This window comes from Paenibacillus pinisoli (assembly GCF_003605435.1).
Taxonomy (GTDB): domain Bacteria; phylum Bacillota; class Bacilli; order Paenibacillales; family Paenibacillaceae; genus Pristimantibacillus; species Pristimantibacillus pinisoli.
Map to the genome: position 1 here is coordinate 170,385 of NZ_QXQB01000002.1, position 115,343 is coordinate 285,727.

The window sequence follows — 115,343 nt, forward strand, 5'->3', positions numbered from 1 at the left end:
GCGAAGCAGCTTGCGCTTGATATGCTCATGCACTCGGTCAACCGGCGTATCAAACGAGACACGCAGCACCTCCTCGCGTTCGCCGCGATTGATGGCCAGTATCCGGTGCGGCGGCAGCTTGCGTACCGGCTCCTGATACTGATAATACATCTCGTAGACCGATTCCGCGTTTGCATCCTTCGCCTCCGTGCGCAGCAGCGACTGGTCGAATGTGAATTTGCGTACCCATGACCGAATGGCTGCATCGTCGGCAATATTCTCCGCCAAGATATCGCTAGCGCCTTGCAGCGCATCCTGCGCCGTCGGCACGCCCTTCTCTTCGCTCACATAGCGGGCTGCCTCGGCAAGCGGATCGCCTTGGCGCGGCTGCGACCACAGCCATAATGCAAGCGGCTCCAGCCCCCGCTCCTTTGCCACACTGGCTCTCGTCTTGCGCTTCTGCCGGTACGGCCGGTACAAGTCCTCAACCTCTTGCAGCTTGGCTGCGCCTTGGATCGATGTGCGAAGCGCATCTGTCAGCTTGCCTTGCTCATCAATGAGCCGGATAACCTCGCGCTTGCGTTCTTCCAGATTACGCATATATTGCAGCTTCTCTTCAATCGATCTTAGATCGTTTTCATCCAGCTCGCCAGTCATCTCCTTGCGGTAGCGGGCGATGAACGGTATTGTATTCCCTTCATCCAGCAAAGATACAGCCGACTTCACTTTCGTCAGCGGGATTGATAATTGAGCTGCAATGCCTGAGATAATACGGGAGCTTTCCACTTCCTTCTCTTCCGCTGTTAGCTTAGATTTGCCGCCCTGCTCCTCCAAGGTTTCGCCTGCCGGCCATTTTGTCGCGTCTGCCATTCTTCAGCACCATCCTTTGCTTCGATTCGGCAAGCCTAAAGAAGCATTCCCGAAAAGGCCTTCTCGCCTATCAGAAATGCTTCCGTCGTTAAGCCGTATAGGGATTGTTCGCCTTCTCAAATCCAATCGTCGTTCTGCCGCCATGTCCAGGGTAGACCGTCGTCTCAGGATCAAGCACATAGAGCTTGTTCCGGATGGAATCGTATAGATCCCTCTCCTTGCCGCCTGGCAGATCCGTTCTGCCAACCGATTGCCTGAAGAGCACGTCGCCCGAGAACAGATGGCTGCCGCACAGCAAGCTGACGCTTCCCGGCGAGTGCCCTGGCGTATGCATCACTCGGAAGGTATGGCCGATCAGCTCCAGCTTCTGCCCCTCGTCCAGCGCATATTCCGCCGCATCCGTCGATAACGGGGGCGTCACATCCTGCCAGCGCATCGATCCGTTCTTGCGCGGATCGGTCAGCCAATCCGCCTCCAGATCATGAATATAAACCGGACAGCCCGCTGCCTTTCTCGCTTCATCAACGCCGCCCATATGGTCGAAGTGCGCGTGTGTCAGCACAATCGCTTCAATCTTCACTCCCTGGATGCGCTCCAGCAAGCGTCGCGGGTTCATGCCTGGATCAATAATGAAGCCCCGCTCCCCATCTCCATCCGAGACCGTCAATAGATAAGCATTCGTCTGCAAGGGACCTAGCGTGAACGTCTCTACTTTGAACTGTACGCCGCTCATCGCTTACAACGACTCCAGCAATTCGCGCAGCTCTCTTACGACGTCGGCTTGATAGCCTGGGCCTTCACCATAGCGACGCATAATCTCCTGACGCGTAACAGCCAGGTTGTCTTGATAATCCGCCGCTTCGCGATCCGGATTCGCCTTCTTGAACGCCACCATCGGCTCCTGCACATAAGCCGGACGAGGGCCCCATTGACCAAGGACATTGCCGCTCTCATCTGCGAAGATGACGATTGGCACGGAACGGCCTCCCATCGTCAGGAATTCATCCATTGTATCCAGATTCTCTTCCATAATGAGCACTTCTGTAGGAATGCCGCTTACTTCCAGCGCTCCGAATACGACCGGAATATTGCGAACGACATCGCCGCACCAGTCGGCCATCAGAATCAAGCATCTCAGGTCGTCGCGGTTATTCAGTGATTCAAAGAATTGGCGGTCTTCTGCGGAAGGCCAGTTGAACTGCTCCATCCAGCCGATGAACGCCTCCTTGTTCTTCGTCATGCCGTCAACGAACTGCTGAGGGCTAATGCCCTTCCCGAGTTTAGTTGCTACGCTTTTGCTCATATGTATCCCTCTTTCGTTATCATGTGTATAAGCTGAGTCTGTCGTTTGTACTATTATACTTAAAATTTGCGCGCTCTGCGAATATACAAGACTAATACAACAATGGCTATCAGTGCAATGATCGCATACGCAATATTGGAATATACATCCATGAAATGGACAATTTCGCCCCAATTGTCACCCACTGCAGCGCCTACGAGAACAAGAATCGTATTCCAGATCAGCGTCCCGATTGTCGTAAAAAACAGAAACGGCACAATCTTCATGCCCGACATGCCTGCCGGAAGCGAGATGAGGCTGCGAATAAGCGGAATCATGCGGCATATGAATACGGCCCAATATCCATACTTGTCGAACCAGGCGTCAGCCTTGCGGATATCTTCCTTCTTCACGCGCAGGAGGCGGCCCCAACGGTCCACAATTTTCTCCAGACGCTCAACGCCCAGCAATCGGCCGATGTAGAACAAAATAATAGCTCCAATCAAGGATCCTAATGTCGCCACCACGATAACTCCAAGCGCGGTCAAGCTCGTATACGTGGTCATGAATCCGCCGAAAGTAAGAATGACCTCTGAAGGAATCGGCGGGAACAGATTTTCAAGAGCAATCATCAAGAGAATGCCCAAGTAGCCGAACTGTTCCATGAAATCGGTAATCCAACTATCCATGCGATACCTCCATATCTAATTTGCAGTCCAATTATACTGGATCGCCCTTCCTATTCTATCATACAGGGGCAGCGGCCTTCCACTCCAGACCTGTCCTGTCCTATGCGCGAGGCGCGGCGTGATGACCGCCTTGCTGGGCCCGTGACCAACCTTGCAAGGGGCGCATACATTGGAAATGGAGAGGAGTCGGTATAATTGAATCCAAATGCGCAAAAGCATGCCGCAGCCTATCCGTCGGCCCGCAAAATCAGGAGATCCTGCAGCAATGAGCTGTACCGTACCGCCAAGCGGCTGAAGCTGTGGATCCCGAAGGACAAGATGGAGCAGGCGGAAGCCCTGTATGTCAAGAAAGTAGCCGCCAATATCATCTGGATCTATGAGAATCGAAGCAACCGCAAGCTCCAGGCCGATTGGTGGGATGAGAACGTCAGCGCCGAGATCGCCGAGCTCTGGGACGTGGATAGAAGCAAGCTGTGCCAAGCATTCCGCGAAGCGTATGGCGGTTAAGCCAGGCCATGAGAAAGCCCGAGCGTGAGCGGCATGAATCGCCGTATCCCTCGGGCTTTTGCATTCGTTCCTATTCCTTCGCTTCTTGCAGCCTGTCAACAGATACGGTCTGCGTATTAAGCGGATTGTTGCCTACTGTGACCGTCGCCATGCCGTTCGCCTCATCCACATTCTCGATCCAGACGGAATCGCCCTCCAGATGAACGGCGTGCGTACCTTGGGATTCGTAAATTTGCTTCGCTCTGGCAATGTCCATTATAGATCCTCCGGATTTTCCGCCATCGTATCTGTGGTTGATTCGGCAATCAAGCCGTTATGAATCGTGACCTGGCCTCCGCCCAATCCTTCGTTCACCATACGGTCAATATCCATGTCATACGTGTCTCTGCCTTCGAGATACGGTTCAGGCTTTTGGTCCGTATCATGCTGATCGCTCATTGAGCTCGCCTCCTGTTTATGCTAGTCGTGTGCTTCCTACGACAAAAATATACCCCAATATCCCCATGCTCATTCATCCTCAGAGCAGCGGCGACAGAATATGCATAACGGCCTCCTTTGCCCGCTGCCGCTTGGTCCTCCGGGCGAACTCATCCGCATTCATCTCCTCGCTAAGCTCCAGGTCATCCAGGAAATCGCGCTCCAGCCGCCGGATCGGCTTCTCGTCGAACAATAGCGCAAGCAGCTCATAATTGCTGTATAAGCTCCGCATATCCAGATTCGCCGTACCGACCGATGCCAGCGTATCGTCTACAATGAGTACCTTGGAGTGGATAAAACCTTTCTGGTAACGAAAGACGCGAACTCCCGCGTCCAGCATATCGCGCACATACGATAAGGAAGCCAGCAGGACAAGCTTCGAATCGGCAAGTCCGGGAATGATCAGCCTCACATCAAGTCCTCGACTGGCGGCGATGCGCAAGCTCATGGCAATGGCAGGATCGGGGATAAAATAGGGCGTAGCCGCATAGATGCGCCTCTTCGCGGAAGCCATCGCAGCAAATATAGCTCCGACAATGCGATGTTCGTTTGAACCGGGCTCGCCGGGCACAATCAGCACACGCTCCCCATTCGTCGCCATTGATTCCGGAAAGTAACGTTCCGCTCGCTCCAGACGCTCCCCTTTGGCCAGCTCCCAGTCCCGCATGAATGTATCCTGCAAATCATGAACCGCGTCGCCCTGCAGCTGAATATGCGTATCCCGCCAGAAGCCAAGCTTAGGATCCAGGCCGATATATTCGTCTCCTATATTAATGCCGCCGATGAACCCGATCCTTCCGTCGATGACAGCAATTTTCCGATGATTGCGATAGTTCAGTTTCCGGTCAAGCAAAGCCCATCTTGGAGGTGCGAAGCACGCGTGCTCCACACCCGTGCGACTAAGCGCTTGCAAGTAATTCTTATCCAGCTTCAAGCTCCCGATGCCGTCGTACACGACACGGACCTTTATGCCCTTACGAGCCTTCTCCGTCAGGAGATCAAGAAATCTTCTCCCAATGCCGTCATTGCGGATTGTATAGTAGTCCAAATGAATATGGTCTCTTGCCGACGCCAGCGCATGCAGAATTGCTTCAAAGGCGGCTTCTCCGTTCGTCAATATTTTGGTGCGGTTATGCTCCGTTACAGGATAACCGGCGAGTGCGCCCAGCGAGTCCGCCAAATCTCCTGTCAAGCCTTCGCTCATGCTAAATGCTCTGTTGCCCAGCTTCGCATCAGCAGAAGCCTTCGTCTGATCCGAATCGATGGAGGTCGAGCGAATGACATGCTCCGGCTTTCTTCTTCCAATTAGAAGATAGGCTGCCAAGCCGATGAACGGACATCCCATGCAGATCAACATCCAGGCAGTCAGATGAGCTTGCCGCCGGTGCTCCATAACAAGCACAGCTGCCAGCTGGCCGATATAGAGCATAAGCAGCACGATAAGTCCAACGAGCAGTCCTCCCACGCTGTCACCTCATTTTATGCTCGCTCTCACAAAATCCGTTGTTTAGTTTAAACCCCCCGCTTCCCATGTATGCAGCAAGGGGCATATTTTGTCCCTGAGCAAAGGAGCAAGCTCCTTATGAAGCTGATTTCCGGGCAAAAAGCCGCTCTCCTCCGCAGCGATTTTTTCCAGCAACGGTCTATAGTTCTCTAGTTATGCCGCTAGGCAGGAATAAGTTTTCTGGTATGTTTTATAGCTTCCGAGAATAAATAGTCATAGAACGTTCTGCACGACTATACTGCCGGCCGGAAGGAGTAAACCAGTGACACGAGCGCGGAGGCCAACATGGTCATTTGTTGTGATGCGCGGCGCCGACAAGACAGTGAAGCAATTCTCCATATCGAAGCGTTCAGTCGTTGTTGCACCCGTAGCCGCCGCGATTGCGGTGACAGGCGCCATTGCCGGCCTTCAATTGAAGGCCGCATACGAGCTGAGGCATCTGGAGGACCAGCTCTTCTCCCAGTCTGCACAATTCACACAAACGATTACCGGAATGGATGAGGTCATCGCCGGGAAGGATGAAGCGATCGTCTCCCTGCAGCAAGAGCTACTGGAATTGTCGCGCCAAGCGGAAGAAATGAAAGTAAAAATGAAAGAGCTTGATGAGCTCGAAGGCAAGCTCAAGCTGTTTATTGAGAAGTATGGCGGCTCCATCGATACGACTGGCTCAGAGTCATCGACAGGCTCGGGCAAGCCTGGAAGCGGAATCGTAAAGACGCTGTCTAGCCGTTCTGCGGATCAGCGGGCGCCTTCCTACATTGCTTCTCCCGGGAGCACTATGCAGCTCGCAATGCTCGCTCAGCACACGTCGCTTGATTTCCAAGCCTTGAGCGATATGGTTGATGCGATGGAGGTTTCCATGGAGCAAACGCTGCTCAAGGCCCAGAACAAGAGAGCGGCGGTCGATGCCTACCCCTCGCTCTGGCCCGCGAAATCCAAGCGATTAACATCCGGCTTCGGGTACCGTAAGGATCCTTTTACAGGAAGAGCCACCTTCCATGCGGGCATCGACATTGACGGAGACATCGGAGATGTCGTGTTCAGCGCTGCCGATGGAACGGTTAGCGATACGGGGTATGATTCCAGACTCGGCAATTACATTGTCATTGACCATCTCGGAGAGCTTCAAACGGCTTATATGCATCTCAAACGCATAGACGCCAAGGTCGGGGATGTCGTTGTCCGCGGAGAAAAGATCGGCCTTATCGGCAACAGCGGAAGAAGCACTGGCCCCCATCTGCATTTTCAAATCATGCAACGCAACGAGCCCGTCAATCCCTTGAAATTTCTCGCGAAGCATAGCTGAAGGACGGCCTCTTGGTTCCAGAATCCATGCTGAAGGAGGACTTCATACATGTTCAAAGAAAATAAGCGCGTCATTGCGACTGACACGCTGATCGGGCAAGGTACGCTAGCAGAGGGCAAGATTGTAAGCGAGGCCAATCTGCGGATCGAAGGCGAATATCGGGGCGATATCGAATGCAAAGGCGATGTCATTATCGGCGAATGCGGAGTGGCACGCTCCAATATTATTGCGCAAGACGTGACGCTGGCCGGCAAGCTGTTCGGCGACATCGAGACCAAAGGGCGGCTCATCATTACAGCGTCCGGCCAGCTCGTCGGCAATGTCACGGCGCACTCCCTTATCATTCAGGACGGCGGCATGTTGAACGGAAGCTGTCATATGGAGCAAACTGCCGATCCGAAGCAGAAGCCGCTTACAGAGCTTGAATCCCAAGCGAATGCCAAGCAGGAGAAGAACGACCGGGCCAAGTCACGCCAAGCCGGTTAGCCCTTATCCTCTGAAAAGCGCAAAGCCGCGCCGCTTCTTCTCTAATAGGAGAAGAGCGGCGCGGCTTGCTTTTAAGATATCAGGCTAGGGTTAAGCTGCGACATCGCGCTTATTGAAGATATACCATGTCAGCACCATAAACAACACATAATAGACGCCTAGCACGGCTAGCGAAAATCCAAGAGTCATGCCGTTGTATTCATTGCCGCCTACATATTTGGTCAAGTCGAGATGGACGAACAAGACATAGTCAATCCACTTATATTTCACGAATGCAAGCAGCTGCATGAAATTGTTGACTACGATTTCAATGAATAGCGCCGTGGCGATAGCAAGGATGCTGCTGCGGAACACGGTCGACAGCATGAAGGAGATAGTCACGGTCATCATCGTACCCAGGAACAGCAGGCCGTAGTATTTGAACAAATATTCAATATTGGACACGCCCATCACATCGCTTAGCCGGTCGACCGTCCCGTTTCCAAGCAGATCGAACAGGATCCAGTTGACAAGCATAAGGCTTGCCAGAAATGCGACAGCGAAGAACAACGCGAACAGCAGGCTGGATATATACTTGGACAGCAAAATTTTGGATCGGCTCCACGGACGGATAAGCAGCATCTTGATCGTTCCCGAAGAAAATTCCTCAGCAACCGTGCTGGCAGACGCAATTGCCGCAAATATAGTAATAATCCAATACAGGAACATCGTCTCCGTGATCACAACTTCCCACATGGCCGATTCTCCTTTATCTACCGAGAACCAGACGCCGGAAAATACAATGACGAGTCCGACAATAATGCCCAGCATGACGAACAGACGCGGCCGCCGGAACATCTTCATATTTTCGTTGCGGATAAGATTCATGAAATCAGCCAATGCCTTCGCCTCCCGTCATCTCCAAGAATTGATCCTCCAGCGACTTGATTTCGGCGCGGATGCCGAATACCTTAATGCCGCTTCTGACGAGAAGTTCATTCACTTGCGCCGCAAACAGCTTGTCTCCTTCAACCGCAATGTTGCCGGCTCCTTCAATCGTGCCTGTTAACTCAGAAGCAGCCAGCGCCTCCAAAGCAGCCTCCGGACGATCCACCTCAAACAAAGTGCGTGCAATAACTGCTTTGTCTGTGCTCTGCACCGTACGCACATCGATCAATCTGCCGTTCTGTATAATGGCAACGCGGTCGCACATCAGCTCCATCTCGGAAAGCAGATGGCTGGATACGAACACCGCGACGCCCTCCTGCTGGGCCATTTTACGCAAATAGTCCCGAAGCTCGCGTATACCCGCAGGATCAAGGCCATTGGTAGGCTCATCCAGAATGAGCAGCTTCGGATTATGCAGAATCGCCTGCGCCACACCTAGCCGCTGTCTCATGCCAAGCGAATAGGTCCTAACCTTATCATGGATCCGGGCATCAAGTCCGACAAGCGATACTACCTCCCGCACCCGATGCGAGGTAATTCCCGGAATCATGCGCGCAAAATGGATCAGATTCTGATAACCCGTCATATACTTGTACATTTCGGGATTTTCGACGATTGCCCCTACATGGCGGATCGCCTTCTCGAATTGATTGCTGATGCTATGTCCGTCGATAAGAATATCTCCTGATGTAATCGACATCAACCCGACCATCATGCGGATAGTCGTTGTCTTGCCTGCGCCATTCGGACCAAGAAAACCGAACACTTCGCCTGACGGCACATCAAGCGTCAGCTTGTCGATTATCGTTCGGCTTCCGATTTTTTTCGTGACGTCTTGCAAACGTACGATTGGCTGTCCCATCTATGTATGTCCCCCTCTTGGTTACGCGGTATTCCGGTTTAAGTCGTCAACTCCCTCATTATATACGATTAAGGAAAGCATTGGTAACCATTATTCCTATTTATTCACGGCATCGCGATTCGTTCGGACAAAGTGCGCCAAGTATTCAGATTCACCCATAGACCGTCGTACCGGATCACTGTTTTTTCTACCGATGCATCGCATGCCAGCCCATCCTCCAGACTGAGCTTCGGCAGCTGATAATATTGCTTGTACAACTCCTCGTAATCAACCGGCAGAGCCGCATTCGATAGCCTGCCCAGCAAAAAATCAAGCCGTATTGCATATACGCCGCTGTTCCAAAGCGCTCCCGCTTTAACGAGCTCTTCCGCTTCCTGCTCTCCAGGCTTCTCCCGGCAATCATTAACTTTCCAGTCATAGCTGCCGGACTCTTCTCCAAGTTCAGCTTGGTCGGCCAATATATATCCATAGCGTGTGCCCGGGTATTCCGCTGCCATCCCAACCATCATGACCGGCGCTTCACTTTCTCTGAGCAGCTTCGGCAAGCTGCGAATACAATGAAAGAAATCTCCCGACACATACATATCGACCGGCAGCATAATAATGGTCTCGTGCGGGGAAACCCCTGCGACAGAATAATAATACGACGCCGCCAGCAAGGCGGCGGAATAGCTTCCCCGTTGGGCCGGCTCCGCAAGCAGCGGCACATGCATCCCTAGCTGACGCTTAATTAAGCCCGCCTGCTCGCTGCTTGTTGCGACGCTTGCGCTCTCTGACAGATCGGCAGCCAGCAGCTGCCTCCACATACGCTGTACCATCGATTCCGGCTCCCCTCCGGGTCCATCCAGGACGGGAAGATACTGCTTGGGCATACTGGTATCGGATAAAGGCCACACTCTTCTGCCGGGTCCGCCCGACAACATGACGATTTTCAAAGCAACATCCTCCTCAGCGCCAAATTACGTACTATTATACTTGAGGCATGGGGGAAAGCATGTCGCTTCTTGACGTCGCTTGAGCTAGGTCCAGGTCTACTTTTGTCGATCATTCATCCAGGCCGTCCTAATGGTCCATTCCCTTCCTGATTGGGATAAGGGCGAAGCAGCTTCAATATGAGTCCTGTCACACTAGGCTGAGGCTGCCCAAAGCCGCGGATAGGCCAAAGCGCCATATTGTGATAGGCAGTAAGGAAGACAGTAGCCAGTTCGGTTGAATCCCATTGCGCAATTGAGCCTTCTCGCTGCCCTTCCTCAATAATAGCGATAATGACCTCACGGTTGGCATGAACAATTGCAGTGATTTCATTTCGAGCCTCCGTGGACAGCACATCTGTCGCCTGAGCCTGAAGCACAATCCAATATGTGGTGCTTGCATTGGACGACAAAAGAAATTGCTCAATCAGCCATTCCAGCTTTTCGAGCGCGCTTCCTGGCTGGTTCTGCATCCGGGATAACAGTCCGGAGTATACATCCTGTCCCTGAAGCACCATCGTATGCAGCAGTTCTTCCTTCGATCCGAAATAATTGTATACATTGCCGTGGCTAAGTCCCGCCGCCGCTGCGATATCGCTCATCTTCGTCGCCGTCACGCCTCGAAGCGTGAATATTTCTCTCGCGGCATCTACAATCCGCTGACGCTTCTCCTCGCGATGCCAACGGTCGCGTTCCGGATTTCTTGGCATCTCATCCGCACCTCCCAATCAAGCTCCTGTCCCTATTCTAGCAAAGCCATCATGGGACAACACGGAGTTTGTCCGTCATAAAGGCCAAATTAATATCTACAAAAAAAGTCTCGCAATAGAGCTTGCGCTCCACTGCGAGACTGTTGGTTGATGCTTATTTGCCGCCTGCGCGAGCCAACTCGCGCTTGTTCGCTTCAAACGCAGCAAGCAATGCGTCTCCGCCTTGCAGTCCTGTATCTTCCGCCTTGCGAATTTGCTCCAGCATCCGCTTGTAATCCTTCGGAATAACCTTCACGAATTTCGCCAGCGATGCATCCCAATCGTTCAGGACGCGCGTGCCTACGGCACTCTCCGTATACTGGACATGTCTCTCGATCATTCCGCGCAGCTCATTCTTGTCAGCTTCTTCTTCCACACGCTCCAGCAAAACCATCTCCAGATTCGTATGGTTGTAGAAGTCGCCCTTCTCATCGTAGACATATGCTACGCCGCCGGACATGCCAGCGCCGAAGTTGCGGCCTGTAGAACCTAGAATGACAACGCGGCCGCCAGTCATATATTCGCAGCCATGATCGCCGACGCCCTCGACAACTACGTTCACGCCGCTATTCCGTACCGCGAAGCGCTCGCCTGCAATGCCGCGAATGTAAGCCTGACCGCTTGTAGCGCCGTACAGGGCTGTGTTGCCGATAATGATGTTGTCCTCAGCAGCGAACGTTGCCTTCGGAGACGGCGCCACGATTACTTTGCCGCCGGAGAGTCCTTTGCCGAAGTAGTCATTGGAGTCGCCCTCCACCGACAGCGTAATGCCCTTCGGTACGAATGCGCCAAAGCTTTGGCCCGCCGTGCCAACGAAGTGGTACCAGATTGTATCCTCCGGCAACCCTTTCGCACCGTAGCGGCTTGTTACTTCGAAGCCAAGAATCGTGCCGACAACGCGGTTCGTATTCAGGATCGGGAACGTTCCGCGAACGCTCTCTCCGTTCTCGAGCGCAGGCTTCGCTAGTGGCACCAGCTTCTGCATGTCGATCGACAGCTCCAGACCATGGTTCTGCTCCTGTACTTTGTAGCGCTTTGCGTCTTCTGTTACGCCAGCTTCGTACAGAATGCCGGAGAGGTCCAGACCTTTAGCTTTGTAATGCTCTGTAAGCTGCTTCGTCTCCAGACGGTCAACCCGGCCCACCATCTCTTCGATCGTGCGGAAGCCAAGCTCCGCCATAATCTCGCGCAGATCTTCCGCGATGAAGCGCAGGTAGTTCACGACATGCGACGGATCGCCCATGAACTTCTTGCGAAGCTCCGGATTTTGCGTCGCAACGCCGACCGGACAAGTATCCAGCTGGCAGACGCGCATCATGACGCAGCCAAGCACGATAAGCGGAGCTGTCGAGAAGCCGTACTCCTCGGCGCCCAGCAGCGCTGCAATCGCCACGTCGCGGCCGTTCATCATCTTGCCGTCCGTCTCGAGCGTTACACGGTCACGCAGATTGTTCAGCATAAGCGTCTGATGCGTCTCGGCGAGACCAAGCTCCCAAGGAAGACCCGCGTGACGGATCGAGCCCATTGGCGACGCCCCTGTGCCGCCGTCGTAGCCGCTGACCATAATGACGTCTGCGCGGCCTTTCGCTACACCTGCCGCAATCGTGCCAACGCCAACCTCGGATACGAGCTTCACGTTGATGCGAGCGCGCGGGTTCGCGTTTTTCAGATCGTGGATCAGCTCGGCCAGATCCTCGATAGAATAGATATCATGATGCGGAGGTGGCGAGATAAGGCCTACGCCCGGAGTCGAGCCCCGTACTTCCGCAACCCATGGGTATACTTTCAGGCCAGGCAACTGTCCGCCTTCGCCAGGCTTCGCGCCTTGGGCCATTTTGATTTGAATCTCGTCAGCATTAACCAAGTATTCGCTCGTTACGCCAAAACGTCCCGATGCGACCTGCTTGATTGCGCTGCGGCGGGAATCGCCGTTGCTGTCCGGCGTGAAGCGTGCCGGATCCTCGCCGCCCTCGCCCGTATTGGACTTGCCGCCGAGGCGGTTCATCGCAATCGCGAGACTTTCATGCGCTTCCTTGCTGATGGAGCCGAAGGACATCGCGCCGGTCTTGAACCGTTTCACGATGGATTCTACCGATTCCACTTCTTCAAGCGGCACGGGCTTGCCGTCCTGCTTGAATTCGATAAGCGAGCGAAGCGTCAAATGCTTCTTGTTCTCGCCCTGCACCAGCTCGGAGAACTTCTTGTACAGCTTATAATCATTGGCGCGCGATGCCATCTGAAGCGTATGGATCGTCTGAGGCGTGAACAGATGGTCCTCGCCGTCCTTGCGCCATTGATAGTCGCCGCCGGAATCCAGTTCCTTCTCGGCGCCTTCCTGCTCAGCGTACGCGCGGTTGTGGGCATGCAGCGTCTCCTGCGCGATGACATCCAGACCGATGCCGCCGATGCGGGACTGCGTCCACGTGAAGTACTCGTTGATTACATCCTCGCGAAGGCCAAGCGCCTCGAAGATTTGCGCGCCGCGGTACGATTGGATCGTGGAGATGCCCATTTTGGACAATACTTTTACGACGCCTTTCGTAGCAGCTTTAATATAGTTTTTGACCGCTTTCTCATGCGATACGCCTCTCAGCATACCTTGCTTGATCATGTCATCCATCGATTCAAACGCCAGATAAGGGTTGATCGCATTGACGCCATAGCCGAGCAACAGGGCAAAATGATGCACTTCGCGCGGCTCGCCCGACTCCAGCATAATGCCGACTTTCGTGCGCGTGCCTTGGCGGATCAGGTGGTGATGCAGAGCCGATACGGCCAGAAGGGCCGGAATCGCTGCATTTTCTTTGTCCACGCCGCGGTCAGACAAGATGATGATATTATGGCCTTTCGCAATAACGCGATCAGCCGCCTCGCACATGCCAGTCAGCGCGGAGCGAAGTCCTTCTTCGCCTTCGCTTGCCGCGAAGAAGATAGGCAGCGTGATGGACTTAAAGCCCTCGCGGCGGATATGGCGCAGCTTGGCGAATTGCTCGTTGGACAGGATTGGCGTATCAAGCTTAATGTGGCGGCAGCTCTCCGGCTCCGGATTAAGCAGATTGCGCTCAGGTCCAATTGTTGTCGCCGTCGATGTAATAATCTCCTCGCGGATTGCATCGATCGGCGGATTCGTGACTTGCGCGAACAATTGCTTGAAGTAGTTGTACAGGCGCTGCGGACGCTCGGACAACACAGCAAGCGGAGCATCGTAGCCCATGGAAGCGATCGGCTCTTGGCCGCCTCCCGCCATCGGCTCCAGCACCTTGCGGATATCTTCGAACGTATAGCCGAATGCTTGCTGGCGCAATTGAACCGTGTCATGGCTTGGGTCCGGAAGCTCAGGCGCTTCTGGCAGATCGTCCAGGTTCACCAGATGCTCGTCAAGCCATTCGCGGTAAGGATGCTCGGCAGCGATAGCCGCTTTGACTTCCTCGTCGGAGATAATGCGGCCTTGCTCTGTATCTACCAGCAGCATGCGTCCAGGGCGCAGTCTGTCCTTGTACAGAATGTCTTCTGCAGGAATCTCTACCGCTCCCGCTTCGGAGCCAAGAATAATATGGTCATCCTTCGTCACGTAATAACGGGCTGGGCGAAGACCGTTGCGGTCCAGCGTTGCGCCGATTTGCGTGCCGTCGGTAAAGCCCATTGCAGCCGGTCCATCCCACGGCTCCATCAATGTGCTGTGGTATTCGTAGAACGCCTTGCGCTCGTCGCTCATGCTCTCATGGTTGGACCATGGCTCTGGAACCATCATCATCGCCACATGCGGCAAGGAGCGTCCAGCCAGGTGCAGGAATTCAAGCGTATTGTCGAACATCGCCGTATCGGAGCCGTCCGGATTGATAACCGGCTTGATCTTCTCCAGATCCTCGCCGAACAATTCGGAAGCGAACAACGTCTGGCGCGCATGCATCCAGTTCACGTTGCCGCGAAGCGTATTGATCTCGCCGTTATGAATCAGATAATGGAATGGATGAGCTCTCTCCCAGCTAGGGAACGTGTTTGTACTAAAACGGGAATGCACTAAAGCAATAGCAGAGACAACCGATTCGTCATTCAGCTCGGTATAGAAGGAACGTACTTGCTCTGTGGTCAACATGCCTTTGTACACGATTTTCTTGGAGGACAGGCTGGAGAAGTAGAACATGTTGCCGCCTTCTTTGCCTGCATAGCGAATAGCCAGTTCCGCGCGCTTGCGGATCACATACAACTTGCGTTCAAATGCGAGGGTGTCTTTCAATTCAGCGTTTTTGCCAATGAACACCTGGCGAACGTACGGTTTGACCGCCAGCGCCGATTGGCCCAGCTTCTCATCGTTCGTAGGCACAGTGCGCCATCCGATCATAGTCTGCTTCTCTTCCGCAACAATACTCTCAAGCTCGCGCTCGATCGCCGTGCGGGCAGCTTCGTCTTGCGGCATAAAGATCATGCCGACCGCATAGTCCCCTTCAGCGGGCAGTTGAATGCCTTGCGTGCTCAGCTCCGCGGTAAAAAACGCATGCGGGATCTGAAGCAGGATACCTGCACCGTCTCCGGTGTTCGGCTCGGCTCCCTGTCCGCCGCGATGCTCCATGTTCTCTAGCAAACTTAGAGCCTGACGGATAACCTTATGCGATTTCTTTCCCTTGATGCTGGCTACAAAGCCCATTCCGCAAGCGTCTTTCTCATTCTGCGGATCATAAAGTCCTTGCTTAGGCGGCAATCCCAAAATATTTTCTTTCATCGTGTGCAACCTTTCTATCAGAAGATTTTTGGGCAAGCAATGTAGAATAACAGGCTTGATCACTTAATTGGCTTCATTTTTGGCTTGAACTATCATAGAATGGTAGGGGGCGAGGCACACCCGCCTGCTCCTTGCCATTCCTCTTGCCATCTACCGTTGCTAAGCGATTATTCTATGATTTTAACATCAGGGCAAATCGGAATCAATTTAATATTTTTATAATTGTGATAAGAGTTGTTTGGCGGCGGCGGCTGACGGGTTTTAGGACAAGTGGCGCGCAATCTTGTTTTTCATCTATTTTAACAAAAGGATGTGTGGGAATTGTATAGCAAATTAAGGAATGTGTGGAACCGCGCTGCAATCGCAGCAACCGTCGCAGGATGCCTGACTTTCTCCGTGGCCGCATCGGCAGCGCAGGCTCCGGCTGCAGCACCAAGTGATACATACGACATTGTTGTGCTCGGCGACTCGCTGGCAGCCGGCTATCAGCTGGGCTTTACCGAAGCGTCCGTGCCTTACGGCTATGCCGAGCATGTGTATGAGCAAGCTCTGTTCCAAGGACTTCGCGCCGAATACACCAACTACGGAATTATCGGCCTTCGCTCGGAAGGACTTAGCAAGTGGCTGGATGCCGCGGCGAAGGGACAAGCCGTGAAGGAAGCCGATATTCAGCCTGGACTAATCGACCCGCGCGCCGCAGCTATGTTCGGCAAGACGCAGGAGCTCGCACAGGACCTAAAAGACGCTGAGCTTGTGCTTATTACGATCGGCGGCAACGACTTCCTGTGGATGCTGAACGACCTCGGCGTGGAGACGGCTTTCAACCAGCTTCCTGCAGACAAGCAAACTCAATTGAAGTCCCAGCTCGATACGCTTCTGGAAGGCTTCGAGAAGCAGCTGAAGACTTCTCTAGACACGATTCAGAAGCTTCAGCCGAAGGCCGAAATTGTGATCGCCAACCAATATCTACCTATATATATCCAATTTCGGGAAGAGAAGACTTATTTCGTTCCCGACTCTACCGCGAAGTTTCTGACGGACGGCCAAGCGCGCCTGCTTGAGACTCTGCAGGCTGTTGTAGCTGACTACTCGAAGCAGGGTTTGAATGTCAAAATCGCTGATGCTTCTGCCGCTATTGAGAAGGATGCGCTTAAGTTCACCAGCATTCGCGCGAGCGATGAGCAAGGCAATCCGAAGCCGGATATCCATCCTACTGCTGCCGGATACGCGGCGCTGGGCAAGTCCTTCTCCGAACCGCTGTGGGGAGCTTACAAAACCGTTAAGCCTCGCAAAGCCAATGTGCCGATCTCGATTGTCGTAGGCGGCAAGGAAGTGATTACGGATTACGCGCCGGTCATCAAGAAAGGCCGTACATTCCTCTCCCTCCGCGAAGTGACGGAAGCCCTTGGAGCGGAGCTGCAATGGAATGCCGCTACTTCGACCGCAACCATTACGCTGGAAGACCGGACAGTAGCCATTACAGTTGGCGCTACAACGATCAGCGTCAACGGCAAGAGCGTGCCGCTAAATGCAGAGCCTGCCTATCTCCAGCAGTTCAGCGGAGAGAAGAAGACATATGTGCCGCTGGCCGCGCTCTCTGACGGACTTGGCTTCCAGGTCGTCTACCGCGACACGCTGAAGACCGCTTTTATTAACCGCTAATCCAGCTTGTATTCTTTCTGCAATCCGATCATGGTCTCAAGGCTCTTGGCGGTCCAGCGGTTCAGACGGTCAAGGGACTCGATCTCGGCGGCAACGGCTGCGCGCAGCGATTCCTGGTAATCCGGCACCGCTCCTGCGTAGCCCTCCAAATCTCTGAGAAGAACCGTAGTTTTCTCCGTGTAGCTTAAGGCGCGGCGTTCATGGAACATCGCAACATCCGGGTTGTAGGGCTGATGAAGATCGCCCTGCTCCGGATGCTTGAGCACCGCCAGCACTTTGACGAGCGCCCGCGGACGGTTAAGCTCCACTACCTCTCCTACATACAAGCCCGAACGGACTTTGGCCTTAACTATGCTTCCTGCTTCGCAGTGAAATTGTTCCTCATATCCAGCCATCATGATACCCTCCTGAAACTGACGTTTTTTACTGCTTCCTGTATGCATTCAAGGACAACCTTGTGATTACAATGTAAATGAACCTTAAATTAATAACAAGAAGAACATCAGCGCTTGTGTAAACCTAACGCGAGAAGTAATATGGAAATAGAAAAGTAGGTGAGTATATGCGCAAAAAGAGAGTGCTGCTGCTCTCAGAGGGGTTCGGCTCCGGCCATACGCAAGCAGCAAATGCGCTGGCAGTAGGATTGAAGCAGCTTTGCCCCGGCATTTCGGCTCGAGTCATTGAGCTGGGGAAATTTTTAAACCCGGTTATCGGGCCTTTAATCGTATCGGCTTACAGGAGAACAGTAAGCTCTCAGCCCAAGATGGTGGGCATGATGTACCGCAGCAATTATAAGAAACCGACCAATCGTCTGGCGCAGCTTGCGCTGCATCGAGTGTTTTACACACAAACCTCGCAGGTTATCGCACAGCTCAAGCCAGATCTTATCGTGTGCACCCATCCCGTCCCTAATACCGTCGTCGCAAGACTGAAGCGGCTCGGATTGGACGTTCCTTTATATACGCTCATTACCGATTACGACGCGCATGGCTCCTGGGTGAGCCAGGAAGTGAATCATTATCTGGTTTCTTCCCCGGACGTGAAGCGCCGTCTTGTGGAGAAAGGCGTCATTCCTGAACGTGTGGAGGTGACAGGCATCCCTGTCCATCCAAGCTTCTGGATTACATACAAGAAGGAAGACGTTCGCAAGGAGTACGAGCTTAAGGATATGCCGACGGTTCTCGTTATGGGCGGTGGCTGGGGTATCCTGTATGAAGACAATGCCTTGTCGTACATGACAAAGTGGCGCGAGACGACGCAATTGATTTTTTGCGTAGGCTCCAACGAGAAGATGAAAGAAAAGATGCTGGGCGATCCTATGTTTCAGCATCCGAACATCCGTATTCTTGGCTTTACGCGAGATGTTCACAAGCTGATGGAAGCGGCCGATCTGCTTGTAACCAAGCCCGGCGGCATGACCTGCACCGAAGGCATGAGCAAGGCGCTCCCGATGCTGTTTTATGAGCCGATACCGGGCCAGGAGGAAGAGAATTGCGAATACTTCATCCAGAACGGATTCGGCGAAATGCTCGACTCGAACGATACGGTTGACCGGTGGTTCCAGCTTATCCATGACACGACGGCAGCAGCCGCCTTCCGCGAAGGCCTGCTCCGGAAGCGAGAGCTTCAATATGATCCTAAGAGATGTCCCGAGGCCGTACTGCAGCTCATGCAGTGACGGCTTTGTTTTTCGGCGCTGCTTTGGGGCATAATTGAAGATGGCTTCATTGATACCGATACTGCACACGTGAAGGGAGATCGTGACACACATGCAATCACAGATGACAGATGGAAAAACGATTATTCTCAGGCTTGAAATCGACACAGATAAAGCCCAGTTCGGCAAGGCAGCTACCGCAATCGAGCAAGTCAAAGGCGATATCGTCGCCATCGACGTCATACATACCGACAAAAATACAAGCGTGCGGGACTTGACCGTCAAAATAACCGAGCAAGGCGCCGCTGAACGTCTGACAGAAGCGCTTCGTTCCGTTCCGGGCATCCGGCTGCTTCATGTCTCGGACCGTACGTTCCTGCTTCATCTGGGCGGCAAAATCACCATTCAGCCAAAGACGCCGATCCAAAACCGCGACGATCTGTCGAGAGTATATACCCCGGACGTAGCCAGAGTATGCCAGGCCATACATGAAGAGCCGTCCAAAGCGCATACGCTTACGATCAAGCGCAACACTGTAGCCGTCGTCTCTGACGGCAGCGCTGTGCTCGGGCTTGGCAATATCGGGCCGTATGCCGCAATGCCGGTCATGGAGGGCAAGGCAATGCTGTTCAAGCAATTCGCCGATGTCGACGCCTTCCCGATCTGCCTGGATACGCAAGACACAGAAGAAGTCATCGCCGCAGTCAAGCATCTTGCTCCTGCCTTCGGCGGCATCAATCTGGAGGACATCTCCGCACCCCGCTGCTTCGAGATCGAGCAGCGGCTGCGCGAGGAGCTGGATATTCCCGTCTTCCATGACGATCAGCATGGAACCGCTGTCGTGCTCTACGCCGGCCTGCTGAATGCGCTCAAGCTGACCGGCCGCACATTAAGCGAAGCCCGCATTGTCGTATGCGGCATTGGCGCGGCAGGCACTGCTTGCACGAAGATGCTGCTCGCTGGCGGCGCACGCAATGTCATCGGCATCGACCGCCCAGGCATCCTGTCTGCGGATGAGACGTACGATCATCCCATGTGGCAATGGTATGCGGAGAATACGAATCCGGAGCGCCGCAAGGGCGGACTGAAGGAAGCGCTGGAAGGAGCCGACGTATTCATCGGCGTATCGGCCGGCCGCCTGCTGACAAGGGAGCATGTCGCCAGCATGGCGCCTGATCCGATCGTCTTCGCCATGGCGAATCCGGAGCCGGAGATTCGCCCCGAGCTGGTCGAGGATATCGTAGGCGTCATCGCGACCGGACGCTCCGACTATCCGAACCAGATCAACAACGTGCTTTGCTTCCCCGGCATATTCCGGGGAGCGCTCGACAGCCGCGCTTCCGAGATCAACGAAGCGATGAAGCTTGCGGCTGCGGAGGCGATCGCCTCCGTCATCAGCGATGAAGAGCTGAACCGCATGTATATTATCCCGAGCGTGTTCAACGCCAAGATCGTAGAGGAAGTGCGGCGCAGAGTCGTAGCCGCCGCCCAGCAAAGCGGCGTATCCCGCCGCCAGCTGCGGGATTAGGCGCAGTAAAAGAGCCTGCATGTCCGATTTTCGGACATGCAGGCTCTTTTTTGAGTAATGAAGTCGGTGTGGCCGACTTCATATAGCCAATCTTGCTACACCCGGCCTAAATGAAACTCGGCCGCTCGATTCGCAGCTTCGCTCCAAGCCAGCGTAATGTAAGCCGAGAAACTCGGCTTACAGCGCGGATTGCTGCCGCGGCGGGCGCTCCAAACCGAGAAATTCGGCTTACTGCGCACGTTGCCGCCGCGGCGAGGGCTCTAGGCCGAGAAATTCGGCTTACTGCGCAAATAGCTGCCACAGCGGGCGCTCTAAGCCGAGAAACTCGGCTTACAGCGCGGATTGCTGCCGCGGCGGGCGCTCCAAACCGAGAAATTCGGCTTACTGCGCACGTTGCCGCCGCGGCGAGGGCTCTAAGCCGAGAAATTCGGCTTACTGCGCAAATAGCTGCCACAGCGGGCGCTCTAAGCCGAGAAACTCGGCTTATATCGCAAGTTGCTGCCCCGCACAACTACGAACGGACCACAGTCCGGTTGCGGCTGCGCTTCGTCCAGACCAATATGCCCGTTGCGGCCATGATGACCCCGGTTGCCACGAAGATGGAGTGGATGCCGAGGAACAGTCCGAGCACGCCGCCAAGCAGGGGCCCCAGCATGGAGCCGAACTGGTTGGCGCTGGCGGTCAAGCCGAAGGAGCGGCCGCGGAATTGCTCGTCCGTATTCTGGACCATCAGCGTGTTGATGATCGGGACGATACCCGCCATGAACAGGCCGAACACAAATTGCACGAAAGCGAACAGCCACAGCGCCTCTACAAAATATTGCACGCAGACGACCGTACCCGCAGACAGCAGACATAGAATGAGAATCCGGTAATGTCCCTTTTTCTCGCCCAGCCTTCCCCATATCGGCGAAGCAATGATGCCGGCGATGCCGATCAGCGACAGGACCAGTCCTGCGGATAGTACCGCTCCCTTCTCGCCGCCTTGCAAATCTGCGATATGAAGAGACAGCAGGGGTTGAATCATGTTCAGGGACAGCTGGAACACAACGAGAATGAGCAGCAGATAGATGAGCGTCCGATTGCGGAACGCCATCCGGTACGTGACCGGCTGCTTGTCCTTTGCCTTCGCAGAGGTCTCCCCGCTTCGATCTTCCTTTACCCAAAAGATGACGGCAAGCGCCGCCGCAAAAATAATGACAGCCGCTACGATAAACGACCTGCGCATGCCGAACGCTTCGGCGAGCAGTCCGCCGAACAACGGACCGAGGATGCCTCCCGTCATCGTTCCGGCCTGCATCATGCCAAGGCTCCAGCCCAGCTTCTCCTTCGGCGCGATCATGGCGACGATCGACATGGATGCCGGGACGAATCCTCCGACGAAACCATGCATCATCCGCACTCCGACTAGCTGCCAAGGCGTCTGTACGAAAGCGATCAAGGCATAAATGATCGCAAGGCTCAATCCTGCCCGAATAACCATTTTGCGCTTGCCGAACTTGTCCGCCAGCATTCCCCATAATGGAGCCATTATTGCGCCGACGAGGAAAGCCGATGAATGGACGACGCCCGCCCACAAATTAACCGAGCTTTTGTCCACGCCAAGGTCATACAGGAACAAGGGCAGGAAAGGCACCGACATCGTATAGCTGGAGCTGCAGAATAGAACGCCGAACCATAAAATCCACATCGTTCTTTTCCAGGATTGCAAGTGATGTCACTCCCTTCTTGCCAAAAAAACACTTTAATTCAATCCGGACGCATGCATCATGTACCACTATACGCCTACTTGCATAGGAGTTCAAAACGCGAACAGGGCAGCAAAGCCGAGGAAACGGCGGCGAAGCTTCGCTTATCGCATAAGAATGCGTAATTAACACATAAAATTATTGAAACCAGCGATCCTGTGCCACGTAAGTTAACTTATGGGCGTTGTTATGCTATCACGAGCAGCCTGTGAAAACGCCATCATAGCGTCTGTGACCTGCGTCCTATATAAAAGGCGACGACTAATCAACTGTATGCTATACTTAGCAGGTACGTTGAACAAAAAGGAGCCTGCCTCATGTTTCAAGCTTTTATTGACTTTCTGAAGGATTATGGCCCCTTGGGACTGTTCGTGCATTCCTTTCTCGACGCGGTCATCTTTCCGGTCCCTGCGTTTTTCTTACAGGTATCCTTAAGTATCATGAATCCGACAACAGCCCTGTGGCTGGCTACCGTCGGATATATCGCCTGTCTGCTCGGCACACCGGTCGGGTACTATCTGGGCAAGATTATGGGCAAGTCCGTTCTCTATCGTTTTCTCAAAACAGAATGGATTGATGCCGCAACAAGCCGGTTCCAAAAAAACGGCGAGGCTGCCATATTGATTGGATCGTTTACGCCAATCCCGTTTAAAGTATTTACGATTTTATCCGGTGCCTTAAACTTTCCGTTATGGCGGTTGATTGGTTATGCTGCGGTTGGTCGGGCCGTCAAGTTTTACGCAGTCGGCGCATTGTTCTACTTCTATGGCCGCGCAGCAGAATCGATGGTGAAGGATGTATCGCTGTATACCTTTGTCATCGCCGTACCGTTAATCGCGATTTTCCTATTTGTTCGCAGCAGAATCCGCAAGAAGAAGCAATTAAAGCAAGAGGCAGAAGAGCAGCCGGCTAAGGACCACCAAGCAGCAGAAGGTTCTGATCAAGCCATGGAACGCCATGCTGCGGCCGAGCATCAACCAGTCCTTGAGCAACAAGCTGCGGCTGAGCGGCACACAGCGGCCGATCGTCAGGCTAAGGCAGATCGCCATCCTGCGGCAGCCGAACTCAAAAACGACGTATCCTCATAAAAAAGCTATCCCTCTTTTCTCCGCGAAGAGATGAGGGATAGCTTTTTTCATATGACTCGTCTGCTCTTACAGCGCGCTTCCTCCGAACAGGAAGCGGTGCTCCCAATGCGTGCCTTTGATCGTATTCGTTCTTACGCCGCCGCTCTCCTTGGAGTACGTGTGCAGGATTTTGCCGTCGCCCAGATAAATGCCGACATGCGTAATGCGTGCAGTAGACTTGTTCACGCCGCTATAGGCGGATGCGCTTGTCCCTTTGTAGGACATGAAGAACATCAGATCGCCGCGTTTCAGATTGTTGATATTCGTTGTTGTGTTGCCTTTTTTCTTCACATAATCGCCTTGCTGGCGAGAATCTGCCGGAAGCGTGATGCCCAGTCCGTCGATGAATGCTCTTCTAACGAAAGCGGAGCAGTCGAACGTTTTGGTCGAGCTGCGGTTGGAGCCGAACTCATACGGTGTGCCCAGATACTTCATCCCGGCCGAGATCACTTTCTCAACCGATGCGTTGGAGGACGGCGTAGACGGCTTAGTGACCGTATCACCGTTCGAGCTGTTGCCGGATCCGTTGGAACCCGTATTCGTCGATCCGCTGCCTGTGCCCGCCGTACTGCCCAGAGACAGGTATTGTGTCTGCGTGGTCACGTAGCCTTTTACACCATTCGAATCAAGCACTTCATACCAGCTGCTGCCCGATTTGCCCAATACTTGAACCTGCTCGTTTGTTTGCAGATAACGAATGCGCTTGGCTGATGTCGTCGGACCTTCACGGAAGGAAACCGATTTTTTCACAACTGCGTTCATAGCCGGAACAGCTTCCGACGAAGAACCGGAATTCGAAGAAGAGGAATCGGAAGAACCGCTCACTGTCGTATATTTGGAAGAGGAAGAAATATAGCCTGTTTTGCCGCTAGAATCGCTTACCTTGTACCAGCCGCTGCCCGCTTCCTCGATGATGCTCACATTCTCGCCTTTCTTCAGCATGCGGATAACCGTGCTCGAAGCCGATGGGGCCGTACGCATGTTAACTCCCCAGATCACTTCAGCCGACTGCGCGGCATAAGCTGCCGGCGCTGGGATCACCACTGCGGTGCCTAGCAGCAATGCGGCCGATATGGTCGCAGCAGCGACTTTGTGCTTCATGGTGTATTTCATTCAATACGCCTCCTTGTATGATGGTTGCTGTGCCGGTGTTCGGCGTCTACATCAACCATTGTAAGTTTGGCGTCTTGGTACGAGCATCGACCCATGTTCCTAAATGGGGGACGCCTGAAATGGGAATATCGAATTACCCAAAAATGCTAAGAAAAAATTAATAAAAGGCGCCTCCATCCATGGAGACGCCTTCCTTTTTCGCTTTTATCAAATGATGTATGCAGTGAGTTTATTGGTCCAAATACCAAAAATGAGAATTCTCATAAAGATTAGGACTCTCTCATACAGGTATTAGGACTAAAGGCTCATTTTTGAGTTTCCGGCTAAAATATGGTCCTATTTACCAAGCGGCTTTAGCGGCCTTCCGGCAGCGGATTTAAGCTCTCTTTCGAGGTCTGATGGTCCTGCTCCAGCGGCTCGACATGGACATGAACACCCATAATATTGTGCTTCCGGCCCATTCTTCGCTCAATCTCGTCACAAATCCGATGGCTCTCAATCAGGGATAATTCAGGATCGACCAGCACAATCACGTCCACCAGCACGTTGCTGCCGTGAACTCTGGCCTTAATATCTTTAATTGCAATAACGCCTTTTGTTTTGGCAATCGTCGCACGCAGCGTCGTCAGCTCTTTCTCGTCGAAACCGTCGGTCAGCGCGTGTGTGGAGCTATAGAAGATGCCCCATGCCGTTTTGCAAATAATGATGCCTACAAGCAACGCCGCAACAGGGTCCAGCCAAGGCATACCGAATTGGGCTCCGATAATGCCGACTGCCGCTCCGATACTGACCAAAGCGTCAGACAGGTTATCCTTCGCCGCCGCCATCAGCGCCTGATTGTTGATCTTGCGGGCCAGACGGCTGTTATACCAATAGACTGCTCCCATGCACACTGCCGAGAATAGCGCGACCCAAGCCGTAATCATATTAGGCGTCGTATGCTCGGTTGCGATAAGCGATCTAACGGCGGTAATAAGAACTTGAATGCCAACCGTCGCCATAATAAAAGACGCAATAAGTGCGGCAATGGTTTCCGCGCGGAAATGGCCGTATGGATGGTCCTTATCCGGCGGCTTCTGCGATATGCGCAGGCCGACCAGCACCGCTGCGGAAGCTACGATATCCGTCAAGTTATTGTAGCCGTCGGCTACGAGCGCTCCTGATACAAACATATAACCGATTGCGAGCTTCAAGGCTGATAAGGCAATATAAGCAGCTATGCTAACCCAAGCGCCCTTCTCGCCTTCTTTGATATCCTCATACTGTGTCAAAATGCCAAGCCTCCTGCCAATCTCTTCAAAACGTCTCTCGATATCATACCCGAGCGGTACCGTGTGGGTCTAGAGAAACAGTGTTGACCTTATGCGAGCTTTTATGCCTCAGGGCAAAAGAGTGAGACAAGGGCCAGAATCGGAAAACAGCCGCCTGCGCCGATCCGGTCTACGTTATGATGGTCGCAATGGATGCGAATCATTCCCATTTCACACAAAAAAACCGCCCCGAAAATAAATTCGGGACGGAATGGCTCAATTATGCTTATACCGAGTACATGCGCTCGCGAATCTCTTTCACTTCCGCGCTCTCAAGGTACTCATCGTAAGTCATCATACGGTCGATCACTCCGTTCGGAGTAATCTCGATAATCCGGTTGGCGATCGTCTGTACGAACTGATGGTCATGGGATGTGAACAGGATCGTGCAATCCGTATCGATCAGACCGTTGTTCAGCGCTGTAATAGACTCCAGATCCAAGTGGTTCGTCGGTTCATCCAGGATGAACACGTTCGCGCCTTCCAGCATCATCTTAGACAGCATGCAGCGAACCTTCTCGCCGCCAGACAATACGCTTGCTTTCTTCATAGCATCGTCGCCAGAGAACAGCATTCGGCCAAGGAAGCCTCGCAGGAACGTCTCGTCAGGGTCTTTCGAATATTGGCGAAGCCAATCTACCAGGTTCAGATCAACGCCGTCGAAGTACGCGGAGTTGTCCTTAGGGAAGTACGCGCGAGTCGTCGTAACGCCCCACGAATAATTGCCCGCATCCGCCTCAAGCTCGCCGGCGATCAGCTGGAAGAACGTAGTCTTCGGCAAGCTGTTCGGTCCGACAAAAGCGATCTTGTCGCCTTTATTGATCGTAATGGTCAAGTTGTCGATCAGCTTCTCGCCTTCAACCGATTTGGTCAGGCCTTCAACTAGAAGAAGCTGCTTGCCCGCTTCGCGCTCGCCTTTGAACAAGATAAACGGATATTTACGATTGGACGGACGAATGTCATCCAGCGTAATCTTATCAAGCAGCTTCTTACGGGAAGTCGCTTGCTTGGACTTTGATTTGTTCGCGCTGAAACGTTGGATAAACGCCTGCAGCTCTTTAATCTTGTCTTCCTTCTTCTTGTTCTCTGAACGCATAAGCGATAGAGCCAGCTGGCTGGACTCGTACCAGAAGTCGTAGTTGCCCACATACATCTGAATTTTGCCAAAGTCAATGTCCGCAATATGCGTACATACCGTATTCAAGAAGTGACGGTCATGGCTGACTACGACTACGGTGCCTTCATACTTTGCAAGGAAGTCCTCTAACCAGCGAATGGACTCGATGTCCAAGTGGTTGGTAGGCTCATCGAGCAATAGAATGTGAGGAGAGCCGAACAATGCTTGCGCCAGCAAGACGCGGACCTTCTCGTTGCCGCTCAGCTCTGACATCTGCTTGTCATGAAGCTCGGTCGAGATGCCAAGGCCGTTCAGCATCTCTGCCGCCTCGGATTCAGCCTCCCAGCCGTTCATATCCGCAAATTCTGCCTCAAGCTCGCCTGCGCGCATGCCGTCTTCGTCCGTGAAGTCAGCTTTCGCATACAGCGCGTCCTTCTCCTTCATCACTTCATACAGCTTCTTATGACCCATAATGACAGTCTCGAGCACTCTGAAGCTATCATATTCGTAATGGTTCTGTTTCAATACGGCAAGGCGTTCGCCCGGCGTAATATGAACTTCGCCCGAGGATTGCTCCACTTCGCCGGATAGAATCTTGAGGAACGTAGACTTGCCCGCCCCGTTCGCTCCAATCAGGCCGTAGCAATTGCCCGGCGTAAACTTGATATTAACATCTTCAAAAAGCGCGCGCTTCCCAAAGCGAAGCGTTATGCCACTTGTGCTAATCATGGTATTTAATCCCGTCCTTCACTACATAATCGCATTTTCTCGAACTATTATAGCACAGTCTCTTATAGAAACGAACGATGAAAGCGGCTTATATGGAAAAGATCACAGATTTCTGCCGCATAAAGGGCTGACTGCGCAAAAAACCTCTCCCCGGCATACATACGCGCCGGACGGCAGAGAGGTTCCAACCTATCCCATGGTTTCATATCAGCTTAATTTCATGGCCGGTACGCGAAGATTCGTAGATGGCATCCAGTATCCGGCTTGTTGTATAACCAGCCATGGCACCTGCGTCAGGCTGCCGCCCCTCATGAACGCATTCCACGAAGCAGCGGGCCATCAGCACCCGATCCTCTTCCCCTGCATACGGCGCTATCTCGCTTTCGGCCACCTCATTGCTCCGATGAGTAATATACGTCCCTCTCTCGCCAATGATCGATATGCCGCCCTTCGTGCCCATCAGATGCAGGAACGGCTCCTCCGGCAAGCCTGCCGCATGAGCAGCCCAGCTGACGTCAAGCGACAGCGTCGCTCCGTTATCCAGCTTGATCAGCGCGGAAGCCAGATCCTCAACATTGTAATAACCGTTCCAGTCAGGCGTGCCCCAGCTGCCGATGCCTTCGCGGTTCGGGCCGAACTCCGCATAGGTCGAGCCATAGACGGATTGCGGCTGCGGATTGCCCATCAGATAGAGCGACAAATCAAGCATATGGACACCGATGTCTATGAGCGGCCCTCCGCCCGCAGCCTCCTTGCGCGTAAACCATGATCCCCAGCCCGGGATGCCCTTCTTGCGGAGCCAGCCCGTCTTGGCCAGGTAGATTCGCCCGAGGTCACCGCGGCTGATCATCTCCTTCACCGCCCGGCTCAGCCCCTTCCACCGCATCTGATGCGCGATCATCAGCACTTTGCCCGACCGTTCCGCCTCATCAGCGATGGAGCGCGCAGAAGCTGAATCGATAGCCATCGGCTTCTCCAGCAGCACATGCTTGCCCCGCTTTAGCGCTTCAATGGCATACGGAGCATGGAATTGATTCGGCACCGCTATCACAACAACGTCCACGCTCTCATCCGCAAGCAGCGCCCATGGGTCGGTGTAAACCGCCGCAATGCCGTACTGCCCGGCTCGCTGCTGCGCCATCTGCAGATGCGCATCCGCAACTGCCGTCACATTCGCGCCCTCGACTTTAGCCAAGGTGTCCATATGGACGCCGCCTATTGCCCCTGCCCCAATGATGCCTATGCTCAAATTTCGATTCGTCATGGATAGCCTCCTAACGGAAATCTATTTTTGCGCACTATGCTTAGAGCACTTCTTAGAAGGATTGGTCCCAAGCACTACGTAAGCTTCCATGTCTCTCCGAGCGGCAGCACGATGACGCGCTCCTTCTCGAGGCATCTCCGGCAGCGCTCCGCTTCCAGGCGGTCAAGAGCTTCCCGCGGAGTATCGTCCGCCAGCTTGAAGGCGCCATAATGCATGGGAACAAACCATTTGGCCCCCGTATCCTCGAAGGCCTGCAATGCTTCCTCCGGCGACACATGCTGCGGACTCATGAACCATTCCGGCTCATAGGCGCCGATCGGCATAAGCGCCACATCGATCTGGAACCGGCTGCCGATCTCCTTGAACCCGCGAAAATACCCGCTGTCTCCAGCAAAATAGATTGTCGAAGCCGGAACGGCATGACGCACCGCCCGCTTTTTCTTCTCGGGCTGCTCCGCCTTCCAAGCCGACGCTGCCGCCGTTTCTTGGTATGAGGCTTTTATCGATTCAGCCGTCTGTTGCTTGCTATGCGGTTCTATATCGGCACGATTCGCCCCCGCCGTCTCCATCACCCATCCGCCCCAATGAGAGCTGTTCGTATCCCATGGATTGCGGCGCGTCCAGTGCTGAGACGGCACGAAGGTGAATTTGACGCCTTTGATCGTAACCGACTCCCACCAATGAAATTCCCTGACGTTGTTGAATCCCTTCAGCTTCAGCTTCGAGCTAAGCCCTGCAGGAACAAGCAATTGCCTGCCGCCTGTCAGCCGCCTGAGCGATGCGATGCTTAAATGGTCGTAATGGGAATGGGAGACCAGCACCACATCCACGGGAGGCACGTCCTTAATGGGAATGCCGGGCGGCGCAAGCCGCTTCTGAAAGGCCATTTGTCCCGACCATACGGGATCCGTCACAATATTTAAACCTCCCAGTTGAATGAGGAAGGTGGAATGTCCAATCCAGGTGATGGACGGGAGCTCTCTGTTGCTTGCCAAAAAAGGCAAGTCCGTCTCCCCTTGGGGTACCCTATACGAATAATCCTTCAGCTTGAGCTTGCGGACCCGTTCTTGACGCCATCGTTTGAATTGCTTAAAGGAATTATGCTGTTCAACCTGATCCTGATTGGCAAATTTCTTATTTCTCAAGTTGCGCTTTCCCTCCCCGCTTGCTTGTGGCATACCCTTAAGATAACAAGTCAAGGGCATGCATTGCAAATTGCGAACAACGTATTGTCGTTTCCAGTCTACTCAACTTAGCCTTATTGCGGTATCGATTGCTGGGATTATCCGCGGCTGTCATGGTATAGTAGAGTAGATGGCATTGTACATGCGTATAACTATCTTTAAGGAGGTTTCGCTCAAATGAAACTGTTATCCATAGAACCAACGCCGAGCCCCAACTCCATGAAGCTGAATGTGGACGAGATGCTGCCGCGCGGCAGAAGGCTGACGTATAAGGTGTCCGAGGCGGACAGCGCGCCGGAGCCGTTCAAAGGCCTGCTCGCTATAGAGGGCGTGCGCAGCGTATTCCGCACCGCCGACTTCATTGCGCTTGACCGCAAGCCGGGAGCGGATTGGGCGCGCATCTTGGCCGATGCCCGGCAGCTCCTGCAGGCCGGCGACGGTGATGCTTCGGCAGCAGCAGGCAACGGAATCTCCACCGGATTCGGCGAAGCTCAAGTGCTTGTGCAGATGTTCCGCGGCATCCCGATTCAGGTCAGAGTGCGGATGGACGACAAGGAAGTGCGTTCCGCACTCCCGCCGAAATTCACCGACGCCGTCAGCGCAGCAGCCGGCTCTACTATGATCCGCGAGCGCAAGCTGGAGGAATTCGGCGTCCGTTATGGCGAGCCGGAGGAGATCGCCGCCGAGATCGTTCGCGAGCTTGAAGCGACGTACACGGAGGAGCGGCTGAATATGCTCATCGAAGCTTCGCTGCAAGCAGGCCCCGGCGAGCAGGAAGCCCCTGTAGCGCCTAGACCCGCTCCGCTGTCGCTGGAAGAGGCGCTGGAGCAGTTCAAGTCGGATGACTGGCAGATTCGCTACGCCGCGCTGGAGCGCTATATTAGCGAACCGGACGGCATTCCGCTGCTCGAGAAGGCCATCCGCGACCAGAATGCTTCGATCAAGCGTCTGGGCGTCATCTACCTGGGCGACCTCAAGACCCCGGAAGCGATGCCGCTGCTGTTCGAAGCGTTGAAGGATTCCTCCTCGTCCGTAAGGCGTACAGCTGGCGATACATTGTCCGACATCGGAGATCCGGCGGCGATCGGCCCGATGATCGAGGCATTGAAGGACAAGAACAAGCTTGTCCGCTGGAGAGCGGCGCGCTTCCTCTATGAGGCGGGCGACGAATCTGCCATCGAGGCACTGGAAGAAGCAGCCAAGGACAGCGAGTTCGAGATTATGCTGCAAGCCCAGATTGCGCTGGAGAGAATTCAACGCGGCGAAGAAGCAGCCGGCTCCGTATGGCAGCAGATGACCGCCGCCCGGAATCAGGAGTCAAAATAAGATGAGAAAGAGCCTGCGAAGATGGTGCCAGAAGACACCGCTCTCGCAGGCTCTATTTAATATTGATGATTAGCATAACTGCCCTCGAGGCTATGGATAGTTCAAATGCAACTGAACGAGCAGCGCATCGCCTCCGCTTCCGAACTTCTCATAGCTCGCGCGGTAGCCCACCGCAACTCCTACTCCATCGAATGCCGCTTTCAGCTCATTCGGGAAGTCCTCGCCTTGCTCGTACCGGAATTCCAGCTTGCCCGTTCGGGAAGCGACAGCCGAGCGAATACGTTCCTTGAGCTCGACCGCATCTGCTACCGTATGCTCCTCCTCCAGCCAATGCAGCCCTATCGCCACCTTAAGCTTTTCAAAACGGTCAGACTGATCCCCGCCCGCTTCCGCCAGGTTCTTCAAGGCATCGGCGTATCTGGTTGAAGCTTCCGGATACGTCCGCGTCCATTGATGGTCTGCCCTAAGCTCCTCATCCGTCTTCAAATAATACGTATAACGGATGCGGTCATCCTCGGCGCCAACCGGATCATCCCATGTCAGATCCAGATGGTACCATTGCCCGTCAAGCTGCACCATGTTCCAGGCATGCTCGCCAGTATTGACCTTGCCTTCTGCAATGAGCACCGGTATACCCGCCTTCTCCAGCATGAGATAGCCGAGCAGCGAGTACCCCTGGCATACCGCTTTGCCTAATGAGATCGCATTGTAAGCCGTATAGTAGCTAAGCGACTGATCGTACTCCACATGGGTTACGACCCAATCGTGAATGGCTTTTACCTTCTCGTGGTCATTCATGCCCGGCTGCAGGATTGCGGCAAGCGCTGCATCCACTGCCTGCACCACTTTGGCCGTCTCCTCCGGCGACTCGCGGTATTTCGCCTCCACCGTTATGGTTGACTTGTTGCCCCAGCTTCGAATCGTATACAAGTAAGACTCCAATATGTAAGCGGAGTAGTCGTCATGCGTGAGCGCCGCCCTGATAATATCGGTCATCTGGTCGGACAGCTCTGACTTGTCGCCCGTATAAGAGGCAGAGAACCGCTCATCCCGCTCCTTGAACCCTTTGGCCAGCTCAAGCTCAAGCTTCTCGAATCGGTCCGGCAGCTCCTCCTCGGCTGCGGCCGGCTCATGAGCCGCTTCCACTGCTTTGGCAACAGGAGCCGGCTCCGGGCTCGAATCCGCGCTCGTCGGGAACAAATTCAGTTTCATATTCAAGCTGTACGCGCCAGCAATGACAATCGCGATAGCCAGCAGCTTGACTGCTCCTTTACGCATAGGCTCCTCCTTCAATCTCTCCTGCGGCATAGCCGCCACTCGAATGGCGAACGCTTGCCCGCTTTCCTAACATCATATGTTCGTCCACGGGAATGATGCCAGTCCGAAGGCAAATTGCCCCCAACATCAGCTTAACCCAGCTCGCTGACCGCAAGAGTGAACGCCCGGGCGCGCTCGGTAATTCTGTGGAACTGGCCTTCCTTCACCCATTCCATATTAACCAGCTTGGTTCCGAGTCCGACACCGTTCGCACCTGAGCCGAAGTATTCTGCAATATTGTGCAGATCGACTCCGCCGGTTGCCAGAATCGGCACTTCCTTGAGCGGGCCGCGAATCTCCTTCAAATAATTGACCCCAAGCGATCCCATAGGGAACAGCTTGACAGCTTCTGCGCCGGCCTTGACGGCCCTCACAATCTCGGTAGGCGTCATGACGCCCGGCCAGACGGAGACGCCATGCTCCCGGCCATATGCGATAACTTCCTCATCCAGATTGGGAGAGATCAGGAACTGCGCTCCCGCCTTAACCGCTTGCTTCGCGGTATCGAGATCAATAACCGTTCCGGCTCCGATATGCGCTTCTTCGCCGAACCGCTCGCGCCAGCGGCTGATCATAGCCGCCGCGCCGTCCGTATTCATCGTAATCTCCATCAGCCGGATGCCGCCGTCCAGCAGCGCTCTGGCTGTATCGTCTGCCTTGTCATCCTCGATGCCGCGCAGGATAGCCACGATTTTATGCTTCAACAATTCATTCAGCATGCCGCTCATTCCCATTCTACCCCTTTTCCGCCTTAAGATTTCCTGCTCCAATAGTCATTCAACAGCTTCAAGAACAAATTCGGGAACGGAAGCCTGTCCATTTCGTCCCTTCCGATCCAGCGGTATCGGCTTCGCTCCTCTGCCGGCATATCCTCCAGAGTCGCTGCCGGCTCGCCTGTCCAATAAGGCGCTCCGCTCTCCGCAGCCAGCACGCCGTCCATAACGCCCAGATCCGCTGCATATACCCGCATCCGCCAGTGAATATGGCTGAAGATATGATCCGCGTCCGCAAACCATCCTGTCGGTCGGATCAGCAAACCTGCGTCCGTCTCCAGCATGCGGATGGCGGCTTCCGCCAGCTCGCCTTGCTCCTTGGGAGCCGATTCTGCGAACATGCCGCTGTGCTTGCCGTCAAGCAGCAGATGCGGCAGCTCCCACATCTGAGCCAGCAGTCCTGTATTTGGACGCTGTCTGACCAGCACTTTCCCTGCGTGTTCGGCTGTGCCCTCGACAATTACCGCCAAGCGGTATTCCTGCCGCGGCGGCTTCGCCTTCGTCTTGATCGGAAGCTCCGTCTCGCGCCCCGCCATTCTCGCTTCGCAATGCTCCATAACCGGACATGGCAAGCAGCTTGGCGACTTGGGCGTACAGACGAGCGCGCCCAGCTCCATCAGCGCCTGATTGAAGTCACCCGCCGCTCCCTCTGGAATAAGGCTTGCGGCAAGCTTCTCGATCCCTACTCTTGTAGACGGCTTCGCAATATCATCCTCCAGGCAGAAATAGCGGGAGAGCACCCGCATGACGTTGCCGTCCACCGCCGGCTCCGGACGGTTGAAGGCAATGCTCATAATCGCGCCTGTCGTATACGGCCCGACGCCCTTTAGTACCGCCACCGATTCCTTATCATCGGGAATGATGCCGCCATATAGCTCCATCACCATCTTAGCGCCCGCCTGCAGGTTTCTCGCCCGCGAATAATAGCCGAGTCCCTCCCAGCACTTCAGCACCTCATCCTCCGGCGCTTCGGCAAGAGCCTGTACCGTCGGGAAATTCGCCATAAATCGTTCAAAGTAAGGGATAACCGTATCGACCCTCGTCTGCTGAAGCATAATTTCGGATACCCATATCCGGTAAGGGTCTTTATTTTTCCGCCACGGCAGGTCCCTGTTGCCTCTTTGATACCAGGCCAGCAGCTCCCGGCTAAAATATTGCCTTGCTTCCGCTTGCATTGTCATACTATCGTAATCCTTCCCGTCCTCGGAGTGGTTGTTTGTTCTCTCTCATTCCTCTATTATACGAATTATACAAGCATATTCCTATGAATAACATGGAAGAGAAAGGAGGAGTACCTTTGCTGACTGCTAAATTAACTGCTCAACTGGCGAAATGCACTGTCTTTCTGGCGCTGGCTGCCACACTGGCCGCATGCGGCGGCAGCCCGACAGGAGGCACAAACCTGAAGGACGCTCCGTCCGATATTGCAGCCGTCTACAAGGCCCGCTGCCTGAACTGTCACGGCAACGACCTGCAAGGCCGCGTCGGCGCCAATACGAACCTGCAGCAGGTTGGCTCCCGCATGAGCTACGAGGAGATCACGGCTCAGATCAAGCAAGGCGAAGGGCTGATGCCGGGCTTCGCCGATACCTTATCGGAAAAGGAAATCGACGGTCTGGCCGACTGGCTGGCCTCCAAGCAATAAAGCCCTGCGGATCAGCCTCAGAGCGTTCTATATCCGGCTGTGACACTATCAATCTATCGCATGATGCCACAGCCGGGGCCCTACTAATCACGGCTCGGCACTACTAATTTCTCCTATGTGACAGTTATACGATAATAATGGCACTTAGTAACGTTAAAAGAGCTTAGTCGCTCCAAATTCTGATCTAACGACGCCACGCGGCGCTAAACCCGTAAAATCTGCGCAAAAGCGAAAATAGCGACGTATGGCGGCGTTGCACGAGCTCCATCGCTCCAAATTCTGATCTAACGACGCCACGCGGCGCTAAACCCGTAAAATCTGCGCAAAAGCGAAAATAGCGACGTATGGCGGCGTTACATAAGCTCAACAGCTCCAAAAGCTGATTTAACGCTGCCCATGCGCCACTAATCGCGCCTGAAGCAAGGTTCTCGCTTTTCAAGGCGGCTAGTTATATACCGAAACAGAAAATGGCGGTGTCAGGATTACATCCTGTGCACCGCCATACTTTTATTTGTTTTGCATCAAACGACGTTTAGTGTCTCAATAGCCGATGTAATGCCCATTGGATTTCGGAGACTTGTGGTCGTAATGGACTGCGGGACCTGCGTAGAACCAATGGGTTTCGCCCATTTGGGGATGAGTCGGGAATAAGTCGCCTTGAACGAGCAGCAGATCATCGCCCCAATCATTGGAATACATGCCGTCATACTGCACCCATTGACCTGTCTTGAACCGTCTCTTCGCGTTATGCTGACGCCCTCTGTTCATAGCCATTCTCCTTTCGCCGCATCTTACTGCTATTACATTCGCAGTATGGGCCAAAGGTTACAATTTTATCCGTTCCACGACGGCAAAAGCCGAAGCCAATGCGCGTTCATGCGTAATCGTAATGTGAATGGCAGTATCCGCTCCACTGAGACCAAGCCGAACCCATGCTTCAGCAGACAGTCTGCAGACTGGCTTGCCGGATGCATCCCGCCCGATATCCATATCTCCAAAACCAAGCAAAGCTCCGATGCCGCAGCCAAATGACTTCGCAATCGCTTCCTTGGCTGCGAACCGCCCCGCAACATACTGATGCAGGCGCGGCCCGCTATAAGATGAACAAGCACTCCGTTCGCCAGGAGTCAATATACGCTGCATGAATCTGTCGCGCAGCTTGCTCTCCAGCATCTCGGAGACTCTCGCCACGTCCGTCAGATCATGTCCGATTCCTATTATCATGCTCCTGCCTCCTCTTTCATGATGGAGACATTAGCAGATGGGATCATCGTTTGTCAAGGCGCCAAGCCGGAATCGTTCAGCGCTCTCTCGTAAGAGAAAGCTTCACCGCTCTTATCCTTGAAGCTTACGACCAGAAGTCCGTCTTCAGCTGCACCGATGTACGAGCCCTCAGCAGCATACGTAAATTTGTTGAATCCAGGGAAGCCGAATGGATCGCTTCCGCCTTCTTCCTTCTCTAACGGAATGGCAACCGCCCCCGCAGCTGCTCCGGCCTCCGGAACAAACTCCACCTGAAGCTCTTCAGGCTCGCCTTGGTCCTCGCGAATCCATACATCAAGCTTCACGAGCTGCGTGCCGCTCTTGCTTTCATTGATTCGCAGCGTCATATGCGCCTTCTCGCCCATCACATGCCAATATACAGGCTCTCTGGCCGCATCAGGCGGCGAATATGGCGGCGGCGAGGTCGTCGCCAGCCATCCGGCAGCGACAATAAGGGCTATAGCTGCTACAATCTCTGCGCGAACACCCCATACAAGAGCTCTCTCTCCAGAAGCCTTGGACCGCAGCAGCCGATGAACGGCCGCTATGCCAACGACAAGCAGCAGCAGGACGATTTTGACAAGCGCCAGTCTGCCGTAATCGCTGCTCCATAGCTGGCTCCACGAGGAGAGATGATTCAGCGTCAGCCATACTCCGCTAATGATAATGAGAACAATGCTAGGCAAAGCGTACATTGCGAACCTGTCACCTGTGCGAAGCAAGGCTTTGCTGCCTCCAGGCCGATAGGTAAGCATCCAGAGACCTGTCAAACCGCCAAACCAGACGGCGGCAGTCCCCATGTGGACTGTATGAGCAATAATCGAAACCATGGCATCTTCTGCCGCCGCGTAAGCATGCCCAGTCATCGGGAACGTGACGATAATGCCCGCCGCGAGCAGCCATTTGACCGGATTAGCCCATACAGCCTCGCGCTTCGGCGCAAATGCCAGCAGCAGGATGATGACCGCCGCAGACGGTCGCAGGAAGGAAACCTTGCCTACCATCGTCTGCGATAAAATATCGTTCCAGGCGATCCCGCTAAACTGCGAAGCCAGCATGTCGATACGGCTCCATCCGGATGCGATCCAGATGATCGCGGCGGCTGCAATAACGAATTGCTCCGCCCGCAGCGAAAATCCGATTGGCGGCTCGCTGTCTTCGTTTCTCCATAGCGCGTAGCGGAAGAACAAGATGCCTCCGGCAGCTAGCGCAGCCAGCACCTCGGCAATGCGCAGGAACACCATCAAACCGTGGCCTCCCGCATGATTATGCTCTCCGCCGCTGCTGCTTGATGCCGATGCGGCAGAATCGCCGCCGGAGCTTACAGCCGACGGCTCCGTCTCGCTTTCGACAACACCGCTCGCTTCTTCCGCGTCATCCGTAGCGGCAGGCTCTGCATCCGACGGATCGGTCGCAAGGCCTGCGCTTTCAGCAGTCTCCGGCAACTCGCCGCTTGCCGTATCATCCGGCTCGGAGGTCTCCGCCTCGGCAGGCGGCGCGGATGCCTCGCTTGCGTCTTGAGACGGCGTCGGTGTTGGCGACGGGGTAGCCGAGCCGGCTGCCTGAGACGGCTCTTGCTTGGCTGGGCTGCTCGGCGACGGCGTCACTGATGGCTTCGCCGTTGCAGCAGTGCCGGGTGAAGCCGTTGAAGCGGCTGCCGATGGCGCCACTGTCGGCTTCGGAGTTGCGGTCGGCTTAGCGCTGCCGCCAGAGCCGCCGCCGTCAAGCGAAGCCGTATCGTCAGGCGCCTTCGTCTCCAGCGCTACGCCGATGGAGAATTGAAAGGAGCCGTCGGTCACATGCGTATCCAAGGACAGCACCTGCCACTTTACCTTGTACACGCCTTGCTCCAGCTTAGGAATCGTCAAAATCAGCGTCTGGTCGCCATCGCTGCTGAGTGTCCCCTTTACTTCGCCGCCTGCGCTGTTCTCCAGCGTAACAGAGCTCATCTTGGTATCGATTTTTTCGGTAAATGTAAGTTTGATCTGAGATGGCGAGCTATCCAATACCGCATTGGCCAGCGGAGAGGACTGATAAATATAGGCATGTGCCGAGACGAAGCTCGGCAAGCATGCCCATACCACCAGCAGAATAGCCAGTAAGGAATAACTTTTTTTCATCATGCGTTATTTCGTGTAAATCGCAACTGCGGCTCTGGATTCGCCCACGGCCGGGAAGTATTCCACGGTCGCGCCTGCCGCCTCTGCGATGGCGCGAAGCGCGCCAGCTTCCTGCGATGCGTAGTTAGGATCGATATGATCACGGATAAAGTCAGCGGATGCTTTCGTTACGCCTTTCTCTACTTTCACAGCGCCATCTTGCGCAACTGCTACACCGTTAACATAGACATGCGGTACGCTGGAGGCCGGCTTGCCAGGCAGCTTCGGCGATTCGTTCTGTACAGTGAACGTCATAGTCGCCTCGTAGCTCGTCTGATCGTATTCGCCATCCTTGGCTTCTTTCGTCGCCGGCTTCGCGCGGACAAGATAGTAGTCGGCAGCGCCAGCCTTGAACGCAATCTTGCCGTCCTTGTCCGTTACAAGCTCAGTCGGCTCCGAGTTGCTGCGGCGGATGATATCCACATTGGTGTCTGCAAGGGGCTCGCCCTTCAGCAGCAATTGGATGGACACTTCTTCGCCAGCTGTCACAGCAGCAGGATTGAAGAGCGGAATAAGCTCAGCGCGGTCAGGGCTTACTTGCTTCGAGAACCCTTGCAGCGCCTTCACGCGGTCAATGACCGGAATGTCGCTTACAGCAACGAACGACTTCGCGCTGCGCAGCGTGCGGCTGCCTGTGCCGCCATGCTTGAAGATGCTGTCGCCCTCAACCGAGACGATATAAGCGCCCGGCGTGTTCGACTTGAACGATGCGACAAAATAGTTGTTGACTGCAGGTTCCGTCTCCGTAGCTGCTTCGCCTGTATAGAACCTGGTTCCCGTAATGTCGGACTTGACGCCGCCCGGCGTCGTAACGAACACCTTCGATGTGTCTGTGCTCCATTGTCCTGCGATGCGATAGCTTTTGTGCTCATTGGAGTGGTTGCCAAGCATAAGTTCAACATAAGAGACTTGCCCCGGCGCCACTATGGGCGAATTAGTCTGCGACCAGCCGTCATGAGCGAACACGGGTATTGCTGCGCTTACCGTCAACACGGCTGCCAGCAGCGCGCCTGTCATTTTCTTGCGAATAGACATCCTACATCAACCTCTCTTATCGAATTAATATTAACTTACATATTGTAACAACTTCGGCCGATGAAGACATGACCCGAACGAGCCATCTAATTGTGAACAAATTGTGAACGAACTGTGAACAACCCTCTTTATTTTCATTCATTTTCAAAAATGCGTATTTCCCTCATCCCGCTTCAGCGGCTAATCTTCTGTTAAGCACAAAAAAGCTGACGCTTGGAATCACATAGATTCCAAGCGTCAGCCTGCTAAGTCGGAACGGTCCATTTCCTTAAATGCCGGGAATAGCGGAACGCTTATGCTCCGTCTTCAAATATTGCTTCTCAAGCTTCTCGCGAACCTCTGGCGCAATGTCCTTGCCCTCCAGATAATCGCTGTTCTCGTCATACTTGATGCCAAGCTCATCCTCGTCCGTCTGGCCGTCCCATAGGCCGGCAGTCGGCGCTTTGTGCAGCACGCTGTCCGGAACGCCCAGACGCGCGGCAACGAGTCTTACCTGGCGCTTGTTCAGCGTGCTAAGCGGCGTCAGGTCAACCGCGCCGTCGCCCCACTTCGTATAGAAGCCGGTCACCGCTTCCGAAGCATGATCCGTGCCTACTACGAGCAGATTCAGATCGAAGGCAAGCGCATACTGCATCACCATGCGCGTTCTCGCCTTGACGTTGCCTTTGCCTCCGCGGCTGAGATGGCGCGGGATGCCAAGCGCCTTGAAGCTGTGCTCGACTTCAAGGGCAATCTCGTCTACCGCCTCGCCGATATTCGTCTCTGCCTTATGCAACAAGCCGAACGCTTCGGCAACCGCATAGCTGTCGGCAATATCGACTTGCTTGTCATAAGGCTGGAATACGCCAAGGGTCATATATTCCTTGCCCGTCTCTGCGCTGAGCTCATCCGTCGCACGCTTGCACAGACCCGCCGCAACGGCGCTGTCAATGCCGCCGCTGATCGCGATAAGCAATCCGGCTGCGTTCGCATCAAGAACATATTTCTTCAGGAAGTCGACCCGCTTGCGAATCTCCTCGTCGGGATCGATCACCGGCTTTACGCCGAGACGTGTAATAATTTCCTCTTGTAGAGTCATCTGGCAGCTCCTATTAACCGCAATATTTGTCGAATGCGTCCGTCAAGTCTGCCGCGATATCGGCTGCGGAGCGATTCTCGATTTGATGGCGTTCAATAAAGTGAACCAGCTCTCCGTCCTTCATCAATGCGATGGAAGGCGAAGAAGGCGGGTATGGCGCAAAGTATTGGCGCGCCTGCGCAGTAGCTTCCTTATCCTGGCCGGCGAATACAGTGAACAGGTGATCGGGCAGCTTCTCGTTCTGCAATGCTTGGGCCACGCCCGGACGGCATTGGCCTGCCGCGCATCCGCATACGGAATTGATCACGATCAGCGCCGTACCTTGCGCGCCCGGCACATGCTCTTCAACTTCCTCTGCTGTGCGAAGCTCTTGAATTCCCAGCTTCGTAAGATCGTCACGCATGGGTTGGACCATGTCCAACATATATCTCTCGAATGACATCGACATGCTAATACACTCCTTCAAGGACTATTTTAAGCTATTATACCGCCCCTTACGAAAATAAAGCAACCGGAGTTGTCACTCCGGTTGCTCCCTATTCAGAGGCCGGCTTATCGGCTCCGCTTGCGGCATCATGCTCCGGATGGAAGAACTGCCTCGCCTCCGGCTGAATGCCATGCTCGAACCAATCCCGGTTCTCCTCCGTCAGAAAACCGATGTCCTTAAAGGGATGCACCCACTGATCGCCCGCCATTATAGCGGGATCCGTATCCGTGCTCCATTGCTCCAGCGGCGATTCCGGGGACTCATACATATGATCGCCGATAACAACGCCATATTCATTAACGAATGGAGCCTCTGGACCTCTTCCTTCGCGAAATTGCGGGAGAAACTCGATTTCGAAAGGATCAAGGGCAGGATCATCCTTTGGCTTGCGTGAGTTATTGTCGCTCAATAGCTATCCCTCGCCGCCTTAGGTCGACGGACGGTTGGGTCCGTTCAGCTTTTTGTCAACGCCGGCATGCTCACCCGACTCATTAGCCTTGGACGCATTGCGCGCCGCTTGCTGCTTCTGCTCCAGGGAGCTGCCGTCTGCTTTCGTTCTATCGGACATCCTGTTCTGCCTCCTTCGCGGATTGGGTTGCACTCTCACAGAGAGCGGCCGCTATTATCCATTCATGGATTAGAATGCCCGGCAGACTCCTCCGTTATGTTGAAGGTGACAATAAAAGTGGTCCCCTCCCCCTCTGCCGTCTGGACATCGATCCGGCCGCCATGCCGCTCGGCGATGCTGAGACAAAGCGGCAGGCCAAGGCCCGTGCCGCGCGTCTTGGTCGTGAAGAAGGGCTCGAACATATGCTTGAGCTTGTCCTGCGGAATACCTGCGCCCTGATCAGAAATGTGAATGCTGATCTCCCCGTCATGATAATCCGTCTTGATGCGCAGAACGCCTTTCTCCTCCATCGCCTCCATACCGTTTCTTGCGATGTTCAGCAGCATCTGCTTCATCTCGCGGTCATTAAGCTTCATTAGCGGAATATCCTTGCACAGCGCGACTTCCAGCGTCTGGCCCCGCAGGTTGGCGTCCGCATTCAGCAACGGAACCAGATCGTTAATCGTTGTATGAATAGAGGCCAGTTCCATCTTGAGCTCGCGGTTTTGCGCAAGGGACAGAAAATCGCTAATAATCAGATTGGCCCGGTCAAGCTCTTCCATAATAATGCGAAAATATTCATGCTGGCTCTGCGGGCTGCGCTCCTGAATTAATTGCACGAAACCCCGAATGACCGCCATCGGGTTGCGGATCTCATGCGTAATGCTGGCCGCCATCTGTCCGACAAGACTAAGCCTCTCCATTCTGCCAAGCTCGTCCCGCAGTTGGCTGAGCTCGGTTACATCCTGTGCGATCAAGGCCGCCCCTGCCACATTGTTCGTATATGTATCACGCAGCGTCACTGTCGTATACAGCACCATAGCGCCTTCTTCCATCTGCGGGACAGTCGTCGTCGGCAGCCCGTTCAAGGCTTGATCGAGCAGCGGCATGCCTGCATGCTCCTCTCCCGTCTGGAATACTTCCCGGTACGGCTGTTTCTTCAACTCCTCCACCGAGGAGAAGTGCTCCTTCAGGCCAAGCAGCTTGGAGCTCTCTTCATTCACATGCGTGATATAGCCTTTCCGGTCAACCATCATGACCGCAATCGGCGCTTTGTCTATAAATTGCTGGAGCTTCTCTACTTCATTGAGATAGCTTGCCGACAGATGAATGACTTTGTCATGAAGCTGCTGCTTCTCTTTCACGCCTTCCAATATGTAGATGGACAGCCACACAGCCAGCAAGAGGCCGATTGTAGCCATCAGCACGTTAAGCGTAACGTCCGGCGTCCAAGGAACATCAGCTTGCTTCATTAATACATAAATAATGCCGATCAACAATACGAGCAGCGCGCTCACAATGGATACGCCGATCTTTTCCTTCTTGGCAGCAGCAGCTCTCTGGAATGGCCCGATCAAGCATAGCAATATGATAAGGAACACTGTCAAATAGACAATGAAGCCATACATTTCTTCCAAATAATCAACGGTAGTTAAGCGCAGGCCCGCATACAGAACCGTAAGCGCTGCCAACGCACGATAGCCGCCGTACAAAGAACCAATTAAGTAAGGCACGACGCGAAAATCGATCTCATATTCATTCACAGATGCTGTTGTCAGCAAGCACAGTACCATCGAGATGCCACTCGTTGCGGTAATGAACAATTTGAATCCGCTCCAGCCGCGTTCCTTGTCATGCCATAGCAAGAAGGCGAATACCGGGAGAACGGATAAAAAGAATTGGAGCAGCAAATCCTTTAGCACAAAAGGCCGGCCTCCTTTATGAATCAGTTAGTCAGTAATGAAAGCCTTTGACAAATCCAGTCGATGATAACGCTCAAAGTTTCCTTCCCGCCGATATCGTTGTGCAGCTCATGCAATCCGCCTTCCTTCGGCTTCCAGTCGCAGCGTTCCCCCAGAGCGCTTGCGAGGCGTCTGCTGGCTTCGAACGATGTGATCCGGTCGCAATCTCCATGCAGCAGCAGCAGCGGCACATGCAGTTCTGTTGCGTTGCGCAGCGCCCACTCTCCGGCGGACTGAACCTCCAGATATGCTCTTGGCGTAATGGTCGTATGGTTAAGCGGATCTTCGCCTATCGGCGGAATGCCAAGCTCGCTTGCCCGGAATAGATCTTCCGGCTTAAGCCCCGTCGACATCGGCAAGGTCGGTAATAGTCGCGCGACGCCCTTTCCGACCCACTCCTTGATCGCTGGCGGATTAAAGGCCAGCTTAAGCCAAGGGCTAGTCAAGATCAGGGCCGCGATGTCGGGCTTTCTCCTCAAGGCGCAATTCAGCGCAATATTGCCGCCCATGCTATGCCCGTATAACAACACCGGAGTATCGGCATGCCTCTCCCTGGCCTCCTCCATAACACGGAGCACGTCATCAATGGCGGCATCCATCGCGCTCATGTGTCCGCGCTTGCCCTCTGAACGACCGTGACCTTGCAGATCATGAGCGACTACGGCCAAGCCTGCTTCTGTCATTCGCTCTGCTGCATAGCGGTAGCGCTCGCCATGCTCGCCATGGCCGTGGACGATTTGAACCAGCGCCCGAGGCTGCTGCCCCTCAGGCAGCCATTCTCTGACGTACAGTCTCTTCGCTTCCGTACCAAGCACTTGCCATTCTTCGCGAAGCATCGTGAACCGACCTCCTTGCCCGGGTAATATAATTAAATTATACTGGAAACCATGAATTAAGATATAGAGAATGTTTTAATATAGGAGCAGTGTCATGAAATATGATGTGATCGTAGTAGGGGCCGGATCGGCCGGCTTGATGGCGAGCGTAGCCGCGGGGGAAGGCGGGGCAAGCGTTCTGCTTCTGGACAAGGGTGACAAGCTGGGGCGCAAGCTCGGCATATCCGGCGGCGGACGCTGTAACGTCACCAATGCAAAGGAACTCGATGAATTAATCAAAAATATCCCAGGTAATGGCAGATTCTTACACGGAGCACTTGCTACCTTTAATAATAGGCATATTATTGAATTTTTTGAGGGACTGGGCATTAAGCTGAAGGAAGAAGACAACGGCAGAATGTTCCCCGTCACCGACAAAGCAAAGACCGTCGTTGATGCGCTGGTCGGCAAGGTTCGTTCGCTAGGCGTAGAAGTTCGAGTGAACAGTCCTGTAAGCCGGGTAATCTACGAGGATGGACGGGCGGCAGGTGTCCTGCTGAAATCGGGAGAGACCCTGCGAAGCAGCTCGGTTATCGTAGCCGTTGGGGGAAAGTCTGTCCCTCATACCGGCTCGACCGGAGACGGCTACGCTTGGGCGGAAGAAGCCGGCCACACGATTACAGAGCTCTTCCCGACTGAGGTGCCCCTGACCTCGCAAGCATCCTTCATACGCAGCAAGGAGCTGCAGGGACTGTCCCTACGCGGCGTAACATTGTCCATATGGAACGGTAAGGGCAAGAAGCTGATCGAGCATACCGGCGATATGATCTTCACGCACTTCGGCATCTCAGGGCCAATCGTGCTTAGATGCAGTCAATTTGTCGTCAAGGAACAATGGAAGAACGGCGGAACAGCCGTCAAGACGACAATCGATCTCTTCCCGGATCGGTCTGCAGATGAAATATATTCAGAGACTATGGCGCTATGCAAGGAAGAATCTCGCAAAGCGATCAAGAATGCGCTAAAGGGCTTTTTTCCCGAGAAGCTTATTCCGCTGCTGCTTGACCAGTCTGGCCTCAAGGAAGATATCACGTATGACAATATTCCGAAGCAAGCCTGGATGGAACTGGCCAAGCTCGCCAAGGCATTTCCCGTATCTGTGAACGGCACATTAACCATCGAAGAAGCATTCGTAACGGGCGGAGGCGTCCATTTAAAGGAAATCGATCCCAGGACAATGCAGTCGAAGCTTATGGAAGGGCTGTACTTCTGCGGCGAAGTATTGGATATACACGGCTACACGGGCGGGTACAATATTACAGCCGCATTCACAACGGGATACAACGCCGGCAAGCATGCGGCGGAGACAACAACATATTCATAAGAAAGGCGCTGCCGGACACAAGCCCGGCAGCGCCTTTCTATTCATGCAAGGGCAAGCCCTTATGTGTGGACATCACCCGAGAAGTGATTGTAGCTCTCTGAGTCGGGCAGGAATTCCTCTTGGCTGACCGCACCGGAATCCCGATTATGCAGCCCGTCTTCCTCTTCATGTATCCAGTCCTCGTTCACCACATGGGCCGGGATCGTAATCCCGTCAAGCGCATAAGCCGTATTGGTGATTGCTTCTTCTTCGATTGCCGCCTGTTCCACCAGCTGGCCGCCAAGCGACTGCGCAATTTCAAGCGCGGACGTCAGATCATTCCCGTCCACATGGATATGCATGCGGCGGTCGCTATGCATGACGGGATCATAGCCCAGCTCCTGCAGCGTGTCCCGCGCCAACTCCGCGCTTTGATTGTCGCTAAAGTCGAATAAGATTGCCGAATGCTCCTGAGACAAGCACATCTCCCTTTCTTCGGTTGGAATCGTATGCATCTTGCTTGTCATAGCATGCCAACTTATTGGGAAAATCATGTCATGAGCAAAGGACGGCTATGCAGCCGTCCCTGTCTCTCCTGTCCGGGCTTCCGGACGATATTTGAACAATGGCACCAGCAGCAGCATTGCAAGGAACATAAGCCCTGCAGCCGCGCAATAGATGCCGACTAGCGGGAAGTGCTGCTTCAGCTTGGCAGCTACCAGCGTCATGACGACCATCATCCCCATAAACATAGGCGACAGCACGCCATTGACCCTTCCAATGAACTTCTCTTCCGTCCATTGCAGGATCATGGTGCTGATCCCGATCTGAATGCAAGGGAAGCCAAGTCCGCCGATAAATTGAAGGGCAAGCGACAGCGGAACGCTTGTGGACAGCCCGATCCCCGCCATCGTGAAGGAGCTGAGCAATATTCCGATTGCCAGCAGCTTCTGCGGCGGAATCTTCTTGGCCAGCGCCATAACCAATCCCCCGCCGAGCAGCATCGCAATACCGTTCACCATTAGCACATATTGCAGGAATTCCTTCGGCTGGCCGAGCCGCTCGATGACAACAAACAATCCCAGCGTCTGCGTCGTGCCGACCGCAATGCCTGCAAGCGCGAACGTGCCGCCCAGCGACCGGAGAACCGAACTGCGCCATACATACTTCAGGCCGTCGCCAAGCTCGCTCCAGAATCGGCTTTTCGGCGCGTTCTCGTCCTTCTCTATTTCTCTATCCCGCGGAATGCGGAACAATACGAGAGCCGACAGCAGAAAGGCCACGCCCATAATTCCGATAGAAATCTCAATGCCGAAGCGTTGATAGCAGATAACGCCAAGCGACGGGCCTACAACCATGAAGATCGCCACAAGCGATTGGAACATGGCCATAGCTTGCTGCAGCTGCTCCGGCGCAATATGCTGCTTGAACAGCTTCATCGCCGAGGGCTGTGAGAATTGCGACAAGATGGCGGATACGAACGTAACCAGATAAACCATATGCCAGGAGCCGTACATAATCGTAATCAGAACGGCAAATACGGATACGGCCGACAGCAAGTCGCACCAGATCATCGTCAGTCTCGGCTTCCACCGGTCGGCGAACGTTCCTCCGATAAAGGAGAACACAAAGATGGGCAGCAGCTCCACGAAAGTCATCAGCCCTATCGCGAACGGATCGTTGTTTGTCCGATCCGTTACATACATCAGAATGGCGAAATTGCGAATCCAAATGCCAATCTGCAATAAAACGTTCGAGAATAATATAGTTTGAAAAAATGTGTTGCTAAATAATTTTCCTGCCGGCTGTGCCGGCAATGCCTGTTCCGACATGTTCTCCCTCCGCTACCTAAACGATAATTTCCCTATCAAGCTTAATGATATCCTTGGTCCCCATATGGCTTCAGCTTCTCCAGCCATTCCTCCTTCAGGCGCTCTGCCTTGCGCTTGTAGTCTCTGGCTACATTCGCAAGCTCATTGCCTTCCGCATCATAGACATCTCTGTAATCATAGCGGATATCCTCTTCTGTTTTAACGGTCTCAAGGATGAGATACGAAAAGGCCTCGCGCCCGAATTGCTTCCATTCCTGCTGCAGCTTTTTGTTCATATGGGACCCCAGATCCAGGATAAATTGCTCCTTATTCCACAGTCCGTCCATATTGGTGGATGATGCGATGAACATCCGGCCGTTGACGTTGTTTTTAATGGCATACACGCCCATCGTACGAACCCGCTCTTGGTATTCCGCCGTCATCGCCTTGCGGGCTGCCTTATCCGGCTTATTGCTCTTAGGCGCTGCCTCGCCGTTCCCGGCATCCGCCGCCTCCACAGCCTTCTCTTTTTCTCTCTCCTTCACCTTGCTCCCATCCTTTCTGCCATTTCCGTTAATCGGGATCCAATAAGCGGAGCCGTCACCCTTGCGATCCAGGAATCCGTATTCCACCAAATATCGGCGCAGCGTCACATAATGATCATCAGAAAACGCCCTTAGCCGGTCATTGACTTCGCCCTCCGCATACTGCTCGCCCAGCTTGAAGAACGAAGCGATATGGCGAAGAACCGCCACTTTGCGCTTTTCTTTCGCCGGAATAGAAACGAGCGGACCCTCCGGGCCATCCGGCAGATATTGACGGAGGACCGCTTCATACTCCTCCTCCGTAATAGCGAACCGCTCATCCATAACCGTAGCGGTGCGATGAACCGGCACAAACTTCGGAGCATGATCCGTGCCGTTCTCCATCAGCTCCATGACAGCCAGCAGCAGTTTGGCTTGCTTCGCCTTCTCCTTCAGCACAAAGCGGTGATTGCGGATCGTTGAAGCGCTGCCGCCAGTGCGCTGTACAATCTCGCGGTCCGACAGCCCCTCTGCAAAGTCGCGGATCAGCTCCTTCTGCACGTCCGTCAGGCCCGTCGCTTTCTTGTCGAGACTAAGCAAATAGTCCAGCATGGAGCCGTGAGCGGACCCAACATGATAGCCCGCATACTTCGCTGCAGTGAAAAATCTCCCTGTACCAGGCAGCTTAAATATTTCCCCGTCTTCAAACTGCTCTCCGCACAACAAGCAGCAATAACTCTCGGCATGGCTGTCATATACATAGCCCTGCTTGATCTCCTCGCTGGAAGCGTTCCAGAAGCGTTCATCCAGATTCATAACCTCAACACCTTTATATAGACGTATTTTAAATTCGTTTGGTTATTTTATAGATATAATACCAAAACGTTTGTAAAATTTCAAGATCGAGCATAAAAAAAGACCGAACCCCAGCGGTTCGGCCTTCTTCTGATATGTGTCCCTCCATACCTCAGGTCTTATTGTGCTTCCCTGCGGTCCTTTGGCAGCCATAATGCCAGCAGTCCGAAGAGCGGCAGGAAGCTGGCCAGCAGCATAACAAATTCCATGCCCTGCATGTCAGCGACATTGCCCAGGATCACCGCGCCAAGCGCGCCCATGCCGAACGCCAAGCCTGTAATAAGGCCTGAAGCCGTGCCTACCTTGCCCGGCATCAGCTCCTGCGCGTAGACGACACTAACCGAAAAGCCGGATTGCAGGATAAAGCCCAGCAATGCAATAACCGGATAAGTCCAGCCAAGCGGCAAATGCGGAAGAATCAGAGCAAACGGCGCCGCTCCCAGAATGGAGATCAGCATCATCTTCTTCCGTCCGATCCGGTCGGCGAGCATGCCGCCGAAGAACGTCCCGAGCACGCCGCACACCATGAACAGGAACAGCAGCACCTGCGCCGACTGGATCGTCAGCGCATACGTATCGCGGGCATAGAACTGATAGAAGCTCCCGATTGCCGCACCATACCATGATCTCGCGAACACTACCAATAATAAGATGGATAGAGCAATGGCAATTACCTTGTTATTGGCGATGGAGCCATCCTTTTGACCCGAAGCCGCTTTCTTCTTTGGTCCCTTGCCGCCATGCTCCGCAAGCCTGGCCGCATACCACGGCACCACTTTGAACAGCACCGCAATCGCAATAGCGGCCAGCAGCATGCCCCATGCCGCTCCGCGCTGTCCAAGCGGAATAAAGATGACTGCCGTCATGATCGGGCCAAGCGATTGTCCAAAATTGCCGCCGACCTGATAGATCGATTGCGCGAATGCCCGCCTGTTCCCGGCCGCCATATGGACGACGCGCGAGCCCTCCGGATGGAAGACGGCCGAACCTAACCCGACGAAAACAACCGATAATAACAGCAGCGCATAATTCGGCGCAATCGCAAGACCCGCCATGCCGGCCATGCTGCATAGCATGCCTACCGGCAGCATCCAAGGCCGGGGCCAACGGTCCGACATGGCGCCTACAACGGGCTGCATGATGGATGAAGTCATATTGAGCGTGAAAGCAATCCATCCGATCTGGCCATATGTAAGCTTCAGCGACTCCTCGAAAATCGGGAATAGCGCTGTTACTACTGTCTGCATGGCATCATTGAGCAAATGTACGGAGCTGATTGCGAACAACATGGTATAGACAGTTGCGGAACGCAGCGTATCTCCAGCTGTTTTTGCCGCTGGTTGATTTATAGCCAAAGAATAGGACCTGCCTTTCATACCTCTCTTGATGTGTTTACTTGGTGATTGCTTTCCTAACTATATACTATAGGCCAAAACGTATGCAGACCGGAATGTTCAGCTCCAGCCCGTGTCCTGTCGGAGCAAGAGTGCCTAGCTCCTGATCTCTGCGGAAAACGGCAATATTGCCCGTCTTGCCGTTCGCCGCCAGCACATATGCGCCATCTGGCGTAATGCCAAAATTGCGCGGCAGCTCACCGCCGCACCCAATATGCTGAATAGGCGAAAGCTCGCCGTTCTGGGACGAAATCGCAAATACGGCAATGCTGTTATGCCCGCGGTTGGAGCTGTAGAGATAGCGTCCGTCGGCAGAGACATGAATATCCGCAGAGTCGTTATATCCGTCATAGCCTTCCGGCAGCGTGGAGTAGGTCTGCCGGGCGCGAAGGGCGCCCGCCTTCCGGTCGACGCTAAGCAGCGTTACGCTGGAAGCCAGTTCATTCGCCACATAAGCGACATCAAGCGTCGGGTGATAGGCAATATGCCGCGGACCCGCCCCGCCGAAAAACTTCGCTTCATCCGTCTTCACCAGCGTTTGCGCTTCCGTGTCATGGCGGTACGTGACCACCGCGTCCATCCCTAAGTCAACCGCGCATACATAAGATGTGCCAGGCACTGGGGATACGCAATGCGCATGCGGCTTCTCTTGCCTGTCGGCGACCGGTCCCGGCTCGCACTCGTGCTGCATGACAGCGGAAGCCGACTGGAGCTCTCCCGCAGCCGTAAGCGGATGGAGCGAGATGCTGCCGCCGGTATAGTTGGCTGCGTATAGCGCCGTACCCGCTTCATTAACGCTTATGTAACAAGGATGAGCCCCCACAGTGGAAGCCAAGCTTGTGACTTCGCCCAGCAAGCCTGTATCCGGCTGGATCGCAATGGCGACAACCTCGCCGCCGGCAACGCCGCGGGACTCCTCGATTTCCTTGGCGGCATACAGCCGCTTGCTTTCGGGATGCAGGGCAAGGAACGAAGCGTTCTCGACACCCTTCACACGCTGTACAATGCTAAGCTCGCCTGTTGCTTTATTTATCTTGCATACATGAATCGTAGCATCCGTCTTCTCGCCGTACGATCCTACATAAAAGATTCCTTCATTCCAGCCGTTTGCAGCAGCGCTCATCCTACCCCAACCCTTCTCCTATTAATTCCCTACTGTGAACATAGCATATGCCATGAAGTCATACAATGTCTTTTTTCAGAATATAGCTTCACAGACGGGCAATAATGTGATACAATGTAAGCGCTAACATTTCAGGTGATCAATTTTCTTAAGGGGGATTTTGTGATGAATGTTGCACTTAAGGAACGGAATGTGTATGAGGAATTTGATGTGGAGTCGGATGTTCTCTATTTCAAACTCGGCATGCAGGGGCTCGTCAGCTTCCATGGCAGAAATTATAATAGAAAAAAAAGAATAACTGCCGAAGAATTGAAAAATCTCATTTCCAAACAGAATTTTCTGCAAATCAGTTCTTCCTGCTACATAAACACCGCGAAGGTCACGTCGGTGGGCAGCGGAACGGTCTACTTCGGCCCGGAGTATTCCGACGCCAAGCAGCTGCCGGTCAACCGCAGGAAGCAGCAAGAAATTCAACAGCTTATGTCTAAGCGTCAATAACAAGCGACCAATTGAATTCGAACGACCTGCAACCGTCCGATTCCTCTGAATCGGACGGTTGTTCGATTTCCCGGGCCCTGCTATTCTAGCAATAACAGCTTCTTAATCAAGGAGGACAACAGACAATGACAGCACACAGCAAGGCCTATGAGCAATCCTATTACGACGAACCCGCCGTTTGGCTGGAATGGGGGCCCTATCAGGCGGCGGTCCTTCCGCGCGTTGGCGCCAATCTGATTGCGTTCCGCGATACGGCAAAGCAATATGCCGTGTTAAGAGAACCCGCCGGGGACGAGATGGACCTGTTCCGTTCCAACTCCGTCGTCTACGGCATTCCGGTGCTTTTCCCGCCAAACCGCTATAAAGACGGTACTTTCACTTGGAAGGACCGCACCTATACATTCCCGATCAATGAGGAGCGCACGGGCAACCATCTTCACGGCTTCTTCCTGGATTCCATCTGGAGCGTGGAGGGCTACGGATCTAACGAGCAGGAAAGCTTTGTGAGCCTCAGCATTACGATTGAAGAAGGCCATCCGATTTATGCCTTTCTTCCTCACCGCTTCACAATCCAGCTTCGTTACTCGCTTAGCGAACACGGCTTGCTGCAGCATGTCCTTGTCAAAAATAACGGGGATGATGCCATGCCGTGCATGCTTGCGTTCCATACGACGATCAACGCGCCGTTCGCGCCAGGCAGCGCGCCGGAAGATTACAAGTACACCATGACGATAGACAAGCGCTGGGAGCTGGATGAGCGCATGCTTCCGACCGGCCATTATCAGCCTCTTGCACAGGAGGAGCAGCTCATGGCGACAACCGGCTTATCGCCATTCTGGGAGCCTATGGATAATCATTACACAAGCACCGTGAACGCAAGCGGCCGCAATGCCATGGAGCTGACCGATGCGCGCGAAGGCGTGACGCTTGTCTATGACGTCGGGAATGCATATAAGCATTGGATGATCTGGAACAACAAAGCGACTCCGGGCTTCTTCTGCCCAGAACCGCAGATCAATCTGGTCAACGCGCCTAACGTCGATCTCCCGCAGGAGCAGACGGCGCTTCTGGAGCTTCAGCCCGGCGGAATATGGGAAGCAACGAGCCGTTTTTATTTCCGCACCAACCGATAGTTTAAAAGAAGCGTGCTTCCTAATCATAAGGAAGCACGCTTCTTTCTATAAGCTAAATCTTATATTTGCGCATTGCTCTGACTATCTCGGCGGGATTATCTCCAGCAGCTTGAGCGGGAATTGCTCATAGTCTCATGTGAGATAGGGGAAAACTGAGCTGCAGGACGAGTAACTCGGCTTAGAGAGCGCCGTCTAGCGGAATACGAAGCTGCAGGACGAGTAACTCGGCTTAGAGAGCCCCGCCTAGCGGAATACGAAGCTGCAGGACGAGTATCTCGGCTTAGAGAGCGCCGCCTAGCGGCATACGAATCTGCAGGACGAGTATCTCGGCTTAGAGAGCCCCGCCTAGCGGAATACGAAGCTCCAGGACGAGTAACTCGGCTTAGAGAGCGCCGTCTAGCGGAATACGAAGCTCCAGGACGAGTAACTCGGCTTAGAGAGCGCCGCCGACTCACCATATTCCGCTATATTCGCTGCTATAGCTGAAGCTGCTTCAATTGATAGAATTCGCCTTCCGCCGCCATCAGCTCTTCGAATGTTCCGACTTCCGCAATGCGCCCCTGCTTCATGACGACGATGCGGTCGGCATCCCGAATGGTAGAGAGACGATGGGCGACAATAAATGTCGTCCTGCCTTTAATCAGCCTCTGCATCGCCTTCTGAACATGGAATTCGGATTCATTGTCGAGAGCGGAGGTCGCTTCGTCCAGAATAATGACCTGCGGATCACGGATGAGCGCCCGCGCGATTGCTATGCGCTGACGCTGTCCGCCGGACAGCTTGCCGCCATGCTCGCCCACTACCGTATCCAGCCCATGCGGCAACTGATCAATAAAGTCTCTCAGATTCGCCATCTCTACGACACGCTGAATCTGTTCCTCTGCAATATCGTTCAAGCCATAGGTGATGTTGTCGCGGATCGTCCCCGAGAACAGGATATTCGTCTGCGGAACGACAGCAAGATGCTTCCGATAGCTTCGCAAGTCGATGGAGGACAGATCGATGCCGTCGACAAGCACTCTGCCCGCCGTCGGCTGCAGGAAGCCAATGACCAGATTAAGGATAGTGGATTTCCCAGCGCCCGAGGCGCCTACGAATGCGATGCACTCCCCTGGCTCCACATCAAGCGACACTCCCTCCAGCACATGATGCTCGCTGCCTGGATACGACAGCTCCACATGGTCAAAGCGGAATTCTCCGCGCACATCCGCCAGCTTCGTCTTGCCTTTATTGTCCTCAATGTCCTGCGACATCAGAATTTCGCGGATGGAAGAGATCGATTCCAGACCCTTGGCCAGCTGCGGATATATGGTAATGAGACCTGTAACGGATGTCAGAATCATGCCGAAATACCCTTGATAGAGCACCACATCGCCGACAGGAATTTGTCCTGTATAGGCCAAGTATGCAGTAAACATCAAGCAAAATACCTGGAAGATCTGGAACGCCACCCAGTTCGACGCGCCAAAGTACGCTTCCACGATATCCAGCTGATAGCCTTTCCCTTGGATAACTCGCAGCGTAGTATCAATCTTCCGGATCTCGACCTTCTCAAGGCCATGCGCCTTCGTAACGGGAATCATCTCCACCATCTCCGATACGCGCGAGGACATCTGCTCGATCTCTTGCCGGAACTCCTTGTTCTTCTGCTTAATCTTCCTTCTGAAAAGGATCACTAAAAACACAGACATCGGAATCGTCAATACAAAAAAAGCCGATACAAGCCAGCTGTATGTAGACGTTATGATAAAAGCGATGATGATATTAAGAATCGCCGGCATCAGCGCAATCATAATTTGCTTCGACATCATCTCGACCGCTTCAACGTCGCGCAGCACCTTCGACTGCAGCTTGCCTGCCGGAAGCTCCCGGTGCGAATTGATAGACAGCTGCTGCAGCTTGCGCACCAGCGCGCTGCGCAGTCCCGCTTCTACGAATCGAATGGCACGGCTCAGGAAGGAGATATAGGCCGCATGCGTCGGTATATTTTGCAAGATAACAACCATAACTACAGCAAAGTTGATCCATAATCCGCTAAGGGGATGTTTGGCGGGATCGGTCGCGATATTGATAATATTGGCTGTCACAATAGGCAATACATAGACCGGCGAGCTTTTGATCACCAGAAACAGGAGCGATATCGCCAGATTCATAAAATTGCCCTTGTAAATCGACAGCAAAAACTTGAGGGGAGTAGCTTCCCTCTCGAGCGCCGCTTGCGCAAGCGTGCTCCCCAGCGAAGCGGCTGGTCTAGTTCCAGCCATGCTTTCAGCCATGCATCTCATCCTTCCGCAGCTTGCCAATTCCGTCAAGTTTGTATAACAGCAGGCTACGGCAATCATCATAAGCCCAAAAGAATATCATGTAAATGTGCGATTGTGTGATGCTTTTATTCAATTGTGCTCTGGACGAGAATCTCTGCCCGGCAAACCATACCGCTCGCTTATGCCGTCTTCGTTCACTGGACATGTTGTTCCCCGGTACAACAGGTCACAGGTCAGCAATATTTTTTCAAGCGGCTCGTTTTTGCTCGCAATGCGGCCAAGCAGACGCTCCACTGCCCTCTTCCCAAGCGCTTCCTTCGGCACATGCGCGGTCGTCAGCGGCGGATCAATGCGGTACGCGTCTTCAATATTATCGAAGCCTGTCACCGAAATTTGCTCCGGCACGGATAGACCCAGCTCTGTGAGCGCGCGCACGGCTCCAATCGCAATCCTGTCATTAGCGCATACCAAGGCCGTAGGCAAGGCATTGCGTTCCATCCTCTCGCTGGCCCAGCTTTTGAACGATTCAAGATGCTCGCTCTGATCCGCTCCGTCCAGCGGCACCAGTTGTTCTTCCTTGGACAGCTTCCTCGCTTCCGGCAGACGCTCTTCCAGCGCAGAGCGAAAGCCAAGAAAGCGGTCGAGGAAGCTGCGCGAATATCTCACATTTCCGACAAACATCATGTTCCGGTGCCCCATCCCAATCAAATGCTTCGTCAGCCGGTAGACGCTCTCGTAATTGTTCGCAAATACGGTGTCAGTCGGAATAAGCGCATCTTCATGATCCACCAGCACCATCGGTAATCCGATCCGGTGCACCTCCAGCAGCAGGGAGGTCGAAATTTCGCCTACCCCGATCAGACCCAGAATCCCGCTGGGATTCAGAATATCGACGAAATGCTCTATGCTTTGCTCCGATACAATAATCATACCGCAGCCTTCCTGCTCCAGCCTGGCCGATACGCCATCAAGCACACGCCCCCAATAGAGCGACTCCTTCGTCTGGAACCGGATGTTCGGCATAAGCAGCAGCACCGACTGGCGGCTCTTGGCTCCTTCGGCCGCCGGCTCCGGCTTGGCTGCATTCATATAGACATGCTTTTGCGTGAAATATCCGAGCTGGGTAGCAGCCGCAATGACGCGCTCTCTCGTAGCTTCGCTAACCCCTCCCTTGCCGGAAAGCGTCTTGGAGACGACGAATTTCGAGACGCCTACCGAATCAGCAATCTGCTGCATCGTGATTTTATTGGACACGACTTATTCACCCACTTTCTCCTATTTGCTTATATAGCCATCGCTAGTTTTCGATCAGAATGAAATCTTTAAATCGCAGGCATGACATTGCCGCCGTTGACCGGAATATAGGCTCCGGTAATAAAGCTGGACAAGTCCGATGCCAGAAAAGCAACCGCATTGGCAATCTCCTGATCTGTACCTCTCCGTCTGAGCGGCACGCTGCTGCTGTAGGCCTCATTAATCTCGCTATTGCTCTCTCTGTCCCGATCACTGATCGTCCAGCCTGGCGCAACCTGATTGACCGTAATCTGGTATTCGCCTACTTCCTTCGCCAGCACGCGATACAACCCGTCCATCCCCCGCTTGCCGGCTGTATAAGCGGACTGAGTCGGGAAGTTCTGCATTGCGCATTCCGTATTGATGCCGATCAGCCTGCCGTACCGCGCTTCCTTCATTGCCGGCAGGAAAGCCTTAGCCAGAAAGACGCTCTGGATCACACAAGATTCGAATTGGCCGATATAATCGGCAGCGGGCTGCTCCAGCACCGAAGTCCATTGGTATTGAATGACCGCATTCGCGATCACGATATCAATAGCGCCAAGTCTTGCCGCTGTCTCATCCTTCATGCGAAGCACTTCCTCTTCGCGCGTCACATCCCCTTGCACGACAGCTGCGCGTCTTCCCTTCGACTCGATTTCCGCCTTTAATTCCGCAGCCTTCCGTTCATTCGAGTGGTAATGAATGGCGATGTTGGCGCCGCAATCTGCAAGCGTCCGTGCCATCACTCGTCCAAGGTCTCCCGTTGCACCCGTAATCAGCACATTTTTGCCGCCCAATTCAATCTTCATATCCGCTTCTCTCCTCGCTCCTATGCAATTTGTTAGTTTTATTATATAACCTATTATTGATTACACTAACAAAATGTCAACCAGTCATCTTGAAGGGCATGGCGAAAAAGAAGCTTATCCGCGCCGAATGCCAGCTCTGCATGACAGCCTGACTTCCATTGCCGAATAAGCTCCCGGATAGCTCCTATTCCTTGTCTTCAGGAGGAAGGATGACGATCTTGCCTTCATTCATTTCTACTCTTACTTTATTGCTGTTCTTGAGGCCGATCGTCTCCAGATAAGCCGCCGGCACCTGAAGCCTTCCCGCTTTGTCCAAAATCGCATACTCCACATGAGAGCTGCCCTCAAGCTCCAGCTCCGCAAGCTCCTCTGCATACGAGCGCTTGCGCAGCATCTCCGAGGATATCTTCCCGTCGCGGATTGCCGCTACCCGGTCTACCTTCTTAGCCAGCTCCGGATCATGCGTAACAATCACAATCGTAATGCCGATTGACCGGTTCAGCTCGCGGAATAAATCCAGAATCTGATTCGACATCTTCGAATCGACGGAGCCAGTCGGCTCATCCGCTAGCAGAAGCTTGGGATGGTTGGCGAGCGCAATCGCGATGGCGACGCGCTGCTGCTCTCCGCCCGAGAGCTGATATAGCTTGTTATTCGCCCGATGGCTCAGCCCGACCGCCTCCAGCAGCTCCTTCGCCCGGTAGCGCTTGCGGCTGCCTGTCAGCAGAATCGGCAGCTCGACGTTCTCCTGCGCAGTCAGGTAAGGGATCAGGTTGCGCGCGTTGTTCTGCCAGACAAAGCCTACGCTTTGGCGCTTGTAGCGGACCAGATCCCGCTCCTTGAACTTCAGCATATCCTTGCCGTCAACGATCAGCTTGCCGGCCGTCGGGCGGTCAAGGCCGCCAAGCATGTTCAGCAGCGTTGACTTACCGCTACCGCTATTGCCGATAATGGCCATCAGCTCTCCAGATTCAATCTGCAGATCCAGGCCCTGAAGCGCGAATACTTCCAGGTCCGCTGTTTTATAAATTTTCACAAGTCCTTCGCAATGGATCATACCTTAATCCTCCCCGAGTTTGAGCGCCTGATGGATGCGGAGTCTGGACAGCATGTAAGCCAATATGCCGATGCCGATTGTGAGCATAATGCCGACCATCCAATAAATGCGCACCATATCGCTCGGATCGATCTGAACGAGGAACGGCGGCACGAGGCTGCTTGGATTAAATACGATCTGGAAGTTCGGCACATACAGAAGGCTGGCCAAATTGCCGACGATAATGCCAAGCAAGACGGCAACGCCGGAGGTGAGCACTTGCTCGACAGCGAGCATCGCAATCAAGTTGCCTACTGATAATCCGATCGCTCTCAGAATGCCGTTCTGGAGCGTTCTTCCGCGAAGCGACAATACCCAGTACAGCAGGAACCCGATAAAGCTGACAAGCAAGGAAATGACAAAGCCAAGCGTCAGAATGCCGTTCAGAGCAAGCAGGAACGGATCGTTTTTGGCAAGCACCAAATCTTCTCTCGTATTCGTAATTTTATTGACGGCCAGCTTGTTCTCCTCGATTCCCTTGTACAGGTCCGCTGTCGTAGCGTCAGGCTTCAGCTTAAGCCACACCTGGTATGGCTCCATTGCCAATTGCAGCTGAATGCGGGAGAGATGGCCCACGATCAGCATCGGAGACCGGTTCGTTCCTACCTTAATAATGCCGGTTGCAGGCATCGGATTAAAGGTCGGGAAGTAGTCGATGATGCCGAATACGCGGAATGGCTGCTGCGTTACGCCTTCCCAGCCGATCCATATGGTGTCGCCCGCCTTCACGTTTTTCTGGTCGGCTAGCGTTCTAGAAATAAGGACTGCATCGGTTTCAGAGGCCATCAAATTCAAGTAATCATTCAGCGGATAATCCATCAGCGAGTCCCGGAACCAGGTTGTCATGCCGAATTGATCCGTCTCAATACCCATCAGCGTTACTTCTGCCGTATCCTTATTGAAGGTATAGAACGCTTTTTCCTTCGTAAATACTTTCGCTCCATGCTCTACGCCCGGCAAATTCAGAAACGGCTCAAATGGAGGCTCCAGATAATTGATGCGTTTCGGTACGGAGCTGGTATCCCCTCCACCGCCCGGACCGCCGCCAACCATTGGAGGCGGAGGAGCGTCATTGATCCAGTTGACGTTCAGCACCACATCGGCGCCGTTGCCGTATTGAATGCGGTCCTCGGAGTTAAGGTTGATTGTTCTCGCCGCCGATGCGCTGAATACGCCCGTCGCAATCGTCATGATGAGGAAGATCATGAGGAACTGGTATTGGCTGCTGGAGCGTCCGACTTGAATCAATGTGGCATAGATCGAAGGCGGCCACCACTTCCTGCCGATCCAATAGACTAGTCTCAGCACCCATGGATACAATCTCAGGAGCAGCAAGCCCCCGCCCATAATGAATAAAGCCGGCACGATGAATTGCAGCGGATCAATATTCAAATCCGTTGAGCTAAGTCCAAGCGACTGCAAGTCTTCTAATCGCTTCTTGAAGGTATAGAGGCCATAAATCGCCAGACCCAACGCGATAACATCCAGGAACAGCTTATGCCAGATCGGCGTCTTCACAAGCCTTGCCATCTGCTGCTTATGATCGACGATCGAGACTCGCGTCGCGAGAATAATCGGAATCAGGATAATGATCAAGCAAGCACCTGCCGCAATAGCGCCATATAAGTAAGATTGCTCCGTAATACGGATCGGCAGGTTGACGCGCTGTACAAATTCCATGAAGCCGTTGGACGCGCCCAGTATTCTGGTCAGTCCGCCTCCCAGAAACGGGCCGATCAATAAAGCAATGCCGCATAACAGAAGGCCTTCTACGAAGTAAGCTGCGATAACCTGCCATCTTGCAGCGCCCCGGCTTCGCAGGACGGCGATCTCGCTCTTCTGTCTGCTCGCGATCAAGTTGGATACCATGAACATATAGAAGGCAAGCATGATCAATACAGGGACGTTAAGCGCCCACATGAGCAAATTCAAATTCGCAGCCCTGTACAGGTAATAATCGATTGTATCGTGCGCAACTGCGTCTACTTTCATTTGATAGAGCGAGACATTCCTCAGAAGCGCTTGACGCATCCCTTCATGCGTATCCAGATAGGCGCTCACATGCCTGAACTCCATCTTGGTATAATCCATTACGAGATACCAGCCGGCACTTGTAATCGGAAGGCTCTGATTACCCAGCAAGAGCTGTTTGCCCGTCTCGAACGGCAGGATAAGGCTGGTGCTCATATCACTCAAGTTGCCGTAGCGGAAATACGGATCATCGTCCTCCAGCTTCTCGAAGACGCCGACCGGCTTGAATTTCAGCGGGGCTGGCATCTTGTCGCTATGGATGAGAAACACCGTATCCAGCACCGTCTTGAACTGAACGAGCGCGCGCTCAGTTACCAGCACCTCATATACGCCGTCAACAGGGGCCGGCGAAGGCATCCTGCCGTCCTTCAGCTTAATATGCTTCTCCAGGCCGCTGAACGACTTGATCGTGACTGCCTGGGAATTCCGATCGGTAATCTCTTCGGGATCATCCGCCCGCATCATCCTGAGCGAGGTCGACGACATGTCATTCACCAATTCCTGAATAGGAAGCTGAAAGCTCGGCGCCGCTTCCGTCTTGATGAACGTATCATAGCGCTCGAACATCCCGTTGAAGCGCTCCGGCTTGTCTGTGAAGCTCATGGTCGAATAGATGGCGCCCGGATATTGGCCCGACACCTCCTGCCAGCGCTCCAAATCCTTCTTGAGCATGCGGGACAATATGCCCTCCGAATAGATCGGCATGCTGCTGACAAGCGCCACGGACATGAGTATGCCGATGAGCAAGCTGAAAACAAGCCATTTGTTCTGCACCATCTTGCGAATAATCATAACAAACAAAGCCATGCAACTAACCTCCCAAGTCCAACGGCATTACAACAAACAGCTGAACGAATTCCGTCGTCCCGCACGAGTCACGGTCATTTCCGATCTATTACTGGAGCACGATCAACTGGCCTTCCTCAAGACCCTTCGTAATTTCCACTTCGGTAGAACCGATAATTCCTTGCTCGACATCGACTTCCCGAATTTTGTCTCCCTCTTCCAAAATGCGGACGAAGGTGCGGCCCAAGTAGTTCCGCAGGCCGCTGCGAGGGATAAGCAGTACGCTTTCCTTCTCTTGGAGCCGAATCGTGACATCCGCTTTCGTACCGATGGTAGCCGACTCCGGAAGCGACTCCGTCTCAACATAGACATGAGAGGCATAACGCGAGCGGAGGATTTCATCATCCGTCTGCGGCGCGCTGCTCGGCGTCTGCGTCACTTTGCCCTCTACAATCTCTGTTCCGAATTTCAGGGAAGCGTTGAAGCCTACCGTAACCTTCATCGCATCGGAGGATGTGTCAATCTGGAACGATATGCGGAGCTTGTTAGGATCGGAAATCATGACGATCGTCTCATACGGCTTGACGACATCGCCTTCCACGAGCGGCGCGACAAACGTCACCCGTCCGTCCATCGTGGCAACAAGCTGCTTGTTGCTGTATGAATCCTGCAAGCGGGTATATTTGATCTGGTCAATCTCGTATTGCAGCTGCGCGATGCGCAGTCCCTCCTCGTCATCCGCAATCCTGGCTTCACGGAGCTTCTTGCGGGATATAAGCATATTCATCTCCAGCGTGCGCAATTGCACGTCCATATCGCCCACGTCCAGCTGGACAAGCGGATCGCCTTTCTTCACATCGTCTCCTGCGCGGACGAATACTTCCTTCACGCGCCCGCCTTCTGCTGTAAATTCAACAGCATCGGAGAAATAGGATTCCAGCGTGCCGTTGCCCTTCACCTCCTGAGCAATGGCTCCTTTCACAACTGGAGTAGTACGATAGTTCTCCTGCGGCGGCTTGACGAGCGGCGGCTTAAGCGGCTCCTCTTCAGCAGGAAGCAGCGAACAGCCGGATAAAGCGACAACCACTATAAGTGCCAGGAATGCTTTGGATTTAAGTCGGAACCACAATTTGTCCATCCTCCAATTCATACACATGATCAACAATCTCCATAATAGCCGGATCGTGGGTGGTCATAATGATGGTCATTCCTGCTGTCTCCACCAAATTGCGGAATACTTTCATAATTTGCAGCCCCGTCCTGCTGTCCAGCTCGGCCGTCGGCTCATCGGCCAGAAGCAGGCTTGGCTTGTGCGCAATAGCTCTGGCAATCGCCGTTCTCTGCTGCTCGCCCCCCGACATCTCGAACGGGCGATGATGCATCCGCGGTGTGAGGCCGACATGGTCCAGCGCCGCGATGGCTGCCGCCTTCCGGTCAGACGCAGGATAACCGGAAACCCGCAGTACAAACTCTACATTCTCGTAAGCTGACATTAGCGGAATCAAGGCGAAGGATTGAAAGATAAGTCCCATTCTAGTTCGTCTAATATGGTCGCGTTCCCGATTTGATAGAGAAGAAAGCTCCTTCCCCTCGAACAATATGGAGCCGTCGCTCGGACGGTCCAGCGCGCTAAGCAGGTTGATCAGCGTTGTCTTGCCTGAACCCGATCTGCCTTTGAAAGCGATAAGGCTCTGCGAAGGAATCTGCAGGTTGACCCCCTTCAGGACGTGCACAGCTCCTGAGCCTCTGCCGAATGTCCGTTTGATACCGCTTGCTGCAATGATGTCCGATGATGCTGGCTCCATCGCTTCGCCTCCATCTCTCGTTAAAAACGTTTACATTATACTTTTCTTACCATTCTACCTTTCCATACTTGGCAGTACAAGTGATTTTATAGCAACTTATTAGCATAAATACACTAACAGGAAAACCTCCATAAGTATAAAAAATCGTCCATAATTATCAATTTTCGATGTGATTTCATAACTCGCCGATTACTGGTTGCCGATTTGTTTGCCATACGGACGATATAGCTTTGTATATGCCCAGCTTCATGAACTAATCAGATTGCTTTCGTTATTGTCAGGAATCTAACAGGCTAACTTTTTCATTACTATGAAACTGTCTTCGCATAAAAAAGAGACTCGCAGCCATGCATAGTTACTATGCATGGCTGAAAGCCTCTGTTACCTTTATTATGGTTACGCGTGCGCTACCGGAAACTGCATGTCGTACAGCTCACTGTACCTGCCGCCCTTCGCCAGCAAGGAGACATGAGTGCCGTGCTCCTCGATCCGTCCGTTCTCCAGCACGTAGATGGCATCGGCCTGCTGAATCGTAGACAGGCGATGGGCAATGACGAGACAGGTGCGTTCCTTGAGCAGCTCCGCCAGCGCGGTCTGGATCATTTGCTCCGACTCGGTATCCAGGGAGGCGGTCGCTTCATCCAAAATAATCATTTTCGGATTTTTGAGAAGTGCCCGCGCGATGGACAGCCTCTGCTTCTGGCCGCCGGACAGCTTGACGCCGCGCTCGCCGATCCCCGTATCATATCCATCCTTAAAGCTCTCGATGAACTCCGCGGCATGGGCCGCCTTCGCCGCAGCCACCACTTCCTCATCCGTCGCATTCTGGTTGCCGTAGCGGATGTTTTCTCCAATCGTGCCGTTGAACAGCACGATGTCCTGCGTCACAATCCCGATCTGCTCCCTCAAGGAATCCAGCGTCACATCCCGCACATCAAATCCGTCAACGGTAATGCTTCCTTCGCCCACCTCGTAGAATCTCGTGATCAGATGGGCAATTGTCGTTTTGCCTGATCCGGATGAGCCGACCAGCGCCGTGACCTGGCCCGGCTTCAGCTCCAGATTAAAGCCGCTCAGAACCTCGTCCCCGCGTCCCCCCGAATAGGAGAAGGTCACATCATGAAATTGGATATGGCCTTCCATGGGCGGGAGCTGTGCCGCATCCGGCTTATCGGTAATCTCCGGCTGCGTATTCATTACTTCAACAATACGCTCATATGCGGCAGCCGCTTGCTGAATGGAGTTGAGGATGCGGCTGAAATGCCGGATCGGATTCTGCAGCAGCCGCAAGTACGCGATAAAAGCGACAATTGTTCCGACAGTCATGGAGCCTTTCATCGCCAGCCATGCGCCGAATACGAGCACGATTGCGAGGCCGACAAAATTAATAAAATCGATAATTGGCTCGTAAGCCGCACGCAGGCGGGTTACCTGCACATTCGCATCCATATTGCGCTGAGTCCGCTCGGAGAAGCGCTCCGACTCGTAATCTTCCGCTGTAAACGATTTGATCATGCGAATGCCCGTCAGCGTGTTTTGCAGATGGTCGCTCACATCCGCGAGCGATTCCTGAACCTTGCGGAACGAAGTGCGGATGCGCTTGCCGAATACGCGGGTCGTCATAATCATGAACGGGAACGTCGCCAGCAGCATTACAGTAAGTTTCCAATCGATAAACATCATATAAATAGCAATTGCCGTAAACGTAAACACATCGGTGAAAAGCTGCATCATGCTTGACGAAATGAGCTGCTGCAGCACGCTGACATCATTCGTTACCCTCGACATCAAATCGCCGGTACGATTGCGGTCATAATAGGCGATATCGAGCTTTTGGAGGTGACGGTACAAATCGTTGCGCAGGCGGTACAGCACCTTTTGGCCGATTGCCGCCATAACGGATGTGCTTAGGTATCGCAGGAAGCCGAGCGAAATGGCAGCAAGGATGATGCCCGCGCCGATATAGAATAACTGGCTGAACAGCTTCTGATCAATAACGGTATCAATCGTATATTTGGTCAGCTGAGGCACTACAAACTCAAGCAGCGATATGAGAATAATGCATGCCAGCGCAGTGGCGAGCGCTTTCCACTCCGTCCGCGCATGCTCGAATATCCGCAAGAACATCGCATAGATGCTCGCCGGCTTGACCTTCTCCCCTGTGCCGAACTTGCGGGCCGCCATGCCTCTGCCCTGGGGCTGATAACCTCTCTCTCCCATCATGCTCACTTGCCCTCCGTCAATTTATGCAAATCTTCCCTTAACTCGCTCAAAATAACGCGCAGACGCTCAGCCTTTACTTTATCCCCCATCGCCGCTCGCTCCGCCGCCTTCAGCTGATGGAACAGCTCCTTCCCTGCGGGAGTAAGCCTGCGGTTGCGGCCCCGTCCGCGCTCCTCATCATGCTCTCCGCGCCGGTATGCCGAATTCTCGTAGCCGCGTTCCCCGTCCACGGCTCCATGTCTGCCGTACGCGGCATGGCCGTGATGCCTGCCTCGCGGATGGCGCATGTCCTCGCCACGCATGAAGCGGCCCCCTCCGCGCATGTAGCGGCCTCCCCTTCGTCCACCATGTAGGGTTGACTCGTCGTCGGCCATTTCTTCCATCCGCGCTTCCCTCTCCTGATGGAGGAATGTCCTTCCGTCATCTGTAATTTCAAATATCTTTTTTCCCGCTTCCTTCTTGGCGGTGACGAGGCCTTGATCGCTCAGCAGTTGAAGCGTCGGATAGATAGTGCCTGCAGATGGCTTATAGGTGCCCGCCGATTGCTCCTCCAAGTGCTTAATCATTTGATAGCCATGCATGGGCTCTATCGTCAACAGTTCCAGCACTGCGAATTTTACGCCGCCTCTTGAAAAAAATCTTCTGCCAGATGAGCTCCATTCTCTGCCATCCTCATGGTGCACAAACAGCTGCTCATTCTCGTCCCAACTAATATCTGTCACTTGCATCATCCTTTTCGATATATCGTATTGGTTTAACGATATTCTATACGATATATCGTTAACTTGCAATAGAACAGCTAAATGGCAAGCTTGCATCGCGAGCTGACTGCGCGATTGAACGGAAAACAGCGCGTATCATTAATGATACGCGCTGTTTTGGTTCGATTATGAGGGAGCGGCTGATGCGAGGCAGAGAAGTGAACTCTCTAAGCCGAGTTTCTCGGCTTGGAGCTTCTTCGCAGCGCCTGCGGGGCTTTCTAGGCCGAGTTTCTCGGCTAAGAGCTTCTTCGCAGCGCCTGCGGGGCTTTCTAGGCCGAGTTTCTCGGCTAAGAGCTTCTTCGCCGCGCCTGCGGGGCTCTCTAGGCCGAGTTTCTCGGCTTGGAGCTTCTTCGCCGCGCCTACGGGGCTCTCTAGGCCGAGTTTCTCGGCTAAGAGCTTCTTCGCCGCGCTCGCGGGGCTCTCTCAGCCGTGTTTCTCGGCTTGGAGCTTCTTCGCAGCGCTTGCGCACCTCTATAAGCCGAGTTTTTCGGATTAGAGCTTCTTCGCCGCGCTCGCGGGGCTCTCTAAGCCGAGTTTCTCGGCTTAGAACCTACACCTCAATCCGCAGGAAGAAGATAACTGCCGTGACGGTGAAGATACTGATCAGCGTGGAGACGAATACGGTTTGCGAGGCAAACTCTTTCTCGTTGTCGAACTCCACAGCGAGCAATACGCTGCTGAGCGAGGTCGGTACCGCAGAGGATACGATCAAAGCGGCGGCGGTCAGCTTGTCCAGACCCATGAGCCATACGATCAGCCATGCTAGCGCCGGTCCGGCGATGAGCCTAAGGAAGCCGGATAAGCCGACATCGATCAGATGCGGACGGCTAATGCGCCACTGCATGCTGCCGAGCTGGACGCCAAGCGTGATAAGCGCCGTCCCGATGAATGCATCGGACAAGTACCCGATCGGCGTCGCAATCGGCTGCGGGATAGGCACTTCGAAGCCGCGCAGCAGAAAAGCAAGCGGAATCACATAAATGATCGGCATAGACAGGATCGTCTTCCATACTTGCCGCATATCCGTCTTATGGGCGTTAACGCTGTAGACGCCGTATGTATTGGGCACGAGCGCCTGCGTCATCATGATCAGCACCTGGATCGCCAGCGTCTCCTTGCTGCCCGCGAATGCCAGCTGGTTCAGCGGCACGCCATAATTGGCGCTATTGTAGAACAACACGCTGTTGCGCATTGCACTCTTCATGCTAGGCTCATACCCTCTTGCCCGAACGACCGATTCTACCAGAATATATTGGCCCGCCATAAAAATAACGAAAAAAAGCATAACCTGGCCAATCACACTAACCGAAATAGCCGTCCGATAGATAAGATCAAACATTATAGCGGGTGAAAACAAATAGAAATTAAGCTTCGACAGCGTCTTAATATCCAACGAAAACGATCGCTGCAGCACAACGCCTAACGCGACCATAATTCCCATTGGTAATACATTTGTCACTAAGATGTGAAAAAAAATGCTCATGGCCGCATCCTGCTACTTTCCGATGAAGTTGCGCATTTACACGCTGGTTCTTATTCTACCCCCCGCCAGACCTCGCGTAAAGAAGCAGCAGTCTCCAAAGCCGAACATTTCTCTCAATCTATAAAACTCATGAACTAACTGCATCAACCCTATTATCTCTTCCTGCCGCCGTCCTTCGACTTCAGCACATCGAAGCGGCTTCGCTCAGTCCGGTCGATCTGCACAATCTGCCCGTCATGAACGGTAATTTGCACCGTTCCATAAGCCAGCCCCTGCACCTGCCCTATTATTCGCTTCAACCACACATCATTTACTTCAACTGTACGTCCCATCTCCATCTTCCCCTCTCAAAATTCTACAGACGCGCCCTACATTCAAAGTATGCCCTGCACGCAATAGCTCTGGAGCAAGCTCCTTTATCAAACTAGTCAGACTGCCCAGCCACCCATATCCGTAAAGAAGTAAATATCCATCCTCGCAAAAGCAACTATGAACGACAATCTTTGTTAGAATATCTCCATTCCCGCAAAAACAAAAAGATGCAAGTCCCCAAGCCGGAACATGCGCGCCTGCGCTAACGTCCAGCAAAGAAAACATACATCTCCATTCGAATGGTCAATGCGTTTATATAACCAATAAATCCAATTGATTTAGTATGAATTATTGCTTTTATGTTATCACCGACACCGCATACTGTCAACCAACAGGACGGCAATCTCTTCAAAAACAAAAAGCTGCCCCTAAAGAGGGACAGCTTTCATACTATCTTGCCTGCATTCTTGCACCTTGCATCCTTATATCCCTACATTCATGCTCCTATTAACGCGAGGTATTGCCTTCAGACAATTGCTTCAGACCGGACACCAGCTCGTCCAGCCTGATATATTCCTGCACCATCTTGGCAATCTTCATATGCTGCGTCTCCATGCTAGCCAGCACTTCCTCGACAGAGCCCATATTTTGCTGCGTCGTTGCCGCGATGCTGTTGATTTCCTCTGCCATCGTGCCGTACCGCCCGTTCAGCTCCTCGGCGAATTCGCCGACATGCTTCGCCTGCTCGCCGGTACGTTTCGCATTTTCGTTCATGCCCTCGAACAGCTCGCGCGCCTGGCGCGTCACTTCGCTGCTCTTGATAACCGTCGTCTGCTCCTGCTCCACATGCATATACACATCGTTAATCTGGTCGCGTATTGAGGACAGGATGCTGCTAATCTCATTAGTCGATCTGCGCGAATGATCCGCCAGCTTGCGCACCTCGCCTGAGACGACCGCAAAGCCTCTGCCATGCTCGCCGGCTCTGGCCGCCTCGATCGCGGCATTAAGCGCCAGCAAATTCGTCTGCTCCGCTATATCGCTTATCGTGTCTACGATGCTCGTCACTTGCTCATTCTGATGCTGGAGCGATTGCATCATGGAGACTGTGCCCGCAATCATGCTGCGCAGCTCTTCCATCTCCGTCGCCAGCACATCCATCTGCGCTTTGTTTTCGTCTGCCAGGTGGACATTTTCCTTCGAATAACTGCGAAGAAGCGTCGCTCCTTCCAGGAGACGCCTGATGCCTTGCTCTATCTGCTGCGCCGAATCATTGATCGTAAGCACGCTTCCGGTCTGCTTCTCAATCGCTGTCGTCATTTCGCCAAAGGTGCCTGTTACTTCGCGGGAGATGACGCCAGTGGAATGCGCATGCTCTTGCTGCTCGCGGCTGAATTCTGTAAGCACGCCAATAGAGTTGCGAAGCTGCACGAGCAGCTCCTCCGCAAGCTCCTTCGACGCCAGCGCCTCACGCTGGCGCTCTGTCACTTCACGCTGCAAGCGCTGGCTGAAGTGGGCCGAGAAAGCAAGTCCGACTGTAGCAAAAGCCAGATACAAATAAAGATAAACCAGTGATTCGCCAGGGAACAGGCGCTGCTGATATTCGGGAACAACGAACAAATATGTACTTAGCCCCGCCCCTAGAATTCCGGTGAAAATAATCGGTTTATAATCCGAATAAAGCGTCATAATCGCGAGGTTGACGTATACGAGAAAATACGTGCTCACTATTGGAGCAGGATCGGATAAGATAAGCAGCGTTACGATTATCGTCAGATTGCAAGGCACCAGGTATTTCACATACTGGCTGCCAATCTTCTTATACGTCATGAGTGTAGCCGCGCCGCACAGCACCGCGCCTACACCGGCAAGCAATAAGATAAGCTCCATTTTCAAGCCTATGGCGATGTCGGTTAAGATGCCAATCCCGAGCAATCCCCATACGATTTTGACCAGGAGCCTGTTTCTTTTGTCCAACTCCGTTAACCCGTCAATCATCTAACATTCACCCGTTCCTCCAAAGATAATAGCGTAGGATATCTTAGCCAATCATATCTTTCCTTATTGCGATAAATCTCCTCCATATGAAACAATACGGGAATTACATGATCGCCTTTATAAAACACTTTCTCTCCCACTTTTTCTAGCGGCACCTTAAATGTAATTCGAAGCGCCCGAAGAAAGACTGGCTCCAGCAAGGAGACGAAATATGTCATGCCTCTCTTCTCCGCACAATGTACGGCGGCTGACAGGATGTCCGACAGCATCGTTCCTGTGCTTCTGTACATCTTAAGCAATGCAATCTTATCGATCTCGGCCACTGCTCCTGCTGCCGATTGCACTTTAGGATGATCGCGGAAAGGCGCGACTTCATTAATGGGACTAAGCGCGATATCGTACGGTTTGATCTCGGCCGTACCGCCTCCGTAGCCTTCTGTCGTCAGAATCAGATATCTGTCCAGAACATGATCCGCAAACTCCAACTCGTAGCCTTTCTCTCTCCATACGGTTGTCCATATGCCGTTAAACATCGCCAGTTCCAGCTCATTCTCCACTTCCTTGAACATGAATCCCTTAACATGCTCCTTCCCCGATTAATTCATAAATTATTGATGCAAAACAGGAATGATCTGTATATTTATCGGTTTTATAGTTCCTGTTTTTAATAATTTAAAAATTAATGTTAGTAAAATTACCAATTTCGACTTATTCTCATCACAATGTTTTTACAGGTTCTTAATGTTGGACAGAATCTTCCGCATTGCTCGCCGCTAGATTGCTATTAGTAGAAGGTTCGGGTTGTACCTAACGATATCAATCCCGCGATTTTGTGGTCAATTGCTATTTTCCGAAAGTCCGCTTGCGGGCCGCAAAACCATTTCAACCCAACCAAAAAAGTATTTTTGCATCAAAGCACCCTTATCAAAGCCGTCGGACCGCAGGACTAGCCGCTGTCCTCCCCCTCTCATCCATTGCCTGAAGGCTAGACCTTCTGCTAGCCAAACTTACCAAAAGAATCATTTCTGCAAAAAAACAACTTCCGCAGCTAAATGGCAGCGCAAAAAAGCCATCCAGCGTTCGCGGCATCATGCCGCTTTACTGGATGGCCCAAGGCTCATAAGCTTCTAGCCTGCCGTCAAATTATTCGTTGCTGCAAACTGGCTGTTGTACAGATCGGCGTAGAAGCCGCCTTGCGACAGCAGAGACTCATGCGTGCCTTGCTCGATGACCGAACCATTGTTCATCACCAGGATGAGGTCGGCATCGCGAATCGTCGACAGCCTGTGGGCGATTACGAAGCTGGTACGGCCCGCCATCAGATGCTGCATCGCCTGCTGGATCTGCAGCTCCGTGCGCGTATCGACGCTGCTTGTCGCCTCATCAAGAATAAGAATCGGAGGATCGGCCAGAATAGCCCGCGCAATCGTGAGCAGCTGCTTCTGCCCTTGCGAGATATTGGAGGCTTCCTCGTTCAGCACCGTATCATAGCCTTCCGGCAGCGTCCGGATGAAGTGGTCGGCATGGGCGGCCATAGCCGCCTCGACAACCTCCGCTTCCGTCGCCGATGCGCGGCCGTATGCGATGTTGTCCCTGATCGTGCCGTTGAACAGCCACGTATCCTGAAGCACCATGCCGAACAAGCTGCGCAGGCTGCCCCGCTCCATCTCGCGAATATTTCGCCCGTCGATCGTGATCTCCCCGCCATTCAGCTCATAGAAGCGCATCAGCAGATTGACGAGCGTCGTCTTGCCTGCTCCGGTCGGGCCGACTATGGCGACCGTCTGGCCGCTCTTGACGGCTATGTTCATATCCTCGATCAGCAGTGCGTCTGCCTTGTAGCCGAATTGAACACCGCGGAACTCCACATCGCCCCTAGGCGAGGACAATGCGACAGGGCGCGCCGGCTCCGGAGATTCCTCCTCCTCGTCCAGCAGCTCGAAGACACGCTCCGCCGAGGCAATCGTCGATTGAATAATGTTGGCAATATTCGCCGTCTGCGTAATCGGCATCGTGAACTGGCGGGCATACTGGATGAACGCCTGGATATCCCCGACGGTAATCGTCTGGCGCGTAACGAGGATGCCTCCGACCACACAAATGAACACATAGCCGATATTGCCGATCAGGTTCATCAGCGGCATGATAATGCCAGATATGAACTGGGCGCGCCAGCTAGATTGATAGAGCCGGTCATTAATGGTTTCGAATTGCTCGATCGACTTGCGTTCCCGCCCGAACGCTTTGACGATCGTATGGCCCGTATACATTTCCTCTACATGGCCGTTCAGCTCGCCAAGCTCGGCTTGCTGGCTTTTGAAATACACCTGAGAGCGCTTCGCCACCATCGCAATGACGATAAAGCTCAGCGGCAAGGTCAAGACAAGAATGAGCGTCAGCAAAGGACTGATCGTCAGCATCATAATGATAACGCCGACAAGCGTCACGACAGAGGTAATGATCTGCGTCAAGCTTTGCTGAAGGGTGTTGCTGATGTTGTCCACGTCATTAACCACGCGGCTTAATATATCACCGTTGGATCTGGCGTCAAAAAACTTAAGCGGAAGCTTGCCCAGCTTCTCGTTCACTTCGTTCCGAAGCCGGTATACGACTTTCTGGGCTACGCCAGCCATCAGGTATTGCTGGAAAAACGCAAAGAGAGAACTGACGACATACAATCCCGCCAAGAGGGCCAGAATGAACGCGATCGCCTCGAAATCAATCGCCGCGCCAGGCACTCCTTTAAACTTCGCCATCAGACCGTTGAACAGCTCATCGGTCGCTTTGCCCAATATTTTCGGACTGAAGATGGAGAATACGGTGCTCAGAATTGCAGCAGCCAATACCAGCGCCAACTGCAGCCGGAATGGCTTCAAGTATCCTGCCAGACGTTTGAATGACGCTTTGAACTGCTTCGGCTTTTGCCCCGGCATCATGCCAGGGCCGCCTGGTCCGAAGCCCATCGGGCCGCCGCCAGGGCCTTTCCCGCCGCGGCCTTTTCTTTGCTGATGCTCGCTCATGCGCTCTCCTCCTCTGACAGCTGCGATGCTACAATCTCGCGATATATCTCGCTGCCCTCCATCAGCTCCCGGTGAGTGCCGACGCCCGCAATTCTGCCTTCATCAAGCACAATAATCCGGTCGGCGTCCATGACGGTGCTGACCCGCTGCGCGACAATCAGAACTGCCGCATCGGTCGTCACTCCCTTAAGCGCAGCTCTCAGCTTGGCATCCGTCTTGTAATCAAGCGCGGAGAAGCTGTCATCGAACAGATAGATGCTCGGCTTGCGTACCAGGGCGCGCGCGATGGACAAGCGCTGCTTTTGCCCGCCGGACAGGTTAGCCCCTCCTTGCGCGAGCACGGCATCAAAGCCTTCCGGCATCGACTCGATAAATTCAAGCGCTTGCGCCGTCTTGGCAGCCTCACGGACTTCTTCGTCTGTGGCATCCTCTTTGCCGTAGCGAATATTGTCCTGCACCGAACCGGAGAACAAGACAGCCTTCTGCGGAACAAGAGCGATATGCTTCCTCAGCTGATCCTGAGACAAGCTCTTGACGTCCGTGCCCCCAATTCGAACCGAGCCCGACGCCGCATCAAAAAATCTCGGAATCAGATGGATAAGCGTGCTTTTGCCCGAGCCCGTCCCGCCAATAATGGCCGTCACTTCTCCAGGCACCGCTCGGAAGCTGATATCCGAAAGCGCCGGACGCTCCGCGCCCGGATAACTGAACGAGACATTATCGAACTCAACGACACCCGAAGAATGGCGGGGCGCAGAAGCGGATCCGCTTGGATCGGTGACGGACGGCTGAAGCTCCAGCACTTCGCCAATCCGGACTGCGGACGCGGATGCTCTCGGCACCATGACGAACATCATGGAGAACATGAGCAGCGAGAACATGATCTGCATCGCATACTGAATGAAGGCCATCAGATCGCCTACGCCCATGGCGCCGCTATCGATGCGCCAGCCGCCGAACCAGACAATAGCAATTGTCGATAGATTCATTATGAGCATCATAACCGGCATCATGACCGCCATAATCTGATTCACCTTCACAGCGGTGTTCATCAGATCGCGGTTCGCATCCTCGAACCGGCCTCTCTCATGCTCCGTACGGTTGAAGGAACGAATGACGCGAATCCCCATCAAACCCTCGCGCAGCACCAGATTAAGCCGATCGAGCTTCTTCTGGATCGCCTTGAAATACGGCAAGCCTTTGGCGACAATAAGCCAGATTGCCCCGGCCAGCACCGGCAGAGCGACCAGCAGCACCAGCGTCAGCTGCGCATCCTTGTACAGCGCCATAATAATGCCGCCAATACACATCATCGGAGCCATGACCATCAGGCGAAGCATCATCATCAATACTTGCTGCACCTGGTTAATGTCATTGGTCGTGCGCGTAATCATCGACGCCGTCCCGATCTTGTCGAATTCGTGCATCGAGAAGCTCTCTACATGCGCAAATACCTTGCCTCTTACAATGCGGCCAAACCCTGATGAAATCCGCGAGGCATACAGGCTCGCCAGCACGGAGACGATCGTACCGATGACCGTCACTCCCATCATGTAGCCGCCCATCCGCCAGATGTAGGCGGTATCCCCTTCGACCACACCCAAATTGACGATATCCGCCATTAAGGTTGGCAGGTACAGCTCGGCTAGCGACTGCAGCAGGATAAGCACCATGACCAGCACGATAACCATGCGGTAGGGCTTAAGAAAACGAAACAGCTTCAACATGCTTCCGGCTCATCTCCCTAAAAACTTAAGTTGTAAACTATTCAATAGTTTAATTATACAGATTAAGAGGCCGGTTTCAATTTTATCAGTATTGCCTGAAGTCAAGCGCCGAACAGCCGCATGATGCCGAGAAACGACAACACGATGCCTGCAATTTCGGTGCGTGTAAATCTATCTTTGACGATAAATCGGGTATATAAAAGCACAATAAGCACATTCAGCGCCACAACAGCGGATACCAGTCCTGCCTTGCCCAAGCCGAACGCTGTAATAATGAGCATCATGCCCAGCGTATTCGTCGTGCCGACCGCCATGCCGATCAGGAATGTCCGTTTGTCGCTCCAGCGAGAAGTTTTGGCCGAAGAAGCCACCATGCCAGTGTTCACTTGAGCGGGCATTGCAGATGCTGCCGCAATCTGGGCCCTCGCCTCCGATGCCTCCGCCCGCCTATCCTTCATCCACCAGAGGCCGAAGCAAATCGCTCCAGTAGTGAACAGCATGAACATGCTCGGATACAGCTCCGCTCCCATCATCGTCGACCATTTGCCCGACAGATCATTGCCTGCGAACAGCAGCGTCGCCAGGATGCCCCATTGCGCCCCTTTCAAATCTTTTAGAGACAAGTCATTGGAATACCGGACTAACAGCACGCCGCCCACAATAATAAGAAATGCGATCAGCTGCATGAGATGAAGTCTTTCATTCCACATGAAAAAAGCCATGATGACGACTACAACCGATGGAAGCGAGGTAAGCACCGCCACCAATGACGCCTTCCCTACTGCAAATCCCTTGAACATGCTGGCATTGCCTCCAAAGGAGAACAGCCCCATTTGGATGCCGATCAGACAGGCAAGGGACCATGTTGATGAGATGGATAGCGAGATAATGAGATTAACAAGCGCTCCCATAACGAACGTGCCGCATAGAAGCGCATTGCGGTTAAGCGGCTTTTGGCTGGTCCAGTGATAGAGAATGCCCCGAAGGCCAAAGCTGATTGCCGCGAAGATAGAAAAGGTAATCCACATAAAAGTTTGCTGCTCCTTCCGCTAAGAAGACCATGAAGTCGTAATATGTATGACAGAACACTCCTAATCATAGCATTGATACGAGCAGGATTCCTACTGCCTGGCATGCCATATCCGTCTGGAGACCGAGAGAAAAGCAGGCTCAGGACGCTGGGCTCCGGCTTTATGGCGGCACTACAATAAAGAGAAGTACACACTATGCTGAAAAAAGGAGCGATTGACGACATGCCCGTATTGGAAGTCCAGAATCTGCGCAAGTCATTCGGTGATGTGAGGGCCGTGGAGAGCATCAGCTTCTCCGTCGAAGCCGGAGAGATCTTCACTATTATCGGACCGAACGGCGCCGGCAAAACGACCACTCTAGAAATGATCGAAGGCTTGCTGCCCCCGGATGCCGGCGTCATCAGGTTTGGAGACAAGAGCTGGGGCAGGGATGCCGAAGGGATCAAATACAACATCGGCGTGCAGCCGCAGTCCAGCGCCATCTTCGATCTGCTTACCGTCGAGGAAAATCTGGAGCTGTTCGCCACCTTTTATCCCAAATCCCGTTCCGCCGCTGAAGTGATGGAGATGATCAATCTGACCGACCAGCGAAACCGGCACGTCAAGAAGCTGTCCGGCGGCCAGCAGCAGCGTCTCGCAATCGGACTCGCTATGGTGAATGACCCGCAGATCATATTTCTGGATGAGCCCACCACCGGGCTTGATCCTCAGGCACGCCGCAACATTTGGGATATCATCCTGAAGCTGAAGAAGCTCGGCAAAACAACCATTCTTACAACCCATTACATGGAGGAAGCCGAGAAGCTGAGCGATCGCGTCTGCATCGTCGACCAAGGCCAAATCGTGGCGCTCGATACGCCTTCCGCCCTGATCGACAGCTTGACCAAGGAGCGCGAAGTTCGGTTGTCCTTCCTGGATGGCGCTGCGGCAGCCGCTGCTGCCGATGAAGTGGCGCGGGCGCATCATGCAGTCGTACGCACAGAGCTTGCGGGCGACTCCTTGCAGATATGGACCACAAAGCCGGAAGAAACGCTATATGAGCTATTCGGATTTACAAAAGACCGCGGTTACCGCGTCGAACAGATCTCGATCCGCGAGATGAGCCTGGAGGACGTATTTATCGCCTTCACCGGCAAGGAATGGAGGGATTAAGGCTATGGCTGCCAAGCAATTCGCCAGCATGTTCACCGCACAGCTGAAGATGATGTTCAGGGAGAAGCAGGTATGGTTTTGGAATATCTTTTTCCCTATTATCCTAATGGTCTTATTCATGATTATATTCGGAGGAAGCGGCTCTAGCAGCAGCTTCAAAGCGACAATCGCCGTAGCTGATCCGGTGCCTAATGCTTCGTCGGGCGCACTGCTCTCGCAATTGCAGCAAATACCGGTCTTTGCGATGAAAGAAGAGACGCCGATTACTCTGGAACAAGGCAGAGAATGGGTCGAGAAGAAAGATATCGACGCACTGATCGTTCTTCCGGAGACGGAAGGAGTGTCCGAGGTCGGATTAATTGTGAACCGCGAGCGGGAAGGCAGCGCGACGACTCAAGCGATATCCGGCATTCTGGAACGATTCATCCAGCAGGCCAATCTTGCCGCTGTCGGCGCTACGGCTACATACACCATCAGCATGGACTCCATCACCTCGGCATCCGACGATACGAATTATCAGGATTTTCTGATGACGGGCATGATCGGGTTGTCCCTAGCCCAAGGCGGACTATTCGGCATGGTGGAGCTGGTCGATATGCGCAAGCGCGGACTGCTCAAGCGGCTGCGGATGACGCCTGCCAGGATGGGGCTGTTCGGGCTTGCAGGCATGATTGTCCGCTTGATGCTCGGCGTCATTCAGGTCGTGATTCTCGGCCTAGTCGGCGTGTTCGCCTTTGGCGCGAATCTGCATATCAACTTGGCCAGCCTGGCGATCGCCTTCTTTGTTGGCGCATTGGTCTTCAATGCGATGGGCTATCTATTCTCCTCCTTCAGCAAAACTATGGAGGCTTACATGGGCGTCGCCAATATTTCCAGCATGCTTATGATGTTCCTCAGCGGCGTCTTCTTCCCGGTGGAGACTTTGCCGGAGTGGCTTCAAGCCGTTCCGAAAATGCTGCCGCTCACTTACTTCGTAGACGGTCTGCGCGACGGACTTATCTACGCCAACGGCGTCATGTCCAGCACCTTCTGGCTCGGCATGAGCATCATGGCCATCTGGGGAGTCGTCTGCTTCCTCCTCGGCTCGCAAATCTACCGCTCCAAATCCATCGCCGCTACGAGGTAGCGGCGATGGTGCAAGCTTGCCGCTGCTGCAGTCTGCAGGACATTAATGTGAGCTTGCCGTTGCTGCAATCAGCAGGACACATGAAAAGGGCAGTTCCAAGTTGTCGATGACGACAAGGAACTGCCCTTTCGTGCGATTAACGGTGTCGGGCGGCGCTATTTGCGTATTTCTGCCACTTCGACGCGTGTAGCGGTGTGTGACGGCGCTATTTTAGCATTTTTGCCACTTTCGCGCGTGCAACGGTGTGTGGCGGCGCTATTTGCGTATTTCCGCCACTTTGGCGCGTGCAACGGTGTGTGACGGCGCTATTTTCGCATTTTTGCCACTTTCGCGCGTGCAACGGTGTGTGACGGCGCTATTTTAGCATTTCCGCCACTTTCGCTCGTGCAACGGTGTGTAACGGCGCTATTTTAGCATTTCCGCCACTTTCGCTCGTGCAACGGTGTGTAACGGCGCTATTTTAGCATTTCTGCCACTTTGGCGCGTGCAACGGTGTGTAGCGGCGCTATTTTCGCGTCTCCGACACTTTTTACGTATCGGCGCCTCTTTGACATGTATAAGTGTGTAGCAGCACTATTTTTCTGTCTCCCCGCATTAACCAGAAATTAGCAGATACGACGGTTATACCTTCATCTCGGCGTGCTGGAGATGCGACTTTTCCACCTGAATGGTGGTGTGCTGGATTTGGAACTCTTGCTCGATGCGTCGCACAGCTTCCTGAAGAACCGCTTGGCTGCTTACGGTGTCCTCAATCAACACATGGCATGATAACGAATCCAGGCCGGATGTAATCGTCCAGATATGGAGGTCGTGAACGTCCTTAACGCCGCTGATCCCGAGAAGCACTTCCTTAACTCTATCCGCATCAATCGTGATCGGCGTTCCTTCCATAAGAATATGAACGGTGGACTTGATGACTCCCCATGCGCTTTTCAAGATAAGGAGGGCAACAACAACGCTAATGATTGGATCGGCAATGTACCAGTTGAACAACATCATTAGAAGTCCTGCTATGATCGCGCCCACCGAGCCAAGCGCATCGCCCAACACATGCAAGTATGCGCTTCGGACATTCAGATTGCCATGAACATCACCCTTGCGCATCAAAGTCCATGCGCTGGCCAGATTGGCAAGCAAGCCGATGCTTGCGATAATCATCATGGAACCGCTGGCAACAGTAGGCGGGTCCTGGAAACGCTCAATGGCTTCGGCTACGATAAATCCTGCAATGACGAATAACGTTACTCCATTCAGCAAAGCAGCAAGTATCTCAAACCGGTAGAAGCCATATGTTTTGTTGGGAGATGCCGGTCTTGCCGCGAACCACATAGCAACCAGACTTAGCGCTAAGGCTCCGGCATCGCTTAGCATGTGGCCGGAGTCTGACAGCAGCGCCAACGAATTAGTGACGAGCCCGCCGACAAACTCCAGAATCATGATCGTAGATGTAATTATGAGCGCTATGAGCAGCCCAGCTTTATTGTTCGGACCATGATGATGGTGTCCGTGCGAATGAGAATGCCCGTGTGAATGCGAGTGCCCATGATTGTGGTTTTGTGCGTGTGAACCTTTTTGATTGTGAGTGTGGCTATGTGCATGTGAATGGCTCTGATGTTGCGAGAGTTTACGTTCATGCTTATGTGTATCTGCATTATGGCTGTGCGAATGACCGTCGCCGTGACGCAGCTGCTTCGCATTGCCTGATCCGACGATTGCTTTGCCGATACCGCCCCTTGTATTTGTCGTACTCATACCGTTTCCTCCTCTTGTATCCCTACACAAATTAATATATGAATATATGCTCATATGTATTATATGTTATTCATTTCCTCTTGGCAACTATTGTTTTAAAGCTTTTCACCGGTGCAGCTTCCGCCACGTGACAAGGCGGTCCGGTTGTCACCACTTTCGTGGAAGCTACAAGGCGGTTCGATTGTCACCACTTTCGTAGAAGCCGCAGACGGTTCGCGTCCCACCACTTTCGTAGAAGCGGCAGACGCTCCGAGTGTCACCTCTTTCGCAGAAGCAACAAGGTGGTTCGGTTGTCATCGCTTTCGTAGAAGCCGCAGACGGTTCGCGTCTCACCGCTTTCGTGGAAAGCTGCAAGGCAGTTCGCTTGTCACCGCTTTCGAGAAAGCGGCAACCCGTTCGTGTGTCACTACTTTCGCAGAAGCGGGCAATAAGCAATAGTTTGCTCTCTACACCCGGCAAGTGGGTGGCAGGTTCCATCCTACCGCCTCCCCTTCCTATCAGCTTCTCCATTAGGCACACAAAAAACCACGCGCCGCCGCCCCCCATACGGGAGTTCGGCAAAACGCGTGGTTTCTAGCCAACACCTATTATTCAAACTTGCATAGTATTCTGCCAGCTATTCATGCTTCAAATGCTGAAGCGTCAACACGATCAATTGCTCCACATGATCGTCGTCCAGGGAATAGAACACGGTCTTCCCAACCTTGCGCCGCTTCACGATGCGCATATTGCGAAGCAGCCGCAGTTGATGGGATATAGCGGATTGCCCCATCCCGAGCACTTGGGTCAGGTCATGCACGCACAGCTCGGACTGCAGGAGCGCATGAATAATCCGTATCCGCGTCGGATCGCCGAGCGCCTTGAACAAATCGGCGAGCTCGATCGCCGTTGTATCGTCAACCAGTTTCTCCTTAACGCTGCCAATATCCGCTTCCGTACCTGCGCATGTGTCGTCGCATGCTGCTGGCGCAATTCCATTTTCCATCCGGCATCCCACCACATCTGATCTGAATTATTGCCCCCATTATAGCATTAGGCTTGCAACACTGCCACTATGAAGGGAAGACAGCTGCCATGGCAAGGCCCTGACATTTCATCAAAAGCCGGAATCTACTATAATGAAAGCATAGTTAACCTTATGAGCGAGCATAACGTAAAGACGAGAGGAGGCTGGCCTTATTATGTTCACGCTAAAGGAAAAACTGTACTTGCTTAAACTGCTTCAAACCGAGAAACGAAAGTCATTGTGGGGCTTGCGCAAAAGAGATCCCGTCCACGACAAGCTCGTTGAAAAGCTGGAGCAGATGGTCCGCAACGAACAGGTCAACAAGGAACATCTGTAACCGCAGACGAGCAGCATTCGATCAACATCACGCCAGGCCGAATCAACACGGTTCCATTCTTGCCTGTTCATCAGGAATTACACAAATGTACGGAGCCGGGCGTTATCATTCCAATCATCACGAATAGCAACTACGGAGGTTTCATGAGAGGAAAAACCCATCTGGCAATCGGGGCGGTTGTCGGCGCAGGCGCTGCGGCCCTCTATTCGTCCGACTTGTCAGAGAGTCATATGTATATCGGCATTGCGGCATTCTCCGCACTATGCCCGGATCTTGACGGCCCAAGCATTCTAAGCAGCAAAATTACGAAGGCCAGCAAAAAAATTAGGGAAGTCGCGCTTTGGGGCGGCATCCTGTATCTTGGCATCATTTTATTATTATGGCTGTCCGGCAAGCCGATCCCGCCGCTGGCAGCTGGCGGCAGCCTTGCCGCCGTATTAATGGGGCTGACTATGAAGCAAGGCGCAATCCGCAACGCCCTCGTCAGCGCAGTCGGGGTATACCTCGTCTCGCTGGGCACATCGATGGATGAGCTGTGGCTAACCGGACTTGGCATATTCGTCATTATCGCCCCATGGCTGAAGCATCGGGGCATGACCCATACCGTATGGATGCTTCCGATATGGTGGTGGCTGGGACTGGGACTCGAGCAATACTTGAAGCTGGACGGCATCGCAGTTACCGCCATGCTGGGGTACTTGTCCCATCTTGCCGCGGATACCCTCACGCCAAGCGGCGTGAAGTGGCTGTATCCGCTAATGAAAAAATCCATTAAGCTGAAGCTCTAGAAGCGTTCCGATACGACCTTGGCTTGGGTCAGCAGCAGCAAATAATCTCTGCCCCCAGCCTTGGAGTCGGTCCCCGACATATTGAAGCCGCCGAAGGGATGGACACCGACTAGGGCGCCTGTGCACTTGCGGTTAAAGTACAAGTTGCCGACATGGAATTGCTCCCTCGCCTGCTCCAGCCTCGCCCGATCGCGCGAGATCACCGCTCCAGTCAAGCCATATTCCGTATTGTTCGCAATATCAAGCGCCGCATCGAAATTCGCGGCCTTGATGAAGGCGAGCACAGGCCCGAATATTTCCTCCTGCGCAATCTGCGCATAAGGCATAACATCCCGAATAATCGTCGGCTCAATGAAGTATCCGGAGCTGCTTCCCTTCCCCCCGCCCAGCACCAATGTCCCTTCCGATTTCCCAATGCTGATGTATTTCAATATATTCATATAGGCCCTCTCGTCGATAACAGGACCAACCATTGTGGATAGCTCCGCCGGATTCCCCATGACCAGCGCTTGCGTACGCTCCACTACCTTTTCCAGCAGGGCTTCATAGACCGATTCCTCAACCACCGCCCGCGAGCATGCGGAGCACTTCTGGCCGGAATACCCGAATGCGGACGCCGTGATCGCTTCCGCCGCCAAATCCAGATCAGCGTCCTCCGCGACAATGATCGTATCCTTGCCGCCCATCTCTGCAATAACGCGCTTGATCCAGCGCTGGTCACCCTTCGCTGCAGCCGCCCGTTCATTAATGCGGACCCCGACCTCCCTGGAGCCGGTAAAACAGATGAACCTTGTTAGCGAATGCTCTACCAGGAAGTCGCCGATTTCTCCGCCCGCGCCAGGCAAATAATTCACCACGCCGTCCGGCAGCCCCGCTTCCGCCAGCAGCTCTACGAACTTCGCTGCGATGACAGCCGTTGGACTGGCCGGCTTCAGCACGACCGTATTTCCCGCCACCACAGAGGCCATGGTCATGCCAGCCATAATCGCAAGCGGGAAATTCCATGGCGGAATCACGATTCCGACGCCAAGCGGAATATACACCAGCTCGTTGTCTTCGCCAGAAAGCGGAATAAGCGGCTGCCGCTCGGACAATCGCTCCATTTCTCTTCCGTAATATTCCATGAAATCGATCGCTTCCGCCGTATCTCCGTCGGCCTCCGTCCAGGACTTGCCCGCCTCGTAGACGAGCCATGCGGAAAACTCGTGTTTTCTGCGGCGCAATATAGCAGCTGCTTTGTACAGCACGCGCGCCCTGGCAGACGGAGCGACCCGTTTCCATTGTTCAAACGCAGCTGCGGCTGACAGCATCGCTCGATGAGCATGCTCCGTATCGGCCTGCGATACCGTTCCGACCGTTTGTTTAATTTCAGCAGGGTTGATCGACTTCCGTTTCGTCGTCGTTTCCACATAATCGGAGCCAATCTTCAGATGATACTCCCGGCCAAGCTGTGATTCAACAATCCGCAGCGCAGCCTGAAACTCGGCAATGGCATCGCTCTGGGTGAAATCGGTAAACGGCTCGTTCCGAAACGGTTCCCGCACAGTCATCTCCCCCTATGCATAAGGTTCACTTCACACCCGGTGTAAAGTTGCTCTTCTTGAACTTTATGCGGGAGAGAGGCCGCTCATAACAAACTCCGGCGCAAGTCTAGTCCTCGATCGGCTGGGCAACCTGCTCCTTGCAGAACGCATCGATGAACTGCTCTTCTTCCTCCGTCATCTCCATATCGATATAAGAGCCTCTAGCCGCATTCAGAAATTCATATTTGACGATTCGCGAAGCTTCATCATCCTTCATATAGACGACACGCAATCGTACGCCCTCTTCCGAATAAAGCTCGTCCTCTTCATCCACCTCAAGCTCCAGCAACAGCTCATAGCGCTCTCCCGTCAAAATGCCAAACGGATCCTTCATCCGTTCAATCGTGTATTCTCTAATTTCGAACATATCGTATCCTCCTGATCTTGCCCCTGCATCACGGGCACATACAAGTATAACGCAAAAAGCAGCCCAAAGCTTCATAAAAGAAGCTGTGGACTGCCTCATATCATTGAGAAGTATTCGCGTAAAACTTACAGCGCGCTCAGCGTTTCCGTCAGAACCGGAACGATCTGCGATTTGCGGGATACGACGCCTTTCAGCAGCGCTTTGTTGTTTTCGAGCGATACATTGTATGCTTTCTCGACTGCTTCCGCTTTGTTGCCAAGCGCCAGCGCAATAGAGTCGTTGTTCAAGATGTCTGTAACAACAAGCACGAACAGATCAAGGCCTTTCGCTGCGATGATTCCGTTCAGCGCGCTCTCCAGCTCCGCTTGACGGTTCAGCACATCATTCGTATCCACCGCGTTCACTTGCGCGATTTCAACCTTGTAGCTGCCCATTGCGAATTCCTTCGCATCCAGGGAAATCAATTGCTCGATGGTTTTGTCACTCAGATCAGCGCCTGCTTTAAGCATGTCCAATCCGTAAGCATCCGCGTCCACGCCTGCGATCTCTGCAAGCTCGCGAGCTGCCGCAACGTCTTGCTCCGTGCAAGTCGGGGATTTGAACAACAGGGAATCCGAGATAATAGCGGAAAGCATCAGGCCTGCGATTTCTTTGCGGATGGCAATGCCGTTTTCCTTGTACAGCTTGTTCAAAATCGTAGCTGTGCAGCCAACGGGCTCAGCGCGGAAGTACAGCGGGCCAGCTGTCTCAAAGTTCGCAATGCGGTGATGGTCGATAACTTCAACAACGCGCACTTTATCAATGTCGTTGGCGCTTTGCTGGCGCTCGTTATGGTCGACAAGTATAACGTCCTTCACTTCGTCTGCAACGTTCTCTACCAGACGCGGCGCTGCAATGCCGAAGTAGTTCAGCGCGTATTGCGTCTCGCCGTTCACTTCGCCGAGGCGAACCGCTTCAACGTCAGCACCCAGCTTGCTTTTCAGCTCCGCATACGCGATTGCCGAAGTAATTGTGTCCGTGTCCGGGTTTTTGTGCCCGAAAATAAGCGTTTTTGCCATGATCCATACTCCTTAACGAATAGATTTGGCCCCTCGCGACCATTCGCTCGCGTCAGCCCGTTTGAATTGATTATACACTATTACCGATTATAACCTTAAGTCCACCTTATTCCTATACCTTTACACTGAATTAAATGCAAAAAAAATGCGGCTGCCTACCATAGGCCGCCGCATCCCTTCTATGATCGCTCTTATACAATAAACCGCTTGTTGAGCGAAGTCAGCTCATCGGACATCCGCCTGAGCGATTCCGCGGAGGCCGACACCTCGTCCATCGATACGATCTGGGTATTGGAGCTGCTTGCAATGCCCTCGAAGTGCTGCGCCGCTTGCCGCGAAATCTGCTCCATCTCCTCCACGGAAGCCGCTACCTCCTCTGACTCCGCCGATACTTCCTGCGACGCAGAGGATACCTCCAGCAGCTGCGCGTGAACCTCGCCCAAGCCCTTCACGATCGAGCTGAATGTCTGGCCTGCCTCCCGCACGCTAGCCAAGCCGGCATGAACCTTATCCGCGTTGCCTGCCATCCCTGCGGTGAGGCGGGCGGTCTGCTCCTGCGTCTTGGAGATCAGCTCCGCGATTTGCACAGCAAAGGCCTGGGACTGGGCAGCGAGCTTGCGCACCTGCTCCGCCACGACGGCGAAGCCCCGCCCGTTCTCTCCTGCATGCGCCGCTTCGATCGCCGCATTGAGCGCAAGCAGATTCGTCTGGTCGGCTATATCGGACATCATCGTCGTAATCTCGCCTATCTCATCCGATTGGCTCTCCAGTTCCTTCGTCGCAGCCAGCATCGCTTCTGCCGCTTCGCCAATCGCCTCCATCTCCGCCATCGTCTGCCGGATCAGCGCATGGCCCCTGTCCGAATGCTCCTTCGTCTCTTGCGCCACATCCGATACAATCGAGGCCGACTCCGTAATGCGCAGCATGCTGCGGGTCATCCCCTCGACGGCCCTCGTCATGTCAGCCGCGCGGTTCACCTGGATGTGAGCTCCGCCGGATGCCTCTTGAATGCTCTCGGCAATATGACGGCTCGCCTCCGTTGTTGAGCGGGCGTGCTGCGACACATCCTCCGAAGCGGAGAGCAGCCGCTCCGATTTGTCTCGCATGCTGCGGATGACAGATCTCGTATTGGATACGAGCTGCTGGAACGTATGCGCCAGATTCCCGATCTCGTCCTTGCGGCGAATCGCAATGTCTACCGTCATATCGCCTTCCCGCACCTTCGCTACCTGATTCGTCAATTGATTAAGCGGCTTGGTCAGATAGCTCGCCAGCGCCACGACAAGCGCGATCCCCGCTATTACGATGGCCAGCGCCACCCATAACGTTGTTTTCGTATTCTGGGACATCAGCGCATACACATTCGTGGCATCAAAGTCCGCTCCCATAATGCCCAGCAGCTTGCCAGCGCTATCGGTCAACGGCACATAAGCGGTAATTGTAGCTCCGTATTCATCGTCATTCGTCAGCTCGCCTACGACAGACCTGCTCTCGGCGAAAGCCTGAATCATGCCCTCGTAGCCGTTCTCCTCACGCGTGCCTATAGGGGAGAAGTCATCCTCCGCCACATCCTCGGGCGCTCCGTCCACCATATAGTAATAATAAGCCTCGCCGTTCTCTTCGCCTCGTGCAAGCGTATACAAATATTTCAGTCCATTGGTTTCCCGAAGCGCATTCATCTGTGCCCGAAGCTCCTGATAATAGGGCGTCTCTCCCGCTTCCACTGACAGCTCCGCATATCTCTCTTTATCAATCAGCGAAGCTGCGCTTTCCGCTACGGTCTGCGCCTGCGCGCCAAGCGAATTCTCCACCAGGCTCATCGACGAGCGGTAGATCGTAATGCCAAGCACCGCAACCGCCGCAATAATCAAGCACGAGAAAAACAATACCATTCTGGTCAACAATCGATTCAAGCCAATACCCCTTCCCGAAAATGGAAAAAATCACATGACACTATCTTACAGGATTCGAGCTGTTTCGCGCTACAGCAAATAATAAAGGAGCGCCCATAAGGCGCTCCCTGCGTTATTACCCTCTGAATTTCTTCAAGAAATCAACAGCCAGCTGGATATCCGCCTCCGGATTGGTGCCAACCTCGCGTTCAATCGTCAGATAACCTTTGTAGTCGATATCGTTCAGCGCCTTCAAGTATCCGTTCCAGTCGACGCCGCCTTCGCCAAGCGGCACTTCGCGGAAGGCCGAGCCCGTCTCCGCCATCTGGGCGATCTTCTCGTGATCAAGCTCAACCTCGTAGCCGTAATCTCCATAGACATCGCGCGGGTCGATATGGCCGAGCTTAATGCCGTCCTTCGCATGCGTATGCACGATATAATCCTTCAGATTATAGACGCCTTCCACCGGATCGTCTCCCGTCACCATAACCATGTTCGCCGGATCGAAGTTGACGGATACGCCCTTTGTGCCGAGACCGTCCAGGAACGCCTTCAGATGAGCGGAGGTTTCCGGACCTGTCTCGATTGCGAAGAAAGCGTTGTTGTCGCTTGCGAAACGGCTAAGCTCCTCGCATGCCACATGCATCGTCTCATATACGCGGCTGTTGCGGTCTGCCGGCACGATGCCGATATGCGTCGTAACAATGTTGGTGCCGAGCTCCAGGCCAAGCTCCATGATGCGCTTGGACTTCTCGATCTTCTCACGGTTTTGCGCAGGGTCCTGGAAGCCATGGCCGCCCAAATCGCCTACAAGAGCCGAAATCTCGAGGCCTAGCGATTCGATATAGGACTTCCATTCTTTCCTTGCCGCCGGGGACAGATTCGCCGGGTCCATCTCGCCTTTCACCGCGTAGATCTGCACGCCGTCCGCGCCGACCTTGCTTGCCTTCACAAGACCTTCCTTCACGCCGACATGAAAGCTGTCTACGATAACACCGATTTTATTCGTAATAATTGGCGCCGTCACACAATCAACTCCTCATCTATATTGATTTAAGCCCATTCCAACTCCAAGCTTCCGATCGTTCTGCGAATGGAAGCTCCGCTCTCTTAAAGCTCAGCCCAAAGCTTCTTCACATAGTTGAAGCCTCTCTTCGTGCCCTCAAAGCAATCTTCCATGCCTTCGAATTCGATCGAGATGTAGCCGTCATAGCCGCTTTCCTTCACGATGCGCAGTACATGCGGCATATCGATGTCCCCTTGGCCGACGATTGCGCCGCGCAGCCAATTGCCAGCGGAAGACTTGAACCAGCCCTCTCCAGGATAACGGTAGGAAGGACGAACATAGAAGTCCTTCACATGCACCATGGAAGCAAGCTTCACATTATTGGCGACCGCCGTCGCCGAATCCTCATCCGCGCACAAGAAATTGCCGACATCGAGTGTTGTCCGGTAATTATCGCGACCAACCGCCTGAACAAGCGCTTGTACGCGGTCGCTATGCTGAATGAAGAAGCCGTGATTCTCTACGCTTGTCGTAATGCCGAGCGGCTTCGCATAATCCGCAATCTCGCGGCAGGCGTCTGCCAGTCGCGGCAATTGGGACAGGAAGTTGCCAATCGACAAATCCTGGGAAGAAGCCACGTCATGGCGCATCAGCTTGATGCCGAGCGCAGCGCAGACGTCTACCTCGCGCTTCACGCGCTCAATCTCCTTCTCATAGGCTTCGCCTTCAAGCCCGTAGAAGTTCGCTCCGATCGCATAATTGGACAGCTCGATGCCATTCTGCTTCGCAGCATTACGGATATCGTCAATCAGCTCCGGGTTGTCAACCAAGGAGAAGCCCAGCGGCACAATCTCCGCATGCTCTGCTCCGATGCTTGCTATATGCTCGATCATGCCGGTCAGGCTCAGCTCTCCTGCTGCGAACGCTTTATACAAGCTGTATGTGCTGATCCCTAGTTTCATAGCTTCACCTCTTGGCCGCTAGCCGCGGACTCGTAGATGCCGCATAGAATCTTCATGATCTCTACGCCGTCCTCTACCGGGCTGATCGGCTTCGTGCCGTTTTGAACATTTCCGATGAAATGGTCGATTTCGTTTTGGAACGCGCTTACGAAGTGGAAGCCCGCGTGATCCGTCTGCGGCAATATGTTCACGATCGTATTATTCTTCTCTGTCACAATAACTGTCTCTGGATCAATCTCCATGCCGCCCTTATCGCCGTACAGGCGCACGAACATCTCATCCTTCTTGGCGTGCAGCGTGAAGCTTGCATCGACCAGCAGGGATGCGCCGTTCTCAAAGCGGATCATGGCGTTCGCCATATCTTCGATCGTGTTTTTGGATGCGTCATAATCTGCCGCTTGGTAGAAGGACAAATGCTCTACATTGGAGCGGTTGCCCAGCTTGCGGTATGTGTTGGCGCTGACGGATACCGGCTTCGGACGGCCCATCATGTACCAGCACAGGTCGATCACGTGTACGCCTATGTCAATCAGCGGACCGCCGCCGGAACGCTCGATATCCGCGAACCATCCGCCTGGATTGCCAAGCCGGCGGATTGCCGTAGCTTTGGCGTAATAGATTTCGCCGAACTCGCCTTCGTTCGCAAGCGATTTCAAGAGTTGTGCATTTGTGTCATAGCGGCGGACAAAGCCTACCTGCAGAATCTTGCCGGACGCCTCTACCGCGCGCTGCACGTTAAGCGCTTCCTCAACGGTGCGGCAAAGCGGCTTCTCCACCAGCACATGCTTGCCCGCTTCCACTGCTGCGATGCTGATCTCCGCGTGCGTATTGTTCCAAGTACAGATGCTTACAGCTTGAACGACAGGATCAGCCAGCAGCTCTCTGTAATCCGTATATACTTTCTCTGCGCCGTACTTCTCCGCTGCTGCCCGCGCGCGTTCCTCATTCAGATCGCATACGGCGTAAATATTCGCTTCCTTGTTGTTTTTATACGCATCAAGATGCAGTGACGAGATTGAACCGGTACCGATGACTCCGATTTGGACAGTAGACATGACCCATCTCTCCTTTAGTAGAATAATAGCGAACACGATGCTGCAACCTTTGTAAGGTATATACTTTCGTATTATAATGAATACAGGTCCGAAGGCCATGTAAAGGCGTGCGGTTTGTTTGTACAAATGTGCTATTTGGAGGGGATCACCGCCTATGAAGCTCAATAAAAACGAATCGCTGCGAGAGCAGATGAGCATGCCTAATCCGCATTTTCCAATTAAAGTGCATCGCTCCCGCTACAGCCAGGGAGGAATGGTGCTGTTCGAACATCATTGGCACAAGCATCTGGAATTCCTTTACTTCGAGTCGGGCGAGGCCTTAATCGAATGCGGCTCGACGACGATTCACGCGAAGCCTGGCGACTTGATTGTCGTGAACAGCAACGAGCTTCACTACGGCTTCAATCTAGCGCCGAACCTGGTCTATTACGTTCTCATTGCCGATATATCTCTGCTCCAGAGCGGCTCCGTCGACGCGGCGGAAACCAAATTCATCGCCCCTATCTCCCAGAACCAGCTGCTGCTGCGCAATCATATTCGAGGAGACCAAGCCACCATCGCCTGCATGCATAATCTCATCCGCGAACTGGAGAACCGTGAGTTCGGCTACGAGCTGGCCATCAAGTCCGAGCTGTACCGCCTATTGGCGCTGCTGCTGCGGGGACATGTCACCACCGTGCTGACGAAGGATGAATATGCCGAGCGGATGAAAAATGTAGAGCGCTTCGAGCCCGTCTTCCGCTTCATCGCCGAGCATTACCGGGAGGAGCTGACGGTAGAGGAATTGTCCGGCATCGCAGGATTAAGCCGCTACCACTTCAGTCGGCTGTTCAAGGAGCTTACCGGGCGCACCGTTACGGAATACGTCACATCAGCGCGGCTCGACAAGGCGGATTATCTGCTGCGCAATACGCCTCTTACCGTATCTGAGGTGGCCGCGGCTTCCGGCTTTAACGATATCTACTATTTCAGCCGAACTTTCAAAAAACATAAGAAAGTGTCTCCGTCCAAAATACGCGACGCTTAAGCGCAGTCTCTCTTGCACGTTGCAAGGGAGGTTTTTGGCTGCCGCCCAAATCAACAATCAGGCCGGCAGCATAAAGAGCCGCCGACCAGTCGGTCGGCGGCTCTTCATTGCGTTTTTGCGATTATGCGTTATAGAATTTCTCCAATTGCTCCACGATTTGCTCCAGCTTGCCATCCACCTGAATTTGCTTCTGCGGCTTATCAAAAAGCGAAGCAATCTCTTGCGGGAACGACTGCTCGATTCCGCATAGACGGATCGCTTCGTCGAACTTCGCAGGGTGAGCCGTTGCAAGCGAGATGCTGATCTCGCCTTCCTCCGCGCACTCGCGTACAGCTGCAACGCCGCAAGCGGAATGCGGATCAAGCAAATAATCGTATTTGGTCTTGTAATCGGCGATTGTGTCTAGACACTCCTGGCCGACTACGCCATGCGCCGCAAATTCGGACTGCACTTTGCGCAGTGCTTCCTTGGAGATCGAGATTTCGCCCTCTGCCTTGAACTGTGCCATCAGGCGGTCGATCTGCTCCGGATCCTCGCCGAGCACATAATACAAGTAACGCTCGAAGTTGCTCGCCACTTGAATATCCATGGACGGGCTGTATGTGACACGGAAATCGCCAGGCATATACACGCCTTCTTGAATGAAGCGCTCCAAAATATTGTTTTCGTTCGTCGCCAGAATCAGCTTGCCGACCGGAAGGCCCATGCGCTTCGCAAGGTAGCCGGCGAAGATATCGCCGAAGTTGCCTGTCGGAACGCTGAAATTCACCTTGCCGATGTCGCCTCCTTGCGCCTTCGCCACTTGGAAGTACGCATAGAAGTAATAGACCGTCTGCGCCATGATCCGCACAAAGTTGATGGAGTTGATTGCCGCAAGATGGTTAGCCGACTTATAGTCCAGATCGGCGAACAGGTCCTTGATCATGCGCTGGCAATCGTCGAAGTTGCCTTCCACCGACAGGTTAAGCACATTGTCGTCCTGAACCGTCGTCATCTGAAGCTCCTGCACCTTGCTTACTTTGCCGTTCGGATGCAGGATGCAGATCTTGATGCCTTCTTTGCCGCGCACCCCTTGAATTGCCGAAGCGCCGGTATCGCCGGAGGTCGCGCCCAGAATATGAATCTTCTTGCCTTGCTTCGCCGCTACATAGGAATAGAACTGGCCCATGAATTGCAGGGCGATATCTTTGAACGCGAAGGTCGGACCATGGAACAGCTCCAGCAGGTACAAGCCGTCATGAAGGCGGCGCACCGGCGTTACTTCAGGATCGCGAAACGTAGAGTAGCTCGCCTCTACCATCGCCTTCAGGTCCGCTTCCGGAATTTCGTTGTTCGTATAGTACGAGAAAATCTCCAAGACAAGCTCCTGATAGCTCAGCTCCTGCCATGCCTTCAGCGTCTCCGCCGAAATCTGCGGGATTTCGCTTGGCACCAGCAAGCCGCCGTCATCAGCAAGCCCCATCATAAAAGCATCAATGAATCCGATTTTGCCTACCTTGCCTCTTGTACTGATGTATTCCATTTTGTCCTTCCTCCTACATGCCGCCGCTTTAACGCGTGGAATAGCTCTTTTATGCATTTTATCATCGTTTGCTCTGAAAATCGAATACCTATTTTCATTTGGGCCATTTTTTTTGCCGGACCCTTCCAGGGGCCTTGCTTAAGCGGAATTGAAGTTCAGCAGTTATTCCCAGCGGAAGCGTGAGTGCAACATTATCACGGTGCCTGTCGTTTGTACCAATGAGAATTCACAAACACACAAGATACACACCAAGGAGATGGATAATCATGAAAAAAAGAGTGCTTCAATTGTTGATGATCGTAGCTATGGGAGTTGCACTGACAGCATGCAGCGGAAACAATACGGATAAAAACGTCAATGCCGGCAACGGCTCCAATACGTCGCAAAACGGCAGCAATGCCGGCTCCAATTCCGGCGGAGAGACCGATCCGGGAGACGATGCCAACAAGGGCAAAGAAGAAGGAGAAGACGCTGGCGCGGGCAGCGCAGAAGCGGATTCGGCCAAAGGCATCGTAGATGCAATCTTGAACAAAGTGGAGCAGCCAGCTCAAATGCCGCTTGAAGGCGATATGGTGAAGGACCAGTATCACCTGGACCCGTCGATTCTGCAGGACTACGCCATTATGACGCCGCTTATGAACGTAAAGACGAATGAGGTGGCGGTGCTCAAGGTGAAGGATGCCAAAGATGTGGCGGCGGTTGAGGAAGCGGTCAAGAAGCGCGCCGCTGACGTGCAGAAGCAATTCGAAACGTACCTGCCGGATCAATACGAGAATGCCAAAAACTTTCAAGTTGTGAAAAAAGGCAACTACGTGCTGTTCGTCATTTCAGAATCCGCTGACGCTATCGTATCCGAATTCGATGCCTTAGTTAAGTAATCTCGGACTAAAGCGATGGTATTCAGCAGCCTGTTGTTCCTGTTTATCTTTCTGCCGGCTGTACTGCTTATCTATCATCTCTCTCCCAAGCGAATCCGCAATGTCATCCTGCTCGCCGCAAGCCTGATCTTCTACGCTTGGGGTGAGCCGATCTACATTGCGCTCATGCTGTTCTCAACATGCACGGACTATGTGTTCGGCTTGCTGCTGGACGGGGAGAAGAGAAGCGCAGCGGCAAGAAAGTGGATTCTGATTGCGTCCGTCATTGTCAATCTGGGCGTTCTCGGATTTTTCAAATATGCGGATTTCCTGATCGAAAATGTGAATGCGCTGCTCGGCACAAGCATACCGCCGACAGATCTGCCGCTTCCGATCGGCATCTCGTTTTATACGTTCCAGTCCATGTCCTATATTATTGACGTCTATCGCCGCACCTCTAAGGCGCAGCGCAATTGGCTGGACTTCGCCACCTTCGTCGCCCTGTTCCCGCAGCTGGTAGCCGGACCGATCGTCCGCTACAACACGATTGCGGAACAGCTGCGCGAGCGATTCGTGAACAATGAGATGTTCGCGGAGGGTGTGCGCAGATTCACCATCGGCCTTGCGAAGAAAGTACTGCTGGCGAACAATATCGGCATGCTGTGGAGCGAGATATCCGCCGGCCATCTGAATACGATGCCTGTACTTACGGCTTGGCTCGGCATTATCGCCTTTGCGTTCCAGATCTACTTCGATTTCAGCGGTTATTCCGATATGGCGATCGGACTTGGGCTCATGTTCGGCTTCCGCTTTAACGAGAACTTCAACAAGCCGTATACGGCGCAAAGCATTACCGACTTCTGGCGGAGATGGCATATCTCGCTCGGCACCTGGTTCCGGGAATACGTCTATATTCCGCTCGGCGGCAATAGGCGCGGCTTGTCCATCCAGCTTCGGAATATCCTGATCGTATGGGCGCTGACCGGCATCTGGCATGGAGCCAGCTGGAACTTCCTGTTCTGGGGCTTGTATTTTGGCATAGTGCTGATGGTCGAGAAATGGTTTGCTCTTGAGCTGCTGGCTAAGCTGCCCCGGTGGATACGCCACTGTTACGCGCTGCTGCTTATCTTGATCGGCTGGGTCTTTTTCGCCTTCGACAAGCTGGCTGACATGACTTCATTCTTCAGCTCTATGTTCGGAGCAAGCGGCAATCCGCTCTGGGATCAGCAAACGATCTATTTGCTTTACACGAATGCAATATTAATTCTGCTGCTCATCATCGCATCGATGCGGAGACCGCGGGGCATTCGGGCAGGCGAGACGATTCTCCATCCTGCCCTCGCGCTCCTCTGGCATGGCCTATTGTTCCTGGCATCTGTCGCTTACTTGGTAGACGCCACCTTTAACCCGTTTCTGTATTTCCGGTTCTAACCGAGAGGGAGTTCGCTGCTTATGAAGAAAATCGCAGACCGGGTCTATACCTGGGGATTTGTATCGCTGCTTGGCATCATGTCCGCCTTATTTTTCCTACTGCCGAAATCGGTGTTCTCCGAGACGGAGAACCGCAACTTGCAGGAGGCGCCGAAGCTGAGCTGGGAACGGCTCTGGTCGAAGCAGTTCGCCGATGACACGGAGCTGTTCGTCACCGACCACTTCCCGCTTCGCTCCGACTGGGTTAAGGCCAAGTCCTACATGGAGCAGCTCCGGCTTCAGAAGGAGAACAACGGCGTATATTTTGGAGAAGACGGTTATTTGTTCGAAAAGTTCGGGGAGCCGGATTTCGAGGAGCTTGGCAAATATGCGGACGCAATTAAGCAGTTCGCTCTCAATCATCCCGATGCAGGCGTGAAGCTGCTGCTGTCGCCGAACTCGGTGGGCGTGTACCCGGAGCGTTTGCCTTGGAAAGCCGCCGCCTATCCGCAGTTGATTGTACATGACTTTATTGCGGACCGGATCGGGAAGGATGTGTCGTTCCTGAATGGATTTGATTTCTTGAAGCCAGCCGCCAACTCGGAGGATAGCCGCGATATCTTCTACAAAACGGATCATCATTGGACGACCTATGGCGCTTATCTTGCATACCTGGCCTATGCTGAGGAGATGGGTTGGACGGCTATGTCGGAAGATGAATTCAATATCCGCACGGTGACGGATTCGTTCCTTGGCACCTATCATACGAGAAGCCAATACGGCTCGGCGAAGCCCGACTCTATTGAGGTGTATGAGCCGAAAAACAAGGTGCATTCGGAGATGTACATTGCCGACACGGACACGACCAAGGAGGGCTTGTACGATGAGAGCTACCTGGCGAAGAAAGACAAATACGGCTACTTCCAGGGCGGCGTGCATGCCCTAGTAACCGTAAAAACCGATCTCCCGCCGGAGCAGGCCGACCTGGATAAGCTGCTTATCGTGAAAGACTCGTATGCGCACAGCATGCTGCCGTTTCTGGCGAACCATGTGAAGGAAATCCATATGATCGATATCCGGTTCTACAATGGCAATATCGGCGACTATATGGAGCAGAACGGTATCGACGATGCGCTGTTGCTGTTCAATACGTCTACCTTTGTAGGAGAAAGAGGTTTGCTGAAGCTGAAATACTAGCATGAGGGCAAATAAACGATTGCTATAGCTTCGAAAGGGGCGCTGCGCGCGGGATTGTTCTTCCGATCGCTGTTGTAGACGGATTCTTCCGATCTCCTTAACCCTTACAGGGTAAGATTCCGTCTACAAAGGCGAACACTTTCGTTTCTCCAGAACATTCCCGCACTCCGCTTCTTCCTTTGCAGCAATGAAATTTAAGAGACTAGACCATACTAACCTTCAAACATTTCTAACTGCTCGGGATCGAGCGGAGGGAAGCCATACGGCTCCCTTCCGTTCGGTCTTTTTTTGTCTCGCGAAAACTGACAGCCATTTAGCTGCTGACCGACTAGCCGCTGCGCGCGGGATTGTTCTTCCGATCGCTGTTGTAGACGGATTCTTCTAATCTCCTTAACCCTTACAGGGTAAGAATCCGTCTACAAAGGCGAACACTTTCGTTTCTCCAGAACATTCCCGCTCTCCGCTTCCTCTTGTGCAGCAAGGGCATTTAAGAGCCAACATCACCTCAAAACAATTCCAACTGCTCGGGACCGGGCGGAGGGGTGTAGAAGGGCTCCCTTCCGTCCGGTCTATTCTGTCCCAGCATGGTCATCATGGTCTTGGCGTTGCCTGCGGCATGCCCGCCGGAGTTGTTGTTGAAGATGACCGCAATGTCGCGGCTCTGCTCCAGCAAGCTCTCCAGCTTGTCCCGCCATTCCGACAGCTCCGCGTCGGAATAGTTGTATAAGTAACGGACCTCACGCCAGTTGGGGCCGCCGCCGTTGTTCCAGTTGGCCGCGTTGCGGCCGTGGAAGCGGACGATGGATGTATCCTTGTCCGTTGCTTCCAATATAGTGGGGATGCTGCCGATGCCTGCCTGCGGCTCATCGCAGATGCTGTGAATCCAGCCTTCCTCCCGCATGAACTCAAGCGTGCGCTCCTTCATGCCCGGCTCGAACCAGCTTTGGTGACGGAACTCCAGCGCGCATGGGAAACCTTCCATCCGCCGCTTCATCTCCCGCAGCTGCCTGACGTTGGAGCTGACGCAATCGAACCAGGGAGGGTATTGGAATAACGCCGCCGTCAGCCGCCCGCTGTGCAGTGCTGGCTCCAGCATCCGGCGGAATGCCTCGGCCATGGCGTCCGGATCATCCTTGGCAGCCGCGGGTCCGCGCTGATGGCCCGTCATGCTCTGGTAAGCCTTAACGACGAACCGCAAGGTGTCCGGCGTTCCGTTCACCCATGCGGCGAAGCGCTCCTGCGGCTGTATGGCGTAAAAGGTGCTGTCCACCTCCACAACCGGAAAGTGGCTCCCGTATACATTCAGCTTCTCGCCCTGCTTCGTGCCTTCCGGGTACAGTGAGTCATGATCTCCCCAGCCTGCAAGTCCAATCTGTATGCTCATCGCTGCCTCCTACAATCGCCGGTAATCGGAGAATGCGGCAGCTTGTCCCCTATATGTACCGTCTCCATCAACCAAATTCCAAACAGTAGCATTCACTATATAGAATCGCTTGCCCGTACTGGATATCCGGACACCGGTATATTCATCTACATAACCATCAGCCGTTACCCGGCTCATGAACCGCGCCCGCTCCTCCCGCTCCAGCGGCTCGGCTGTCAGGCGGGATGGCGTGCTGGTAAACGTCTTCCAATCCATCTCCCATAATTGCAGGGCCATGCAATTCCCATAGTTCAACACGGGATCGGCCTCCGTATCATGGGACAGGATGACGATGGAAGATTGTTCGACAGCTTGTGCCGCATCCTCCCCCGGATTCAGCTCAAGCAGTTCCTTCCCTATCATGCAGCGGTAGCTGTCCAGCATCAACCGCGCATGCTCTTCCCGCGTGCCCGACCCTCTAATTTCATCCATTGCTCCTTCCTCCATTTCCCTGTATCTTACTTTCATCATGAAGGAAGGACAGTCTTATTTCAAGCCGTCTCGTCTTGCCTGCTGAGCGGTACGGAGATGCGGACCGCTGTTCCGCCGCCGTATATGCTTCCAATCGTAACGCCATATTGCGGTCCGTAATGCAGCTTGATCCGGTCGTCTACGTTGCGGATGCCATAGCCGATCCGGGTATCGTCATTGGACCAAATGCTGCCCACCTTCTCCGGCTTCATCCCGATGCCGTCATCGACGACCAGGAAGATGAGCCGCCGTCCCTGCTCTACATAAGCGCATACCTTGATATGGATGCGTGGCTGATACAGGGCATGCTCCAGCACATTTTCGATAAAGGGCTGCAAGATAAGCTTCACGGTCCGGTATCCGTACACCTCGGCGCTAATGTCGAACATGACGTCCAATCGGCTGCCATATTTGATCTGCTGGATGGCAATATAGGCTTGAGCCTGCTCGAGCTCGAGCTGCGCCGGGATAATAAATTTGCCATTGTTAAGCGTCAGGCGGTAAAACTTCGCAAGGCCCATGACCATCTGATCCAGCTTGCCGATCTCGCCCAGCTTGCCCAGTCTGCTGATTGAGGACAGCGTATTGTATAGAAAATGCGGATTAATCTGCGCCTGAAGCGCCTTCAGCTCCGCTCCCTTCTTCTCCATCTGCACCACATAAACTTCCTTAATAAGCGTATTGATATAACCGCCCATCTCATTGAACGCCTCGGCAATATAATAGAATTCATCATTGCCGCTATATTGAATCCGCTTATTGAACCGCCCTTCCCGGAAAGCGTTAAGCGATTGAATGATTTTCGTTATGCGCACGGTGAGAAACTTCGATACGACCAGGCTGATTGCCGCCAGCATAATAAAGCTGCCGATGCAGATCAGAATCGTCATCAGCTTCACCTTGCCGATCTGCTTCTCCAGCTGCTCATCCGGGACAAGCGCGACCAGCGTCCAGTCAATCTCGGGAAGCTGCTGGCGAATGGACAGCTTGCCCTTCTCCCAGTCCGGATTCCACTTTTTCAGCAAGGGATAGTCTTGCTTATTGGGCGCGGAAGCATAGATGACCTCGTTCCACTCGTCCAGCACGACGACAGCGCTATTCTCGCCAAGCTTCTCATAATGGACGCCGCTCAGCAGCTGGTTGATTTTAGTTACGACCCGAATAAAGCCGATCTGCTTGCGATTTTGATAATCGTACACGCGCCTCATCAACGATAGATTACCAACGATTCTGTCCTCCTCTACCTGCAGCCAATATTGGGATTTGTCGATTTCTCCCTCGTCGACGCTTGGAAGCGTCTTATACCAGTATTTGTCTACTATTCTGCTTAGATGAAGCAGCTCGAACGTCTCCATGCGCTGCAGCGGGTCGGCGCCCGGCATATGGAGCGCGTACATTTCCGGAAACTGCTCATTGCTGATATAGAATCGAAGCAGCGCCTGATGCGGCGTCAGATTGACCGCGTTCTGCAGCTTCGGTTCGATCGACTTGATTGTTGTATTGTAGATGGCCCAGCCGTTGTTCCTTAATCTCAAATCCTCTTGCAGCGCATAGTCCCAATAGATTTGATCCGATGTGCGGCTGAGCAATTGGAACCGGTACAGCACGTTTTCCTTCGTCTGCTGAAGCGTGCCCTCTATGGAGGAGGCGGCCTGCTCCCTGATCGACTTCACCGAAGTCGTATAAGCGTAATACCCGATAATCATGACCGGGATCAGAGCCATCAGCAAGTAAGCGGCCATCAGCTTATATCCGAACGGCAGCATCGGCTTCTTCTTCACGGCATATGCCTCCTAATGCATGGATGTTAGAGATGCTTGCGGTATTCGCCTGGCGTCATGCCGGTGTAATCCTTGAATTGCTTGCCGAAGTGGGCCAGCGTGCCGGAGCCTACCCGGTCCGCCACTTCATACACCTTAAGGCCTGTATCGGCAAGCAGCCCCTTAGCCAGCTCCATGCGTTTTCGCATCAGATAATCGCTGAACAGCTCGCCCGTCTCTTCCTTGAACAAATGCCCCAGATAATTCGGAGAAAACGAAAACGCCTGCGCTACCTCCTTAAGCGAGATGCTCTCCCCCAGCCGCTGGTCGATGAAGCTTTGGATCTGGCCGATCAGCTTGACGTTTTTCCGCTGCCGCTTGTTATGAAGCTGCTCGGACAGCTCGAAGATTTTGCGTCTCAGCCAGGAGTGGATATCGTCGATCGTCTCGAAGTCGAACAGCTTGTCGAGCGCAAAGCCGTTCTGGCCCGTCATGGAGAGCAAGCTTTCATTCAAGCTGTTCAAATAGGCGTCAAGCCGGCTGATGACAAACAGGGAGTAGTTGTGCACGGCCGACGGGTTTTTAATATTTTTGACCTGCTGGAACAGCTCCTCCATGCAATCGACGATACGGACCAGCTCATATTGTGTCATCGCCGCCAATAAAGCATCAACCGTCGCTTCGATATTCAGCGCGCTCGCCTGCGCTTCTTCCTTCGTAGCCGAATACGCAATGATTTTCCCTTTCCCCTGGAACATCTTCATCGCGAGCGCCTTGCCCGCCTCTTCATAAGATAGATGAAGACGCTCCAGCTCATTTACGGCCTGTCCGAGCCCGATCGTGAGCGTCGCGTGATGGCCGGCCGACAGCTCCTCCATCATCCGCTCGAGAGTTGCCTCCGTATGGGCCTCCTCCAGTACAACCGCAAGCCGCCGCGGGGACAAGCGGCAGAACATCTCCATGCCATACCTTGAGCATAGCGAGGTGAGCGCGCTCAGCAGCTCGGCATGAGCCTCCTCCGAATACTGGCTTTCTGTGCGCCAGTCCCTGTCGTCAATCTCGATAATAGCCGCTCGCAGACGGCCTACCTGGACGCCGAGACGGAACTGGGCCATGAGCTCAATGACCGCGTCCCGGTCCGGCGTCCCTTCCAGGCATCGCTCGAGCAGCTCATTCTTCAAATACACCATCGATTGCTGAATGGACTGCTCGCGCTGCTGCTGCCGGTTCGCGCCGTCCAGGTCGGAGCGGACTGATTGCAGCGCGCCGAACAGCTCATCGTCATTAATCGGCTTGAGCACATAGCCGCTCGCCTTCATCGACAAGGCTTGCTTGGCATACTGGAAGTCCTCGTATCCGCTGATGAACAAGATCTTCAGATTGGGATGAAGCCGCTGGGCCTTGCTTGCCAGCTCCAGGCCGGACATGATCGGCATCCGGATATCCGATACCAGAATATCGGCTTCGTTCTCCTCCAAGTAGTTCAGAGCGGAGAAACCGTCCGGACAGGCTGCTTTAACCTCCATATGGAGCTCCTTCCATGGCACCAGCTTCTGAATGCCGGTCAGCTCCAGCTCCTCATCATCTACCAGCACGACTCTGTACATGCACTTCCCGCCTCTCGGTCTGATATGGGGCAGAAAAGCCCAAGAAGAGGATATACGTCGCCGTATATCCTCTTGCTATGGGCCGATCCGTCTTATTTGCCGCTCATCTTGGCCAGATTCTCCTGCCATACCTTCGTTCTGAAGTCGAGAACCTTGTCGTAGCCAAGGCTGTTCGTCTCTTTCTTCGCGGATTCGATCAGGCTTTGCACTTCGCTGTCGCTCTTGGCAAACAGCATCTTGCCGAAGTATTCCTTGGCAATATCGTTGACCTGCTGCAGGATAATCCCTTCATCCGTGTCCTGAGCCGGGTCGATATTGTTGAATTGCGTATTGTTATGCGACGTTTTCCAAGCGACGTTCAGCTGGGCAACCGCGCCCCAATTGCGCTGCTCCTCCGGCAGATTCGCTTCGATCTTGGACTTGGTCGTATCGACATACGTCGCATTGCCGGCCCATACGTAAGCTTCCAGCTTCTCCTTGTCTTTCTCTTCCTGCGGCGTGGAGAACCACTTGTCGTTCGGAATCGGCGCGCCTTCTCCGTCCACTTCATCCCAGTACGATCCCGGAGGCCCGAAGAACATAATGCGCTGTCCCTCTTCGCCTGTCATCCAGTCCAGATAAGCGAAGATCGCTTCCGGATTGTCCGCATTCGTCGTAATGACGTTGACGTTCCAGCCGAGGGCGTTGTAGCCGTTCGGATAGATTTTGTTCTTGTCTACGCCGGGCTTCGCGAGCGGCCAGATAAATTCATAGCCTGCAGTCGGGTCGGAGCTTCTCAGCGCATTGTGGCCTTCTCGTCCCAGGTTCGTTGCATTGCCGCCGACAAACACCGCTACTCTGCCGGTTGCCAGCTTCTCCTTCACTTGATCTTCCTTCTGCGTTAGCGCGTCTTGCGTAATGAGACCTTCACGGAACAGCTGGCTTGCGAACGTCATCGTTTCCTTGTACGCTTCGTTATCGTAGATAGTGACCAGATTGTCGCCTTGTGTAAAGGCTTTCATATAACTGAACTGGCTTGGGTGGTCATTCGCGAACCCTGCGAACATAACCTCAACACCTTGGCCTTCTCGGCCCACTTCCAGGGGGATCACATCAGGATGCGTCTCCTGTACTGTTTTCAAATAGGCATGCAGATCGTCGAATGTCTCCAGCTTCGGTCTGCCAAGCTCCTCATAGATCTTCTTGTTCACGAACCAGCCGTCGTTGCCAGTCGGCGCAGCCGTATACCAGTTCGGGAACTGATAAATTTTGCCGTCCGGCGATCTCAGCATGTTCAGCGTCTCTTCGCCAGCCCATTTCTTCAAATTCGGATACTTGTCGATAAAGTCGTCAAGCGGCACTAGCGCGCCTGCTTGGCGAAGCCGCTCCACATCGGGGCCGCGGTCCATCATCATGGCGTCAGGCAATTCCTTGGATGCAATCATCGTGCTCAGCTTCTGTGCCGCGGCGCCGCCGGACTGGATTGGCTCTACCGTTACATGGAGATTGTCCTGCACCCACTTGCTGTTCGGGCTTGCGCCCCACGGCTCAGTGGTCCACCAGTCATAATTGACATAATACGTGAATGTGAACGGTGTCTCGCCGAATTGAAATCCTTCGCTTTGCTGATCTGTCGGCTGATTCCCTTTGTCTCCGCCCGTATTCGCTCCCGGCGTCGCCGCCGGCGAGCCTTTGCCCGCGCAGCCGGATAGGGCTAACGCTCCTGCCAGCGCCAGCGTGAATACACCGGACAGCAGTTTCTTTGATTTCTTCATCCTGCCTAAGCCTCCCCTAATGATTTTCAATCTATATTCATCTCCGCCTGGCGGCAAAGTCGAATAACGCTCCCATGCTACTCTTTCAACGAACCGATCAGCACGCCTTTGACGAAGAAACGCTGCACGAACGGATATACCAGAATAATCGGCAGCGTAGCGACCATCATCGTCGCCATAGTCAGCGACTTGGTCGTGACGCTCTGCATGCGGCTCATGGCATCCGCCGCCGCGGCATTGCCTTTGGTCGCCATCGACAGCTGCTCCGTCATAATATTGGAGTTCAGAATCTGCTGGAGCATCGTCTGAATCGGGAACAGATCTGTCTTGTTGATAAAGATCGTAGCCGTAAACCAGTCGTTCCAATGATACACAGCCGTGAACAGCGAAAGCGTAGCGATAACCGGCCCCGAGAGCGGCAATACGATTCGGAAATAGACGCCGAAGGTGCTGCAGCCGTCTATCCGGGCCGATTCCTCAAGCCCGTTCGGCAAACCCATGAAGAAGGTTCGGAAGATGATCATGTTGTATACGCTGATCACCGTAGGAATCACCATCACCCAGAAGGTGTTCATCAGCCCCAGCTCGCGGTTGACGAGGTAGAAGGGAATGAGCCCGCCGCTGAAGTACATAGTGATGACGGCGAACACCATATAGAACTTTTTGAACACGACGTCTTTGATCGACATGCCGTATGCGAACAGCGAGGTGAACAGGATGGACAGGAAGGTGCCTGCCAGCGTCCTTAAGACCGATACATAGAAGGCCTGCAATATCCGCGAGTCCTGAAAAACAATCGCGTAGTTGTCGAGCGTGAATTGCCTCGGCCAGAACGTAATGCCTCCCTTGGCTGTGTCCAGCCCCAGATTGAAGGAGATGACCGCCGAGTTCCAGAACGGATACAGCGTCAGGAAACCGAGTATGACCAGAAAGGTATAAATCACGATATGAAGCGTTTTGTCCCCTGCGCTAAGCCTCATGCTGTCTCACCGCTTTCCCCCGTATATGTTGCCTGCTTTACCATAAGCTCGTGCCTGCCCTTCTGGCTGCAAAATTGGCTAGCGTCAGAAGCCCTACGCTAATAACGGCCTTGAACAATCCGACCGCCGCCGCATAAGAGAAGCGGTTGTTGATAATGCCTACCCGGTACGCATAGGTGTCAATGACATCCGCAACATCCCTGAGCATCGCGCTGTTCCCGAGCAGGAGCAGGTCATCGAATCCCGCGTTCAGCAGGCTGCCGATATTCAGAATGAGGAAGATGATAATGACAGGCATGATGGACGGGAGCGTAATCAGGAAGATTTGCTTCAGCTTGCTGGCGCCATCGATCGAGGCCGCCTCATACATGCTTTGGTCGACGCCGGCAATAGCGGCCAGATAGACGATCGTTGCAAAGCCGACTTCCTTCCACACATTCGTCGTAACGATGATGGCCCAGAAGTATTCCGGCAAGGAGAGGAAGTTGACCGGCTTGTCTATCAGCCCCAGCTTGCCCAGCAGGATATTCAAGCTTCCGTTGTCCACAGACAGCAGCGAAATGACAAAGCCGGATACGATAACCCATGACAGGAAATGAGGCAAGTAGCTGATCGTCTGAATGACGCGCTTGAACACCATATTGCGGACCTCATTAAGCATAAGCGCAAGCAAGATCGGGGCCGGGAAGCCGATCAGCAGCTTCAGCATGCTGATCACGATCGTATTGCGCATAACCCGGAAGAAATCCGGAGAGTTGAAGAAGGCCTCGAAGTGCTTCAGCCCCGCCCACTTGCTTCCGAAGAAACCGCCGAACAGGTTGTAGTCCTGGAATGCCATGAGCACGCCGTACATCGGAAAATAGTTGAATATGAGAATGAAAATTAACGCCGGGAATATCATCACATGCACTTGCCACTGCATAATGAAGCGCTTCCATAATGGCTTCTCCTTATGGGAGAAAGCAGCCTCGGCCGCCGCTGTTGCTATCGTTTCTCTTTGCATCTTGCTTTGTCCTCCCGCCAGCTAAGTTACCTTCATTGTAAAAGGATGCTAGGGTGGGAAACTACTCCCGGTTTCAACGAAAAGTATCGAAAATCAACGCTCTTATTCTGACTCAATCGGGGATAAAAAATGGCATTAAATTGTCGGATAACAATTCAATGCCATATCAATATTGGAATGCATATAGACAGATTGGTTTATTTCCAGATACGATTAGGTCTAGCCATTATTTTCATATAGAGGGAAGGGTTCATTATGGAAGCCGTTATATTTATGTCTGCACTATTCGGCACCCCGATCATCGCATTTCTGTTCAGCTATCTCTTTCTGGATATGCTGTTCAAGGACAAATACGACGGGCAGAAATTTCTAACTGCGATCCTCTTTGCCATACTGGCATGGATCTTCGCAGGCACGCTTATATTGCTCGCCAAGTAGCAATCAGCCCTTCACAGCGCCTGCCGTAATGCCGCGCGACATCTGCTCTGTGAACATCAGGTAGATGATGACGGTAGGCAAAGCGATCATCGTCATAACGGCGAACTGAGCGCCGTAGTTGGATGAATATTGCCCCGCAAATTTCATGATGGAGAACGGCAGCGTCTTGAACTTCTCCGAGGTGAGGAACGTATTGGCCATAATGAATTCATTCCACCAGCTGATGAAGTTCATGATGCAGGCCGTTGCCAAAGCAGGCTTCGTCATCGGCAATATAATGCGGAATATAACGCCGTAGACGGAACAGCCATCCATTACCGCAGACTCCTCGATGCTCTTCGGAATGGTCTCCAGGAAGCCCGAAATAATGAGCATGCTGATCGGCAAAGAGAACGCGATATAAGGCAAGATCAGCGACAAAGGATTGTCGAGCAGATCCATCCAGTTGAACAAAATAAAATTCGGTAGCAGCGTCGCATGAATCGGCACGATCATGCCCAGCATGATGAGCGCCATCGTCACGCCCCGCAGCTTCCACTCCATGCGCGTGAACGCATAGCTGAGCATCAGAGACAAGACGGCTGCCACAAGGATCGCCGCCGTTGTAATAAAGGCGCTGTTCCATAGGAACTTCGGCACGCTCCCGTATGTGAATGCATTCATATAGTTGGACCATTCGAGCTGCTGCGGCCACTTCAGAATGCTGCTGCCGAAGAAGTCTCCGCTCTTCAGGAACGAATAGTTGATGAGCCAGATCAGCGGAAACAGCTGAAGCAGCGCAACGATCCAAAGCAGCGTATGCAAAGTGAATTTTCTTACCATGGTTACGGTCTCCTTCCTTAAAACTCGCCTACGTCTTTTTTGAATGCGCGGTTCATAATGACAGTAATAATGAGACAGACGATGACGAATATAACCGAGATCGCATTGCCATAGCCGTACAGGGAAGATGTGAATGCCGTCTTATAGAGATAGTTCCCGATAAATTGCGTCGTATTGAGCGGTCCGCCGTTCGTCATCAGGAAGATGGTCTCCATCTGCTTGAGGCAAGCCGTCACGGCAATGACGACAGCAACGCGAACCATAGGAGTCAGCAGCGGAATAACGACCTTCGTATACAGCTTGATCCGCCCTGCGCCATCCAGCTCCGCCGCTTCGTAGAGATCCTTCGGAATGCCCTGAAGCCCTGCATAATATAAGAGCAGCGCGTAGCCGAAGCCTTGCCACATAATAACGAAGATGACGCACCAGATGGCAAGCTTGGGATCGCCGAGCCAGTCCTGCTTGAGGCTCTCCAGACCGACGGCGGTCAGAAATTTGTTCAGGACGCCATAGTTGGGATGGAAGACGCTGACCCACATCTTGGACGTTACGACGATCGATATAACAGCAGGTATGAAGAAAATGGTGCGGAATATCTTCTCGAATCTGCCTGCGTTCGTGACCAGGATTGAGAATAGCAGCGCGATGGGATGCTGCAGCAGCAGCGTCGCCGCGAGCAGCAGCAGCGCATTCATGAGCGACCGCCAGAATACGGGGTCGTTGAACAGAATCTTCATATAATTATCAAGGCCTACGAATTGGTAATTTCCAATTCCCCGCCAATCCGTCATGCCATAATAGGCGCTCATCATAATAGGAAAACACACCATGAACAAAAACAGGAATAATCCCGGCGCGACCAGCACGAAGATTGTTTTTCGATTACTAAGCAGCTTATGCATGTTCTCTCCGCCTCCCGGCTTCGCTTTTCTTTACTGAAATCTGGTTTTGCCTGAAAAAGGGGAGCAGCGAAAGGATTTTCACTGCTCCCGGTTGCTTCTTCGTACGTTATGGCAATAATGCAACCGCAGCGTCAAGCTCTTTCAAGAAGTCCTCAGGAGAAATCGCCTTGCCGAACAGCTTCTGGTGAGCTTCCATTACTTTTGTTTTGTACTCATCCGTGCCCAGGTCGTGGAACGGCGTGTTGGATGCGGAAGTCGTGGAGCCGAATACGTCTACCAGACCTTTTTGCAAAGCGGACTCTTCGCCAGTCAGGAACTCGTCGAACTTCTGGGCAGGCGTGCCGGAACCTGTCTGCCACAGCTGCTTCGCCCAATTCTCAGGCTTGAAGAAGTATTGCATGAATTTAACGGCTTCTTCCGGATGCTTCGTGCTCTTCGAGATGGAGTAGCCGCCGCCGAACCATGCAGCCAGATCGCTCGCTTTGCCTTTGTCGGATGTCGGGTAGGAGATTGCGCCTACATTATCGCGGAACTCGGCAGGGAAGTTCTCGTCCGTTGCAAGCCCTGCTTCCCAGTTGCCCATGACGTACATAGCGGCTTGGCCTTGACCGAACAGGTTGCGGGAAGTGCCGTAGTCTGCAGTCAAGAAGCCGTCTGCGAATGCTTTGGCATCAGCCAGGTCAAGAATGGATTGCGCCGCAGCCAAGAAGTCTGCATTGCCGGAGAACGTGCCTTCGCCGTTCAGCACCGCGTCGATTTTGTTGAAGTCGCCGCTAGTGCGCTGCTGGGCGTATTCGAACCAGATTGGCAAGGACCAGCCTTCCATCGCGTTGGTCGTGATCGGGTTAATGCCTTTTGCACGGAATTGCTTGGATACTTCTACAAGATCGGCAACCGTTGCCGGTACGGCAATGCCGTTGTCGTCGAACAGTTTTTTATTGTAGTAGAGAACCAGGAAGTCCGTATTGCGCGGCAGGCCGTACAGCTTGCCGTCTTGCGAGAAGCCGTCTGTGGAGCCGGCGATGAAGCCGCTGGATTCGAAGTCAGAAGGGTTCAGCTCAAGCAGCATTCCGCTGTCGATCAGCGGTTTGATGAAGGAAGGCTGACCCCACGATTGGATGATATCGGGAAGCGACTCTGTGGACGCATATACCTTCGCTTTTGCTTTGTATGGCTCGTCTTGGAGCGCTTCTACTTCAATCTTTACATTCGGATTCTCTTGCATGTAGGAATCGATAATAGCTTGCTCGATCTTGCCCATGCCGTTGGAACGGTCGGCAAGCGCCGAGAAGAACTTCAGCGTAATTTGCTCCGGTGTCCCGTTATCTGCGGACGGAGTCGTCTCAGGCGCGTTGGAAGGCGAATTCGTCGGGTTATTCCCGTTATTCGTATTTTTGTTGCCGCATGCCGCCATCGTGAAGACAAGAATGACAGCCGCACAGATTGTAAGCCACTTCTTCATGGATACCCCACCTTTTCTATTGTTGAACAAGCTGTTGTCCTGTTCTGCACTCATTATAGCCCGAAAGATTTCGACAAAAATATGCTTCATATTTTAGAAGAACTGCTTCATTTTTTGGATCATAAGCGAAAACATGCCTCCGCTCACCCAATTCTTGCTATACTGATTGTACGAAATAACCAATCGATAGCGCGATCTACACAACGCCGCTTTCTATTCCTAAATATGATGACAGCAGGTGATCCCGGCATGAGCAGGCTCGCTCCTTTCTTCCGCAATATGCCCCTGCAGCGGAAGCTGCTGGCGCTCGTCGTTCCGCTGCTGATTGTAACGGTCGGCGCAACGGGCTTCTATTCGTATTCCATCGCATCCCGCGAGGTTGTAGACAAAATTCGCCAAGCCCAGCTGAACATGGCTGTGAAGACGAAGGACCAGCTCGACCACTTCGCCCAAAATTCCGTCAGCTTCACGAACTATCTCTTCCTGAACGCATCTGTGCAGGAGATGGTATTGAACGGCGACACGCCCTACCGGCGCGATCTGGTGTTCAAGAGCCTGCTGCCGCTTATGGTTACGGGCGAGACGATCCAGTCGCTTATCCTGTATGCGGTCAAGAACGACAGCTCGGCCAGCAGCCCGTTCGTGATTACCCAGACGGGAATTGCAAGCGCTATCAGCTATGACCGCTTCAAGGAAACGCCCTACTTCGAGAGGCTTCGGACATCTCCCGGCAACCAGCTCTGGGATATGCTGCGCCCCGAGGACAACGTACTGCCGGGCGATTATCACCATAAGCTTGTCTATATCAAGCCGTACAAAAACTACCGCTACCAGCCTAGCGGACTGCTGGTCGTCGGCATGGACGCCGACAAGCTCAGCCGCAATCTGTTCCACGAAGCGAAGGACGCCACCCAGTTCATCATGAATGACGACGGCACCGTGCTTGCCGCCACCAATGTAGCGTGGATCGGCTTGTCTGTCAACGAGCTTCCCATCTATGCGCTGGAGGGCACGGTCCAATCGGCGACCCCTGCGGAGACGCTGGATATGCTGAAGCAGCGGGAGGATCTCATCGTCTCGGATGCCGTCTCCGCTATAACCGGGTGGCATTCCGTCGTTATCCAGGATCGAAGCAAGCTGGTCGCGGAGCTGAAAAATATCGGCTCCGCCACAATCTCTATTACGATTGCCGTCTGCCTCATCGCCATCTTGATGTCCTGGATTATAGCCAAAATCATCACCAATCCGATGAAAAAGCTGATGCATTCCATGAAGGCGCTCCAGATCGGCGACTTCTCGCAGCGAGTCGATATTGAGGGCCACGACGAATTCGGCAGGCTTGGCTACTTGTACAATTCCATGGTCGGGCGGATTAAGGCGCTCATCGACGATGTGTATGCCTCCAGCCTGAAGCAGAGGGAAGCGGAGCTTAAGGCGCTGCAATCCCAGATCAACCCGCATTTTCTGTACAATACATTAAATATGATCAATTGGAGCGCTCTGCAAAAGGGCGATAAGGAAATCTCCGAGATGGTCGTCTCGCTGTCGCAGGTATTCCGCCTCAGCCTGAACAGCGGCAACGAATTTGTCGAGCTGGAGCAGGAGGTCGAGCTTGTGCGCCATTACCTGTATCTCCAGAAAAAACGCTATCCGACCAGACTCTACTTCGAGATTGAGATGGAGCCGTCGCTTAGGCACTTCCGCATGCCGAAGCTGCTGCTTCAGCCGCTGGTGGAAAATGCCATCATTTATTCCATCGAGCAAGCAGAGGGCACGGGCAATATCTTCATCCGTGCCAGCCGCGAGGAGGGGTGGATCGTGCTGGAAGTAACGGACAACGGTCCGGGCATGCCGGCCGAGCTGGTGCAGCAGTTGAACGCCTCCGGCACGCCTTTATCCGCCAGGCTGCCAAGCGAGGGCTCCAGATCCGGCATGGCGATCGCCAATATCCGGGAAAGACTGGCCTTGTTCTATAAGGAAGCCGTCTTCGAAATCGAGAGCAGAGAGGGAATCGGGACACGCATCCAAGTTCGAATCAAAGAGGGGGACTCTGGCCATGACCATTAAGATGATCGTCGCTGAGGATGAACAGTTTTTCCGCGAGGGCATTGTCGGCTCTATCGATTGGAAATTATACGATATTGAAATTGTCGGCGAAGCCGAGAATGGCAAGCAGGCTCTCGACTTGATGCATGAAGCGCGCGCAGACCTGCTGCTGACCGACATCCGCATGCCGTTCATGAACGGGCTCGATCTTATCCGCGCAGCCAAGGATGCAGGCATGACCTTCCACTCCATTCTGCTGACCGGCTACAACGAATTCGACTACGCGAAGGAGGCGATTACCCTCGGCGTATCCGACTATTTGGTGAAGCCTTGCATGCCGCATGACATTCTGCGCGTCGTTCTGGATGTGAAGAAAAAAATCGAGACGGCTGAACATAGAGGCCGCAAGTTTTCCGAGCTAAGCCGTACATGGAACCGCAGCATCCAGCTGCTGAAGAACGGGATCTTGTCCCAATGGATTCAGCAGCCGCTTATGCCGCTGGAGGAGAGAGGCGTATCCATGCGCGAGCTCAATCTGTCGCTTCTGCCGGAGCCGATTATGGTCGGTCGAATCGAGATCGATGCGGGCGAGAATGGCACTGGCATCCGAAGCAACCGGGATCTGGAGCTGATGCGCTATGCAATATTGAACATTACGGACGAGACGCTGCGCCCCCATTTTGACGGCAAGCTGGAGGTGTTCCGCCATGGCGATGAGCTGTTATGGATGGCGAACGACCCCGGCAATTATACGGATGCTTCCCATGTGGAGGGACTGCGGCTGCTGAAGCAAAATCTGGAGGGCTATCTCAGCTTGACGGTCAGCCTCTCGCTGAGCTCCGTACAGCCCTCCGTCAACGATGCCAAAACAGCGTACGAGGAAGCCAGCAAAGCGATGGAGGCGCGATTCTATCAAGGCAAAGGCGGCATCTTCCTCTTCAATGATCTGAAGGGCGAACGCTCCGGCGAAATATCCATTATGGACGATCCCTTTCTGGAGCGAATCGAGAAGGAGCTGCTGTCCCATCTTCAGGTCAGCCAGTACGGAGGCGCTGTGGATGCCATTGATGCGGCGATTGCCTATCTCAAGGAGAGAACGACCTATTCCCGTCCCGAGATTATTTGGCGCGTCAGCGGCATCGTCATGGAATTGCAGCGTATTGCGAAGGAAAGGCTTGCCGGAACGATCGAGTGGCATAACCATCCGATCAACTGGATTGAAAGCGTGCCGAATATGGAGACGCTGGATGATTGCTCCGTCATTTTGCAAAAAATCATACAGAACATCGCCCAAACCTCATCGGTCCAGAAGCAGCTGCACCGCACCGTACAGGCGACTCTGGAGCTAATCAAAACCAAATACGACACGAACCTGACGCTGGAGCTGGCCGCGAAGGAAACCTTCGTCAGCAACTCCTACTTAAGCTCCCTGTTCAAGCAGGAGCTTGGCGTCAATTTCCTCGATTATTTGCACCAATACCGGGTAGAGCGCGCCAAGGAGCTGCTGCGTGAGCATTATAAGATATATGCGGTCGCCAAGCTGGTCGGCTATGGGGAGGAACGGCATTTCAGCTCCACCTTCAAGAAGTGGACCGGCATGACGCCAAGCCAATACCAGAAGGGGAACGCGCAAGAGGGCAGCCATTAGGCTGCCCTCTTGTATCGTACGGCTCATCATGCCGCCTTACTGCTCCTTCTTCTCCAGCAGCAGCCACTTCACTCGCAGCGGCCCGCTGGAACACCGAAGTGTGAGATTATGCTCGCCTTGGCTAACCGCGCCAAGCACGACCGATTCCGAAGCATGCCAGCCGCCTTCCGCTGCCTTCACTCCACCCACTGCTTTACCGTCCAGTAAGAGCTCCAGCTCTCCGATGCTGCCCGCTGCCTGCATCTTCAATTGCACGCTTATTGCGCTGCCCGGGTCATTGTCATCGCCGATGAAGCTATAGCTGAACCAATCTCCCTCGGACAGCTCCAGACATAACCAGTCATCCGGCTGCCATTCCTCGCCGCCTCCATGCGCGAAGTTAGCGCTCTCCCTCTCGCTCTCGACGAACCGGATATTCGTGCGGTCTCCTGTACGAAAGCCTGTAGCGCATGCTGCATCCCGCGTCTTGTCCCCATCAGAGCCGAATCCGTAACTGACGCCTTCGCCCTTGTAGCCGTAGAAGACAGCCGGAATTCGAACCGGAGCGCGGCGCAGGAGCGACCGCGCAACTTCCGGGTAATAGTCGCATTGGTCCAGCTTCATCAGACGCAGATAGTCCCACAGGATTCGTTCCGCCGCTTGCGCATCCGGCTTCTCGCCGCCTTGCAAATAGCCAGTCAGCAGCTCCCAGCCCTCCGGCCTGCGAATGGAACAAGGAGAATTGGTGGTGTCCAGCTTCTTCCACGTCCAGAAGTTCCATGATATATGATGATCCTCGAACAGCTGGAACGCGCCGGTATACCAGTCCTTATTGTTCTCGCCGCCTTCGCCCATGAAGATCGGCACATTCCACTTCTCGCGGAGCTCCAGGTATTGAGCGATGCTTTCTGTATCGGGATTGTTCCAATACTTATGGAATTGCAGCAGCACATTGCCATCGATCGGATCCTCCCCGAACGCCTCCTCGAAGATGGACCAATCCGTCGACCAATGCACGCCTTCCAATATAATCATGTGTTGCTGGTCCACCTCGCGAATCGCCTGTACGATCTCACGGTAGAGCGGCATCACTTTATCGTTATAAGCGGCGAACCATTCCGGCAGCGGCTCATTCAGCAGATCATAGCCGGCAATGATCCAGTCATCCCGATATCTGCTCGCCAGCATGCGCCACATATCCACCGTCTGCCGCCAATGACGCTCTTCCCTGAACAGGTCGGGACGGTCAAATTCCGAATCGTCGATGTTGGCGCCGGTCTGTCCGCCGGGAGCGCCGTGCAAATCCAGGATCACGTACAGGCCGTACAATCTGCACCAATCGATCACCCGATCCAGCAGCACCATACGGTCCTCCCGGTAAGGAGCCAAGCCGTCCGCAGCTGCTTCTGAGCTGTCATCCAGCAGGAAGCGGCTATTGACAGGCAGGCGGACGGAGTTAAACCCTTCATCCGCAATTCTCGCAATATCCTCTTCGGCGACATAGCGATAATAGTAGGAGGACCAGAATTGTCCGGCTTTCTCCTTGCCGATCAATCGTTCGATCATGGCCTCAATCTTGCGGGGACGGTCTCCCTCCTTGGGGAACTTCCACATATAGCCCTCCGGCAGCAGCCAGCTGCCGAATCCGACGCCGCGCAGCACAATTTCCTCTCCGGCTCCGTTGCGAAGAACTTTTCCGTCTGCCCGAAGAAAACCTGTCACTTCCCGTTTTCTGTCCAATGTCAATGAATGTCCCTCCTGTCATGATGAGTACCCATGATACTTCTCCATCTATTCGAATGACTCTGCATCAAACTAAGCTTTGATCGCCCCTTCGGCAATGCCGTGCAAAATATACTTCTGGAGCGCGAGATATAAGATGATGACCGGCAGCATAGCCAGCACAAGCGAAGCTAGTATCGCAGACCAGTCGTTATTGTATTCACCGAACAGCATATTGGTAGAAAGCAGCAGCGTATAACTCTTGTAATCCGTAAGCACCAGCAATGGAAGCAGGAAGTCGTTCCACATCCATAGCGTATTCAATATCGCAATCGTCGCCGTTATCGGCATAAGCAGCGGCAGAATGACTGTGAAAAACAATCGGAATTCTCCGCATCCGTCTATCAATGCCGCTTCATCCAGCTCCTTCGGCACCGACTTGACGAAGCCGTGATACAGGAAGATCGCCATCGCTACGCCAAGGCCGATGTACAAGAGGCCAAGCCCCGCTGTCGAGCCTTGGAGACGAAGCTCCTTGCTGATCGTCACAAGCGTTATCATAATCGAATGGAACGGAATTAAGGTCGACATAATAAACAGCCCGAACAGAAAGCCGCTCAGCTTCCCCGGTGTCCTTGACAGCTTGTAGCCCGCCATGGAGGAGAACCATACGATGCCTGTCAGCCCAACTGCAACCACTACAAATGTGTTGCCCAGACTGCGCAAGTAACGGGTTTTCTGAAAAGCGTCCGCATAGTTGCCGAGCTCCGGCACCGCAGGCCACGCAAGTATGTTGGTCAGCATGTCTCCCTGCGTCTTCACCGAATTCAGCAGCGCCATATAGATCGGGAATAACGTAAATAACGCAGCTATAAGAAGGAATAGCCATACCGCCGCTATGCCAATCCGTCTGCCGATAAGCCCGCTGCCCTCACTGCCGGGAGGCTTCATCGCTAGGCTGCCGTTCAGCCTATTCATCTTCTTCCCGCTATCGCTATTGGGAATTTTGTCCATGCTCATGCCCTCACCTCCCGCCGCTTCATAATCGCAAGCTGAATGATGGTGATGATCAGCACAATGCCGAACAGAATCATCGCCTTGGCGCTGGCATAGCCGTAGCGATTGCTGAAGCTGAAGGCTTCCTCATAAATATTGATGGCGATAACCTGCGTTGTCCGTCCCGGCCCCCCGCCCGTCAGAGCGTATACCGAATCGAATACCTTGAACGAGTTGTTCAGCGTCAGGAAGACGCCGATGGTCAGCGCCGGATAAATCATAGGAAGCGTCACATGGCGAAAGATATGGAACGCGCCCGCTCCATCGATCGCAGCCGCTTCCTTAAGCGGCTTCGGCACGCCCTGGAGCGCCGCGATATAGATCACCATCAAGTAGCCGACGCCGCCCCACAGGGATAAGGCCAGTATGGCGAAGAAGGAATAACGCGGATCGCCGATCCACGACTGGTCCAGCAGCATCCACCCCGTCTTTTCCGCCAAATACGGGAACACTCTTGTAAAGATGAACATCCACATGAAACCGCCAATAATCAGACTAAGCATGTTCGGCATAAAAAAGATCGTCCGGAACCATACCTTGCCTCTGCCCAGCGACTCCACAAGCACTGCCAGCAATATGGCGAGCAGGTTCTGCAGCACAAGCATGAACAGGACGAATTTCACCGTAAACCATAGCGATTTCAAAAAATAACGGTCGCCCATCGCCTCTGCATAATTGGACAGGCCGACGAATCCATAGGACGGATTCAGCCCGTTCCAGTCCGTCAAGCTGTACCACATGCCCCCGAAGGCGGGGGCAAGAGTAAAGGCAGCGTAGAAGACGAGCGCCGGAAGCACAAAGACGAGCAGCATTGCGTGTTTCTTCCATACTCTTGA

At 53.6% G+C, this 115,343-nt stretch carries 99 protein-coding genes (2 of these 99 cut by a window edge); 23 read left to right on the plus strand and 76 right to left on the minus strand.

Annotated elements, in window-relative coordinates; genetic code table 11:
• The 4 genes from D3P09_RS08330 to D3P09_RS08345 form a co-directional block, all read right to left on the minus strand.
• Positions 1–849, minus strand: the start of a protein-coding gene (locus tag D3P09_RS08330) for a Tex family protein (protein WP_207892464.1). 1,395 nt of this gene lie to the left of the window's left edge; the window shows 849 of its 2,244 coding nt (coding positions 1–849); its start codon is at positions 847–849; its stop codon lies off the left edge, out of view.
• An 88-nt stretch (positions 850–937) separates the two neighbouring features.
• On the minus strand, positions 938–1,582 hold the full coding sequence (locus D3P09_RS08335) for an MBL fold metallo-hydrolase (protein ID WP_120108896.1): 645 nt from the start codon (positions 1,580–1,582) through the stop codon (positions 938–940).
• Between the two features lie 3 nt (positions 1,583–1,585).
• Positions 1,586–2,152 carry a thioredoxin family protein gene (locus D3P09_RS08340; RefSeq protein WP_120108898.1) on the minus strand — a complete coding sequence of 189 codons (567 nt, stop codon included), beginning with the start codon at positions 2,150–2,152 and terminating at the stop codon, positions 1,586–1,588.
• Positions 2,153–2,211: 59 nt separating this feature from the next.
• Entirely contained in the window at positions 2,212–2,820 is a 609-nt protein-coding gene (locus D3P09_RS08345; protein WP_120108899.1) for a DedA family protein, read from the minus strand.
• 195 nt (positions 2,821–3,015) lie between these two features.
• Between D3P09_RS08345 and D3P09_RS08350 the strand changes: the two genes are divergently transcribed.
• The gene (locus D3P09_RS08350; protein ID WP_120108901.1) at positions 3,016–3,327 is read left to right on the plus strand and encodes a dehydrogenase; all 312 of its coding nucleotides are present in this window, start codon (positions 3,016–3,018) and stop codon (positions 3,325–3,327) included.
• 70 nt (positions 3,328–3,397) lie between these two features.
• Here the strand turns inward: D3P09_RS08350 and D3P09_RS08355 are convergent, their stop codons facing one another.
• The 3 genes from D3P09_RS08355 to cls form a co-directional block, all read right to left on the minus strand.
• The gene (locus D3P09_RS08355) at positions 3,398–3,583 is read right to left on the minus strand and encodes an H-type small acid-soluble spore protein (RefSeq protein ID WP_120108902.1); all 186 of its coding nucleotides are present in this window, start codon (positions 3,581–3,583) and stop codon (positions 3,398–3,400) included.
• Positions 3,583–3,765, minus strand: a complete 183-nt coding sequence (locus D3P09_RS08360; protein WP_120108904.1) for a hypothetical protein — start codon at positions 3,763–3,765, stop codon at positions 3,583–3,585. The genes D3P09_RS08355 and D3P09_RS08360 overlap by 1 nt, the downstream gene beginning before the upstream one ends.
• 79 nt (positions 3,766–3,844) lie before the next feature.
• Positions 3,845–5,269: a cardiolipin synthase gene (cls, locus tag D3P09_RS08365; protein WP_120108906.1), complete on the minus strand. Its 1,425-nt coding sequence runs from the start codon at positions 5,267–5,269 to the stop codon at positions 3,845–3,847.
• 301 nt (positions 5,270–5,570) lie between these two features.
• On the opposite strand from cls, the gene D3P09_RS08370 reads away from it, so the two are divergent.
• The gene (locus D3P09_RS08370) at positions 5,571–6,614 is read left to right on the plus strand and encodes a M23 family metallopeptidase (protein WP_133304983.1); all 1,044 of its coding nucleotides are present in this window, start codon (positions 5,571–5,573) and stop codon (positions 6,612–6,614) included.
• A gap of 48 nt (positions 6,615–6,662) precedes the next feature.
• Positions 6,663–7,100 (plus strand): bactofilin family protein, encoded by a 438-nt coding sequence (locus D3P09_RS08375; RefSeq protein WP_120108909.1) that lies wholly within the window; start codon positions 6,663–6,665, stop codon positions 7,098–7,100.
• Positions 7,101–7,190: 90 nt separating this feature from the next.
• On the opposite strand, the gene D3P09_RS08380 is transcribed toward D3P09_RS08375, so the two are convergent.
• From D3P09_RS08380 to gltB, 5 genes are all read right to left on the minus strand, one after another.
• The gene (locus D3P09_RS08380) at positions 7,191–7,979 is read right to left on the minus strand and encodes an ABC transporter permease (RefSeq protein WP_120108911.1); all 789 of its coding nucleotides are present in this window, start codon (positions 7,977–7,979) and stop codon (positions 7,191–7,193) included.
• Positions 7,972–8,889, minus strand: coding sequence for an ABC transporter ATP-binding protein (locus tag D3P09_RS08385; RefSeq protein ID WP_120108913.1), 918 nt, complete (start codon positions 8,887–8,889; stop codon positions 7,972–7,974). The genes D3P09_RS08380 and D3P09_RS08385 overlap by 8 nt, the downstream gene beginning before the upstream one ends.
• Positions 8,890–8,993: 104 nt before the next feature.
• Complete coding sequence (locus D3P09_RS08390) at positions 8,994–9,824, minus strand: sugar phosphate nucleotidyltransferase (protein WP_120108915.1); 831 nt, start codon at positions 9,822–9,824, stop codon at positions 8,994–8,996.
• Positions 9,825–9,937: 113 nt separating this feature from the next.
• A complete protein-coding gene (locus D3P09_RS08395) occupies positions 9,938–10,570 on the minus strand; it encodes a TetR/AcrR family transcriptional regulator (RefSeq protein WP_120108916.1) in 633 nt (210 codons plus the stop codon).
• Positions 10,571–10,724: 154 nt separating this feature from the next.
• Complete coding sequence (gene gltB / locus D3P09_RS08400; protein ID WP_120108918.1) at positions 10,725–15,329, minus strand: glutamate synthase large subunit; 4,605 nt, start codon at positions 15,327–15,329, stop codon at positions 10,725–10,727.
• 321 nt (positions 15,330–15,650) lie between these two features.
• On the opposite strand from gltB, the gene D3P09_RS08405 reads away from it, so the two are divergent.
• On the plus strand, positions 15,651–16,991 hold the full coding sequence (locus tag D3P09_RS08405) for an SGNH/GDSL hydrolase family protein (RefSeq protein WP_165867356.1): 1,341 nt from the start codon (positions 15,651–15,653) through the stop codon (positions 16,989–16,991).
• Here the strand turns inward: D3P09_RS08405 and kapB are convergent.
• A complete protein-coding gene (kapB, locus tag D3P09_RS08410; protein WP_243643984.1) occupies positions 16,988–17,389 on the minus strand; it encodes a kinase-associated lipoprotein B in 402 nt (133 codons plus the stop codon). The two genes, D3P09_RS08405 and kapB, sit on opposite strands and share 4 nt — an antisense overlap.
• A gap of 164 nt (positions 17,390–17,553) precedes the next feature.
• Here kapB and D3P09_RS08415 point away from each other — a divergent pair, with 164 nt between their 5' ends.
• Positions 17,554–18,669, plus strand: a complete 1,116-nt coding sequence (locus D3P09_RS08415) for an MGDG synthase family glycosyltransferase (RefSeq protein ID WP_120108924.1) — start codon at positions 17,554–17,556, stop codon at positions 18,667–18,669.
• 91 nt (positions 18,670–18,760) lie between these two features.
• A complete protein-coding gene (locus D3P09_RS08420; RefSeq protein WP_120108926.1) occupies positions 18,761–20,176 on the plus strand; it encodes an NAD-dependent malic enzyme in 1,416 nt (471 codons plus the stop codon).
• Positions 20,177–20,687: 511 nt separating this feature from the next.
• Here the strand turns inward: D3P09_RS08420 and D3P09_RS08425 are convergent.
• Positions 20,688–21,887 (minus strand): MFS transporter, encoded by a 1,200-nt coding sequence (locus tag D3P09_RS08425; protein WP_120108928.1) that lies wholly within the window; start codon positions 21,885–21,887, stop codon positions 20,688–20,690.
• A gap of 354 nt (positions 21,888–22,241) precedes the next feature.
• Between D3P09_RS08425 and D3P09_RS08430 the strand changes: the two genes are divergently transcribed.
• The gene (locus D3P09_RS08430) at positions 22,242–23,012 is read left to right on the plus strand and encodes a YqaA family protein (protein ID WP_120108930.1); all 771 of its coding nucleotides are present in this window, start codon (positions 22,242–22,244) and stop codon (positions 23,010–23,012) included.
• A gap of 66 nt (positions 23,013–23,078) precedes the next feature.
• Here the strand turns inward: D3P09_RS08430 and D3P09_RS08435 are convergent, their stop codons facing one another.
• The 5 genes from D3P09_RS08435 to D3P09_RS08455 form a co-directional block, all read right to left on the minus strand.
• Positions 23,079–24,164 carry a C40 family peptidase gene (locus D3P09_RS08435; protein WP_243643986.1) on the minus strand — a complete coding sequence of 362 codons (1,086 nt, stop codon included), beginning with the start codon at positions 24,162–24,164 and terminating at the stop codon, positions 23,079–23,081.
• Between the two features lie 353 nt (positions 24,165–24,517).
• Positions 24,518–25,435, minus strand: coding sequence for a cation diffusion facilitator family transporter (locus D3P09_RS08440; RefSeq protein WP_120108932.1), 918 nt, complete (start codon positions 25,433–25,435; stop codon positions 24,518–24,520).
• A 265-nt stretch (positions 25,436–25,700) separates the two neighbouring features.
• Positions 25,701–27,320, minus strand: coding sequence for an ABC-F family ATP-binding cassette domain-containing protein (locus D3P09_RS08445; RefSeq protein ID WP_120108934.1), 1,620 nt, complete (start codon positions 27,318–27,320; stop codon positions 25,701–25,703).
• A gap of 202 nt (positions 27,321–27,522) precedes the next feature.
• Positions 27,523–28,584, minus strand: coding sequence for a Gfo/Idh/MocA family protein (locus D3P09_RS08450; RefSeq protein ID WP_120108936.1), 1,062 nt, complete (start codon positions 28,582–28,584; stop codon positions 27,523–27,525).
• A 74-nt stretch (positions 28,585–28,658) separates the two neighbouring features.
• Positions 28,659–29,729, minus strand: coding sequence for an MBL fold metallo-hydrolase (locus D3P09_RS08455; protein ID WP_243643988.1), 1,071 nt, complete (start codon positions 29,727–29,729; stop codon positions 28,659–28,661).
• Between the two features lie 216 nt (positions 29,730–29,945).
• Between D3P09_RS08455 and D3P09_RS08460 the strand changes: the two genes are divergently transcribed.
• Complete coding sequence (locus D3P09_RS08460; RefSeq protein WP_120108940.1) at positions 29,946–31,094, plus strand: virulence factor; 1,149 nt, start codon at positions 29,946–29,948, stop codon at positions 31,092–31,094.
• Positions 31,095–31,184: 90 nt separating this feature from the next.
• On the opposite strand, the gene D3P09_RS08465 is transcribed toward D3P09_RS08460, so the two are convergent.
• The 3 genes from D3P09_RS08465 to mutY all read right to left on the minus strand — a co-directional run bounded on the left by D3P09_RS08465 (position 31,185) and on the right by mutY (position 34,359).
• Positions 31,185–32,372, minus strand: a complete 1,188-nt coding sequence (locus D3P09_RS08465) for a transglutaminase domain-containing protein (RefSeq protein ID WP_165867357.1) — start codon at positions 32,370–32,372, stop codon at positions 31,185–31,187.
• A 131-nt stretch (positions 32,373–32,503) separates the two neighbouring features.
• On the minus strand, positions 32,504–33,139 hold the full coding sequence (locus D3P09_RS08470) for a bifunctional 4-hydroxy-2-oxoglutarate aldolase/2-dehydro-3-deoxy-phosphogluconate aldolase (protein WP_120110624.1): 636 nt from the start codon (positions 33,137–33,139) through the stop codon (positions 32,504–32,506).
• A 23-nt stretch (positions 33,140–33,162) separates the two neighbouring features.
• On the minus strand, positions 33,163–34,359 hold the full coding sequence (gene mutY, locus D3P09_RS08475; protein ID WP_120110627.1) for an A/G-specific adenine glycosylase: 1,197 nt from the start codon (positions 34,357–34,359) through the stop codon (positions 33,163–33,165).
• A 122-nt stretch (positions 34,360–34,481) separates the two neighbouring features.
• Here mutY and D3P09_RS08480 point away from each other — a divergent pair, with 122 nt between their 5' ends.
• Complete coding sequence (locus tag D3P09_RS08480; RefSeq protein WP_243643992.1) at positions 34,482–34,829, plus strand: c-type cytochrome; 348 nt, start codon at positions 34,482–34,484, stop codon at positions 34,827–34,829.
• A gap of 540 nt (positions 34,830–35,369) precedes the next feature.
• Here the strand turns inward: D3P09_RS08480 and D3P09_RS08485 are convergent.
• The 10 genes from D3P09_RS08485 to D3P09_RS08525 form a co-directional block, all read right to left on the minus strand.
• Complete coding sequence (locus tag D3P09_RS08485; protein ID WP_120108944.1) at positions 35,370–35,597, minus strand: P-loop NTPase family protein; 228 nt, start codon at positions 35,595–35,597, stop codon at positions 35,370–35,372.
• A gap of 57 nt (positions 35,598–35,654) precedes the next feature.
• Positions 35,655–36,053 carry a holo-ACP synthase gene (gene acpS / locus D3P09_RS08490; RefSeq protein ID WP_120108946.1) on the minus strand — a complete coding sequence of 133 codons (399 nt, stop codon included), beginning with the start codon at positions 36,051–36,053 and terminating at the stop codon, positions 35,655–35,657.
• 53 nt (positions 36,054–36,106) lie between these two features.
• Complete coding sequence (locus tag D3P09_RS08495; protein WP_120108948.1) at positions 36,107–38,215, minus strand: copper resistance CopC/CopD family protein; 2,109 nt, start codon at positions 38,213–38,215, stop codon at positions 36,107–36,109.
• 3 nt (positions 38,216–38,218) lie between these two features.
• Entirely contained in the window at positions 38,219–39,286 is a 1,068-nt protein-coding gene (locus tag D3P09_RS08500) for a DUF4198 domain-containing protein (RefSeq protein WP_120108950.1), read from the minus strand.
• 268 nt (positions 39,287–39,554) lie between these two features.
• Positions 39,555–40,364, minus strand: a complete 810-nt coding sequence (gene nadE / locus D3P09_RS08505) for an ammonia-dependent NAD(+) synthetase (RefSeq protein ID WP_120108952.1) — start codon at positions 40,362–40,364, stop codon at positions 39,555–39,557.
• Positions 40,365–40,377: 13 nt separating this feature from the next.
• Positions 40,378–40,812, minus strand: a complete 435-nt coding sequence (locus D3P09_RS08510; protein WP_120108954.1) for a BrxA/BrxB family bacilliredoxin — start codon at positions 40,810–40,812, stop codon at positions 40,378–40,380.
• Between the two features lie 88 nt (positions 40,813–40,900).
• On the minus strand, positions 40,901–41,260 hold the full coding sequence (locus D3P09_RS08515; protein ID WP_120108956.1) for a DUF3905 domain-containing protein: 360 nt from the start codon (positions 41,258–41,260) through the stop codon (positions 40,901–40,903).
• A gap of 18 nt (positions 41,261–41,278) precedes the next feature.
• Positions 41,279–41,419, minus strand: coding sequence for a hypothetical protein (locus D3P09_RS27605; RefSeq protein WP_165867348.1), 141 nt, complete (start codon positions 41,417–41,419; stop codon positions 41,279–41,281).
• Between the two features lie 62 nt (positions 41,420–41,481).
• Complete coding sequence (locus D3P09_RS08520; protein ID WP_120108958.1) at positions 41,482–43,161, minus strand: ATP-binding protein; 1,680 nt, start codon at positions 43,159–43,161, stop codon at positions 41,482–41,484.
• A gap of 23 nt (positions 43,162–43,184) precedes the next feature.
• Positions 43,185–44,036 (minus strand): alpha/beta hydrolase, encoded by an 852-nt coding sequence (locus D3P09_RS08525; protein WP_120108960.1) that lies wholly within the window; start codon positions 44,034–44,036, stop codon positions 43,185–43,187.
• Positions 44,037–44,130: 94 nt separating this feature from the next.
• Here D3P09_RS08525 and D3P09_RS08530 point away from each other — a divergent pair, with 94 nt between their 5' ends.
• Positions 44,131–45,399 carry a BaiN/RdsA family NAD(P)/FAD-dependent oxidoreductase gene (locus tag D3P09_RS08530; RefSeq protein ID WP_120108962.1) on the plus strand — a complete coding sequence of 423 codons (1,269 nt, stop codon included), beginning with the start codon at positions 44,131–44,133 and terminating at the stop codon, positions 45,397–45,399.
• Between the two features lie 59 nt (positions 45,400–45,458).
• Here the strand turns inward: D3P09_RS08530 and D3P09_RS08535 are convergent, their stop codons facing one another.
• From D3P09_RS08535 to D3P09_RS08555, 5 genes are all read right to left on the minus strand, one after another.
• Positions 45,459–45,905, minus strand: a complete 447-nt coding sequence (locus tag D3P09_RS08535) for a hypothetical protein (protein WP_243643994.1) — start codon at positions 45,903–45,905, stop codon at positions 45,459–45,461.
• Positions 45,906–45,950: 45 nt separating this feature from the next.
• Complete coding sequence (locus D3P09_RS08540; protein ID WP_120108964.1) at positions 45,951–47,210, minus strand: MFS transporter; 1,260 nt, start codon at positions 47,208–47,210, stop codon at positions 45,951–45,953.
• Between the two features lie 41 nt (positions 47,211–47,251).
• Entirely contained in the window at positions 47,252–48,529 is a 1,278-nt protein-coding gene (locus tag D3P09_RS08545; RefSeq protein WP_120108966.1) for a DUF2087 domain-containing protein, read from the minus strand.
• Between the two features lie 158 nt (positions 48,530–48,687).
• Positions 48,688–49,857, minus strand: coding sequence for an MFS transporter (locus D3P09_RS08550; RefSeq protein ID WP_243644131.1), 1,170 nt, complete (start codon positions 49,855–49,857; stop codon positions 48,688–48,690).
• 133 nt (positions 49,858–49,990) lie between these two features.
• Positions 49,991–51,085 carry a lactonase family protein gene (locus D3P09_RS08555; RefSeq protein WP_120108970.1) on the minus strand — a complete coding sequence of 365 codons (1,095 nt, stop codon included), beginning with the start codon at positions 51,083–51,085 and terminating at the stop codon, positions 49,991–49,993.
• Positions 51,086–51,250: 165 nt separating this feature from the next.
• On the opposite strand from D3P09_RS08555, the gene D3P09_RS08560 reads away from it, so the two are divergent.
• Together D3P09_RS08560 and D3P09_RS08565 are read left to right on the plus strand one after the other, a co-directional pair.
• Positions 51,251–51,583, plus strand: a complete 333-nt coding sequence (locus tag D3P09_RS08560) for a LytTR family transcriptional regulator DNA-binding domain-containing protein (RefSeq protein ID WP_243643995.1) — start codon at positions 51,251–51,253, stop codon at positions 51,581–51,583.
• Between the two features lie 125 nt (positions 51,584–51,708).
• Positions 51,709–52,716: an aldose 1-epimerase gene (locus tag D3P09_RS08565; RefSeq protein ID WP_120108974.1), complete on the plus strand. Its 1,008-nt coding sequence runs from the start codon at positions 51,709–51,711 to the stop codon at positions 52,714–52,716.
• A 476-nt stretch (positions 52,717–53,192) separates the two neighbouring features.
• On the opposite strand, the gene D3P09_RS08570 is transcribed toward D3P09_RS08565, so the two are convergent.
• The 16 genes from D3P09_RS08570 to D3P09_RS08645 all read right to left on the minus strand — a co-directional run bounded on the left by D3P09_RS08570 (position 53,193) and on the right by D3P09_RS08645 (position 75,334).
• Positions 53,193–54,992: an ABC transporter ATP-binding protein gene (locus D3P09_RS08570; protein ID WP_243643997.1), complete on the minus strand. Its 1,800-nt coding sequence runs from the start codon at positions 54,990–54,992 to the stop codon at positions 53,193–53,195.
• 117 nt (positions 54,993–55,109) lie between these two features.
• Positions 55,110–56,234: a substrate-binding domain-containing protein gene (locus tag D3P09_RS08575; RefSeq protein WP_120108976.1), complete on the minus strand. Its 1,125-nt coding sequence runs from the start codon at positions 56,232–56,234 to the stop codon at positions 55,110–55,112.
• Positions 56,235–56,302: 68 nt separating this feature from the next.
• Entirely contained in the window at positions 56,303–57,064 is a 762-nt protein-coding gene (locus D3P09_RS08580) for an SDR family NAD(P)-dependent oxidoreductase (protein WP_120108978.1), read from the minus strand.
• Positions 57,065–57,248: 184 nt separating this feature from the next.
• A complete protein-coding gene (locus D3P09_RS08585) occupies positions 57,249–58,121 on the minus strand; it encodes an ABC transporter ATP-binding protein (protein ID WP_120108980.1) in 873 nt (290 codons plus the stop codon).
• Positions 58,122–58,124: 3 nt separating this feature from the next.
• Positions 58,125–60,998 (minus strand): ABC transporter permease, encoded by a 2,874-nt coding sequence (locus D3P09_RS08590; RefSeq protein WP_120108982.1) that lies wholly within the window; start codon positions 60,996–60,998, stop codon positions 58,125–58,127.
• An 88-nt stretch (positions 60,999–61,086) separates the two neighbouring features.
• A complete protein-coding gene (locus D3P09_RS08595) occupies positions 61,087–62,106 on the minus strand; it encodes an efflux RND transporter periplasmic adaptor subunit (RefSeq protein WP_165867358.1) in 1,020 nt (339 codons plus the stop codon).
• Complete coding sequence (locus D3P09_RS08600) at positions 62,090–62,782, minus strand: ABC transporter ATP-binding protein (RefSeq protein ID WP_120108986.1); 693 nt, start codon at positions 62,780–62,782, stop codon at positions 62,090–62,092. Before D3P09_RS08600 ends, D3P09_RS08595 begins: the two co-directional genes overlap by 17 nt.
• A gap of 396 nt (positions 62,783–63,178) precedes the next feature.
• Complete coding sequence (locus D3P09_RS08605) at positions 63,179–65,005, minus strand: ABC transporter ATP-binding protein (protein WP_243644000.1); 1,827 nt, start codon at positions 65,003–65,005, stop codon at positions 63,179–63,181.
• 2 nt (positions 65,006–65,007) lie between these two features.
• The gene (locus D3P09_RS08610; RefSeq protein ID WP_243644002.1) at positions 65,008–65,727 is read right to left on the minus strand and encodes a PadR family transcriptional regulator; all 720 of its coding nucleotides are present in this window, start codon (positions 65,725–65,727) and stop codon (positions 65,008–65,010) included.
• A 589-nt stretch (positions 65,728–66,316) separates the two neighbouring features.
• Positions 66,317–67,249: an AEC family transporter gene (locus D3P09_RS08615; RefSeq protein WP_120108990.1), complete on the minus strand. Its 933-nt coding sequence runs from the start codon at positions 67,247–67,249 to the stop codon at positions 66,317–66,319.
• A gap of 152 nt (positions 67,250–67,401) precedes the next feature.
• On the minus strand, positions 67,402–67,581 hold the full coding sequence (locus tag D3P09_RS08620) for a YezD family protein (RefSeq protein WP_120110639.1): 180 nt from the start codon (positions 67,579–67,581) through the stop codon (positions 67,402–67,404).
• 487 nt (positions 67,582–68,068) lie between these two features.
• On the minus strand, positions 68,069–69,559 hold the full coding sequence (locus D3P09_RS08625) for a methyl-accepting chemotaxis protein (RefSeq protein ID WP_120108992.1): 1,491 nt from the start codon (positions 69,557–69,559) through the stop codon (positions 68,069–68,071).
• Positions 69,556–70,128, minus strand: a complete 573-nt coding sequence (locus D3P09_RS08630) for a hypothetical protein (protein ID WP_120108994.1) — start codon at positions 70,126–70,128, stop codon at positions 69,556–69,558. The genes D3P09_RS08625 and D3P09_RS08630 overlap by 4 nt, the downstream gene beginning before the upstream one ends.
• A 558-nt stretch (positions 70,129–70,686) precedes the next feature.
• Positions 70,687–72,579, minus strand: coding sequence for an ABC transporter ATP-binding protein (locus D3P09_RS08635; RefSeq protein ID WP_120108996.1), 1,893 nt, complete (start codon positions 72,577–72,579; stop codon positions 70,687–70,689).
• Positions 72,576–74,306, minus strand: a complete 1,731-nt coding sequence (locus D3P09_RS08640) for an ABC transporter ATP-binding protein (protein ID WP_120108998.1) — start codon at positions 74,304–74,306, stop codon at positions 72,576–72,578. The genes D3P09_RS08635 and D3P09_RS08640 overlap by 4 nt, the downstream gene beginning before the upstream one ends.
• Positions 74,307–74,407: 101 nt before the next feature.
• Positions 74,408–75,334, minus strand: coding sequence for a DMT family transporter (locus tag D3P09_RS08645; protein WP_120109000.1), 927 nt, complete (start codon positions 75,332–75,334; stop codon positions 74,408–74,410).
• Positions 75,335–75,532: 198 nt separating this feature from the next.
• On the opposite strand from D3P09_RS08645, the gene D3P09_RS08650 reads away from it, so the two are divergent.
• Both D3P09_RS08650 and D3P09_RS08655 read left to right on the plus strand, forming a co-directional pair.
• A complete protein-coding gene (locus D3P09_RS08650; protein WP_243644005.1) occupies positions 75,533–76,489 on the plus strand; it encodes an ABC transporter ATP-binding protein in 957 nt (318 codons plus the stop codon).
• 4 nt (positions 76,490–76,493) lie between these two features.
• Positions 76,494–77,615, plus strand: coding sequence for an ABC transporter permease (locus D3P09_RS08655; protein WP_243644006.1), 1,122 nt, complete (start codon positions 76,494–76,496; stop codon positions 77,613–77,615).
• A gap of 621 nt (positions 77,616–78,236) precedes the next feature.
• Here the strand turns inward: D3P09_RS08655 and D3P09_RS08660 are convergent.
• Together D3P09_RS08660 and D3P09_RS08665 are read right to left on the minus strand one after the other, a co-directional pair.
• Positions 78,237–79,367, minus strand: a complete 1,131-nt coding sequence (locus D3P09_RS08660; RefSeq protein WP_120109002.1) for a cation diffusion facilitator family transporter — start codon at positions 79,365–79,367, stop codon at positions 78,237–78,239.
• 616 nt (positions 79,368–79,983) lie between these two features.
• The gene (locus tag D3P09_RS08665) at positions 79,984–80,352 is read right to left on the minus strand and encodes an ArsR/SmtB family transcription factor (protein ID WP_120109004.1); all 369 of its coding nucleotides are present in this window, start codon (positions 80,350–80,352) and stop codon (positions 79,984–79,986) included.
• 196 nt (positions 80,353–80,548) lie between these two features.
• Between D3P09_RS08665 and D3P09_RS27610 the strand changes: the two genes are divergently transcribed.
• Positions 80,549–80,710 (plus strand): hypothetical protein, encoded by a 162-nt coding sequence (locus D3P09_RS27610; protein WP_165867359.1) that lies wholly within the window; start codon positions 80,549–80,551, stop codon positions 80,708–80,710.
• A 143-nt stretch (positions 80,711–80,853) separates the two neighbouring features.
• Positions 80,854–81,498 carry a metal-dependent hydrolase gene (locus tag D3P09_RS08670; protein ID WP_120109006.1) on the plus strand — a complete coding sequence of 215 codons (645 nt, stop codon included), beginning with the start codon at positions 80,854–80,856 and terminating at the stop codon, positions 81,496–81,498.
• On the opposite strand, the gene pruA is transcribed toward D3P09_RS08670, so the two are convergent.
• From pruA to D3P09_RS08705, 7 genes are all read right to left on the minus strand, one after another.
• Positions 81,495–83,042, minus strand: a complete 1,548-nt coding sequence (pruA, locus tag D3P09_RS08675; RefSeq protein WP_120109008.1) for an L-glutamate gamma-semialdehyde dehydrogenase — start codon at positions 83,040–83,042, stop codon at positions 81,495–81,497. The genes D3P09_RS08670 and pruA overlap by 4 nt on opposite strands.
• Before the next feature lie 106 nt (positions 83,043–83,148).
• The gene (locus D3P09_RS08680; protein WP_120109010.1) at positions 83,149–83,448 is read right to left on the minus strand and encodes a DUF6509 family protein; all 300 of its coding nucleotides are present in this window, start codon (positions 83,446–83,448) and stop codon (positions 83,149–83,151) included.
• A gap of 125 nt (positions 83,449–83,573) precedes the next feature.
• Entirely contained in the window at positions 83,574–84,506 is a 933-nt protein-coding gene (locus D3P09_RS08685; RefSeq protein ID WP_120109012.1) for a manganese-dependent inorganic pyrophosphatase, read from the minus strand.
• Positions 84,507–84,697: 191 nt separating this feature from the next.
• Positions 84,698–86,419: a methyl-accepting chemotaxis protein gene (locus D3P09_RS08690; RefSeq protein WP_120109014.1), complete on the minus strand. Its 1,722-nt coding sequence runs from the start codon at positions 86,417–86,419 to the stop codon at positions 84,698–84,700.
• A gap of 115 nt (positions 86,420–86,534) precedes the next feature.
• Positions 86,535–87,425 (minus strand): sugar phosphate isomerase/epimerase family protein, encoded by an 891-nt coding sequence (locus D3P09_RS08695; protein ID WP_120109016.1) that lies wholly within the window; start codon positions 87,423–87,425, stop codon positions 86,535–86,537.
• 83 nt (positions 87,426–87,508) lie between these two features.
• Positions 87,509–88,366: a sugar phosphate isomerase/epimerase family protein gene (locus D3P09_RS08700; RefSeq protein ID WP_120109018.1), complete on the minus strand. Its 858-nt coding sequence runs from the start codon at positions 88,364–88,366 to the stop codon at positions 87,509–87,511.
• Entirely contained in the window at positions 88,363–89,421 is a 1,059-nt protein-coding gene (locus tag D3P09_RS08705; protein WP_120109020.1) for a Gfo/Idh/MocA family protein, read from the minus strand. The genes D3P09_RS08700 and D3P09_RS08705 overlap by 4 nt, the downstream gene beginning before the upstream one ends.
• Positions 89,422–89,575: 154 nt before the next feature.
• On the opposite strand from D3P09_RS08705, the gene D3P09_RS08710 reads away from it, so the two are divergent.
• Positions 89,576–90,448, plus strand: a complete 873-nt coding sequence (locus tag D3P09_RS08710) for an AraC family transcriptional regulator (protein WP_120109021.1) — start codon at positions 89,576–89,578, stop codon at positions 90,446–90,448.
• Between the two features lie 121 nt (positions 90,449–90,569).
• Here D3P09_RS08710 and thrC read toward each other — a convergent pair whose 3' ends face one another.
• The gene (gene thrC / locus D3P09_RS08715; RefSeq protein ID WP_120109023.1) at positions 90,570–91,970 is read right to left on the minus strand and encodes a threonine synthase; all 1,401 of its coding nucleotides are present in this window, start codon (positions 91,968–91,970) and stop codon (positions 90,570–90,572) included.
• Positions 91,971–92,236: 266 nt separating this feature from the next.
• Between thrC and D3P09_RS08720 the strand changes: the two genes are divergently transcribed.
• The 3 genes from D3P09_RS08720 to D3P09_RS08730 are packed head-to-tail and all read left to right on the plus strand — an operon-like array spanning position 92,237 to position 95,434.
• Positions 92,237–92,848: a DUF4358 domain-containing protein gene (locus tag D3P09_RS08720; RefSeq protein ID WP_243644008.1), complete on the plus strand. Its 612-nt coding sequence runs from the start codon at positions 92,237–92,239 to the stop codon at positions 92,846–92,848.
• 15 nt (positions 92,849–92,863) lie between these two features.
• On the plus strand, positions 92,864–94,258 hold the full coding sequence (locus D3P09_RS08725) for an MBOAT family O-acyltransferase (protein WP_120109025.1): 1,395 nt from the start codon (positions 92,864–92,866) through the stop codon (positions 94,256–94,258).
• Between the two features lie 21 nt (positions 94,259–94,279).
• Positions 94,280–95,434, plus strand: a complete 1,155-nt coding sequence (locus D3P09_RS08730; RefSeq protein WP_120109027.1) for a DHHW family protein — start codon at positions 94,280–94,282, stop codon at positions 95,432–95,434.
• A gap of 505 nt (positions 95,435–95,939) precedes the next feature.
• Here the strand turns inward: D3P09_RS08730 and D3P09_RS08735 are convergent.
• The 7 genes from D3P09_RS08735 to D3P09_RS08765 form a co-directional block, all read right to left on the minus strand.
• Positions 95,940–96,818 (minus strand): DUF72 domain-containing protein, encoded by an 879-nt coding sequence (locus D3P09_RS08735; protein ID WP_120109029.1) that lies wholly within the window; start codon positions 96,816–96,818, stop codon positions 95,940–95,942.
• A 9-nt stretch (positions 96,819–96,827) separates the two neighbouring features.
• Positions 96,828–97,289, minus strand: coding sequence for an MEKHLA domain-containing protein (locus D3P09_RS08740; protein WP_120109031.1), 462 nt, complete (start codon positions 97,287–97,289; stop codon positions 96,828–96,830).
• Positions 97,290–97,348: 59 nt separating this feature from the next.
• Positions 97,349–99,109, minus strand: a complete 1,761-nt coding sequence (locus D3P09_RS08745) for a sensor histidine kinase (RefSeq protein WP_120109033.1) — start codon at positions 99,107–99,109, stop codon at positions 97,349–97,351.
• A gap of 26 nt (positions 99,110–99,135) precedes the next feature.
• On the minus strand, positions 99,136–100,695 hold the full coding sequence (locus tag D3P09_RS08750; protein WP_120109035.1) for a response regulator: 1,560 nt from the start codon (positions 100,693–100,695) through the stop codon (positions 99,136–99,138).
• Positions 100,696–100,787: 92 nt separating this feature from the next.
• Complete coding sequence (locus tag D3P09_RS08755; protein ID WP_120109037.1) at positions 100,788–102,449, minus strand: extracellular solute-binding protein; 1,662 nt, start codon at positions 102,447–102,449, stop codon at positions 100,788–100,790.
• 77 nt (positions 102,450–102,526) lie between these two features.
• Positions 102,527–103,429 carry a carbohydrate ABC transporter permease gene (locus tag D3P09_RS08760; RefSeq protein ID WP_120109039.1) on the minus strand — a complete coding sequence of 301 codons (903 nt, stop codon included), beginning with the start codon at positions 103,427–103,429 and terminating at the stop codon, positions 102,527–102,529.
• Positions 103,430–103,466: 37 nt separating this feature from the next.
• Positions 103,467–104,351: an ABC transporter permease gene (locus tag D3P09_RS08765; RefSeq protein ID WP_243644132.1), complete on the minus strand. Its 885-nt coding sequence runs from the start codon at positions 104,349–104,351 to the stop codon at positions 103,467–103,469.
• A gap of 336 nt (positions 104,352–104,687) precedes the next feature.
• On the opposite strand from D3P09_RS08765, the gene D3P09_RS08770 reads away from it, so the two are divergent.
• Positions 104,688–104,870, plus strand: a complete 183-nt coding sequence (locus tag D3P09_RS08770) for a hypothetical protein (protein WP_120109043.1) — start codon at positions 104,688–104,690, stop codon at positions 104,868–104,870.
• Positions 104,871–104,873: 3 nt separating this feature from the next.
• On the opposite strand, the gene D3P09_RS08775 is transcribed toward D3P09_RS08770, so the two are convergent.
• From D3P09_RS08775 to D3P09_RS08785, 3 genes are all read right to left on the minus strand, one after another.
• A complete protein-coding gene (locus D3P09_RS08775; protein WP_120109045.1) occupies positions 104,874–105,692 on the minus strand; it encodes a carbohydrate ABC transporter permease in 819 nt (272 codons plus the stop codon).
• Between the two features lie 17 nt (positions 105,693–105,709).
• Positions 105,710–106,594, minus strand: a complete 885-nt coding sequence (locus tag D3P09_RS08780; protein ID WP_120109047.1) for a carbohydrate ABC transporter permease — start codon at positions 106,592–106,594, stop codon at positions 105,710–105,712.
• A 106-nt stretch (positions 106,595–106,700) separates the two neighbouring features.
• Positions 106,701–108,056, minus strand: coding sequence for an extracellular solute-binding protein (locus tag D3P09_RS08785; protein ID WP_165867360.1), 1,356 nt, complete (start codon positions 108,054–108,056; stop codon positions 106,701–106,703).
• Between the two features lie 249 nt (positions 108,057–108,305).
• Between D3P09_RS08785 and D3P09_RS08790 the strand changes: the two genes are divergently transcribed.
• Together D3P09_RS08790 and D3P09_RS08795 are read left to right on the plus strand one after the other, a co-directional pair.
• Positions 108,306–110,123, plus strand: coding sequence for a sensor histidine kinase (locus D3P09_RS08790; protein WP_165867361.1), 1,818 nt, complete (start codon positions 108,306–108,308; stop codon positions 110,121–110,123).
• Positions 110,113–111,750: a response regulator transcription factor gene (locus D3P09_RS08795; RefSeq protein ID WP_120109053.1), complete on the plus strand. Its 1,638-nt coding sequence runs from the start codon at positions 110,113–110,115 to the stop codon at positions 111,748–111,750. The genes D3P09_RS08790 and D3P09_RS08795 overlap by 11 nt, the downstream gene beginning before the upstream one ends.
• Before the next feature lie 36 nt (positions 111,751–111,786).
• Here the strand turns inward: D3P09_RS08795 and D3P09_RS08800 are convergent, their stop codons facing one another.
• The 3 genes from D3P09_RS08800 to D3P09_RS08810 form a co-directional block, all read right to left on the minus strand.
• Positions 111,787–113,475: a glycoside hydrolase family 5 protein gene (locus D3P09_RS08800; protein WP_120109055.1), complete on the minus strand. Its 1,689-nt coding sequence runs from the start codon at positions 113,473–113,475 to the stop codon at positions 111,787–111,789.
• A gap of 69 nt (positions 113,476–113,544) precedes the next feature.
• On the minus strand, positions 113,545–114,402 hold the full coding sequence (locus tag D3P09_RS08805) for a carbohydrate ABC transporter permease (RefSeq protein WP_120110649.1): 858 nt from the start codon (positions 114,400–114,402) through the stop codon (positions 113,545–113,547).
• Between the two features lie 65 nt (positions 114,403–114,467).
• Positions 114,468–115,343, minus strand: partial view of a carbohydrate ABC transporter permease gene (locus D3P09_RS08810; RefSeq protein WP_120109057.1) — the 3' portion only. Its footprint extends 6 nt past the window's final position; only the last 876 of its 882 coding nucleotides appear in the window; the start codon falls outside the window, past its right edge; it ends in the stop codon at positions 114,468–114,470.

Bases quoted from the DNA above. Each gene is read 5' to 3' on its own strand.
- D3P09_RS08700 (WP_120109018.1), bottom strand. From the start codon at position 88,366: ATGAAACTAGGGATCAGCACATACAGCTTGTATAAAGCGTTCGCAGCA.
- D3P09_RS08685 (WP_120109012.1), bottom strand. From the start codon at position 84,506: ATGGCAAAAACGCTTATTTTCGGGCACAAAAACCCGGACACGGACACA.
- D3P09_RS08645 (WP_120109000.1), bottom strand. From the start codon at position 75,334: ATGTGGATTACCTTTTCTATCTTCGCGGCAATCAGCTTTGGCCTTCGG.
- D3P09_RS08530 (WP_120108962.1), top strand. From the start codon at position 44,131: ATGAAATATGATGTGATCGTAGTAGGGGCCGGATCGGCCGGCTTGATG.
- D3P09_RS08650 (WP_243644005.1), top strand. From the start codon at position 75,533: ATGCTGAAAAAAGGAGCGATTGACGACATGCCCGTATTGGAAGTCCAG.
- D3P09_RS08655 (WP_243644006.1), top strand. From the start codon at position 76,494: ATGGCTGCCAAGCAATTCGCCAGCATGTTCACCGCACAGCTGAAGATG.
- D3P09_RS08625 (WP_120108992.1), bottom strand. From the start codon at position 69,559: ATGATTGACGGGTTAACGGAGTTGGACAAAAGAAACAGGCTCCTGGTC.
- D3P09_RS08395 (WP_120108916.1), bottom strand. From the start codon at position 10,570: ATGCCAAGAAATCCGGAACGCGACCGTTGGCATCGCGAGGAGAAGCGT.
- D3P09_RS08450 (WP_120108936.1), bottom strand. From the start codon at position 28,584: ATGACGAATCGAAATTTGAGCATAGGCATCATTGGGGCAGGGGCAATA.
- D3P09_RS08360 (WP_120108904.1), bottom strand. From the start codon at position 3,765: ATGAGCGATCAGCATGATACGGACCAAAAGCCTGAACCGTATCTCGAA.
- D3P09_RS08420 (WP_120108926.1), top strand. From the start codon at position 18,761: ATGCAATCACAGATGACAGATGGAAAAACGATTATTCTCAGGCTTGAA.
- acpS (WP_120108946.1), bottom strand. From the start codon at position 36,053: ATGATAATAGGAATCGGACATGATCTGACGGACGTGGCGAGAGTCTCC.
- D3P09_RS08605 (WP_243644000.1), bottom strand. From the start codon at position 65,005: ATGATGGGAGAGAGAGGTTATCAGCCCCAGGGCAGAGGCATGGCGGCC.
- D3P09_RS08585 (WP_120108980.1), bottom strand. From the start codon at position 58,121: ATGATCCATTGCGAAGGACTTGTGAAAATTTATAAAACAGCGGACCTG.
- D3P09_RS08660 (WP_120109002.1), bottom strand. From the start codon at position 79,367: ATGAGTACGACAAATACAAGGGGCGGTATCGGCAAAGCAATCGTCGGA.
- D3P09_RS08470 (WP_120110624.1), bottom strand. From the start codon at position 33,139: ATGAGCGGCATGCTGAATGAATTGTTGAAGCATAAAATCGTGGCTATC.
- kapB (WP_243643984.1), bottom strand. From the start codon at position 17,389: ATGATGGCTGGATATGAGGAACAATTTCACTGCGAAGCAGGAAGCATA.
- D3P09_RS08525 (WP_120108960.1), bottom strand. From the start codon at position 44,036: ATGCTTCGCGAAGAATGGCAAGTGCTTGGTACGGAAGCGAAGAGACTG.
- D3P09_RS08795 (WP_120109053.1), top strand. From the start codon at position 110,113: ATGACCATTAAGATGATCGTCGCTGAGGATGAACAGTTTTTCCGCGAG.
- D3P09_RS08385 (WP_120108913.1), bottom strand. From the start codon at position 8,889: ATGGGACAGCCAATCGTACGTTTGCAAGACGTCACGAAAAAAATCGGA.
- D3P09_RS08725 (WP_120109025.1), top strand. From the start codon at position 92,864: ATGGTATTCAGCAGCCTGTTGTTCCTGTTTATCTTTCTGCCGGCTGTA.
- D3P09_RS08790 (WP_165867361.1), top strand. From the start codon at position 108,306: ATGAGCAGGCTCGCTCCTTTCTTCCGCAATATGCCCCTGCAGCGGAAG.
- D3P09_RS08535 (WP_243643994.1), bottom strand. From the start codon at position 45,905: ATGACAAGCAAGATGCATACGATTCCAACCGAAGAAAGGGAGATGTGC.
- D3P09_RS08760 (WP_120109039.1), bottom strand. From the start codon at position 103,429: ATGAGGCTTAGCGCAGGGGACAAAACGCTTCATATCGTGATTTATACC.
- D3P09_RS08340 (WP_120108898.1), bottom strand. From the start codon at position 2,152: ATGAGCAAAAGCGTAGCAACTAAACTCGGGAAGGGCATTAGCCCTCAG.
- nadE (WP_120108952.1), bottom strand. From the start codon at position 40,364: ATGACTCTACAAGAGGAAATTATTACACGTCTCGGCGTAAAGCCGGTG.
- D3P09_RS08345 (WP_120108899.1), bottom strand. From the start codon at position 2,820: ATGGATAGTTGGATTACCGATTTCATGGAACAGTTCGGCTACTTGGGC.
- D3P09_RS08730 (WP_120109027.1), top strand. From the start codon at position 94,280: ATGAAGAAAATCGCAGACCGGGTCTATACCTGGGGATTTGTATCGCTG.
- D3P09_RS27605 (WP_165867348.1), bottom strand. From the start codon at position 41,419: ATGTCCGATAGAACGAAAGCAGACGGCAGCTCCCTGGAGCAGAAGCAG.
- D3P09_RS08620 (WP_120110639.1), bottom strand. From the start codon at position 67,581: ATGGGACGTACAGTTGAAGTAAATGATGTGTGGTTGAAGCGAATAATA.
- D3P09_RS08510 (WP_120108954.1), bottom strand. From the start codon at position 40,812: ATGTCGATGTCATTCGAGAGATATATGTTGGACATGGTCCAACCCATG.
- D3P09_RS08435 (WP_243643986.1), bottom strand. From the start codon at position 24,164: ATGAAATACACCATGAAGCACAAAGTCGCTGCTGCGACCATATCGGCC.
- D3P09_RS08430 (WP_120108930.1), top strand. From the start codon at position 22,242: ATGTTTCAAGCTTTTATTGACTTTCTGAAGGATTATGGCCCCTTGGGA.
- D3P09_RS08785 (WP_165867360.1), bottom strand. From the start codon at position 108,056: ATGAAGAAGTGGCTTACAATCTGTGCGGCTGTCATTCTTGTCTTCACG.
- D3P09_RS08550 (WP_243644131.1), bottom strand. From the start codon at position 49,857: ATGTTGTTCGCAATCAGCTCCGTACATTTGCTCAATGATGCCATGCAG.
- D3P09_RS08640 (WP_120108998.1), bottom strand. From the start codon at position 74,306: ATGTTGAAGCTGTTTCGTTTTCTTAAGCCCTACCGCATGGTTATCGTG.
- D3P09_RS08615 (WP_120108990.1), bottom strand. From the start codon at position 67,249: ATGAGCATTTTTTTTCACATCTTAGTGACAAATGTATTACCAATGGGA.
- D3P09_RS08415 (WP_120108924.1), top strand. From the start codon at position 17,554: ATGCGCAAAAAGAGAGTGCTGCTGCTCTCAGAGGGGTTCGGCTCCGGC.
- D3P09_RS08705 (WP_120109020.1), bottom strand. From the start codon at position 89,421: ATGTCTACTGTCCAAATCGGAGTCATCGGTACCGGTTCAATCTCGTCA.
- D3P09_RS08555 (WP_120108970.1), bottom strand. From the start codon at position 51,085: ATGAGCGCTGCTGCAAACGGCTGGAATGAAGGAATCTTTTATGTAGGA.
- D3P09_RS08750 (WP_120109035.1), bottom strand. From the start codon at position 100,695: ATGTACAGAGTCGTGCTGGTAGATGATGAGGAGCTGGAGCTGACCGGC.
- D3P09_RS08780 (WP_120109047.1), bottom strand. From the start codon at position 106,594: ATGCATAAGCTGCTTAGTAATCGAAAAACAATCTTCGTGCTGGTCGCG.
- D3P09_RS08465 (WP_165867357.1), bottom strand. From the start codon at position 32,372: ATGCGTAAAGGAGCAGTCAAGCTGCTGGCTATCGCGATTGTCATTGCT.
- D3P09_RS08485 (WP_120108944.1), bottom strand. From the start codon at position 35,597: ATGAACAGAGGGCGTCAGCATAACGCGAAGAGACGGTTCAAGACAGGT.
- D3P09_RS08495 (WP_120108948.1), bottom strand. From the start codon at position 38,215: ATGATGAAAAAAAGTTATTCCTTACTGGCTATTCTGCTGGTGGTATGG.
- D3P09_RS08770 (WP_120109043.1), top strand. From the start codon at position 104,688: ATGGAAGCCGTTATATTTATGTCTGCACTATTCGGCACCCCGATCATC.
- D3P09_RS08565 (WP_120108974.1), top strand. From the start codon at position 51,709: ATGACAGCACACAGCAAGGCCTATGAGCAATCCTATTACGACGAACCC.
- D3P09_RS08765 (WP_243644132.1), bottom strand. From the start codon at position 104,351: ATGCAGTGGCAAGTGCATGTGATGATATTCCCGGCGTTAATTTTCATT.
- D3P09_RS08545 (WP_120108966.1), bottom strand. From the start codon at position 48,529: ATGAATCTGGATGAACGCTTCTGGAACGCTTCCAGCGAGGAGATCAAG.
- D3P09_RS08445 (WP_120108934.1), bottom strand. From the start codon at position 27,320: ATGATTAGCACAAGTGGCATAACGCTTCGCTTTGGGAAGCGCGCGCTT.
- D3P09_RS08805 (WP_120110649.1), bottom strand. From the start codon at position 114,402: ATGAAGCCTCCCGGCAGTGAGGGCAGCGGGCTTATCGGCAGACGGATT.
- D3P09_RS08735 (WP_120109029.1), bottom strand. From the start codon at position 96,818: ATGAGCATACAGATTGGACTTGCAGGCTGGGGAGATCATGACTCACTG.
- gltB (WP_120108918.1), bottom strand. From the start codon at position 15,329: ATGAAAGAAAATATTTTGGGATTGCCGCCTAAGCAAGGACTTTATGAT.
- D3P09_RS08710 (WP_120109021.1), top strand. From the start codon at position 89,576: ATGAAGCTCAATAAAAACGAATCGCTGCGAGAGCAGATGAGCATGCCT.
- D3P09_RS08375 (WP_120108909.1), top strand. From the start codon at position 6,663: ATGTTCAAAGAAAATAAGCGCGTCATTGCGACTGACACGCTGATCGGG.
- D3P09_RS08355 (WP_120108902.1), bottom strand. From the start codon at position 3,583: ATGGACATTGCCAGAGCGAAGCAAATTTACGAATCCCAAGGTACGCAC.
- D3P09_RS08680 (WP_120109010.1), bottom strand. From the start codon at position 83,448: ATGTTCGAAATTAGAGAATACACGATTGAACGGATGAAGGATCCGTTT.
- D3P09_RS08670 (WP_120109006.1), top strand. From the start codon at position 80,854: ATGAGAGGAAAAACCCATCTGGCAATCGGGGCGGTTGTCGGCGCAGGC.
- D3P09_RS08755 (WP_120109037.1), bottom strand. From the start codon at position 102,449: ATGAAGAAATCAAAGAAACTGCTGTCCGGTGTATTCACGCTGGCGCTG.
- D3P09_RS08775 (WP_120109045.1), bottom strand. From the start codon at position 105,692: ATGGTAAGAAAATTCACTTTGCATACGCTGCTTTGGATCGTTGCGCTG.
- D3P09_RS08720 (WP_243644008.1), top strand. From the start codon at position 92,237: ATGAAAAAAAGAGTGCTTCAATTGTTGATGATCGTAGCTATGGGAGTT.
- D3P09_RS08580 (WP_120108978.1), bottom strand. From the start codon at position 57,064: ATGAAGATTGAATTGGGCGGCAAAAATGTGCTGATTACGGGTGCAACG.
- D3P09_RS08600 (WP_120108986.1), bottom strand. From the start codon at position 62,782: ATGGAGCCAGCATCATCGGACATCATTGCAGCAAGCGGTATCAAACGG.
- D3P09_RS08665 (WP_120109004.1), bottom strand. From the start codon at position 80,352: ATGGAAAATGGAATTGCGCCAGCAGCATGCGACGACACATGCGCAGGT.
- D3P09_RS08500 (WP_120108950.1), bottom strand. From the start codon at position 39,286: ATGTCTATTCGCAAGAAAATGACAGGCGCGCTGCTGGCAGCCGTGTTG.
- D3P09_RS08635 (WP_120108996.1), bottom strand. From the start codon at position 72,579: ATGAGCGAGCATCAGCAAAGAAAAGGCCGCGGCGGGAAAGGCCCTGGC.
- D3P09_RS08590 (WP_120108982.1), bottom strand. From the start codon at position 60,998: ATGGCTTTGTTTGTTATGATTATTCGCAAGATGGTGCAGAACAAATGG.
- D3P09_RS08560 (WP_243643995.1), top strand. From the start codon at position 51,251: ATGAATGTTGCACTTAAGGAACGGAATGTGTATGAGGAATTTGATGTG.
- D3P09_RS27610 (WP_165867359.1), top strand. From the start codon at position 80,549: ATGTTCACGCTAAAGGAAAAACTGTACTTGCTTAAACTGCTTCAAACC.
- D3P09_RS08740 (WP_120109031.1), bottom strand. From the start codon at position 97,289: ATGGATGAAATTAGAGGGTCGGGCACGCGGGAAGAGCATGCGCGGTTG.
- D3P09_RS08540 (WP_120108964.1), bottom strand. From the start codon at position 47,210: ATGTCGGAACAGGCATTGCCGGCACAGCCGGCAGGAAAATTATTTAGC.
- D3P09_RS08460 (WP_120108940.1), top strand. From the start codon at position 29,946: ATGAAACTGTTATCCATAGAACCAACGCCGAGCCCCAACTCCATGAAG.
- thrC (WP_120109023.1), bottom strand. From the start codon at position 91,970: ATGGAATACATCAGTACAAGAGGCAAGGTAGGCAAAATCGGATTCATT.
- D3P09_RS08335 (WP_120108896.1), bottom strand. From the start codon at position 1,582: ATGAGCGGCGTACAGTTCAAAGTAGAGACGTTCACGCTAGGTCCCTTG.
- D3P09_RS08630 (WP_120108994.1), bottom strand. From the start codon at position 70,128: ATGTTCAAGGAAGTGGAGAATGAGCTGGAACTGGCGATGTTTAACGGC.
- mutY (WP_120110627.1), bottom strand. From the start codon at position 34,359: ATGCAAGCGGAAGCAAGGCAATATTTTAGCCGGGAGCTGCTGGCCTGG.
- D3P09_RS08570 (WP_243643997.1), bottom strand. From the start codon at position 54,992: ATGGCTGAAAGCATGGCTGGAACTAGACCAGCCGCTTCGCTGGGGAGC.